The following is a 113054-nucleotide window of genomic DNA, read 5'->3' on the forward strand; positions in this document are numbered from 1 at the left end:
CAGCGCCAGCCCGCGCCACGCCTGGGGCTTTGTACGCAATCCTAAACTGAAAAGATTGAAAAGGATTTCATTGTTTTTCAGTTTGGACGATCTAAAGAGGATCGAAATAAAATCATAAGGTGCTGTAAATAAAGAGAATAATTTGCTTTTTGTCATTCGAGACGATCAGCTTAACGATCAAATTGAAGTGAGCGCCAGACGTTGCGAGGCCAGGAACGGCAAGGGCTGCGGGGGAATTGCATGGGATTTGTAAAACTGAAATCCCTGAAATTGATTTGCTGTATGCATGTACAGTATTCTATTTTGAGCGGTGCAATTGTGGCCAGACAAAAAGTAGAGGTGTTTATGCGTTCATTGCGGATTTGTGGCGTGATGATTTATTTCATGGCGAGAGGGGAGCGGCTGACCAAGCAGCAGGTATTTGGCAACCAGGGCAACCCTGTTTATGCGATCTGGCCAGTTGGCAAAAAATGGTGTGCTTCGATTCACAACGGGAAGGAATGGAAATCCCTAACCTTTGTTCCAGCTAAAACGGAATGGGGTGCATATGACTTCGTAATGGAACATTTCTACAAAAACCACTAAATGGCTGTGTTGGCTCTGTCGCCACTTTGCCGCCATTCCAAAGAAAAAGGGGCTACGCTTTCACGTAACCCCTTGTTTTATTTGGTGGAGCTGGGGGGATTTGAACCCCCGTCCGAAATTACTACACCGTCGGCACTACATGCTTAGTCTAGTCTTTACATTCGCCGGTTAGCTGCGGACAGACACGCCACTAACAAACTATCCTGATTGGGTTTAACGCTTTCACCCCAGGCAAGGTGTCCACGCGATCTCTTTTAGGTTTGACCTCTCTTGATCCCCGTCCTAAGAGCGGAGGCTAGGGAGAGAGGGCTCTGAGCAGGGTATTAAGCTGCTAGTGCGTAGTTTTCGTCGTTTGCGACTATTTTTTTGCGGCTTTTTACGAGGCCAACCGCCCCTCGGCATGCTCCTTGGGCTTCGCAAATCCCGTCGAATCCAGAATCAGCCCCAAGTACTGTCGTGCAGTATATCAGAAAAACTGCATGCTAAGCCAGTAGCTTAGCGATTTGCGTGCTTCATGATACGTGCTTTGTCTAACTTCCATTCGCGATCTTTGATGTCATCGCGCTTGTCGTGCTCTTTCTTACCTTTTGCCAGGCCGATTTTAACTTTCGACCAGGCGTTTTTCCAGTACAGGGAGAGTGCAACAACGGTGTAGCCGTCGCGACTGACCTTACCGAAAAGCGTTTCTAACTCGCGTTTGTTGAGCAGGAGTTTGCGAGTACGCGTAGGGTCACAAACGATGTGACTCGACGCCACATTGAGAGGTTGAATAGTTGCGCCAAACAAAAAGGCTTCACCGTCGCGGAATGTGACATAGCTGTCAGTGATGTTTGCTTTACCAGCGCGCATCGATTTGACTTCCCATCCCTGCAAAGCAAGCCCCGCTTCGATTTCATCTTCGATGAAATATTCATGGCGAGCGCGTTTGTTCATCGCGATAGTCGCGGAACCGGGTTTATGTGCTTTTTTCTTTGTCATAGTGTCACTTATTATACTGTAAGCATTGGGGAATGAAATCCCCACGGGGTAACAGCCTGCGTTTTTTGGCCTTTGTTGCTTTCGCTCCGAGGTAGTTTTTTGTCTCGAGGTCGATAAATGGTATGATTTGTACGATTTATGATACTTGGAAAATGATATGCCACAGATAAGTCGTTCTGCGCTCGTGCCGTTCAGCGTAGAACAGATGTACACCTTAGTGAATGATGTTGATGCCTATCCTCAATTTCTGCCGGGGTGTACGGGTAGCCGAATTATTGAGCAAGGCCCAGATTCCATGACCGCCGCGGTTGATGTTTCTAAGGCGGGGATCAGCAAAACTTTTACCACGCGCAATACGCTGTTTAGCAATCAACGCATCGATATGCAATTGGTTGATGGACCTTTCCGCAAGCTAATGGGCGGCTGGAATTTCACCGCGTTGAGCCCAGAGGCCTGCAAAGTCGAACTCAATCTTGATTTCGAATTCACCAACAAATTGATCGAACTGGCGTTTGGTAAAATATTCAAAGAGCTAGCCGGCAGCATGGTTCAGGCTTTCACCCAGCGTGCGAAAGAGGTCTACAGTGTCTGAGATCCGCGTTGAGGTGGTTTATGCGTTACCTGAACGGCAGTATCTGCGCACGGTGAAGCTGGAAGAAGGTAGCACGGTAGAGCAAGCCATTGTCGCGTCGGGTTTATTGGAGTTGAGGAAGGATATCGACCTCAAGAGCAATAAAGTTGGCGTGTACAGTCGCCCCGTGAAGCTGGCGGACATCATCGCTGACGGTGACCGAATTGAAATTTACCGGCCGCTGATTGCTGATCCAAAAGAGCTTAGGCGTCTGCGAGCAGAAAAGTCTAAAAAATAAGGCGCCTTGAGCGCCTTATTTTTTTACCCCGAGGATGGATTCTGGCTGCTGCCAGCAAGCATCAGGAGGGAAATTAATTCTTGTCGCTTAACGCAGGTTTGTTATCAACGTTAGTCAGCGTTCCCGCTTGGTTAAAGGTCAGCGTCAAGGTTTGTTGCTTCACGCCTTCATGGCCAGGCTGCTGGCGGAAAACGTAGTACCAAGTGTCATTACCAAACGGGTCGTCCAGCATCGGGGTACCAAGGACATAAGCCACTTGTTGCTTGGTCATGCCGGTATGAATCTTTTGAACATCAGCAGGAGCCAAGTAGTTCCCCTGATTGATGTCAGGCCGATAAACCACCTTTTCCAGTGTGGAACAGCCCGCAGTCAACATTACAAGAGTTACTGCGGCGGCAGTTAGCGTTTTACAGCGCATAGTCGTTACATTCCTTTAGGGCATAAGATGCCGATGATAATAGACCTTTCATCAGTTTGAAACCTTTGCAGGGCACCTGTATGACCGCAGAATCGTAAAAAAGTTGAGCTTTTTAAGCTGCGAGCAGTTCTTTGGCGTTAGCAAGGGTGTTTCTGGTGACTTCGCTACCGCCCAGCAGACGCGCTAGTTCCTGCAATCTGGCTTTTTTATCCAGACGATTCATTTGGGTTTCAGTAGCTTCCCCGTCAGTATCTTTGCTCACAAAATAATGTTGATGACCACAACCGGCAACCTGCGGTAAGTGGGTCACACACATCACCTGCGTAGACTCACCCAACTGGCGCAGCAGTCTGCCGACGATAGCGGCGGTAGGGCCGCTGATGCCGACGTCCACTTCATCGAAAATCAGCGCCGGGGTTTCCATTTTCTGCGCCGTGATCACCTGAATTGCCAGTGCGATGCGGGACAGTTCACCGCCGGAGGCCACTTTCGCCAGAGCCTGTAATGGCTGGCCTGGGTTGGTGGTGACCTGAAATTCCAGACGATCGGCACCTTCCTGACTTAAATGCTCGGGAACAAACTGAACTTGAATCTTAAATTTACCGTGTGGCATCGACAGGCTTTGCATGCTGTCAGTGATCAGGCGAGTCAGTTCATCCGCGTAGAACTGCCGTTTATCGTGCAGCTGCTGGGCAATGCTAAGTGCTTGCTGATAGTGCAGGTTAACGGCTTCGCTGAGTTCTGCCTGATTGGTTTCGTGATCGTCGAGCATCTGCTGCTCGTCCAACAGCTGGCGATGCAGGGTTGGCAACTCTTCGGCAGAAACGTGATGCTTTTTCGCTAAACTCAGTTGGCGAGAGAGTCGCTGCTCTAATTCAAACAGGCGATTAGGGTCGATTTCCATCCGTTCGCTGTAGTGGCGCAACTCATCGCTGGCTTCACTGATTTGGATGGAGGCGTCGTCGAGCATCACGATCAGCTCATTAATTTTGCTGTCGATTTCAGCCAGTTCGGTTAATTGGCTTTTAGCGCTATACAGCAGGCTGACCACGTTCTGATCGTCGCCATCGGCCAGCAAATAGAGCGCGTTCTGGCTCAGTGACATCACCTGCCCGCTATTCGCCAGCAGTTTGTACTCTTCGTCGATCTGCTCATATTCACCAGCCTGCGGGGCAAACTCGTTCAGCTCTTTTAACTGGTATTGCAACAGCTGCCGACGCGCCTCGCGCTCGGTGACTTGCTGTTGATACTGCGCCAGCTGGCGACAGCTCTGGTGCCAGTTCTGGTAAGCCTGACGCATTTGCGCCAGCAGCAGTGGCTGGTCTGCATAGGCATCCAGTAGCTGTTTTTGATGTTCAGGTTTCAGCAGGAGTTGGTGTGCATGCTGGCCGTGGATCTGAATCAGATGCTGACCAATTTCACGCATTTGGGAAAGCGGGACAGGGGTGCCATTGATAAAGCTGCGAGAACGACCGTCCGCGCTGATGGTGCGGCGCAGTAAGCAGTCATTACCTTCGTCGAGCTGGTTGTCGGCCAGCCATTGTTTTGCAGAAGGGGTGTCAGCCAGCGTGAAGCGCGCGCAGATATCGGCGCGATTAGCCCCCAGACGCACGGTGCTGCCATCAGCCCGGTTGCCGAGGCACAAACCTAAGGCGTCGATAGCAATGGATTTACCTGCGCCGGTTTCGCCGGTGATTGCCGTCATACCGCTGTGAAAATCGATGTCTAACTCACGAACGATGGCAAAGTTACTGATAGTTAATTGCGCCAGCATGATCACCTTCCTGTACAAAACAACAGACCTGTAATTTCATACAGTATAAACTGGTTTTATATACAGTAAAGTCCCTGGCGCAATATTTTTTCTGGGGCAGCCTTTGGTATCAGAACAATTTCTTCGACCAGCCTAGTTTGGTGCTCAACGTATTGAAATAGCTATAGTCTTTTGGGTGGATCAAGTTGAGGTGGTAGTCACTACGGCGAATCACCACTTCTTCCCCTTGCTGAATCGGCAGGGCGATTTGACTGTCGCAACTTATCTCTAAGTCACTGCTGATATTAGAGAATTTCAGGCAGATGGTGCTGCTACTGTTAATCACCAAGGGTCTGGCCGACAGGGTGTGAGGGAACATCGGCACCAGCGCGATGGCATCCAGCGTGGGGGTTAAAATCGGGCCGCCGCCGGAAAGCGAGTAGGCAGTAGAGCCGGTCGGCGTCGAGATAATCAGGCCATCGGAGCGCTGTGAGAAGGCGAATTTGTCATCAATATAGACTTCAAATTCAATCATATGTGCAACTTTGCCGGGGTGAAGCACCACTTCATTGATCGCCGTGCTGACGCGGCATTGGCGGTCTTCGCAACGAACAAGGGCTTCCAACAGGAAACGCTGCTCGCTGAGGTATTCCCCTTTTAACACGTCGTCAAGCTGCTGCAAGGCGTTATCGGGGTCAAGATCGGTAAGAAAACCGAGGTTACCGCGGTTGACGCCGATGACTTTGATGTCATAGCGCGCCAGCACCCGCGCTGCGCCCAGCATGTTCCCGTCACCCCCGACGACAACGGCTAAATCGGCCTTTTTACCGATATCTGCAAGGCTGCCGGTTTGTGCGCCTTCCAGCTTAAGATCTTGAGCCACCGTGCGTTCCACCATCACTTCATAGCCCTTGGAGACCAGCCAGTGATAAAGCATTTCATGGGTGGCGAGTGCTGATGGATGGCGGGGGTGGCCAACGATGCCTATGCACTCAAATTTTTTATTCATTGCGGTGGTTATCCTCAATAGGCTTTTGTCACGCCTGCATTATGTCTGAACCTTTAAAAGCAAACCTTGAAACAACGGTTTTGATCCCCATAATAAGCCCAGTAGCAAGATTAATGCTAAAACGCGGAGATATTCATGAGTAGTAAAGAACATAAGACGCCTAACGAGCAAGTCTCTGATGAGTTAAATCAGGAGCAAGCGCTGCATACGGAAGCGGAAACTGAGGCGGCAGACGTCGTTGATCCGCGCGACGAGCGTATTGCAGAACTGGAAAATCAATTGAAAGAAGCTCAGCAGCGCGAGCGTGATAGCTTGCTGCGTGCTAAAGCGGAAGTGGAAAATATCCGCCGCCGCACCGAGCTGGATATTGAGAAAGCCCATAAATTCGCACTGGAGAAATTCTCCGGTGAGCTGTTGCCGGTTATTGATAACCTGGAACGTGCGCTCGACATGGCGGATAAATCTAACGCCGAACTGACTGCTCTGGTCGAAGGTGTTGAATTAACGCTGAAATCACTGCTGGATGCCGTCCGCAAGTTTGGTCTGGAAGTGGTTGCCGACATTCACGTGCCTTTCAATCCTGAACTGCATCAGGCAATGACGCTGATGGAGTCAGAAGACTTGGCGCCTAACCACGTCATGATGGTTATGCAGAAAGGTTACACGCTGAACGGTCGCCTGCTTCGCCCTGCGATGGTTGCGGTGTCAAAAGCCAAGGCATAAGCCTGTCGCTTTTGTTAGAAAGGCATCCTTCGGGATGCCTTTTTTGTTTGCATAATCAACAGTTAAGCGGGAAGTTCTGGCATCCAGTTTATCGGCTCCAGCCCCTGTTTTTTCAGCAATTCATTGGTAGCGGAGAAGTGTTTGCAGCCGAGAAAACCGCGATGGGCCGACAGCGGCGAAGGGTGCGGCGCTTTCAGCACGTGGTGGCGCTGAGTATCAATAAAGCTGCCTTTCTTCTGCGCGTGTGAGCCCCACAGCAGGAACACCACGCCTTGGCGATGTTCATTCAGCGCTGCTATCACTTTATCGGTGAAGGTTTCCCAGCCCAATTTAGCGTGGGAGTGAGCCTGACCGCCTTCGACGGTCAGCACGGTATTGAGCAGCAGCACGCCTTGGTCAGCCCAGCTTTGCAGGTAGCCGTGGGAGGGGCGCTCGAAGCCCGGAATGTCAGTCGCCAGCTCTTTGTACATGTTAACTAAAGAGGGTGGAGCAGGAATTCCCGGGCGAACGGAGAAGGAGAGGCCGTGTGCCTGATTCGGCCCGTGGTAAGGGTCTTGGCCCAGGATCACTACTTTAACATCGCACAGTTCGGTGGAGCGGAAGGCGTTGAACACGTCAGCCTGCGGAGGATAGATCGTTTTTCCCGCCGCGCGTTCGCTGGCGACATACTTCAGGGTATCAATGAAGTAGGGTTGTTCTTTTTCGGCACCAATGACGTCATGCCATGTCAGGGTCGTGGACATTAACGCGCTCCTTTTGTTTGTAATTTCAATCGCGTTAGCTTACCTGCAAGCGGATTTGAGTGAAACCTTACCCTGTTATCAAAATGCAAACAGCAGGGTGTATCAGGGCCGATCAAATTTAATTGATATTTAACAATATTAATTGAAGGGAGGGGCTGGAAAAAATTGATATAAAACATAAATTTGCCGCAGGGCGCCTAACACCCCAAGGCTAAAGTTGATATTTATCAAGGAACGCGGGGTGCCCAACTGTTATACAGGTCATCAGGAGCAAGGTATTGCTGTCATTCCTTGGCGGCAGCTTGTTTACAGTATCGTAGCCATTAATGGAGGCAACACATGATCACCGGTATTCAAATCACTAAAGCCAATAATGAAGCACTGAAAAACTCTTTCTGGCTGCTGGATGACGAGAAAGCAGAAGCGCGCTGCGTATGTGCAAAAGCGGGCTATGAAGAAGATCAGATTGTCGCAGTCAGCGAACTGGGCCAAATCGAGTATCGCGAAGTGCCGATGGAGTTCCAGCCAACGGTTCGCGTTGAGGGTGGCCAGCATCTTAATGTCAACGTGATGCGCCGTGAAACCTTGGAAGATGCTGTGAAGCATCCTGAAAAGTACCCACAGCTGACTATTCGTGTTTCAGGCTATGCGGTACGTTTCAACTCACTGACGCCAGAACAGCAGCGCGACGTGATCACCCGTACTTTCACTGAAAGTCTGTAATCTTTCGCTCAATAGACCTATTGAGCAGTGAAAAGCTAAGATAATAAAAAACCGCCTTAATTGGCGGTTTTTTTATGCTTTAGAGAAAGCTCAGGGGGCTTATTTCGCGCTGCCTTTGCTGTCTGCTTCAGCTTTCACGCGGCGTTTACCGACGTTTTTGCTGTCGCGGTGGCGCACTTTCACTTTAACTTTTGATTTCACCTGCGCTTCTTTTTGCTTCTCTTTACGCTTCGCCAGCACCTTCTTCGACGGCTTGCCGGTGGTTTTCTCGCTTGGCGCTTTGGTCTTCGGTCGCAGCTCATCAATCACGCGCGGCTTAAGTGGCTCATTCAGGTAACGGCCAATTTTGCCCAGCAGCAGATGGTCATGCGCCTCGACGAAGGAGATCGCAGTCCCTTTGCGGCCCATACGGCCAGTACGGCCGATACGGTGCAGGTAGGTGTCTGCGGTCAGCGGCAGGTCGAAGTTGAACACGTGGCTGATGTCGTTGATATCCAGACCGCGCGCGGCGATATCGGTGGCAACCAGCACATTAACGCGGTCTTCAACCATGCGTTTTACAGCTTCAGTACGTTTAACCTGAACCATTTCCCCTTCAAGATAGCAGGAGTTGATCCCTGCTTCACGCAGCCAGGCAACCAGCTCGTGCACGCGCTCGCGTTTACGCACGAAGATCACCGACTTGGTGACATCTTCTTGATTCAGAAGGTGGATCAGCATCTGGGTCTTGTGCGCGACGTCATCGGCGCGGTAGTACCACTGCAAAATCTTTTTGCGCTCGCGGCGAGAAGGATCGGCTTCGATCTCAACCGGCTCGGTCAGAATGCGTTCGGCAAACTCGCGAATGGCTTCGCCTTCCAGCGTTGCAGAGAACAGCAACGTCTGTTTGCGCCAGCGCGCTTCGGCGGAAATGGTTTCGATATCTTGCGCGAAGCCCATGTCCAGCATGCGGTCGGCTTCATCAAGGATCAGCGTTTCAATGGCGCGGCAGTCAAAGTTTTCTTCTTTGATGTATTGCAGCAAGCGGCCCGTGGTGGCGACCACGATGTCCTGATTTTCGCTAAAGACTTCGGCGTGGTTCATATACGCCACGCCGCCAGTGATGGTGGCGATATCTAAATCAGTGTGCTTGGCGAGTTCGCGCGCCTGTTCAGCGACCTGCATCGCAAGTTCGCGGGTTGGCGTCAGAATAAGAATACGTGGCGGACCAGATTTCTTACGCGGGAAATCCAGCAAATGCTGCAATGCAGGCAGCAAGAACGCTGCTGTTTTGCCGGTGCCGGTAGGAGCCGAACCCAACACATCGCGTCCGTCCATCGCTGGCGGAATGGCCTCTGCCTGAATGACAGTCGGGCGGCTATAGCCTTTTTCGCTCAGGGCGTCTATTAGGCGTTCATCGAGTTCGAGTTCGGAAAAATTCGTTACAGTCATGGTCTACCTCTACTTGGGGCGCCGATTATAGACGTGTTAGGCGCGATCTTCACCTATTTAAGCGGCTAGCGTGGCTTTTCCTTGCCGAATGTTTCCCCTATGCTACGTCAGTTCTGGATATCAGGCCGTCTTGCTGATGGTTTAATGGTGAAAATGTGGTGAACGAAGTCAAGGTCAGCCAGCCAATGCGGCGTAATGGATTTACATTTAAACAGTTTTTTGTGGCACACGATCGCTGTGCAATGAAAGTCGGTACCGACGGCGTGCTGCTCGGGGCCTGGGCGCCGGTTGAGCAAGCCACTCGAGTGCTGGATATCGGCTCAGGCAGTGGTCTTATCGCCCTGATGCTGGCGCAAAGAACTGGCGAGTCGGTCCGGATTGATGCCGTCGAGCTGGATATTCCCGCAGCCGAGCAGGCCGCCGAAAATTTTCAGGCTTCGCCTTGGGCCGTAAGACTTCAGGTTTTCGCGCAAGATATCAATCTCGTCGCCCAATCCCATCCGGCTCATTATGACCTGATTGTCAGCAATCCGCCTTATTTCGAGGCCGCCGTGGCTTGCCGCGATGAGGCGCGCAATACCGCCCGTTATACTGAGAGTCTGACTCACGCCGCCTTGCTCGACTGTGCCGATAAGCTTTTGCAGCCTAGTGGCAAGTTCTGCGTGGTGCTGCCTTATGATCTTGGATTGCAACTCGAAGCCAAAGCGCAGCAAGCAGGATGGTTCACTTTCAGCCGCCTTGCCGTGCGCGATCGCCCCGGTAAGCCGCTGAATCGCCTGCTGATAGTGCTCTGTAAACAACCTACCGAGGCCTGTCTTCAAGAGATGGATTTGCGCGAGCGCGAAGGGGTTTATAGCCCGGAGTTTCGCGCTTTAATCGCTGATTTCTATCTGAATTATTGAGTGAAGGGGCAGCCAGCGCGATCCGTCGCACTGGTCGCCACTCTATTAAGGCTGAAGAATGGTTGGCTGAGGCTCGTCGAGCAGGTCAGGGTAGTCGAGTGTGAAGTGCAACCCACGGCTCTCTTTACGCTCCATCGCGCTGCGAACAATCAGTTCGGCTACTTGTACCAAGTTGCGCAGTTCCAGCAAGTTGTTGGAAATTCTGAAGTTAGCGTAATACTCATCAATCTCCTGCTGGAGAGTCATGATGCGGCGCAGTGCGCGCTCAAGGCGCTTGGTGGTACGCACAATTCCTACGTAGTCCCACATAAACAGGCGCAATTCGTGCCAGTTATGCTGAATAACCACTTGTTCATCCGAGTTATCAACCCGGCTCTCATCCCAAGGCGGTAGCTGTTTGGCCAGCTTGGCGTGAGGCAGGCGCTTGATAATGTCCTCTGCCGCCGACCAACCGTAAACTACGCACTCCAGCAGGGAGTTTGACGCCAGGCGATTAGCGCCGTGCAGGCCGGTATAGCTCACTTCGCCGATGGCATACAGGCCATCAAGATCGGTGCGCCCGTGTTGGTCGACCATCACACCGCCGCAGGTGTAGTGGGCGGCAGGAACAATCGGGATGGCTTCTTTGGTCAGATCAATACCCAGCGACAGCAGCTTTTCGTAAATCATCGGGAAGTGCTGCATGATGAATTCCGGCGGGCGATGGCTGATGTCGAGATACATGCAGTCCGCGCCGAGGCGTTTCATCTCGTGGTCAATGGCGCGAGCCACCACGTCGCGCGGCGCGAGTTCGCCACGCGGGTCGAAATCTGGCATAAAGCGGCTGCCGTCCGGGCGCTTGAGATAAGCCCCCTCGCCGCGCAGGGCTTCAGTTAGCAGAAAGTTTCTTGCCTGCGGATGGTATAAGCAGGTCGGGTGGAACTGGTTGAACTCAAGGTTGGCGACCCGGCAGCCCGCGCGCCACGCCATCGCAATGCCATCCCCGGAGGAAATATCGGGGTTGGTGGTGTATTGATAGACTTTGGCTGCGCCGCCGGTGGCAAGAATCACGGCTTTCGCACGGAAGGTTTCGACCTGCTCTTTCTGGCGATTCCAGACATAAGCCCCGACCACGCGCTGGGTGCCCGGTAAACCAATCTTGCTGGAGGTGATAAGGTCGACCGCGTTATAGCGCTCTTTCACGCAAATATTCGGGTGATTTCTTGCTTTACCTACCAGCGTAGTCTCTACTTCTTTACCAGTAGCATCAGCACTATGCAGAATTCGGCGGTGGCTATGGCCGCCCTCGCGAGTGAGGTGATATCGCTCTTCGGAGCTGGCGTTGGTTTCAGTGTCAAACAGCACGCCTTGGTCTATCAGCCACTGCACGCAATGGCGCGCATTACCGGCGATAAACTCCACGGCTTCTTTGTCACATAAACCGGCACCGGCAATCAGCGTGTCATCTACGTGCGAGCTAATGCTGTCAGTTTCATCGAATACTGCCGCGATGCCACCTTGGGCATAAAAGGTTGAACCTTCGTTTAAAGGTCCCTTGCTGAGAACGGTGACGCTACAATGGTCAGCCAGCCGTAAGGCGAGTGATAGACCGGCAGCACCACTTCCGATGATCAAGACATCGCTGACAAATTCAGATGAAGGTTGCATAGCGTATGATGTTTGCAGAAGAAGAGTGAAATTCATGTTAGCCTAAACATCCTGGCAAAAGCCACGGACTTGAGACTTTAATAGAAAAAACAACAGCGATGTGGAACTTAACGTTTCATGTGAACTCCAAGCAGTACTTGCTCAGGAATATAATGATGATAGCTGGCAGTACTACTTTATGCGCGGAGATAGTTTTGGGGAGACTTTACCTCGGATGAGCGAGCAGTTAGCAGATCAGGTTCTGGTCGAGCGGGTCCAGAAAGGTGATCAGAAATCGTTCAATTTACTGGTAGTCCGTTACCAGCATAAAGTAGCGAGCCTTGTTTCCCGCTACGTACCACAAGGCGATGTGCCTGATGTGGTTCAAGAATCATTCATTAAAGCCTATCGCGCGTTAGAGTCATTCCGCGGCGACAGTGCTTTTTATACGTGGTTGTACCGTATCGCGGTCAACACGGCGAAGAATTATCTGGTGGCTCAGGGCCGCCGACCGCCTTCTAGCGATGTAGATGCAAATGATGCTGAAAACTTCGAAAGTGGCGGTGCATTAAAAGAAATTTCGAACCCTGAGAATTTGATGTTGTCAGAAGAGTTACGGCAGATAGTTTTCCGTACTATTGAAGCACTTCCTGAAGATCTCCGCATGGCGATCACCTTAAGGGAGTTAGATGGATTGAGCTACGAAGAAATAGCCGCCATCATGGACTGCCCCGTGGGTACGGTAAGATCCCGTATTTTCCGTGCCCGGGAAGCTATTGATAATAAAGTTCAACCGCTGATTCAGCGTTAACGATGGCGGACACTGGAAGGGTACTAGGCATGCAGAAAGAAAAGCTTTCCGCTCTAATGGATGGTGAAGCATTAGATTCCGAACTGCTGAATTCGCTGTCGGATGATAAAACGCTTCAACAAAGCTGGCAGAGTTATCACTTGATCCGCGACACCATGCGCGGTGATATGGGAAATGTCGTGCATCTTGATATTGCAGACCGCGTTGCTGCTGCGTTGGCGAATGAGCCAGCTAAGCTAGTTCCTGGTGCTGTTCCTGAGTCGCAACCGCAACCTCATTCATGGGAGAAAATGCCTTTCTGGCATAAAGTTCGCCCATGGGCGAGCCAACTGACGCAAGTTGGCGTGGCGGCATGCGTTTCTCTGGCGGTCATCGCTGGTGTTCAATACTACAACCAGCCTGACGCTTCTGGTGCTTCGCCAGAAACGCCTGCGTTCAACACTGTGCCTATTATTGGCAAAGCTTCTCCAGTGAGTTTTGGCGTGCCAACGAGTGAAAGTACTTCGTTTGATGGCAAGCAAAACGTGCAGGAACAGCGCAAACGCATTAATGCTCTTTTGCAGGATTATGAGCTGCAACGTAGATTGCATTCTGATCAACTTCAGTTGGAAACTGCCACGCCTCAACAGGCAGCGGTTCAAGTACCCGGAACTCAGTCTTTAGGAATGCAAACGCAGTAATGAAGCAAATTTGGTTTGCCGTTTGTTTACTGACCGGTAGCCTGTTAACTCCTGCAATCGCCTCGGCAGAACCTACTTCCGAGGCGTTATTGCAAGAGATGAGCAAGGCGAGCCAGTCACTAAATTATGAAATCGCCTTCATTAGCATCACGAAGCAGGGAATTGATTCCTATCGCTATCGTCATGCTATCTCCGATCATATCCCTCTCGCACAGCTCGTCCTAATGGACGGTCCTCGGCGCGAAATCGTCCAGCGTGGCAAAGAGATCAGTTACTTCGAGACCGGGCTTCAGCCTTTTACCCTCGATGGTGACCATATCGTTGATTCACTGCCGACCGTGGTGTTCAGTGATTTTTCTCGCCTGGCGAAATACTACGATTTTATCCCCGTTGGCCGTGGTCGCGCTGTCGATCGCTTAAGCCAGGTGGTTCGCGTGGTGTCCCGTGATGGCACGCGCTTTAGCTATGTTATCTGGGTTGATGAAGAGACTAAGCTGCCGCTGCGCGTCGATCTTCTGGATCGGGATGGTGAAACCTTAGAGCAGTTCCGCGTGATCTCCTTTGTGGATGATGATGAAGTCAAAGGGGCACTCACCGGGCTGGAAAAAGCGACCTTGCCGCCGGTTCTCTCCGTGCCGGAGGGCGAAAAAGCTACTTTTACCTGGCAGCCAAAATGGTTACCTGACGGTGTGAAAGAAGTCGCCCGTAGCCGCAGAAACTTGCCAAATGTCCCTGTCGCGGTAGAATCACGCTTATATTCCGACGGGCTTTTCAGTTTCTCAGTTAACGTTAATGCCACCACCAGCGGCCCTTCAGAGCAGCTTGTCCGACAGGGGCGTCGCACGGTGCAGACAGAAGTTCGTAACGCTAATGAAATTACGGTCGTAGGTGAATTACCACCTGCAACTGCGAAACGCATTGCCGATAGCATCGTGTTCGCGACACCCTAAAAGGTTAGGTACTTGATATGTTGAAAGAATGGGCCACAGTAGTTTCGTGGCAGGACGGTATCGCTAAGCTGCGTTGTGAAACGCAGGCAGGTTGTAGCAGCTGCCATTCACGCTCTGGTTGCGGTGCGCGCGTGCTCAATGAGCTAGGCCCGCAAACCGAACATAATCTACAAGTACATATTGCCGAACAGCTCCAGCCGGGGCAGAAAGTTGAGCTGGGTATTACCGAAGGTAACCTGATTCGCTCCGCGCTTCTGGTCTATATGACCCCTTTACTGGGCGTTATTCTGGGCGGCGGGTTGTTGCAGTGGCTTACACAAAGTGATCTTTACTCGGTAGTAGGCGCGGTGACTGGCGGCGTTGCTGGTTTTCTGCTGGCCCGCGCGTTAGCGACCAGCCTTGAGAAGCAGGCTGGGTATCAGCCGGTTATTTTGCAGATTGGCTTACCGCCAGACGCATTCCGCTTCCAAACGGATAACGCGCATATCGCGCCATAATTTCTGCTTTAATACCAAGCTAAAGATTAAAAAATCGCTGCCCAAGGGCGGCGATTTTTGTTTATATCGCCACGCTTTTGCTGCTAATAGGTTGACGCTAATTTCTGATTGGGATTCTATTTTGAATCATATGCTCAATCAGCGCGATGAACAGATCGGCGTTAAATAGAGACGTATATAACACTGAGAAAAGAATGCGCCTGTTACCGTCCATCAGGTGGATCATCTGGCTGTTAGCGCCGCCGCTGATATATTGAATCTCTTCAACCGGGATACAAATTCCATCGTCAGAAGTGAGGAAACGCGCACTCAGCCGCAATTTCTTCTCATTTAACCCCATGAGAGTATTAGCAAATAAGTGACGAATGCCGCATCTGGCAGCTGCGTGATAAGTGAAAACCACGCTACCGTCATTGGCCAGAATATTCAGAGCCTGCGGGCCTTTAGTCATCAATTGCTCATTTTTGATCACTTCAACCAGTCTTTCGGCATGAGCAATATTGGGCGTTATTTTATGCCAATGAGTACTATTGCCTTCGCGGAAAGCCATAGTATTAAGTATTTTTCTGGAGTACTTGCCGGTTCGGAATCTATATATCTCAGTGATTCTTTCGAAGGGAATAAAACGGTTTTTATGCTCCCGTTCATTAATCGCCAGAATTCCATTTTCATGCAGTTGATAGGTTTGTTTCGGCTTAAGAATATGCCGGAAAATAAATATAGCGATGCCCAAGGCGATACTGAAAATCGCCGTGAGGGTGATGACATACAATCCGCCGTCGCTTGACCTTCCCAGAGCAAGCAAAAATACCACCTGGACTGCACCGCCAACGATTAATAATGTGGCGAGAACCATGGTGATCCAGGAATTGACTCTGGCAAAGCCGTGCTGACTTAGCAAACGCCCTTCATTGATCATGATGCTAACCTTAGTAACCGGATTGAAAAATAAAGCAAAAAAGTTAAAAAAGTGAAAAATAAAATGCTAATAAATTCTTTTATAACAGTTATTTAAAGGCTTTTTTGCTGGTGAGTATATGAGCATTTTCCTAAAGTCCCAGCCTCCCAGTGGCTATGAAAAATGGTTATTTGAGTCAGTTCGCTAACTGCTTACAACTTATTGCATTTACGGGGGGATTTGCTGACAGGAATCAGTGCATAATCCAGAGTTCCGTGGCGGTGAGACTAGGTTTTCAGGCCCCTGACATGTAGAATGCTGCGACTCAGGCGAAAGACAGCCAACTTACAAACCGTCGCTGTGTTTTTATGGCGAATGATTCAGAAATACCAAGGTAGAAACTCTTTATAATGAAGAACATAAGAAACTTTTCCATCATCGCTCATATTGACCACGGTAAGTCGACGCTGTCCGATCGTATTATTCAAATCTGCGGTGGCCTGTCAGATCGTGAAATGGAAGCGCAAGTTCTTGACTCAATGGACCTGGAACGCGAGCGCGGGATCACCATCAAAGCGCAAAGCGTCACCCTCGATTACAAAGCTCAGGATGGCGAAACCTACCACCTGAACTTCATCGATACCCCAGGGCACGTTGACTTCTCCTACGAAGTATCCCGCTCCCTTGCTGCCTGTGAAGGCGCATTGCTGGTGGTGGATGCCGGGCAGGGCGTAGAAGCCCAGACGCTGGCGAACTGCTATACGGCGATGGAAATGGATCTGGAAGTGGTTCCGGTTCTGAACAAAATCGACCTGCCAGCTGCGGATCCTGAGCGTGCTGCTCAAGAGATCGAAGATATCGTGGGCATTGATGCCACAGATGCTGTGCGCTGCTCGGCGAAAACCGGCTTGGGTGTTCCAGAAGTGCTGGAGCGCTTAGTGCGTGATATTCCGCCGCCGGAAGGTGATCCAGAAGCTCCTCTGCAGGCGCTGATCATCGACTCATGGTTCGATAACTATCTGGGCGTTGTGTCCCTGATTCGAATCAAAAACGGCACCCTGAGAAAGGGTGACAAAATTAAAGTGATGAGTACCGGACAGGTGTATAACGCCGACCGTCTGGGTATTTTCACACCAAAACGCGTTGACCGTGACTCACTGGGTTGCGGGGAAGTTGGCTGGTTGGTTTGCGCCATCAAAGACATCCTCGGCGCGCCGGTTGGCGATACCCTGACGCTGTCACGTAATCCTGCTGATAAAGCGCTTCCAGGCTTTAAGAAGGTTAAACCACAGGTTTACGCGGGTCTGTTCCCGGTTAGTTCCGACGACTATGAAAACTTCCGCGACGCTTTGGGCAAACTTAGCCTGAATGACGCCTCACTGTTCTATGAGCCAGAAAGCTCTACCGCGCTGGGCTTCGGCTTCCGCTGTGGCTTCCTTGGTTTGCTGCACATGGAGATCATTCAAGAGCGTCTGGAGCGTGAATACGATCTGGACCTGATCACCACCGCACCAACGGTAGTCTACGAAGTAGAAACCACCGGCGGCGAAGTGATTTATGTCGATAGCCCGTCAAAACTGCCGGCGCTGAACAACATTCAAGAACTGCGTGAGCCGATTGCTGAGTGTCACATGCTGATGCCGCAAGAGTATCTGGGCAGCGTGATCACCCTGTGTATTGAAAAGCGTGGCGTGCAGACCAACATGGTTTATCACGGCAATCAGGTTGCACTGACCTATGAAATTCCGATGGCGGAAGTGGTTCTCGACTTCTTCGACCGTCTGAAATCAACCTCTCGCGGCTACGCTTCACTGGATTACAACTTTAAACGTTTCCAGGCCTCTGACATGGTGCGCGTTGATGTGTTAATCAACGGCGATCGCGTGGATGCGCTGGCGCTGATCACTCACCGTGGTAACTCACAGTTCCGTGGTCGCCAGCTGGTTGAAAAGATGCAGGAGCTTATCCCGCGTCAGCAGTTCGACATTGCGATTCAGGCCGCGATTGGTGCCCACATCATTGCGCGTTCAACCGTAAAACAGCTGCGTAAAAACGTCTTGGCTAAGTGCTACGGCGGTGACGTTAGCCGTAAGAAGAAACTGCTACAGAAACAGAAAGATGGTAAGAAGCGCATGAAACAAGTAGGTAACGTTGAGTTACCTCAGGAAGCATTCCTGGCGATTCTCCATGTTGGTAAAGACGGCAAATAAGCCCCCAATGAGCGGTAGGAGTATGCATGGCTAACATGTTTGCCTTGATTCTGGCGATTGCAACGCTGGTATCGGGGATTATCTGGTGTCTTGATCGTTTCAAACTTGCCCCTGCTCGCCGGGCAAAGATTGCCGCTCTCAAGGTAGAAACTGCTGGCGCCATCGATGAGAAGACGCTGAGCAAAGCAGCAAAACAGCCGGGCTGGGTGGAAACCTGCGCCTCTGTTTTCCCTGTGCTTCTGGTGGTATTTGTGGTGCGTTCATTCATTTATGAACCTTTCCAAATTCCGTCAGGCTCAATGATGCCAACGCTGTTAATCGGCGATTTCATCGTGGTTGAAAAATACGCTTATGGCCTGAAAGATCCTATTACTCAGACCAAACTGATCCCAACCGGCGAGCCAAAACGCGGTGATGTCGTGGTATTCAAATACCCATTAAATCCAAGTGTGGATTACATCAAACGTTTAGTAGGCCTGCCGGGCGATCGCGTGACTTATGATCCCTTCAGCAAACAGGTTACTGTTCAGCCTGCTTGTAACAGTGGACAGAATTGCAGCACCGCGCTGGCTGTGACTTATGATGAAGGTAAAGCGAGCGGTTTCGTCCAGACTTTCGGTCAGGCTAGCGGCAGTGAAGCCACCAGCGGCTTCTTTGAAATTCCTCCGACTGAGAATGTGCCTCAAGACGGTATTCGCCTGTTAGAACGTCAGGAAACCTTGGGCAATGTGACCCATAATATTCTGGCTGTTCCTGGCGCGCGTGACCAACTGGGTGCCTATTATCAGCAACCGGGCCAGCCTATGGGTACTTGGGTGGTTCCTGCCGGTCATTATTTCATGATGGGTGATAACCGCGACAATAGCGCCGACAGCCGTTATTGGGGCTTTGTACCAGAGAAAAATCTGGTGGGCCGTGCCTCGGGTATTTGGATGAGTTTTAAAAAGCAGGAAGGTGAGTGGCCAACAGGTGTTCGCCTGAGCCGCATTGGTGGAATTCATTAATTCGTTGCGGTCTATTTCCGCAGCAATATATTTCCACACGTTGTAGAATACACTTTCGAGCGATAAAAGTTGGCTCCCCGATTTTTAAATGGGTCATTAAGTGACGAGATTTAAAAAGAATAGAGGGAGCCACTGCAAACGAAACAGCTTTGGATTGGCTTAAGGCGAAGCAGGCCTGTTCCGTATGCTGAAGTTTTTGACGCATTCTTGATCTATTGGTAACTCATGAATCCCATCGTAATAAACAGGCTACAGCGAAAGCTGGGCTACACTTTTCAACAGCAGGAGCTCTTATTGCAGGCACTGACTCACCGCAGCGCCAGCAGCAAACATAACGAGCGTTTAGAATTCCTGGGTGACTCAATCCTTAGTTTTGTTATCGCCAACGCTCTTTATCACCGTTTTCCTCGCGTTGATGAAGGCGATATGAGTCGCATGCGTGCCACTTTGGTTCGCGGAAATACATTGGCAGAAATGGCGCGTGAATTTGATCTCGGCGAGTGCTTGCGTTTAGGGCCGGGAGAATTGAAAAGTGGTGGTTTCCGCCGCGAGTCTATTCTCGCGGATACGGTGGAGGCACTCATCGGCGGCGTGTTCTTGGACAGTGATATCCAGAATGTCGAAAGATTGATTCTTGACTGGTACCGTAGTCGTCTTGACGAAATCAGTCCCGGTGATAAGCAGAAAGACCCAAAAACCCGTTTGCAGGAGTTTTTACAAGGTCGCCATCTGCCATTGCCTTCTTATCTGGTTGTGCAGGTTCGCGGTGAAGCACACGATCAGGAGTTTACCATCCACTGCCAGGTCAGTGGCTTGAGCCAGCCGGTTGTAGGAACCGGTTCAAGTCGCAGAAAAGCCGAGCAGGCGGCAGCGGAACAAGCGCTGATACAGCTGGAGCTTGAATGAGCGAAGAAAAAAATTACTGTGGCTTTGTCGCCATCGTAGGCCGACCTAACGTTGGCAAATCTACTTTGTTGAATGAATTATTGGGGCAGAAGATCTCCATTACTTCACGCAAACCACAAACTACCCGTCACCGTATTATGGGCATCCATACTGAAGGCCCTTATCAGGCTATCTACGTTGACACCCCTGGGTTACATATTGAAGAAAAACGGGCCATTAACCGCCTGATGAACCGTGCTGCGAGCAGCTCAATCGGTGATGTTGAATTGGTTATTTTCGTGGTTGAAGGCACCCACTGGACGCCGGACGACGAAATGGTAGTGAACAAGCTGCGTGATCTGAAGTCACCTGTCTTGCTGGCTATCAATAAAATCGACAACGTGACTGACAAGTCCAAGCTGCTGCCACACTTGCAGTTCCTCAGCGAGCAGATGAACTTCATCGACATCGTGCCAATGTCTGCGGAGAAAGGTATCAACGTTGATACTATCGCCAGCATCGTGCGTAAGCGTCTGCCGGAAGCGATTCATCACTTCCCTGAAGATTACATTACTGACCGTTCGCAGCGCTTTATGGCGTCAGAAATCATCCGTGAAAAGCTGATGCGTTTCTTGGGTGAAGAGCTGCCTTACTCGGTAACCGTTGAAATTGAACGCTTTGTCACTAACGAGCGCGGCGGTTATGACATCAATGGCTTGATTTTAGTTGAGCGCGAAGGCCAGAAGAAAATGGTCATCGGCAACAAAGGCTCAAAAATCAAAACCATTGGTATTGAAGCGCGTCAGGACATGGAAAACATGTTCGAAGCGAAAGTTCACCTTGAGCTGTGGGTCAAGGTTAAATCCGGTTGGGCAGATGACGAACGTGCGCTGCGCAGCTTGGGTTATGTAGACGATTTATAAGGTCCCCGCCTATGGAAGGCTGGCAACGCGCATTTGTTTTACATGGGCGACCTTACAGTGAAACCAGCCTGATGCTGGATCTCTTCACTGAAGGACAGGGGCGCGTGCGCATTCTGGCAAAGGGTGCGCGCGGTCGTCGGTCAAACTTAAAAGGCTGCTTGCAGCCTTTTACGCCTTTATTAGTTCGCTGGAGCGGCCGGGGTGAAGTCAAAACTCTGCGCAACGCTGAGCCAGTTTCCCTCGCACTCCCTCTCTCTGGTTTGATGCTGTATAGCGGCCTGTACGTCAATGAACTGGTGGCCCGCGTCCTCGAGCAAGAGACCAACTACTCGTCGCTATTTTTCGACTATCTCAACTGCCTGCAAAATCTGGCGGGAGCCACCGGCTCTCCGGAACAGTCGCTGCGCCAGTTCGAGCTGGCTTTGCTGCATAACCTCGGCTATGGCGTTGATTTTCTCCACTGCGCCGGTAGCGGCGAAGAAGTGAGTGACACCATGACCTATCGCTATCGTGAAGAAAAAGGCTTTATCGCCAGTTTGGTGGTCGACAACCTGAGCTTCACCGGCCGCGACCTCAAAGCCTTGGCGAATCGTGAATTCCCGGACGTCGCCACACTGCGCGCCGCCAAGCGTTTTACCCGCATGGCGCTGAAGCCCTATCTGGGTGGTAAGCCGTTGAAAAGCCGCGAGCTATTCCGCCAGTTTTTAGTTAAAAAGCCCACTGCCACTCCTGAATCACCCGCCGAATAAATTGCCCGCTGGGGTACCCGTCACGCCTGATACGGGTGTAAACTGCGCCAATTAGCGGGAAAACCGTCAGTATCAACCCGATCCTTTTGCGAACTCTTTAACCTATTTACTGGAGTTGTCATGGCTGAACTGCTGTTAGGCATTAATATCGATCACATCGCCACGCTACGTAACGCGCGTGGCACGGCCTACCCTGATCCGGTTCAGGCCGCGTTTATTGCCGAGCAGGCGGGCGCTGACGGTATTACTGTGCATCTGCGTGAAGACCGTCGCCACATTACCGACCGCGATGTGCGTTTGCTGCGCCAGACCATCCAGACTCGCATGAATCTCGAGATGGCGGTGACCGATGAAATGATCGGCATTGCCTGTGAAATCGAGCCGCACTTCTGCTGCCTGGTGCCGGAAAAGCGCGAAGAAGTCACCACCGAGGGCGGTCTGGACGTTGCGGGCCAAATCGACAAAATGACCGTCGCCGTCTCCCGCCTGTCTGAAGCCGGTATTTTGGTGTCTCTGTTTATTGATGCTGACTTCCGCCAAATCGACGCCGCGGTTGCCGTTGGCGCGCCTTATATCGAAATCCACACCGGCGCTTATGCTGATGCCAAAACCGATATCGAGCGCCTTGCCGAGCTTGAGCGCATCAAGAAAGGCGCCACCTATGCCGCCAGCAAAGGGCTGAAAGTGAATGCAGGCCATGGCTTGACCTACCACAACGTGCTGCCTATCGCCGCGCTGCCTGAGATGCACGAGCTGAACATCGGCCATGCCATCATCGGGCAGGCAGTGATTGACGGTTTGGCAAGCGCGGTGCGCGAGATGAAAATCCTGATGCGGGAAGCACGCCGTTAATGGCTATTCTTGGACTGGGCACCGACATTGTCGAAATCACCCGTATTGAAGCCGTGGTGGAGAGAAGCGGCGATCGGCTGGCGAAACGGATATTGTGTGCCAACGAGTGGGCGCTGTATCAGAATCACCAGCAGCCGGTGCGCTTTCTTGCTAAACGTTTTGCAGTGAAAGAGGCGGCAGCCAAAGCGCTGGGCACCGGCATCCGCAATGGGCTGGCGTTTGAGCAGTTCGAGGTGGTTAATGACCCATTGGGCAAGCCGGGGCTGGTGTTCCACGAGCGCGCGGCGGAAATGGCATTAGAGCTGGGGGTTAAATCCGTGCACGTGACGCTGGCCGATGAGCGTCGCTATGCCTGTGCCACGGTGATTATCGAAAGCTGAAAACAGTGCGCTTCGCGCCGCCAGCCTTACAGCTGTGCGGCGTGATGCAGCAGAACAAACTTGTCCCACAGCTGCTCGTTGGTTTCAGTGTGCAGCGCGTCCACAATGATGGTGTTATCGATAGGGCACACGCTTTGACAGGTGGGTTTATCATAATGACCGACACACTCCGTGCAGCGATCGCTGTCAATTTGGTAAATTTCCTCACCCATTGAGATCGCTTGATTCGGGCATTCCGGCTCGCACATATCGCAGTTAATGCATTTGTGTGTGATAAGCAGGGCCATGATCTCTCTCGCGTCAGTAATGATGAAGTCGCGCAGTATAGCAGATTTGACCTGTCCGAGAGCCTGCCGAAATGACAATCGCGCTGTGGAATGATCCCGATCAAACCAGCTTCTTCACCAGCTCCTCGCTGTGCTTAATCCGCCCCGGCGCTCTCTCGCTATCTTGCTGAATCAAGGCCATAAACAGGATATCCGTCAGGGAATACTGCGCGGTGGTCGAGGAGATGGCTGCACCGCGAGTGGCCGGAAGCTCCGCCACGGTGTACAGGCAGTGGGAAGCCTGCTGCTGTAGCGTATTGGGAGAAAATCCGGTGAGGGCCAGCACCTGCGCGCCACTTTTGCGAGCGACATCTGCCGCCAGATTGATTTCCCGGCGCTCGCCGCTGAAGGAGATAGCCAGCAACAAATCGTCTTTCGACAGCGCCTGAACCGTCGCCAGCAGCACGTGGGTGTCAGACTCGGCAATCGCCGTCAGTCCAATTTTCAATAGCTTATAGGCCAAGTCTTTGGCTACCAGCCCCGACGCGCCAATGCCGGTCAGCACGATTTTGCGCGCATGGGTCAGCATCGATAACGCCTGCTGGAGACGCTGTTCATTGTTGATATCCAGCGTAGCGCGCAGCGCGGCGTACTTTTCAGCCAGCAGCTTTTCGCCGACGGTCTGGAGACTGTCGGTGCTGACAATCTGATTATGCACGGTGACCGCCACTTCATTCTGCGGCGAAGAGAGGGCTTCACTGAGCGCCAGCTTTAAAGCGGGAAAGCCCTTGTAGCCTAGCTTCTGGGCAAATTTCACCACGCCGGACTGGCTGACACCGGCCATCTCTGCCAGCTTCTGCGAGCTAAGGTGCCGCGCCTTCTCCGGCTGTTGCAGCAGGAAGTCGGCCAGCTTGCGGTCATTCTGCGCCAGCGTGGGGTAGAGCTGACGAATTCGGATCATACTGCTCATTGTCGGACCTTCCCTTAGCACCTACGCACATCACGAATTGAACATTATCTTATCTAAGGTAGCAAAATTCCCTCGCCTTTAAGAATAAAATATTCAAATATGAATTAATATTTTGAATTAAAAATTCAGGAGTCAATCAATGAACCTAGGATCACTCGTTTCAGAAAGCCGCAATCCGGCCACCATGAACCTTGATGAAATGACCACGCTGGAGATGGTCGCCAGCTTCAATCACGAAGACAGCAAAGTGCCGGAAGCCATCCGCGCCGTGCTGCCAGAGGTCGCGCAGGCCGTGGATATGGCCGCCGCCTCCTTTAAAGCCGGAGGTCGTCTGATTTATCTCGGCGCGGGCACCAGCGGGCGTCTCGGCGTGCTCGACGCCTCCGAGTGTCCACCGACCTTTGGCGTGCCTCATGGCTTAGTCGTCGGGCTGATTGCCGGCGGGCCGGGGGCGTTACTCAAAGCCGTCGAAGGGGCGGAGGATAGCGAAGAGCTGGGCGTCACCGACCTGAAAAACCTGCAAATTACCCCGGCGGATACCATCGTGGGGCTGGCGGCTTCCGGGCGCACGCCTTATGTCATCGGCGCGCTGCGTTACGCGCGGGAGCTGGGCTGCGCCACGGTGGCTATCTCCTGCAACCCGGACTCGCCAATAGCCCACGAGGCGCAGGTAGCGATTTCTCCGGTAGTTGGCCCCGAGGCGCTGACTGGCTCGACGCGTTTGAAGTCCGGCACCGCGCAGAAGCTGGTGCTGAATATGATTTCCACTGGCGCGATGGTGAAAAACGGCAAGGTTTATCAAAACCTGATGGTTGATGTGAAGGCCACCAACGTCAAGCTGGTGGACCGGGCCTGCCGCATTGTGGTGGAAGCCACGGGTGCCGCGCGGGCCGATGCCGAAGCCGCGCTCTCGCAAACCGACTTCGAAGTGAAACCGGCGATTCTGATGATTTTGGCAAATATCAGTGCTCAAGAAGCCATTCAGCGGCTGACGGCGCACCACGGATTCCTGCGCGCGGCGCTCGCGGGTTAAGGCTTTCAGGCTGATGGGGGAAGGGTATGGCGACGGCAATGGACAAAACGCAGCTGCTGGCAACGCAAATCCTGCAACGCGTAGGTGGCGAGAGCAATATCAGTAAACTCGAAAACTGCATGACGCGAGTTCGGGTTGAAGTTCTCGACGAGCAGCTGCTTGATTTGAAAGGCATTCAGACGCTCGACGGCGTTAAGGGCTATATCAAGCAGGGCGAGCAGCATCAGTTCGTGGTCGGCCCCGGCGCGGCGGCGAAGGTGGTGGATGCCATGCGCGAGCTGCTCTCAGGCGCGCCAGCCCCGGCGGCCTCACCGGACCTGATTGCCCGAAATAAGGCCGATGCCAAGTCGAAATACTCTGCACCGATGAGCTGCGCTTTGCGCCAACTCGCCAACGTTTTTATCCCCCTTATCCCGGCCTTCATTGCCTCCGGCCTGATCATGGGCATTATCAACCTGCTCAAGCGGCCGGATATCGCGGGCTCTTTGGCGCTGGATTACCCCAATATTCTCGGCCTGCTGGGGATATTCGGCGGGGCGATTTTCGCTATCATGAACATTCTGGTGGGGGTCAACGCGGCGCGAGTGTTTGGCGGCTCGCAGGCCATGGGGGGCGTGATGGCGGGCATTCTCTCCAGCCCGGCGCTGGCGCAAATTACCCTGTTTGGCGAAGCACTCCAGCCGGGGCGCGGCGGGGTGATCGCCGTACTCTTCGTGGTCGCGCTGATGTGCTGGCTGGAAAAGCGGCTGCGCCAATGGCTTCCGGAGTCGGTCGAGCTGATCCTCAATCCGCTGATCACCACCTTGGTCACTGCCACGCTGGCGATTGTGATCCTCCAACCGCTGGGCGGGGTTATCTCCGACGCCATCGCGCACGGCGTGAATATGGCGATCGATAAGGGCGGCCTGGTGGTTGGCGCAATTCTCGCCGGAACCTTCCTGCCGCTGGTGCTTTCTGGGCTGCATCAGGGTCTGGTGCCGATCCACGTGGAGCTGATTCAGGCCCACGGCTCCAACCCGCTGCTGCCGATTTTAGCCATGGCGGGCGTCGGGCAGGTGGGCGCGGCCATCGCCGTTTACATGAAAACGCGCAACGCCCGGCTGAAAAAAGTGATTAAAGGTGCTCTGCCTGTCGGTATTTTGGGCATCGGCGAGCCGCTGATTTTCGGCGTGACTCTGCCTCTGGGCCGACCTTTTATCGGCGCATGTTTGGGCGGAGCGGTCGGCGGTGCGCTAATCTGTTATTGGAAAGTGGCGACGGTGATCACTTTCGGTATCTCAGGTTTGCCACTGGCGCTGACCATTGTGTCGGGAAAAGTGGTGTTGTACCTCGCTGGGATATTGATTACCGTATTAGCTGGATTTATTTTCACCTGGATGATGGGGTTCAACGATCCCGAGGAGTAACGCATTGGGCGCGAAGGCGGATCGGCGAGTAGTATTTTTTGATTTGGATGGCACGCTGCACCAGCAGGACATGTTTGGCTCATTTATGCGCTTCCTGCTGTGGCGGATGCCGCAAAACCTGTTGTTAGTGGTGCCGCTGTTACCTGTGGTCGGTTTAGGCATGTTGATTCACGGTCGAGCCGCGCGCTGGCCGATGAGTCTGTTGCTGTGGTCAATCACCTTCGGGCACAGCGAGGCGCACCTGAAAGACCTCGAACTGCGCTTTGTGAACTGGTTCCGCCAGAAGGTGGTGGCGTTTCCGGTGGTGCAGCGACGACTGCGTGAGTACATTGAAAAGCATGACGCCGAAGTGTGGTTAATCACCGGTTCACCGGAAAATCTGGTGCAACAGGTGTATAACGCATCTCCTTTCTTACCGCGTATCCGTTTAGTCGGCAGCCGCATGGCGCGCGGCAAGGGCGGTTGGCTGCTGCCGCTGCGCTGTTTGGGGGAAGAGAAGGTGGTGCAGCTCGAGCAACGCATCGGCTCTCCGCTGAAACTCTACAGTGGTTACAGCGACAGCAAGCAGGACAACCCGCTGCTGTTCTTCTGCGAGCATCGCTTCAGAGTCAGTAAGCAGGGCGAGCTTCAGCAGCTCGAATAGCGGTGTTGTATATCGGGCCGGTTAAACCGGCCCGATGCTTTTCCCTCTCTGAATTTCCCTCCTTGAATATCAATTCCCGCGCAGTGCCCGCAATGGTTGGGTAGAGTTAGTGAGAACGCTATAATGGCGGCCGGATAAAAGTAATAGAGGTAAGAGTGACTGAGCAATTCAGCGATGAAGATTGGATGCGCTACGCGTTGAATCTGGCCCTTAAGGCGCAGGACGAAGGGGAAGTGCCGGTGGGCGCCGTGCTGGTGCTGGACAATCAGGTCATTGGCGAAGGCTGGAACCGATCGATTGGCCATCACGATCCTACGGCTCACGCCGAGATCATGGCGCTGAGAGAGGGCGGGCAGAAGGTGCAAAACTATCGCCTGTTGGACGCCACGCTGTATGTGACGCTTGAACCCTGCGTGATGTGCGCCGGGGCGATGATCCACAGCCGCATTCGCCGCGTGGTGTATGGCGCGACTGATCTTAAAACCGGCGCGGCGGGCTCACTGTTAGACGTGCTGGGCCATCAGGGTATGAATCATCAGGTGCAAATTGAGGCGGGCGTGTTGGCGGACGAATGTTCGGCCATGCTCAGCGCGTTCTTCCGTTGGCGGCGCAGCCAGAAAAAGGCGTTGAAGCAGGCGCAGCGCGCCGCCCAGGGTGACGCTACCGATTTGAGCTAAATCACGGCGCAGCGGCGAGCACCTGTGTGGCTTCAACGGCGGGATAACCAGCACCCAGTTGAGCCTGCAACGCCGCCTGCTGCGCTTGTTTCTTCTCTTTCTCCATCAAATACCCCACCAGACTGATCTGATAGCGACGGATATTCTCAACATAATTATAAGCTTGCGTGCCCCGGGCATACCCATAGGTGGTGCGGGAGAAGTAGCGCTTCTGATTGAGCATCGGCAGGCGCTGTTTGACGTCCAGCCAGCTATCCGGATTACCTTTCTGATCCGCCGTCAGCTTACGGGCATCGAGCATGTGCCCATACCCCATATTGTAAGCCGCCAGAGCGAACCAAATGCGCTCATCCTGCGGAATGCTGGTGGGCATCTTGTCCATCAGGCGTGAGAGATAGAGCGCGCCGCCCTGAATGCTCTGTTCGGCGTCGGTTCGGTCATCGACGTCCAGCCCCGATGCCGTGGCGCGGGTCAGCATCATCATGCCGCGCACCCCGGTCGGCGATTTGGCCTGTGGATCCCAATGCGACTCCTGATAAGAGATGGCCGCCAGCAGGCGCCAGTCAATGTCTCCGGCGTATTTCTCAAAAAGCGGCTGCAGCGCGGGCAGGGTGGTGTCTATTGCTTTGAGGAAGGTGCGGGTGTCCACATAGTCAAACTCCCCAACGTGGCCGAGATACTTCTCCTCTAGCTTCTCCAGCGTGCCGTCTTCAGAAATTTGGCTGAAGAAGTCCAGCATGGCGGCGTACAGGCTGTCGTCGTCAGTTTTCTTGCTGAAATACCAGGTGACCGGTTCGTCGGCGGTGACGTTAAAAGCCACGGCCAGACGCGGGTAGACGCGCTGCATCAGCGCCACGGTCACGGAGTCGCCCATGGTATAAGCGAGTTTACCGTCGGCCACCTGTTGCAGCAGATCGCGAGGTGACAGCTTATCGGTTTCGGTCCAGGTCAGGTCCGGGAACTTTTTCTGCGCGGTTTGCAAGGTGGCGACATGGGCGGTGCCGGCGGAGACGGTCAGGGACCCTTTCACATCGTCGAAAGTTTTCGGACGTGCGGAACCCTGGCGATACAACAATTGTTGTGATACCGAATAGTATTCAGGCCCGGTGCGATACGCATTCAGACGCTCGACATTGTAAATCAGACCGGAGGCAATCAGGTCGGCCCGATTGCTGTCCAGATCATTGAACATCGCGTTGACATTATTATGAGGTGACATGACAAGCGTCACACCAAGATAGTCGGCAAAGCGTTTCGCCAGTTCGTAGTCGAATCCGAGGTTTCCGTCTGGGCTGTTGAAAAAAGTCAGCGGAGAATTTAGCGTCGTTACGCGCAGCTCTCCGCGAGACTTTATCTGTTCTAGTTGGTCACCTTCGCCACGGTGCCACGGCACGGTCGGCCATAAAGCCAACGCCATCAGCAACGCTGCGAGACCCACTAGAAAGTAATTTAATTTTATGCGCGTCAAATAGTTATCTCTCTGCGGCGCTATTATTTTTTTGAGCTTATGCTCTCTACTTACTATGGTTATATTCCCAGTGCCGACGCATTTTGCTCAACAAAACGACAGCCTGCAACTTTATTCATAATATCCATGGATAAGGTAGGTGTTAGTGAATATATCAATATTCACTACGCAAACGGTTTCGTCAGGCTCCGGCTTTCTTTATAATAGCCCGCGTTTTCCCCCTGTTGCGCCCAATGAAGCACTACGGTCAGTTGCTTCGAAGACGAGAGATCTGTGATTATGGAAATACTGCGTGGTTCGCCCGCTTTGTCGGCTTTTCGTATTAATAAGTTATTGTCCCGCTGTCAGGATGCTCATCTCCCCGTCAGTGATATCTATGCCGAATATGTACACTTTGCTGACGTCAGCGCGCCGCTGAATTCGGACGAACAAACCAAGTTACAACGCCTCCTCAAGTACGGTCCTTCTCTCGCTGAACATGCTCCTGCTGGCCGCCTGCTGCTGGTCACGCCGCGCCCGGGCACTATCTCTCCCTGGTCTTCCAAAGCCACCGACATTGCGCACAACTGCGGTTTGTCTCAGGTGTTGCGCCTTGAGCGCGGTCTGGCGTTCTACGTGCAGGCAACAAGCCTGACCGACGAGCAGTGGCGTCAACTGGGTGCCCTGCTGCATGACCGTATGATGGAAACCCTTTTTGACCGTTTTGAAGATGCCGAAGCGCTGTTCGCTCAGCACCAGCCTGCACCGGTGCAGTCCGTGGATATTCTCGGCGAAGGCCGTTCTGCCTTAGAAGCCGCCAATACCAAACTGGGTTTGGCGCTGGCACAGGACGAAATCGACTATCTGATGAACGCTTTCACGTCGTTGGGGCGCAACCCGACTGACATTGAGCTGTACATGTTTGCGCAGGCTAACTCCGAGCACTGCCGCCACAAGATCTTCAACGCCGACTGGATTATCGACGGTCAGGAACAGCCTAAGTCACTGTTCAAAATGATTAAAAATACCTTCGAACACACGCCAGATCACGTGCTTTCGGCTTATAAAGATAACGCCGCCGTGATGGAAGGTTCGCAGGTTGGGCGTTTCTACGCCAACGCCAAAGACGGCCTGTACGATTTCCATCAGGAACAGGCTCATATCCTGATGAAAGTGGAAACCCACAACCACCCAACGGCCATCTCACCTTGGCCGGGCGCGGCGACTGGCTCCGGCGGCGAGATCCGCGATGAGGGCGCTACAGGCCGTGGTGCTAAGCCGAAAGCCGGTCTGGTGGGCTTTTCGGTTTCCAACCTGCGCATTCCGGGCTTTGAACAGCCGTGGGAAGAGAACTTCGGCAAGCCAGATCGCATCGTTACCGCGCTGGATATCATGACCGACGGCCCACTGGGCGGCGCGGCCTTCAACAATGAATTTGGTCGTCCGGCGCTGCTCGGCTACTTCCGTACTTATGAAGAAAACGTCAACAGCCACAACGGCCCTGAGCTGCGCGGCTACCACAAGCCCATCATGCTGGCGGGCGGGATCGGCAACATCCGCGCTGACCACGTGCAAAAAGGCGAAATCACCGTCGGCGCTAAGCTGATTGTGCTGGGCGGCCCGGCGATGAATATCGGTCTGGGCGGCGGCGCGGCGTCCTCAATGGCTTCTGGCCAGTCTGATGCTGATCTGGATTTTGCTTCCGTACAGCGTGATAACCCAGAGATGGAACGCCGCTGTCAGGAAGTGATCGACCGCTGCTGGCAGCTGGGCGAAGCTAACCCAATTTTGTTCATCCACGACGTCGGCGCGGGCGGTTTATCCAACGCCATGCCTGAGCTGGTGAGCGACGGCAATCGCGGCGGTCGCTTCCAACTGCGCGATATTCTCAATGACGAACCGGGCATGAGCCCGCTGGAAGTCTGGTGTAACGAATCCCAAGAGCGCTACGTGCTGGCAGTCTCTCCGGCCCAGCTTGAGCAGTTCGACGCTATCTGTAAGCGCGAGCGCGCGCCTTATGCCGTGATTGGGGAAGCCACTGAAGAGATGCACCTGTCTCTGGAAGACAGCCATTTCAACAATCAGCCAATCGACATGCCGCTTGACGTGCTGTTAGGCAAAACGCCGAAAATGACCCGCGACGTCACCACCTTGAAAGCCAAGGGCGACAGCCTAAATGCGGCAAACATTCAGCTGACGGAAGCCGTAAAGCGCGTAATGCATTTACCGGCCGTGGCGGAAAAAACCTTCCTCATCACCATCGGCGACCGTACGGTCACTGGCATGGTGGCTCGTGACCAGATGGTTGGCCCGTGGCAGATCCCGGTTGCTGACTGCGCGGTCACTACCGCCAGCCTTGACAGCTACCACGGCGAAGCCATGTCGCTGGGCGAGCGTGCTCCAATTGCACTGCTGGACTTCGCGGCTTCTGGCCGCATGGCCGTCGGCGAAGCGCTGACTAACCTTGCCGCAGTGGAAATTGGCAACCTGAAACGCGTGAAGCTCTCTGCTAACTGGATGTCCGCTGCTGGCCATCCGGGCGAAGACGCTGGCCTGTACGCGGCGGTGAAAGCTGTCGGCGAGGAGCTGTGTCCGGCGCTGGGGATCACTATTCCGGTCGGCAAAGACTCTATGTCGATGAAAACCCGCTGGCAGGAAGGCAACGAGCAGCGCGAAATGACTTCTCCGCTCTCTCTGGTTATCACCGCGTTTGCTCGCGTCGAGGACGTGCGCAGTACGGTAACTCCACAATTGCGCACTGATAAAGGCGACACGGCCCTGCTGCTGGTGGACCTTGGTCTTGGGCATAACGCACTGGGCGCTACCGCGTTGGCTCAGGTTTATCGCCAACTGGGCGACACGCCTGCCGATGTTCGCAGTGCAGAACAACTGGCTGGCTTCTTCAACGTCATGCAGGCGCTGGTGGCCGATCGCAAGCTTCTGGCCTACCACGACCGTTCTGACGGCGGCCTGCTGGTGACGCTGGCAGAGATGGCCTTCGCGGGCCACTGCGGCCTGAATGTTGACATTGCCGCCTTGGGTAAAGATGCGCTGGCGGCGCTGTTCAACGAAGAGCTGGGCGCTGTGATTCAGGTTCGTGCTGAGGACCGTGGCGCAGTTGAAGCAACCTTGGCTAAATTCGGCCTTGGCGACTGTTCTCACTATCTGGGCAGCGTCGAGCAGGGCGATCGTTTTGTTATCACTCAGGGCGACAAGCCGGTCTACAGCGAAAGCCGCACCACGCTGCGTACCTGGTGGGCGGAAACCACCTGGCAGATGCAGCGTCTGCGCGATAACCCTGAGTGCGCCGACCAAGAGCATGAAGCCAAAACCCATGATCGCGATCCGGGCCTGAACGTGAAGCTTAGCTTCGCACCAGACGAAGACGTGGCAGCGCCTTACATTGCTAAAGGCGCGCGTCCGAAAGTGGCGGTGCTGCGCGAGCAGGGCGTCAACTCACAGGTTGAAATGGCGGCGGCGTTCCACCGTGCTGGTTTTGATTCCATCGACGTCCATATGAGCGATCTGCTTAGCGGACGCCGTGACCTGCAAGATTTCCACGCGCTGGTGGCCTGCGGCGGCTTCTCCTACGGGGACGTGCTGGGGGCTGGCGAAGGCTGGGCGAAATCGGTGCTGTTCAATGACCGCGTGCGCGAAGAGTTTGAGGATTTCTTCCATCGTCCACAGACTTTGGCGCTCGGCGTGTGTAACGGTTGCCAGATGATGTCCAACCTGAAAGAGCTGATCCCGGGGGCTGAACACTGGCCGCGCTTCGTGCGTAACCTGTCCGATCGCTTCGAGGCTCGTTTCAGTCTGGTAGAAGTCACTGCTAGCCCATCCATGTTCATGCAGGGCATGGCGGGTTCGCGTATGCCAATTGCCGTTTCCCACGGTGAAGGCCATGTGGAAGTGCGTGACGCTGTGCATCTGTCCCAGCTCGAACATGCCAACCTGGTGGCGCTGCGTTTTGTGGATAATAACGGTCAAGTGACGGAAAACTATCCGGCTAACCCGAACGGTTCACCAAACGGTATCACCGCCGTGACTAACCTATCGGGCCGCGTCACCGTCATGATGCCGCACCCTGAACGCGTATTCCGCACCGTGAGCAACTCGTGGCACCCGGAAGAGTGGGGCGAGGACAGCCCATGGATGCGCATGTTCCGTAATGCCCGCAAACAGCTGGGCTAATGGTTAGTTAAAATGAAAACCGGAGTGCTTCTGCCTCCGGTTTTTTTGTGCTCGATAAAAGTATTTGCTTAAAAACACAGCACTAGCAGATAAGAATTCAGATATAGTATTAATCCTAAGTTATTACTTATTGTTTATTCAGCATCTTTTTTTTAATGGATAAGTTAATTTTTATCGTTTTCTATAAGGTGCCTCTGCTTTTTTAGTTATTAAAGCCTAGGATTTATCTCAATATTATCTCACTGTTTTTGGATTGTTAGATTCTGGAATATTTCCTTACAAAACGACAACTCGGTGTTTAAACCTTATTTAACCATCTGTTGCTAATATGCTCTTTGGATAAAGGGAGTATTAAGTTAAATGGTTATTTCAAAAAAAATTACATCATGGATAGTGATATTATCCTGCATTCTACCTGTGACCGTTTTTGCTGGCGCTGAGCCGGCTGCACAGGCTACATCACCAGAAAGACCAGGCTTTATGGGCTGGTGGGACTCATGGACTCAGGACGTCTCAACCACCTGGAACGACTCGCCAAACAAAGATCTCTATCTACCCGTTATTACCTGGCATAACCGTCTTACGTATGACAAAGAGAAAACGGATAAATATAACGAGCGCCCTTGGGGCGGTGGTTATGGTATTTCTCGTTATGATGAAAACGGCGACTGGCACGGCATCTATTTAATGGCCTTCAAAGATTCCCATAATAAATGGGAGCCGATAGGCGGTTATGGGTATGAGAAAATATGGCAACCGGCGCAAGATAAAAACTTCCGCTTGGGGTTGGGTTATACGGCGGCGGTGACGGCGCGGGATGATTATTCTTATATTCCCATACCTATTGTGTTGCCTTTAGCCTCGGTGGGTTATAACAAGTTAACCTTCCAGGCGACCTATATTCCGGGGACCTACAACAACGGCAACGTCTTTTTTGCCTGGCTGCGTTATCAGTTCTAACAAGGCTGTAATAAAAGTGTCACATTAACTGATTGATGTGACCTTGATCCCTCTCTGCTGTGATGTATTCCCCTATGCTGCAAATTCACCGTTGGAACTAATCTGAACAATAGATTGGGCCACGGTGGATGTCTATTGCCAAGGAAATCACAGAGGATCAACCATTGAAAAAATCTCGCCGCGTATTAGCACTGACAGCATTAGCCTGCTTGCTTCCAATGTCTGCCCCATCTTTTGCCGCCAATTCGTCACTGGAGTTGCAGCAAGTGTTGATTATGAGCCGTCACGGTATTCGCGCTCCTCTGGTCAATTACGGTGATGTGCTGGCCGAATCCACTACCCACACCTGGCCGAAATGGCAAACTGAAGGTGGCCTGTTAACGCCGAAAGGGGGGCAGGTCGAAGAGCATATGGGGCATTATTTCCGCGCGTGGCTGGCCAAAACTCAGCTGGTCCCGGCAGCGCAATGCCCAACGGCGGGGCAGGTATTCTCCTATGCCAACAGCCTGCCGCGCACCATCGATACCGCAAAACACTTTATCAGCGGAGCTTTCCCAGGGTGCGACTTGAGCGTGGTCAACCGGGTTGAAATCGGCAAAATGGATCCGGTATTCAACCCGATTATCACCGCCGAGGTGAATGAAAAATTTAAAACCGACGCGCTGAATTCGATTAATCAGCACGCCGGTGAAGGCGGGATTGATGGCCTGAATCAGCGCCTCAAGCCAAATTATCAGTTACTGCAAAACATCATGGATTACCAGAATTCCAAGGTGTGTAAGCAGGATAAACAGTGTGACTTGGCTTCTCAGCCCTCAACTGTTGTGCTGACTCAGGGCAAAGAGCCGGGGATCACCGGGCCACTGCGTATGGGAACCGGCGCGGCCGATGCCTTTATGCTGCAGTATTACGAAGGTTTCCCAATGAAGGACGTGGCGTGGGGGAAAATTAAAACCTCCGAGCAGTGGACGCAGTTGGAAACCATCAAAAACATGTACCATGAAACGCTTTTCGGCTCACCGGCGATTGCCGCTAATGCCGCAAAACCGCTGCTCACTTTCATCGCCGGGGCTTTAAACAAGGATGATGCGAAGTCAGAAGATCAGCAGTCGGCGCAAAAAGCCAAGTTGGCACTGCTGGTTGGGCATGATTCCAATATCGCTTCATTACTGGCGGCACTGAAAACCAAAGACTACAGCTTGCCGGGCCAATATGAACGCACGCCGATCAGCGGAGCCGTTGTGTTCCAGCGCTGGCATGACAAGAAAACCGACAAAGATCTGATGAAGATTGAGTACGTTTATCCAACGGCCAAGCAGATCCGCAACAATACGCCATTGAGCCTGAAAAACCCTCCGCAGCGTGTCACTTTGCAAATTGAAGGATGTGAAACCGATAAGCAAGGTTTCTGCCCGATGGATACCTTTACTCAGGTGCTACAGAAAGATCTTCAAGGCTAATTCGAAGGTCTGCCAGCCTATTAACCGGCAGATGATAGAAGGGTGCTCAGAGATCGATGCACAACAACAACCAAGAGGCGGGGCATCGCGCCCCGCCCTTGGGTTGCCTTACCTTTTGGCTTCGTAAGCCAGGATGGCCGCAAGCTCCGTGTCTCCTTGTTTGACTCGTAATTCGCACAGCGAACTACGCGTTATCCACGTAAACGCAATAAGCGTTATGCAGATAACAATCAGACTGATTAACACCAGTTTTTGTGGCATCTCGGCCTCCGCTGCCTTGCCTTTCGGCGGGTAAGAGGCTACCTTTATGTTGTTGGGACATAAGAGTGGCCTCGGGTTGATTTACTCAATTCGGGGCTTTTCTCTTTCCGCGCCTTACAACATCAATTGACTGCTGCTCAGAACAGAAAGATCCTGAGCACCCGCGTGAAGTGTATCAATCTCAACCTATCCCACAAGTGTTATTCGCCGTTCTGCTTTGATAATTTATTTTATAATCAAAAGGTTATTAGCTGGTCGGGTAAGCTTTTTCGTTAATGGACTCAAGCCTGCTGAGCTGCATTTTTGAGGCGGCATAGAAAGATCTTCAAAGCTAATTCGAAGGTCTAACAGGCTATTAACCGGCAGATGATAGAAGGGTGCTCAGAGATCGATGCACAACAACAACCAAGAGGCGAGGCATCGCGCCCCGCCCTTGGGTTGCCTTACCTTTTGGCTTCGTAAGCCAGGATGGCCGCAACCTCCGTGTCTCCTTGTTTGACTCGTAATTCGCACAGCGAACTACGCGTTATCCACGTAAACGCGATAAGCGTTATGCAGATAACAATCAGACTGATTAACACCAGTTTTTGTGGCATCTCGGCCTCCGCTGCCTTGCCTTTCGGCGGGTAAGAGGCTACCTTTATGTTGTCTGGCATAAGAGTGGCCTCGGGTTGATTTACTCAATTCGGGGCTTTTCTCTTTCTGCGCCTTACAACATCAATTTGACTGCTGCTCAGAACAGAAAGATCCTGAGCACCCGCGCGAAGTGTATCAATCTCAAGCTATCCCACAAGTGTTATTCGCCGTTCTGCTTTGATAATTTATTTTATAATCAATAGCTTATTAGCTGTTTAAGTAAACTTTTGCTTACAGGAAAAGGCATGCCGGGCGGGATTGTTCAGGTACCAAAGAAAGATCTTCAAGGCTAATTCAAAGGTCTGCCAGCCTATTAGCCGGCAGATTGTAGAAGGGTGCTCAGAGATCGATGCACGACAACAACCAAGAGGCGGGGCATCGCGCCCCGCCCTTGGGTTGCCTTACCTTTTGGCTTCGTAAGCCAGGATGGCCGCAACCTCCGTGTCTCCTTGTTTGACTCGTAATTCGCACAGCGAACTACGCGTTATCCACGTAAACGCAATAAGCGTTATGCAGATAACAATCAGACTGATCAACACCAGTTTTTGTGGCATCTCGGCCTCCGCTGCCTTGCCTTTCGGCGGGTAAGAGGCTACCTTTATGTTGTGGAGCATAAGAGTGGCCTCGGGTTGATTTACTCAATTCGGGGCTTTTCTCTTTCTGCGCCTTACAACATCAATTTGACTGCTGCTCAGAACAGAAAGATCCTGAGCACCCGCGTGAAGTGTATCAATCTCAACCTATCCCACAACTGTTTATTTACTCTCCAGCTTTAGCGATTTAATTGCTAATCAAAGCGTTATTAGTCGCTTAACTAACCTTTTCCGCTACCTGATAATTGCCGCATCTTCTCTTCTGGCGCGCCGTTATGTCTTCGACTTCTCATTATCTTCATGCTCGACAACGAGCCGATATTCACCAGCTTTCGCAGGCGTGGTGGTGGCGGCTGGAAATGCCGACATGGATATTGATGGTGACAGTTTACAGCGGTTGGTTCGCCGTGGTTTATTTCTGGCAAACGCTGGGCGCGTGGGTGGCGACACCTCTATTGGTGCTGTTTACTACTTGGTATATGTCGTTACAGCATGAGTTGATCCACGGCCATCCGACCCGCAAAGCCTGGCTGAACCAGCTGTTTGGCACCTTGCCCTTGGCGGTTTGGTATCCGTACGGTTTATACCGTGACTCGCATTTGCATCATCATCGCAATGACCACCTCACTTTGCCGGAAGACGATCCTGAAGGTTACTACTTTACCCGCGCGCGCTGGGAGCGATTCCCCGCGTGGTTTGTTGCCGTGATTAAGCTGCGCAATACTCTGCCGGGGCGGATGATTGTCGGCCCGCTGCTGGATATCTACGCCACGCTTTCCGGCGCGTTGATGGCTCTGTTTAAAGGCGAGATAAAAACCATCGCGATGTGGGTGATTCATATCGCGATGCTTGCAGCGCTGCTGTACTGGATGAGCCTTCGCGGCTTGTCGCCAGTTTATTTCGTCATTGCGGTTAGTTACCCTGCGCTGAGTTTAACCAAGCTGCGCTCTTTCTTCGAACACCGCGCTCACGAAGCGCCGGAGGCTCGCTCCACGCTGAATGAGGCGGGTTTCGGCTGGCGTTTGCTGTTCCTCAATCTCAATTACCATCTGGTGCATCATGACTTACCCGGTCTGCCATGGTATGCCTTGCGTAAGGTGTATCTGGCTGAAAGAGAAGCCTACATTCAGCGCAGCGAAGGCTTTTTGGTGGAAGGCTATTCTCAGTGGCTAAATGAGCACGCGCTGAAACCGATTCATGTTGAAATCCACCCTCTGGCACCCGGGCAGCCGGATGCGCCAGAAGCGTTCAGCGGCTATGATTATCAGCAACAGGTCCGTCAGGAATATTGAATTTAGGAGTGTTGCATGCTGGTTTCATTGCCGATGTATGGCGTACAGCTCAATGACGTCGAACAATTTTGGCAGGCGCTTCGCGATAAGTTAGCGGCGTCCGGTTTGGACTCTCTTCCCGCTAAACTTGAATGGCCCGATCGCCTTCTCGGGCACTGGCAGGAGAAGGATTTGCTGCTTAGCCAGACCTGTGGTTTTCCGCTGGTCGAGTTTTTGCCTCAGGTCCAACTGATTGGTACCTTCAATTACAGCGCGCCGGGCTGTAATGGGCCTTATTATCGCAGTTTTCTTCTGGCTCGCGCTGAAGATAGCCAAGCTACTCTAGCCGATTTTCGCGGCCGGACCGTGGCGTTCAACAGCACTGACTCGCAGTCAGGTTTTAACAGCCTGCGAGCTTTGATTGCGCCACTGGCTGAGAATGGAAAGTTCTTTGGCGACAGGCTGGAAACCGGCGGCCACCGCCACTCACTGGCTGCCGTTCAGCAGGGGCGTGCCGATATTGCTGCCATAGATTGCGTGACGCTGGAACTGCTGCGCCGCTATGTTCCACAGGAAGTCGAGGGGTTGAGCATTATCGGCCAGACGGCCGCGGCGCCGGGTTTGCCGCTGATCACTTCGGCGTCAACTTCGCCGGAGATGCTCAGCATTTTGCGGCACGCCGTGACTCAAACTATCGCCGCTCCTGAGAATCAGGTGCTGTGCGAAAAGCTGCTTATCAAAGGTTTTACGGTGCTGCCGCGCGAGGAGTATCAGGTGATTCACCAGATGCGAGATGCCGCCTTGCAGCTTGGCGTGAGCCAGCTCTAAATCTCTTCATGCAATAAAAAACCGGACCTCAGAGTCCGGTTTTTTTATTGCCACGAACAATCGCGTTTTAGTGGGTTTCGATAGGGTAGTCTTCGTCGATGCTGCCCCATTCGGCCCATGAGCCGTCATACAGCATGACATCCTTCACGCCGAGCGAATCCAACCCAAACGCCAGTGCGGCGGCAGTCACGCCGGAGCCACAGCTGGTGATGACCGGCTTATTCAGGTCAACGCCCAGACGCTCAAAGGTGGCTTTCAGCTCCTGTGGCGACTTCAAATGGCCGTTATGCGTCAGTTCTGTGAAAGGCACGCTCAGGCTGCCGGGGATATGGCCGCCGTGCAGGCCCGGACGAGGCTCCGGCTGCTCTGCTTTGAAACGGCCCAGCGAGCGCGCGTCGATGATTTGCAGCTTGCCCAATGAGTCCATAACTTGCTGGGAGTTAACCACCACCGGGCGAATCAGCTTGGCGTTAAAGGTGCTCGGGACGCGAACAATTTCACCACTCTGGGTTGGGCGGCCCTCGGCTTTCCAGGCATTAAATCCGCCATCCAGCACGCGCACGGTTTTCGCACCGAAGCTGGTCAACATCCACCAAACTCGGGGTGCGGAGAAGAGATCGCCTTCGTCATAAAGGATGATGGTTTGGGTGTCAGCGATGCCTAAACGGCCCATCGACGCGGCAAATTCCTCGGCGGTTGGCATCATATGCGGCAGGCCGGTGGTGCAGTCAGAAATGCTGTCGACTTCGACATAAATTGCGCCCGGAATATGTGATTCAAGATACCTACCGTGGAAATCAATCGGCGGCGTGATGCCCGGTTTAGATTTGCTACAGTCGATGATCACCACGTCCGGCGCATTGAGGTTTTTCGCCAGCCATTCGGTTGAAACAGTATGTGCAGAAGAGCTCATTTTGATGCCTTATCCTAGTTATTCGCAGGGGGTGATTTTTAATTTATTCAGTCGGTTAAGTCACTGGGTATTAATGAATACATCCAGGCGTTCCGCGGCTGGCCGTGATAGTAGAGGCGATTGCGGTGCAGGCCTTCAGAGACGGCGCCAAGCTTTTCGGCAACGCGGCGGCTACGCAGATTCTCCTCCATGGCGACGATTTCCACGCGGGTGAGGCCCAGCTCATTAAATGCAAAATAGGCCGCCGCTTTCGCCGCGATAGTGGCCAATGATTTACCCGTAAAGCCGCTGCGGATCCAGTAGCCAACATTGCCAAATTTGTAATCAGTATTGATACGGTTCACGCTCACCGCGCCCACTATTTGCCCGCTGTGGCGATCAAAAATGCAGAAGTTATATTCCACGCCGCGAAGCTGTTTTTCTGCACATTCCAGCAAATATTTGCGGCTATCTTTCAGTGCGTAATGCTCGGTGCACCAACCTTCCCACGCGCCGATTTCTTTTACAGAGTCACTGATCGCATCGAAATGAAGCTGAGCTTCCAGTTCCGTGGCGACACGGATCTCGATATTGTCATCCTGATAGATCTGGCGAATTTGCATGAATGACTCCTGTCAGGGCGTTAATAGGGATGTGGAAATAGGCTAATTCAGCCTCACATATCTCTGATAAACCGTCAATTGGGCTTAGTGCTGTTCGATAAGCATCACCAGTTTGAATTCTGCATGGCCCGCCGGGAAGAAGGTCTGCTGGCGATACACCACTTCGCCCTGAATCGGATGCTGGAAGCGGCGTTCTCCCCCTTCGCGGCCCAGCACGTCCTGCTGCGTCCACCACTGGTCGAACACTTCACTCTTTTCGCGCAGCGCCATCACGCTTTGGCGAATCTCATCTGAATGGGCGTAATGTGCACTTTCGGCACGAAACTCGGCTACCACGCGCTTGGCGCGCTGCGACCAGTTGACTACCAGCGTGCGGGCCAGCGGATTGAGAAACATAAAGCGTAGCAGGTTCGGTTGGGAATCCACCCCCAGCCAGCCCGCGAAAAGCTGCTCGGCCTGCGGGTTCCAGCTCAGCACGTTCCAGGCGCTGTCCAGCAAATACCCCGGACAGTTGAGCTGATGCACGGATTCACGAATGTGTGCGTCCGGCGCGTTATCGGTAATTTTAGCCTGCGGATCTTTGATCTCAGCAAGGCTAAAGAGGTATTCGCGCGCGGCACTCTCCAACCTTAGCGCCTGCGCCAATCGATCAAGCGTCGCGGCGGAAATCGACACGTCTCGCCCTTGCTCGATCCAGGTATACCAAGTGGTGCTGATGCCGCTGATTTGCGCCAACTCCTCGCGGCGCAGCCCGCTGGTCCGGCGGCGCGGGGAGCTTGGCAACCCGACATCTTGCGGCGAAGTACGCTCGCGCTGTGCGCGCAAAAATGCGCCTAATGCCTTCGGGCCATTCAGAGGATCGTTGTTATTCATCGCCGTCGCTACTCAGATTAAAGACTCAGACAGGGTGTTATTAATACTAGTATAAATGCTCATATTGTACCCGTATAAAACAGTACCTATAGTGTTTCTACGGCCATTTTGGCTAAGGCAGCATCATCGGCAAAACAACAATAACAAACAGACGGGAGCACTCAATGGAAAGCAAAAACAGTCACAGCCAGACGGTCGATAAGCAGTTCGGTTCACAGGCGCAGGATTACTTAACCAGCGCGGTTCACTCACAAGGACCTGATTTACAAAGATTAGCCACAATGTTGCAGTCACACCCAGACGCCCGAGTTATCGACTTAGGCTGTGGAGCTGGGCACGCCAGCTTCGTCGCGGCGAAGGCGGTAAAAGAGGTGGTGGCCTATGATTTGTCAGCGCAAATGCTGGAAGTGGTCAGTCAGGCGGCGAAGGACAAAGGCTTAGCCAATATCAGCGTCGAGCAGGGCGTGGCGGAGTCACTGCCTTTCGCCGACAGCAGTGCCGACATCATTATTAGCCGTTACTCTGCACACCACTGGCACGACGTCGGTCAGGCGCTGCGCGAGGTGCGCCGCGTGCTGAAGCCCGGCGGCATTATGATCATGATGGATCTGGCTTCTACCGGCCAGCCAGTGAAAGACATCTTTTTGCAGACCATCGAAAAACTGCGCGATACCTCGCACGTCCACAACTATGCGCCGGGCGAGTGGCTGACGCTGTTTAGCGAAGCTGGGTTGTTAGTCCAAGAGTTAACCTCCGGGCGCACGCAGTTAGAGTTTAAAAGCTGGGTTGAGAGAATGCGCACTCCAGAGCACTTTGTGGTGGCGATCCGTGAGTTGCAAAAAGCGATGTCAGACGAAGTGATTCAGCACTTTGAGATCCAAGAGGACGGTACTTTTACCGTGGATTTGGCCTTTATCATTGCCAAGAAAAGTTAGCCGGTAGGACTGTTTCTATAAAACTGTCTTTATAAAAGAAGAAGGGCTGCGAGATAAACCGCAGCCCTTTTTATTGGCGTTTTTAATTAGCCTTTCTTAAAGATTTTCTGGCCCAGCATCACGACGCCCAGCACGGCGGCACCGACAATCAGGCCGACAGCCAGATCGGTTGCACCGGTGATAAGCGTGCTGACAAAGCCCTGATGCCCGTGATTAAGCACTTCAACCAGACTGTGCATGAAGGGCAAACCGTGGCTGATGATGCTACCACCCACCAGGAACATGGCGATGGTACCGACCACGGAGAGGGTTTTCATCAGCAACGGCGCGGCGTTAACCACCATGCCGCCAAACGCGCGTACGCCGTTCATTAGGCTGCTTTCACCCCGCAGCTTGCTCAGATACAAACCCGCGTCATCGATTTTCACAATCAGCCCGACCAAACCATACACGCCCAGCGTCATGGCGATGGCAATCAACACCATCACGGTCACTTGGCTCATGAACGGCGCGGCGGCGACGGTTCCCAGAGAAATCACAATGATTTCCGCCGAGAGAATAAAGTCGGTGCGCACGGCGCCTTTGATCTTCTCTTTTTCTACCTTGGCAATATCAGCGTCGGATTTAACCTCGCGCGAGGCGTCCGCTTTTTGCTGCTTATCTTTTTTGCCGTGCAATAGCTTGTGCGCCACCTTTTCGAAACCTTCATAACAAAGGTATGCACCACCAATCATCAACAATGGCGTGATTGCCCAAGAGGCAAACGCGCTGATTAATAGTGCCAGCGGCACCAAGATTGCCTTATTAATCAATGAACCTTTTGCCACTGACCAGACAATAGGTAACTCTCTGTCAGCTTTAACGCCGCTAACTTGCTGAGCATTTAGCGCCAAGTCATCGCCCAGCACGCTGGCGGTTTTCTTGGCGGCCACTTTGCTCATTGCGGCAACGTCGTCGAGGATTGAAGCAATGTCATCGATTAATGCCAGAAGGCTGGTTCCAGCCATATACGAACTCCCTTCTCAAATAAGTAAAAAGAATCATAACAGCGATTGCCATCGGGCGTCGATTTGTGCGAATCTGCTTCTCAAGCTGTAAATATCCGTCATCAAACTCCATCAAAAATCCTTAATTGCCTGCAGCATCCTGACACTGAAATTTTCGCTTTCATTCTCTCCTCATTTTCGTCACAAAGATTAAGCATCTTTACGGCGCATTACGTCATCTTGCATTGGCTGGCGGATAATTAATTCAACGGAAAACATCCGCAAAAATTAATTAACCGAATTTAGAACATCAAACAGCAAAGGTGTGCATCATGAAAATCTTACCTATTATTGCAGCAGCCATTATCACTACCGCTTCTTTCTCTGCTCTGGCAGCGACGCAAATAACTTCAGCACAGGCTGATAGCGGTAATTACCAATCATTAGGCGTAGTTTCTGTCAGCCAAATGAGCGGGGCACCTGGCAGTATTAAAGATCAATTGAAAGCCGAAGCTGCCGACAAAGGCGCGAGCCACTACCGCGTTATCGGAGTCAGCACCCCAGGCGACTCCAGCCTTGAACGCGCAAGCGTAGAGCTTTATCGCTAAGCTTTAGCGAGAAGAAAGTGCCAGACCATCCGGTGATATCAAACCGATAAACAGCTTCAAAAAGCCGACTGTGTAAGTAGTCGGCTTTTTTATTTTATATGTCCTTCTGTTTGTTTTATTAATCTTTCTTACAAAGTAATAAAAAGGAATAAGCCAAAGCTCGGCTTAAAAGAGAATATTCTTATTCCGCTTTATAAACCCCGTCAAATTTGAAAAATAAATGCAGGAATTAATTAATTCTTAAGAATTTTTCTATCTGATAGCGGTCTACTTTCCCAGGGGTTATAAAACATGCTAAATGCGACAAAACTGACGATCAGAAACACCCGGGTATCGCTGCAGAATCAATTTTTCTATCTACAGAATTTTATCTCTTCGCCACGAACGATGGGGACACTCATGCCGTCGTCGCCGTGGTTGTGTCGCTCAATGCTCAGCCAAATTGACTGGGCTAAGTCCCTTAAGATTGCTGAGCTTGGCTCGGCGGACGGCGTGTTGACCAAGCGTATTCTGAGCAACATGCGGGCCGATGCCCATCTTCAGGCGTTTGAGATCCAGCCAAGCTTTGTGCATAAGCTTAACCTGATTGACGATCCGCGCTTGCAGGTGATGGCGCATTCGGCCGAGTTTCTGGAGGGGGATTTCGACGCCATCTTCTCCTGCCTTCCGCTCTTATCAATGCCCACGCGCATCAGCATGAAGATTTTGCAGCAGGCCCAGCAGCGTCTGAAAGCCAATGACGGTGTGATGGTGCAGTTTCAATACAGTCATTTATCCGAAAAAATGCTCTCTCGCTACTTTACCTGGCAGAAGATCCGCGTAGTGAAAAATTTCCCGCCCGCGCTGGTTTACGTGTGTAAGCCACGATAAAACGGGGGGATTAGCCCTAGGCAATAGGGTTGCTCTTCGCAAATATTGCGCCATCAATATTTATGAGTATCATGCCCACTGCACAGGCGATGAACGCCAGCAGTCGGGCTATTCAACAGACCGCACATCTTAGAAGCTTCACTAACGGGTGATAAAAACCTGTTGATGAGGCTTTTTTGTTGTACTATCTCGCGAGTACAATTTGACGGTTTTGACACTCATCAGAATATTCATCTTTTGGATGAAAGAAGCTCCGGGGCTTAAAGGACAGCAGTAATGACTCAACCCATTTTCATGATAGGCGCACGCGGCGCAGGTAAAACCACGGTAGGCAGCGCGCTGGCGCAGGCGTTGGGCTTTAAATTCGTCGATACCGATAGCTATCTGCTGCAAACCTCAAACCTCAGCGTGGCTGAGATTGTTGAGCGCGAAGGCTGGGAGGGTTTTCGCCGTCGCGAAACTCAGGCGCTTGAAAGCACCAGCGCCCCCCAGACCGTGGTCGCGACAGGCGGTGGGATAGTGTTGGCGGCGGAAAACCGCGCCTTTATGCGCCGTACCGGCACCGTTATTTATCTGCGTTCTCCGGCAGCGACGCTGGCGCAGCGTCTTGAAGAGTCACCTCTGGAAGACCAGCGCCCTACGCTGACCGGCAAACCTATCACTGAAGAGATGTTAGAAGTGCTGAATGAGCGCGAAAATCTGTATCAGGAAGCCGCGCATATTGTGATTGATGGCACTCGAGATCCTGCCAGTATCGTCGACGCTATTTTGGATGCGCTGGCCGCGCCGGTGGCGCGCTAGTCTCTGGCTTTTTCAGTCATTAATAGTTAACGGGCCTGCTGGCCCGTTTTGCTTTTCAGAGGCTTCTGACTCCGGCTTTCATAGCTCGCGTGGTTGAGTGTCTATACTTAACAGACTGCACGTTAATGCATTCACTCAAGTCCAAGGAGTTTTTATGCCGAGTCAGCCTCCCTATCCACGTAAAGCTTACATTGTGCCGGTTGAAAAAGGCGAGTCGGGCAAAACCGAAACATGGTATGAACTGCGCGCCGACCATCCGAAACCCAATACCTTGATCAGTGAACATGAAACCGAAAGCGAAGCTTTGGACTCCAAACGTCGCTATGAAGATGAAGACATCAGTTAAAGCCGCCCTGGTCATAATTGATGCAATATTCTGACAATGAAATTCAATGCGGCTTATTATTCTGGAAAGCCGCGTTGAATCGTCTGAAAAGGCTTCTCCCTACCCCCTGTGAAGCATATTTAATCATCCTTATTTAACTTACAAAAAAGAAACATCTTGACCCTGTTCCTTATCGGATTTAATTTTTACTCAATCTTATAGGAACTAGGTTCCACATATCGGAACTATAAGCATGACCACATTAGAAAACGCTTCTGCGGTATTAAAATTATTCTCCCAACAAGGAAGCCGACAGGGCCATCCCGGCCTGTCGTTCAGTGACGTGGTCGAGCACCTGAAGTTGCCGAAAAGCACGGCATCGCGCTTATTAATGACGATGGAAGGGCAGGGATTGTTAGAACGCGATCCGGATAGCCGTTTATATCGCATTGGCAAGTTACTGCTGTCGGTGGCCAGCCACTATTTATCGGCGCCTTTGGTCGATGCCGCTTCGCCTTATATGGCGCAGCTTGGCCAGTTGACGCAGTGTACGGGCTATATTTCGATGCTGTCGGGGCGCGACATTATGGTCATGCGCATGTTCCCCGGCAGAACCTATTTACAAGTGGTGACACCGGCGGGGAGTTTACTGCCAGCTCATGAAACTGCCATTGGGCGCGCAATTTTGGCGCGCCACAGTATTGATGATGTCATTCAACGATTTGGCACGGATTATCGTGTTAATTCGATCAATTCTCCGCAAACTTTAGAGGCATTATTAGCTCGCCTTGCGGAGATACGGGAAAACGGCGTGTCTCATGCCTGCAACGAAACTCTGCAAGGCATCAGTACATTAGCCACCAGTATTAGCAATAAGCACCGCAATGAGATGGTGGGACTGTGTTTATCGTTTCCTTCGCCACAAGAAGGTCAGGATATTCCCGCCGGGATCAAAGAGGGGCTGCTGGCCGTCACTCAGCAATTAGCTGAAAAATTGGGTGATGAGTATTGGCAATAGACTGATACCTCACCGCGACTTTTTGCCAATTAAGCACTGTGGATCTTAATAGCGAAAATAACGCGTTTATTTGCACCAATCTCAGGGGCAGTTATGGCACAACATGAGCTTCAAAATAATAAGCAGAATCCACTCAGGGATGTTGGCACATTAATTGTGATGGTATTGCTCTCTTTATTGGGAGCCATCATCGGCGTGCAGTTGATAACGACGTTGGGCGTGACGCCTAACACGTCGATTATCGGCGCGTTATTTGCCATGTTGTTGGCGCGCATTCCGATGCAGGCCTTTCAACGTTATCGTTCTATTCACACCCAAAACTTAGCGCAGACGGTGATCTCTTCCGCCACCTTTGGTGCGGCGAACAGCCTGCTGATGCCGATTGCTATCCCTTACGTAATGGGGCAGCCGCAGCTTATTTTACCGATGTTTATCGGGGTGTCCGTAGCCATGTTGCTGGACGCCTACCTGCTTTACCGCCTGTTCGACACCAAGGTGTTCCCGGCCAGCAACGCATGGCCGCCGGGCGTCGCCGCCGCAGAAGCTATCAAGGCGGGTGACAAAGGCGGGCGTCAAGCCTGGCTGCTGGTAGCTGGCGTGATTGTCGGCCTTGGCGGCGCGATGCTGAAGATCCCGATGGCTGCCTTCGGTACAGCGTTTATCGGCAATATCTGGGCCTTGAGCATGTTTGGCATCGGCCTGCTGATCCGCGCTTATGCGCAGCCATTGGCGGGCATGGATCTCAACGCAATGTACATCCCACACGGCATGATGGTAGGCGCGGGGCTGGTGTCATTGATTCAAGTGGTGCAGGTGGTGCGGGCGAAAAATGCCGAAGCCAAAGCCAGCTTCACTCAGCCCGCTACCGAAGTGCGTAAAGCACTGGGTCTGGGCGCCTTTGGGTATATTGCCATTGCCGCGCTGCTGGCGCTGGCGGGCGGTCTGTACAGCGAAATGTCGATCGGCATGCTGATTGCGTTCATCGTCTACGCCGCTTTTGCCGCTTTCTTCCATGAGTTGATTGTCGGCATTGCCGCCATGCACTCGGGCTGGTTCCCGGCCTTTGCCGTGGCGCTGATCACCCTGATTGTCGGTATTTTGATTGGCTTCCCGCCGCTGGCGCTCTGCGTGCTGACCGGCTTTACGGCCGCGACTGGCCCAGCCTTCGCCGACATGGGCTTTGACCTGAAAGCCGGATTTATCCTGCGCGGCTATGGCAAAGATTTACAGGCTGAACTGCTGGGGCGTCGTATCCAGCTGTTCGCCGCACTGATTGCTTTTGTGATTGCTATTCCGGTGGTCTGGTACGCCCATATCGGCTACTTCGCGCAGGATTTAGTTCCGCCGGTAGCCCGCGTCTACGCCAAGACGATTCAGGCAGGTGCACAGCCGGGCATTGCATACAGCTTAATGATTTGGGCCATTCCGGGCGCGTTAATTCAGCTTATCGGCGGGCCTAAGCGCCAGCTCGGTGTTCTGCTGGCGACCGGTTTGCTGATTAACAGCGTTATGGCTGGATGGGCGGTTATCACCGGTATCGTGCTGCGTATCATCATCATCCGTATTTGGGGTGAGAAGGGCCGCACGCCGATGGAGATTCTGGCGGCAGGCTTTATTGCCGGTGACGCACTGTACAGCTTCTTTAACTCGATTTTCAGCTCCAAGGCTAAATAATACTCCAACCCTTTCGAGTCCGGCCAGCGTACCGGCTGGCTCGAGAGACGACGAGAATACTGCACCAACACCAGGGCTCACGAAGCCAAACGTAAAAAACAGACCGATTCATTCTTTCATTCAATAGTGAAAAGAAATGAACGGCTAGCGCGGCAGTTTTGGCATGTGCGCTCTCGCAGCGTCTGTCGCGAAGTATTAAGAGGAAAGCACCATGAGTTTGCAACAAACATTAACGGTGTTCGAACTGATCGATAACGCGTACGTCAGCGGTCAGGACGTGGTGGATTTGTTCGCTGGATATTCTGGCGTAACGGCCACTACGCACCGCGCTGATGGCCCGAAAGGCGGCACTGATTTTGTTAAAATCACGCTGCCGGGTAGCGACGGTAAAATCAGCGGCGGCAGTGCGCCAACGCTTGGGATCATTGGTCGCTTAGGCGGCATAGGTGCGCGTCCGACGCGCATTGGCGTGGTGTCTGACGCCGATGGCGCAATCGCGGCTATCAGCGCGGCTCTCAAGCTGGCTGAGATGCAGCGTAAAGGCGATGTGCTGGCCGGTGACGTTATCGTCACCACCCATATCTGCCCGAATGCGCCGACTCGACCTCATGATCCGGTGGATTTCATGGACTCGCCAATCGACGACGTCACCATGAATGACAACGAAGTGGTAGCGGGCGTGGACGCGATTTTGTCCATCGATACCACCAAAGGTAACCGAATCATAAACCATAAAGGTTTTGCGATTTCGCCAACGGTTAAAGAAGGTTATATTTTGCGCGTATCCGAAGATTTACTGCGCATTATGGAAATGACCAGCGGCAAACCGGCGGTGACTTTCCCAATCACCACTCAGGACATCACGCCTTATGGCAATGGTGTGCACCACCTGAACAGCATTCTGCAACCTTCAACTGCGACCGACGTGCCGGTGGTGGGCGTGGCAATTACGGCTGAATCAGTGGTTCCGGGCTGTGGGACGGGCGCAAGCCATGAAGTCGATATTGCACTGACGGCGAAATTTGCCGTTGAAGTCGCTAAAGAGTTTGGTCGTGGCACCTGTCAGTTCTTTGATGCCGACGAATATCAACTGTTGTTGTCGCTGTACGGAAGCTTGCGCCACCTGCAAAGCCGGAATTAAGCATTATGATGACTTCCTTTGCGACTCTGACTATCGGTCAGGCACCACGTAGCGACATCATGCCGCTGTTGATGGAATACCTTCCTGAAGATGCCGTGACCCACGTCGGCCTGCTCGACGGGCTGACTCCGGAACAAATCGAGCAGCGCTTCGCGCCCGAACAGGGTGAGCCGCTGCTGGTTTCGCGCCTGTTAGACGGCACGCAGGTCACTCTCGGCTCGTGGCACGTCGAGCGCGCCTTGCAGGAAAAAGTGGACTGGCTGGAAGAGCTGGGCTGCGAAACCATTTTGCTGCTTTGCACCGGCGAGTTTCATGGCCTGAAGGCCAAAACCGCGATGCTGCTTGAGCCGGACCGGATTATTCCGCCGCTGGTGGGCGCGATTGTTGGGACGCATCAGGTGGGCATTGTGGTGCCAGTGCAAGAGCAGATTGAGGAGCAGGCCAACAAGTGGCGTAAGCTGTCGAAAAAGCCGTGTTTCGCCGTCGCCAGCCCTTATCTGGCTGATGAAGCCAAGCTGACCGAAGCCGCGCTGGCCCTTGAAGAGCAGGGCGCGCAGGTGGTGGTGCTGGATTGCATTGGCTATCACCGTCATCATGGTGACTTGTTGCAAAGTAAGCTAGGCATCCCGGTTTTACTGTCAAACGTGCTGGTCGCCAAATTGGCCGCCGAGCTTATCGTCTGAGTTGCACCCAATCTGAATACGAAAAAGGCCTGTATGACAGGCCTTTTTTATGCGTGAATTTCAGTGGGTCAGCCGCGAAAGTGTTCCAGCACAAACTCCACCCACTCTCGCACTCTCGGCGGTAAATCCGCAGAACTGTAATAGAGCCACAGCGGCACGCCGGGCTGCCAATGGCTTTCCAGCACTGGCACCAGATCGCCGCTTTGCACATGCGGGTTCACATACCAGTCTGCCAGGCAGACAATGCCAAGATCGGCCAGCGCGGCATTAATCAGCAAGTCCGGCCGCGAGGCGATAATCCTTCCCTGTAGCTCACTGGTCTGGAAAGGCTCGGCCAGCGGCCACTTCACTATCTGATTGTTCCCCGGATTGCGATGCAGCAGGCATTGATGATGAGCCAAATCACTCGGCGCAGAAGGCGTACCAAACTGCCGCAAATAGCCCGGCGAGGCAGCCAGAATATTGCGCATCGGACTGAGCTGGCGGGCTATCAGGCGGCTATCCGGGTCGACGCGATTGCCAATTCCCACGTCAAAGCCCTCTGCCACCAAATTCACCACGCGTGCCTCCAAAGAGAGGTCAAGATTGATTTGTGGAAAGCGTTTGAGAAATTCCGGCAGCAGCGGCATTAGCATCAACTGGCCAAATCCTGGGATCACGCTAACCCGCACGCTGCCCGACGGCTGGCCATCGCGGCTGGTGGCATTCTCAAGGGTCGAGGCGAGGGCTTGCCACAGTGGCTGGATCTCCGCCAGCAGGGCTTTGCCTTCGTCCGTCAGCACCACGCTGTGGGTGTTACGAGCGAACAGCCGCAGCCCGAGTTTCTCTTCCAGCACGCGGATGTTTTTGCTGATGGCGGCAGGCGTTACGCCGGACTGGCGGGCCGCGGCCGAGAAGTTCTCACTCTGCGCCGCGCTGATAAAAGCGGGCAATAAACGATGGAGTTCCAGCGGCAAAGACATGCAGATGACCTATCAATCGGTGGCGGAAAGGGGCAGATTCACAACTGTCCAGAATGGCACTGCGCCCCGGTGAAATCAAATCCCTTTCCTGCGTTTGCGGCACGCCTCGGTACTCCGCCATAAACCAACAATAATCAGTGACAGCGAGGCTTTTCTGCCCCTAATATGGAGACTCTTAAAATTATCGCGAAGGGCCAATCTATGTTGAAAAATAATGAGTATTTTGCAGGGAAGGTAAAGTCGATTGGTTTTGACAGCGACAGTGCCGGTTGTGCTGCGAGCGTCGGCGTAATGGAAAAGGGTGAGTACACCTTCAGCACCGATAAACCTGAAGAGATGACCGTCCTGCTCGGCTCGCTGAAAGTGTTAATGCCGGGCTCCCCCGACTGGCAGGTCTTCGAGCCAGGTGAAAAATTCTATGTCCCAGGCCACAGCGAGTTCAACCTGCAAGTGGTTGAATCTACTGCTTACCTGTGCAAATACCTGAATAAATAAATTCTGACCGCCCACCGACAGAAAGAAAAAAGGACGCGAATTGCGTCCTTTATTTTTGGGCCTGGCGCGACAATTAACGCTGCGCTTCGCCGCCCAGTGCTTCCACCAGATTCTGAATCAGGGCTGCCAGTTCGCCGGTCATCAGGATGAAATCGGCATCAAAACGCTGAGCGAAGTCGTCGCGGTCAATATCATCATTCTGCTCGCGGATAACATCGCTGAACTTCAGGCGCTTGATGCTGCCGTCGTCGGCCAGCACCACGGCGATGCGCTCCTGCCAGTCAACCGCCAGCTTGGTCACCAGCTTGCCATTTTCGATATGGGTGGCAATCTCATCACTGACCAAAGCCTGCTTCTTACAGCGAATCACGCCGCCTTCTTCCAGAATGGCTTTCAGCTCGGCTTCGTCTTGCAGCGTGAAGCCAGCAGGGGTTTCCCCTGAGCGAACCCACTCGGTCAGCGTCAGCTCAATCGGGCTTTCCATGGTCAGCGGCACCACCGGCAGTGAGCCGAGGCTCTTACGCAGCAGGGCCAGCATGTCTTCCGCTTTCTTGGCGCTGGCGGCGTCAACCATGATCAAGCCGTTGACGGTATCAATCCACATGAAGGTCTGGCTGAAACGGCTGAAGGCGCGCGGCATCAGGCTGTGCAGCACTTCATCTTTCAGCGAATCTTTTTCGGTTTTCTTCAGTTTGCGATGCTGCTCGCTTTCGATCTGTTCGATCTTGGCCTGAAGCTCTTGCTTAATCACCGGAGAGGGCAGGATCTTCTGCTCCTGACGGGCGCAAAGCAGGATCTGGCCATTGTGCGAATGCGTCAGCGCGTCGCCGCCGTGTGAACCCATTGGTGACACCCAGCCGGTCTTCGCCATGTCCTGACTGCCGCAAGGCGTAAAGGTAAACTGGCTTAACTGCTTTTCCATCTCGTCGGCAGACAAAGAGACTTCACGGCTCAAACGGTAGACCAACAAATTTTTAAACCATAACATGATGTTATCCCTGTCCGTGCGCACCCGTGGTACGCTGATTTATCGAATGCAGGGCGGCATGATACCCAATTGAGCGGCGGTCGTCGTTAGGAAATCTTCTCGCAGACTGGTCGCTGGGCTCTACACTGATTAACCTGAACACCAGAAATCGCAGACAAAACCAAGTGAGGCACCCGTGCGTATTGGCATTGACTTAGGTGGAACAAAAATCGAAGTGATCGCGCTGTCCAACGAGGGCCGCGAGCTGTTTCGCAAGCGCGTAGATACGCCGCGAAATGATTATGAAAAGACCCTAAAAGCCATCGAAGGGCTGGTGCTGGACGCCGAAAAAGCCACCGGCCAGCGCGGCAGCGTCGGGCTGGGTATTCCCGGCACGCTGTCGCCCTTCACGGGCAAAGTGAAAAACGCCAACTCGGTGTGGCTCAACGGCCAGCAGCTCGACGAAGATCTCGCCACACTGCTCGAGCGCGAAGTGCGTATCGCCAATGACGCCAACTGTCTGGCGGTTTCCGAAGCCACTGACGGCTCGGGCGCGGGCAAAAAAGCGGTCTTCGCGGTGATCATCGGTACCGGCTGTGGCTCGGGCATTGCGCTTAGCGGCGAAGTCCATGCCGGAGGCAACGGCAACGCCGGAGAGTGGGGCCATAACCCACTGCCGTGGCCGGACGAAGACGAAATTCGTTTCTCGCAGGAAGTGCCGTGCTACTGCGGCAAATCAGGCTGTGTCGAAACCTTCTGCTCCGGCACCGGTTTTGAAGAGGACTATTTCCGCCTCTCAACCCAGCGTCTGAAAGGGCCTGAGATCATCAAATTAGCCGATGAAGGCGACGCCGTGGCCGAGCTGGCACTGGGCCGCTATGAGCGCCGACTGGCGAAAGCTTTGGCAAACGTGGTCAACATCCTCGACCCGGACGTGATTGTCCTCGGCGGCGGCATGAGTAACGTCGACAGGCTCTACCAGACCGTGCCTTTACTGCTCAAACAGTGGGTATTTGGCGGCGAGTGCGAAACCCCAATTCTCAAAGCCACCCACGGCGACTCCAGCGGCGTGCGCGGTGCCGCGTGGCTGTGGCCGCAGGAGCGTATGCCACTCTAATCTTTCTTACTTACCCATCCCAAAAAGAAAAGGGTCTGCCATTCCCCTATGCAGACCCTTCTTCCCACCCAATAGCCATAATCCCACCTCAAAATCGCCCTTAACCGTCCAGTCATGCCCGATATCAGGGAAACTAAGGGGATGAGGTTCCCGCAGGGACGCCTCACCCCTTAGTAAGCCCGTCAGTCTCGATCAACTATCCATCGCCAATCTCGGCTCCGCCGCTCTAACCCCAAAGGCAGACCCACTTTTTTCACTCCCCCTCTAACATCAGATCTTTTGGCGCGCTGCTGCGCTGCACCTTGGTGGCCGCGAAATAGAGATAACCCGCCGCCATAAACAGCACGAACACCCCGGCAATCACCAAATTGAACCACAGCATCGCCAACAGACAGACCACCGCCAGCACCAGCGCAATGGCCGGAACCAGCGGATAGCCCGGCGCGCGGAAGCTGCGTGCCATCTCTGGGGCAATTTTGCGCAGGCGGAACAGGCTCAGCATACTCATGATATACATCACAATCGCGCCAAACACCGCCATGGTGATCATCGCCGCCGTCAGCGACATGCCTTGCAGATTAATCAATCCGTCGCTGAAAATCGCCGCGATGCCAATCACGCCGCCGAGCAAAATCGCCCGGTGCGGGGTCTGAAAACGTGACAGTTTTGCCAGCCCAGAAGGCAAATACCCGGCGCGAGCCAGCGCGAAAAACTGCCGCGAATAGCCCAAAATAATGCCGTGAAAGCTGGCAACCAGCCCGAACAGGCCAATCCACACCAGCATGTGCATCCAGCCGGAGTGCTCGCCAACCACCATCTTCATCGCCTGCGGCAGAGGATCATTGATATTGGAAAGCTTGCTCCAGTCGCCCGCGCCGCCGGCCATCACCATCACGCCAATCGCCAGCACCACCAGCGTTAAAATTCCGCTGATATAGGCTTTGGGAATGGTGCGTTTGGGATCTTTGGCTTCCTCGGTGGCCATTGCAGCGCCTTCGATAGCCAAAAAGAACCAGATAGCGAAGGGGATCGCAGCAAAAATGCCGGAAAACGCCGGTAAGCCGAAATGCTCGCCGCCCGCCCAGCCGTTGAGCACAAAATTACTCACGCTGAAGCCCGGCGCGACTACGCCCATGAACACCAGCAGTTCCAGCACCGCCAGCACGGTAACCACCAGCTCGAATATCGCGGCCAGCTTCACGCCGAGAATATTCAGCGCCATAAACACAACATAGGCTCCCAAGGCGGCCACTTTAGGGTTGAGGTCGGGAAACTGCACGTTCAGGTAAGCGCCGATAGCCAAGGCAATGGCCGGGGGCGCAAACACGAACTCAATCAGCGTCGCCATTCCGGCAATGAGCCCGCCAGTTTCGCCAAAGGCGCGGCGGCTGTAGGCGAAAGGCCCGCCGGCGTGAGGAATGGCGGTGGTCAGCTCGGTAAAGCTGAAAATAAAGCAGGTGTACATGGTGGCGACCAGCAGCGTAGTCACCAGAAAGCCCAGCGTCCCGGCTACGCCCCAGCCATAGCTCCAGCCAAAATACTCACCGGAAATCACCAGCCCGACGGCAATCGCCCACAAGTGTACCGTGCCCAGCGTCGGTTTAAGTTGTGATGTCATTGTGCTCTCCTGAACCAGTTGAAGGGATATTCAGAACATTTTGCTAAGGACGTTCTCCAGCGCGCCGACCAGAATCTCTGCATGTTCGGCGGTAAACACCAAAGGTGGACGAATCTTGAGGATGTTGGCGTGCGGCCCGGATGCGCCAATCAGCACGCCTTCTTCTCGCAGGGCGTTGACCACCGCCAGCGCGGTCACCGAGTCCGGCGCGCCGTCAGCCGTGACGAAATCTACGCTGACAAACAGGCCCGCGCCGCGCACGCTGCCGATGGCCGGGAAACGCTGGGCCAGCGCGCTGATGCCGTCGAGAATGGCTTTGCCCGCGCGGCCGACGCTCGGTATCAGGTTCTCCTGCTCAATCACTTCCAGCACGGCGAGGCCGACGGCGGAAGAGACCGTGTTGCCGCCAAAAGTGTTGAAATAGCTCGATTCGCTGCCGAAACGCTGCAAAATATGCGGCTGAATGGTGATGCCCGCCATCGGATGACCATTGCCCATTGGCTTGCCGAGGGAGACGATATCCGGCAGCACGCCGTGGCGCTGAAAGCCCCACATGGTTTCCCCCGAACGGCCATAGCCCGGCTGCACTTCGTCGGCGATGTACAGCGCCCCGGCGTCGTGGATCACGTCAATCGCCTCTTTCAAGAACCCGGCCGGGTCGAAGAAGCCGCCGTCGCTGGTGAAGAAGGTGTCAATCATCAGGGCCGCCGGTTTGATGCCGTGGCGGTGCATATCGGCCAGCGCCGCGCGAATATCATTGGCGAAGCGTTTGCCCACTTCCGCCGGATTGGCCGGGTTATGGATAGGGGCCGGGATCACCCGCGCATCGCCATTCACCTTAACGTAAGGGCCCATCGACGCCGATAGCCCGGCAATGGCTTTGGTCATGCCGTGGTAACTGAACTCGGTCACAATCACCCCGGTGCCGCCGGTAAAGTCTTCGGCAATGCGCAAGGCCAAATCGTTGGACTCGCTGCCGGTGCAGGTGAACATCACCTGACTCAGCTCGGCGGGCATGGTGCCGACCAGCTTTTCAGCGAAATTCAGCACATTTTCATGCAGGTAGCGAGTATGGGTGTTGAGGGTCGAAGCCTGACGCACCAGGGCTTCCAGCACGTGCGGGTGGCAGTGGCCTACCGAGGGCACATTGTTGTACACGTCGAGATAGCGGCGGCCTTCGGCGTCATACACCCACACCCCTTCACCGCGCACCAGATGCACCGGATTCTTGTAGAACAGCTGGTAGGCCGGGCCGAGCAAGCGGCGGCGGCGCTCAATCATCGCCAGATTCTCAGCCGGAATATTGCTGCTGGCTGCGGCGTCAAAGGCATTGGTTTTCAACATGATTATTTCTCCTGACAGGCGATGAAGTTCTGGTTGCCGGGCGTCCCGGTAGTGGAAGTGTTTTGATAATGCGCTGGTCACTACGGCAAAACTTGACCGTGGAATGGCGATTCGCGCGCCCTAAAGTCAAGTTCCCGCCTGTTGGCGGGCGTGCAACGTCTGCGGTCAACATTTGCTCTTGCCGGGTCAAGCAGCAAACGCCGCGGACTCTCATTCTGAAGGCAGATTCATTTGATTGATTGCCACCTGCCGGAGTGAACACTATGAATGCTAAACAGTCCGATACGCTTGATGCCGCCAGCCTGACCCAGTTAGCCCGCGAGGCGCTGCTGCGCTATCCCGCCGCTTTTCGCGGGGAGTTGTCTCTTTTGTGCCGCTCGGAAAACGCCACTTTCTTGGTGCGTGGCGACAGCGGCCAGCGTTTTGCCTTACGCATTCATCGCGGCGATTACCACCATCGCGACGAGATAGAGAGCGAGTTGGCGTGGCTGGACGCTCTGCGTCATACCGGCATCATGGTGCCAGAGGCGATTGTGGCGCTCGACGGTCATCGGGTGCAGACCCTGCCAGTGGGCGACGGCGAAAGCCGTAATGTCACCTTTTTCCACTGGATTGAGGGTGAGATGCCGACCACCGAGGTTGACCCTCGCGCCTTTGCCCAGTTGGGAGAGGTGACGGCACGCCTGCACCAACACAGCCGAAGCTGGGCCAAACCCGAAGGGTTCCGGCGCATCATCTGGGATCACGACACCATGGTTGGGCCGCAGAGTCATTGGGGGCGCTGGCAGGACGCGCCGGGGCTGCGCGAAGAGGATTTCCCGCTGATAGAAGAGACCATCGGGCACATTCATCAGGTGCTGCAAGACTATGGCAAAAGCAGCGAACGCTTCGGGCTGATCCACGCCGATCTGCGCCTCACCAACCTGCTGATGCATGAGGGCGAAACCCGAGTAATTGACTTCGACGACTGCGGCATGGGCTGGTATATGCATGACGCGGCGGCGGCGATCAGCTTTGTCGAGCACCACCCGCGCGCCTCGGAGTGGGTCGAGCACTGGCTTCGCGGCTATCAGCGCGTCTGCCCGCTGAGCGAGGCGGATCTGGCGGTGATCCCCACGATGATCGTCCAGCGGCGGATCCAACTGCTGGCTTGGCGCGGATCGCACGCCACCACCGAAATGGCGCAAAGTCTGGGGGATGATTGGGAAGCCGAAAGCCTGCGTTTGTGCCGCGATTATCTGGCGCGCCTGCCGCAACATCAGGCGCGGGCGTGAAGCAAGCTGCACGTTTTCTGTGCGCCGCTTGGGGCTTTGTCCAGCCCTGCGGCGCTAAGTCTCTGTCCTGACTGCATTTGTTCTTCCCGCCGTGCTGGTACGAAACTTGCAGAACTTCCTGACCTGTTTGCCTTATGGAGTGGAAGAACATGCACACTGAACCTTTACTTCAACCACTAACCGGCTTCACGCCGGGTTTGAACGGGGCGCTCAGCGCGCTGGGGCAGCACGAGGCTGGCAATCGCGGCGTGCTGGCCGCGGCGGCGTCGGGGCTTAGCGAGTTTATTCTGTCGAAAGGGGCGGATGTGGATCGCGTGCTCGGGCTGTGCCGCATCAACCCCGAACTGCTGCAACAGCCCACGCTGAGCCTAGGCTTGCCGAACTACTGTCAGGTGCTGGAAGAGGCGGCGGTGCAGTCGGGCTGCGATAACTTCGGTTTGCACTACGGCAGACAGTTCAAACCCCAGTCATTGGGGCTGATTGGCTACATTGGCCTCTGTTCTTCTACGGTAGAGACCGCGATTCAAAACGTGGTGAACGCCTTTCCTTTTCATCAACACAACACCTTGACCCGGCTGGTGGACAAGGGCGATCACTACCGTTTTGACTATCAGGTGCGCCACGGCAGTATTTTGTGTAAACGGCAGGACGCCGAACTGACGCTGGGGATGATCCTCAATCTGTTGCGCCACGGCTTAGGCAAAAGCTGGGCGCCGCGCGAAGTGCATTTTGAGCATCCGCGTCCGCACCAGTGGCACGAGCACTGCAAAATTTTCGACGCGCCGGTCTACTTCGACCAGCCTTACAACTCATTGCTGATCGCCAAACGCGATTTGCAGCGCGCTATGCCGGAGCGCGACCAAACCCTGCTGCTGGTGATGCAAGACGCCATTCGCCGACTGAACGCCGACGCGCCTTCTCAGCAGTCAATCGTCGACAGCGCCCGTTCGCGAGTGCGTCAGGCACTGCTGCGCGGCGAGCCAGTTTTGGATGAAGTGGCGGACAAAATGGGCCTGTCGGCCAGCTCCTTACAGCGCCGCCTGCGCGAGCAAAACCTAAGCTTTACCCAACTGGTGGACAAGGTGCGTTGCGAGCTGGCGACCCACTATTTACAGCAACAGCAGCTGCCGATTTCGGAAATGGCGCTGCTGCTCGGCTACTCCGAAGTCAGCGCCTTTTCGCGGGCATTCCGCCGCTGGTTTGGCGTCAGCCCGCGCCAGTGGCGGCAGGCCGGGGCCAGTGAGGAGTCCACTACAGCGCCATCTCGCGTTTAAACACTTCCAGCGTATGGGCTTTGACGCGAATAAATTCGGCATGGCTCATGATCTCGGCGTCGCGCGGGCGAGGCAGGTCGAAAGGTACGATTTCCGCGATGCGAGTTGGTCTGCGGGTCAGCAGCAGGATCTCATCGGCCAGAAATACCGCGTCCTCAAGATCATGAGACACAATCACCATCGTCACGCCGGTCGCCATCTGTACTTCCTGCAACTTGTCGCGGATAAACAGCGTCATTTCGAAATCCAGCGCTGAGAAAGGCTCGTCGAGGAACATCACCTCCGGGCGCGTCGCCAAAGCGCGCATGATGCAAACCGTCTGCTGCTGGCCGCCGGAAAGCTCATAAGGGTAGCGTTTGAGGTCAAAACGAATATCAAACATCGCCACCAGCTCCGCCACTCGTGCCTCCACCTCGGCCCTGTTCATGCCGTGGCGCACCAGCGGATAGGCGATATTGGCCCACGAGCTCATCCACGGGAATAGCGCGTCGCGGTAGTTCTGGAACACATAGCCGATGGTGGTTTGCGCCAGCGTTTTGCCGTCGAACAGCACCTCGCCCTGATCCAGCGGGATCAGCCCGGCCACCATGTTCATCAGGGTCGACTTGCCGCAGCCGTTAGGGCCGAAAATGGAGACAATTTTTCCGCGAGGCAGATCCAAATTAAAGTCGGTATACAGCGGCTGGCCGGCAAAAGATTTCGACAAGCCGCGAATAGTCACGTGGGTGTCGGGGCGAGAAGGGTACTGCGGCAGCTGCGGCCCCTTGTAGTCATCGCGAAGTGAGAGAGGTTGCGTCATGCTTTGCTACTCCAGTGAACGATACGTTTTTCCACCAGCAGGAAGGCCAGATTGAGCAGGTAGCCGATGGCCCCGGTGATCAGGATTGAGGCATACATGTCTTTGATATTGAACACTTGCTGGGCGTCGATGATGCGATGACCCAGGCCGGTTTCCGCACCGATAAACATCTCGGCGACAATCACAATTACCAGCGCAATCGACACGCCGGTGCGCAGGCCGACAAAGGTTTGCGCCAGACTCTCCATCAGCATGATGTCTTTGAAAATGTGCCAGCGCGAAATCCCCATCACCTTGGCAGCCATCAGCCGGGTTTTCTTGGCATTCATCACCCCATAGGCGCTGTTGAACAGGATAACCAGCACCGCCGCGAAGGCCGCGATGGCGATTTTGTTGGCGTCGGTAATGCCAAAGATCAGCATAAACAGCGGGATAAGCGCCGAAGAGGGCGTGGAGCGGAAAAAGTCGATGAGGAATTCCAGACTGCGGTAGACCTTTTCACTGCTGCCCAATACCACCCCCAGCGGCACGCCAATCACCGCCGCAAAGGCAAATGACATCAGCGTGCGATAGAGCGTCGCGCCGATATCCGTGCGCATGCTGGCGTCGGAAAACGACTGGAACATATAGCTCAGCGTCTCAACCGGCGAGGGCAGCAGCACCGGATTCAGCCATTTCGCGCTGACAGCTAACTGCCAAAACAGAAACAGCAGAACCGGGCCGATGAGCGGCAATAATTTCGTAGACCAGCGTGAAGTCATGGCGGTTCTCCCCGTTTAACCTTGATAAATCAGCGATGCCACGTCCACCGGCTTGCTGAAAATCTTGCGTTCAGTAAACACGTCATAGAATTTCTGGAACCACTTCAGGTTGTCGCCGTTGAGCTGCGGATACATGACGAAGCCCGGCAGCGGCACTTCGCTGACCAACGCAGGCTCTATGCTGGTATACCCGGCGATGTTGGCGCGGGCCTTGTCAGGGTTGGCTTGGATGAACTCCACGGCTTGGGCATAGGCGGCAATAAACTTTTTCGCCGCGTCCGGACTGCTTTTAATAAAGGCCGTATTCAGCGCCGCCGCGCCGCCAAACCACGGGGCATCGGCATCGCCCAGCACATATTTCGAGATAACCCCGGTTTCCAGCGTGCGCGACAGGTGCTTCATGCGTCCGACGGTGCCGGTAGGTTCGAGAGTGTAGACGCCATCAATCTGGCCCGCCGCCAGCGCTGGGGCGTGCTGGCCGACCGGCAGTTCAATCACCGAGGGGTTGGTGAAGCCGTTTTTCTCCAGAATAATTTTCGCCATAGTGACGTTCTGAATCCCCGGCCCGCAGGCGATTTTCTTGCCTTTCAGATCAGCAATCGACGTGGCCTTGCTGTCGAGTGGCACTAAGAATTCGTCCAGCACCAAGGTGCGATTCGACGGGTTCGAGCAGATGATTTTGAACAAGTCGGGCTGGGTGATTGCGCCAAGCCCCAGCGCGCCGGTCGCCGTGCCGTTGGCGCAGCCGTGTATGCGGCCGGTAAGCATGCCTTCGATAATCTGCTGGGCACTGGCGAACTTCACCCCTTTGACATTCAGCCCGGCCTGTTTGAAAAAGCCCTGCTCCAGCGCGACATAAAAAGGCAGGCCGCCAACAATCGGCCAGTAGCCGATACGGATTTCATCGTCATCGGCGGCAAAGGCGCTGGCGGGCACCATGCCGCCGAGGGTCATGGCTCCGCCGGTGATCGCCAGCCATTTCATCAGTTGGCGGCGGCGGGGATTGACGAGAGATGACTCAGGTTTGCTGTTTTTCATCGACTGGCCTCTTGCGGGTTAATGAGGGGTTGCAGCTTGTACCGCAACTTGTATACATAACCCTAAGCACAGGCCGTGCCATGTTGGTCAAAAGCAGAAAAGCCTGCATTTTCAGTAGACTAAAACAGGAGAGGTGCACCGCGCTGGTGCGCAAGATGTGAAAAGCTGGGTTATAGATGTGCAAATGGCTAGCGGTTGGCTAGCCATTGTTGGTTCTCAACGGGCGAAAATTAGACTTTAAACTGGCTGCTCAGACGGCTGACCCCCAGACCATTGACCTTGGTGACTTTGATTTGCACCGGGATGCGGTCTTTCATGGCCTCCACGTGGCTAATCACGCCGATGGTTTTACCCGAGGCGTTTAGGCTGTCGAGGGCATCCAGCGCGGTGTCCAGCGTGTCGGCGTCGAGGGTGCCGAAGCCTTCATCCAGGAACAGTGAGTCAATGCGAGTCTTGTCACTCACCAGATCGGAGAGCGCCAGCGCCAGTGCCAGACTGACCAAGAAGCTCTCGCCGCCCGACAGGGTACGGGTGTCACGCACCGCGTCGGCCTGCCAAGTATCTACCACTTGCAACTCCAGCGCGTCGCTGGTTTTGCGCTGCAACAGATAGCGACCGTGCAGCTTTTCCAACTGCTTGTTCGCCAGATACACCAGATGATCCAATGTCAGACCTTGGGCAAATTTGCGGAATTTCGCGCCGTCGCTTGAGCCAATCAGCGAGTTCAAATAGCCCCAGTCGTCACACAGCTGCTGTGACTGAGCAATCTGCGCGATCAGGTTTTGCTGCCCCTCGCGGCGTGCGACGTTGGTGGTCAGCTGGTTGCGGATCTCCCCCTGACGCTGCTGCAAGGCTTTCAGCTGCTGGGCCAAATGCTCGAGGCGTTCGGCCAGCGGCGCGGTATCGCTGTCGGTTTCGCTCAGGGTTTCCGGCCGCTGTTGGCGCTGCTGCTCGAGAGTGAGATTGGCCTGTTCCAGCAGGGCGCGATGCTCGGCCAGTTTCTGCTGAAGCTGCTCTTTGCGCTGCTGCAACTGCTGGCGCAGGGCGTCGTCGAGCAGCGCAAGGCTGACAGCCTGTTCGTCGGCGAAATTACTGGCGCTCAGCGCCTGCTTCCACGCACTTTCGGCCTGTTGCAACCGCGCGGTCAACTGCTGCTGAGAGGCGATTGCGCTAGCAACCTGCCCGGCCAGCCTGTCGCGCAGCTCTTGCGATTTTTGCAACTGCTCGCTGGCGGCCTGCAAGGCATTCTCGCTGGCTTGCAGCTGGGCGCGCAGCTGCTCGCGCACCTGAGCGATCTGCTGTTCGCCAAACAGCGCCACCCGCTGCTGGCGGAGCTTTTGCACGCTTTCGCCATCTTGAGCGACCTGCTGCTGAAGCTTTGCCAACTGCTGCTGTTGCTGGGCATGGCTGGTTTGCATCAGCGTGAAGCGTTCCGTTAATAAGGCGGCCTGCTGCTGGGCTTTGAGCTGCTCGCTCTGCGCCGCCGTCAGGGCATCTTTCGCCTGCTGTAACGCCCGCGCCTGCTGCTCGTGCTGACTGCTAAGTTGCTGACACTGCTGCTCTTCTTGGTCGCGCTCTGCCAGCCATTGCTCCAGCTGCGCCGCGTCTTGTAATTCAAAACTGAGATTGAGCGGGGCGCTCAGCTGCTGCCAGCTTTCGAGATAGGCTTTCTGCTGGTTTTGGTCCCGTAGCAGCTGGTTTTGCAGCCGCGCCTGCTGCTCTTTCAGGCTCTCGGTTTTGGTTCGCAGCTCGGTGCCTTGGGTGTGCAGCGCTTCGGTTTTGGCGCGCATTTCTGCCACCCGTCGCTCGGTGTCTGACGGCTTAACTGACTGATATTGCTGAATGGCCGGGTGCTCGGTCGAGCCGCACAGCGGGCAGGCTTCGCCGGTTTGCAGACGCGAGCGCTCGGCCTCCAGACGGACAATCAGCCTCTCTTGCTCGAGCAGTTTTTCGACGTCGGTCTGATGGGCTTTGTGTTGCTTAAACTGCTGGCGAATCTGCTCCAGCTGCTGCTCGGCCGCGGCTAATTCAGCCTGACGCTGGGTAAATTCTTGGCTCTGTTGCTCAACCCGCTGACTGATTTGCGGATACTGCTGGGAGAGGGAAAACAGCTGCTGGCGCACCGGGCGCAGGCGAGTCAGCTCCGACTGGCGCTGCTGCAGTGCCGTCAGTGGATGGCGTTGTTCCAGCTCGGCCTGCTGCTTTTGCTGGCTGCCCAGTGCGGCGGCGAGAGTGGCCTGCTGTGCTTGATGCTGCTGACTCTGCTGCTCCAGCTTCAGGCGATCCGCGCTGAGTTGTTCTAAGGTTGCCGCCAGCTCAGTCGCCTGCTTTTGGGTGTCGGCCAGCGCCTGTTGGCTGTCTGCCTGTGTTTTATCTAGCTGGGCAATCTGGTTGTCCAGCGGCTGCACCTGCTCGTCAATCAGCTTCTGCTGCTGCGCTTGGGTTTGAACCTGCTGCTGGCGAGCCGCGCGGGCCTGCTCGACGGCCTGCGCTAGAGGAGCCATCTGCTGAAGCTGGGCGGCCTGCTGCTCGCCCAGTTCTTTGAGATGCTGGCTGAGTGCCAGATTGTCCTGCCGCAGACGATTGCGGTCATTGAGCAGGGGGCGAAGTTTTTCCGCCGGTTCGCTCTGCGCCAGTTGCAGTAACTGCGGAGCGGCCTGCGCGGCTTCCTGTTCGCTGGCCTGAAGCAGTTGCTGATATTGCTGCTGCTTGAGCTGCGCCTGCTGCCACTGTTGCAGCCAGTTGAGGTCGCGCTGCTGCGCCTGCGACTGCTGGCTAAGCTGCTGTTCTTGCTGGTTTACCTCGGCCAGTTGGCCTTCCAAAAGCTGGCGCTGCTCTTCGCTAAGCAACTCAATGCCCGCCATGCGCTGGTGCAAGCCTTCAAGCTGGTTTTTCGCCTGCTTGTGCTGCTCGAAAACCTGCTCGGACAGCCGACCGTAAATCTCGGTGCCGGTCAGCTCTTCCAGCAGCTCGGCGCGGTCATTGGCATCGGCGTTGAGGAAGGCGGCAAATTGCCCCTGCGACAGCATCATCGACTTGGTGAAACGGCCAAAATCCAGCCCGGTGAGCTGGGCGATGGCGTCGAGCTTGTCGCGCACTTTATCGGCTAGAATTTTACCATCTTCCAGCAGCGCCAGTTCCACCTTAGGCGCTTGCAGGTTGCCGTCTGGCGAGTTCTTGGCCCGGCGCTGGCTCCAGAAGGCGCGATAGCCAACACCCTTAACTTCAAACTCCACCTCGGCCAGTGATTCGGCGGTGTGGCGGGTCATCAGCTCGTTTTGAGTTGGCGACACGTTAAGGCGCGGCGTCTGGTGATACAGTGCCAGACAGATGGCATCGAGCAGGGTGGTTTTCCCCGCGCCGGTCGGGCCGGTAATGGCAAAAAGCCCGTTGCTGGCAAAAGGCTCGGCGGTGAAATCGATTTTCCATTCGCCTTCCAGCGAGTTCAGGTTTTTGAACCGCAGGCTGAGAATTTTCATTGTGCGCCGTCCTCCGCTGACTCGCCGCTTTGTACTTGTTCTACGATTTGCGCGAACAGGGTGCGCATTCTGTTTTGGCGGCTTTCATCGACTTCGCTTTCCAGTGCCAGACGGCGCTCGAAAACTTCGCTGACGCTCAACTCGCTCAAGGTCTCTTTTTCCTGCTGCGAAATACTGTTCAGCCGCTGCTCTTTGCTGCGGCGCAGCAGCACCACTTCCACCGGCAGCTCGGCTGTGAGGGCCTGAATGCGGCGCTGAATGTCGCTCAGGTAGTCCTGCGTGGCGACCTCGATATCCAGCCACACCGGCAGGTCGCGGGCGGCGTCGGTAAACTGTTTCAGCTGCTGTTCGATTTCTGCCAAGGAGCCTTTGATCATCTGCATTGGTTGGAATTGCGGGATCTCCAGCGTGTCGATGCTGTTTAACTGGTCGCCGGTGAAATCCAATAAATAGACGCTTTTCACCTTACTCAGCTCGTCGAAGCTGAGGGCAATCGGCGAGCCGCTGTAGCGAATATGCTCGGTTTTCGCCACGCACTGGGCGCGGTGAATGTGCCCAAGGGCGACATAATCTACCGGCGGGAAAGCCTGCGCGGGGAAGGCGTCGAGGGTGCCGATATAAATGTCGCGCACCGAGTCCGAGGTGCTGACGCCGACGGTGGTCAGGTGGCCGGTGGCAATAATGGGCAGAGGCAGGCCGAGTTTCTGGCGTTCGGCCTGCGCCGCCTGGTAGAGCGCGTCATAGTGCGCGGCGATGGCTTCCTGTAACGCCAGCTGCTTGTCGCTGCCGGACTGCCCGGCCTGACTGGCAATCAGGTCGCGAGGGCGCAGGAAGGGAATGGCGCACAGCACTGCGCCCGGCTTGCCGTCGCGATGATTTAAGGTCAGAACCTGCTGGGATAGGTCTTCGCCCACGGTGGCAATCACCCGGGTATTCAGACAGGAGAGCAGCTCGCGGGACTCATTCAGCGTGGCGACCGAGTCGTGGTTGCCCGCCAGCACGATCAGCTGGCAGCCGGTGGTTTGCAGCTCGACCACAAATCGGTTGTACAGCTCGCGGGCGTAGCTCGGCGGCGAGCCGGTATCAAAGATATCGCCTGCCACAATCACGGCGTCAACCTGATGGCGTTCCACCTGTTCTATCAACCAGCGTAAGAATGCCTGATGCTCGGCGGCACGGCTTTTGGTGAAGAAATACTGGCCAAGGTGCCAGTCTGAAGTGTGGATCAGGCGCATGAATCTCCCGTCGGTGGTGTGCTGCAACAGTTTGCCGCAAAGTATAAACGTCAGGCTGGGGGCTGTCCTCGCTAAATCAGGCGGATTTCAACGACATGACGCATTAATGAAGGCTTAGCTACACTTAGTTTGGCTGCTGAGCGATTTTCATAAAAATGTCACAAAACTGACGCATAATCCCCTCCGCAATCAAACAATGATCGCTAACCTTTTGGCAGGACCTACGATGGCTAGACGTATTTTAGTGGTTGAAGATGAAGCTCCGATCCGTGAAATGGTGTGCTTTGTGCTGGAACAAAACGGCTATCAGGCAGTGGAAGCAGAAGATTTCGACTCGGCAGTTGCCCGGTTGATTGAGCCATTCCCCGAGCTTATTTTGCTCGACTGGATGTTACCGGGCGGTTCCGGCATTCAGTTTATCAAACATCTTAAACGTGAAGCCCTAACGCGTGAAATCCCGGTCATGATGCTGACAGCCCGTGGCGAAGAGGAAGACCGAGTGCGCGGCCTGGAAGTGGGCGCGGACGACTACATCACCAAGCCTTTCTCTCCGAAAGAGCTGGTGGCGCGTATTAAAGCCGTGATGCGTCGAATTTCCCCGATGGCGGTGGAAGAAGTGATCGACATGCAGGGGCTGAGCCTCGACCCTTCTTCACATCGCGTGATGGCGAACGAGCAGGCGCTGGACATGGGGCCAACAGAATTCAAATTGCTGCACTTCTTTATGACGCATTCTGAGCGGGTTTACAGCCGTGAGCAGTTGCTGAATAACGTCTGGGGCACTAACGTTTATGTTGAAGATCGCACGGTAGACGTTCATATTCGTCGCTTGCGCAAAGCGTTAGAAACCAGCGGACATGACAGAATGATTCAAACGGTACGTGGAACGGGTTACCGGTTCTCTACCCGTTACTGAGTCATTTATACCCTTGATACTTCAGGTTGTCTGGGCGCAAGGCCGCGCTCGGTAACTCCATGATTTTGGGTATAGTATGTAGGGGCCTTTCGGCTCGCCGCAGCGGAGAATCTGTGTGTTAGAACGTCTGTCCTGGAAGCGTCTGGCGGGGGAACTGTTTCTGTTCTGCCTGCCAGCATTGATCATCGGTATTTTCTTCGGCCATTACGGATGGCTGCTTTTTGCGTCGCTGCTGGCGGCGCTGGGCTGGAACTATTATAACCAGCTTAAACTCTCTCACTGGCTGTGGCTCGATCGCAGCATCACCCCACCAAATGGTCGCTGGAGCTGGGAACCGCTATTTTATGGGTTGAACCAGATGCAAATGCGTAACCGCCGTCGGCGGCGTGAACTCGGTCAACTCATCAAACGTTTTCGCAGCGGGGCAGAGTCTCTGCCCGATGCCGTGGTGCTGGCGACCGAAGAAGGCAATATTTTCTGGTGTAACGGCTTGGCTCAGGATTTGTTGGGATTCCGCTGGCCGGAAGATAACGGGCAGCATATCTTCAACCTGCTGCGTTACCCCGAGTTTCGCAGTTGGATTCAGAACCGAGAATTTAACCGCGCGCTGAATTTGCAGCTCAACAATGAGCACTACGTTGAGTTCCGCGTGATGCCTTATTCCGAAGGTCAGCTGCTGATGGTGGCGCGTGACGTCACCCAAATGCGCCAGTTGGAAGGGGCGCGTCGCAACTTCTTCGCCAACGTCAGTCATGAGCTGCGCACGCCGCTGACCGTGTTGCAGGGCTATCTGGAGATGATGGAAGACGCCAAGCTGGAAGAGCCATTCCGCAGCAAGGCGCTGGACACCATGCAGGAGCAGACGCGACGCATGGACGGACTGGTGAAACAGCTGCTGACGCTGTCTCGCATCGAAGCAGCCACCAACATTGATCTCAATGAGAAGGTGGATATGCCGCTAATGATGGGCATGCTGGAGCGCGAGGTGCAGACTTTAAGCAATGGTCGCCACGAGATTGTGTTCCGCGTAAACGATAAGTTGCAGGTGTTTGGCAATGAAGATCAACTGCGCAGCGCGGTGTCTAACCTGGTGTATAACTCGGTGAACCACACGCCGACTGGCACGCGCATTGAAGTCAGCTGGCAGCAAACGCCGCTGGGGGCGCAGTTTCAGGTCAGTGATAACGGGCCGGGCATTGAGCCACAGCACCTGCCGCGCCTGACGGAGCGCTTCTACCGCGTCGACAAAGCGCGATCTAGACAGACGGGCGGCAGCGGGCTGGGGCTGGCAATCGTTAAGCACGCGCTCAGCCACCACAACTCAAAGCTGGATATCATGAGCGAAGTGGGTGTCGGCACGCGATTTATGTTTACCCTGCCACAGCGTCTGGTGGTGCCAGCCAGTTCCACTACGCCGGGCAAAGTGAAAGATACGAAGTAATATTCTGCTGGCATAAATGTTAAAAAATAAAAGCTGCTCATCGGGCAGCTTTTTTCTTTTCTGCCAGAGGCTTACCCCAGCCTGCCAATCAGTAGCTCAACCTTTCATTAACACCTTATAAACGTGCGGGAAACGACCGGTTCTTGGTGATTTCGCGCAGTTTTAGCGGCAATAGTCTGTATCTTGTGCTTAATTTGATGAATAATCATACATATCATGTTTTGCATATCTCTAGTGACTTAGTGATATGCACTGCTTTTTGGTAAAAGTCTGGTCTAAGGCTCTGCTTTTTGGATCTCGGCTTGCCTTTTCACGACATAAACGTTTACCTTAGCGCCCGCTGTCGCTGAACTATTCCTGAATTACAACATTTCATCTGCATATCATCAGGCATTTTAGGCTTCTTTCTCTCCTCGAAATGGCATTGTCAGGCGGTTATCTCGCTCATTGACGTTATAACGAAAGAACAGGCGTTAGCATCGGTCACTTTATTCATTTGAACAGGCAACACGACACCAATCATGAGTACTCGTTTATCAAGCAAAGATATTTTGGCGTTGGGCTTTATGACCTTCGCCTTATTCGTCGGTGCCGGGAATATCATCTTCCCGCCGATGGTCGGTTTACAGGCCGGTCCCGCAGTCTGGTGGGCGGCGGCAGGGTTTATGATAACCGCCGTGGGCCTGCCGGTCATGACCGTGATTGCACTGGCTCGTGTGGGTGGTGGTGTTGACGCGCTGAGCTCGCCGATTGGCCGCGCCGCGGGCATTTTGCTGGCCACGGTTTGCTATCTGGCCGTCGGGCCGCTGTTCGCTACGCCGCGTACTGCCACCGTCTCTTTTGAAGTCGGGATCGCACCACTAACCGGCGACGGCCCGCTGCCGCTGTTCATTTATAGCGTCGTTTACTTCGCGCTGGTGATTGGTATCTCCCTCTATCCGGGCCGCCTGCTGGACACCGTGGGCCACTTCCTCGCGCCGCTGAAAATGGTCGCGCTGGGCGTGTTAGGCCTGGCCGCCGTGCTGTGGCCAGCGGGGCAGAGCATGCCTGCTGCCGAAGCCTACCAGCACGTGCCTTTCTCCAGCGGTTTCGTCAATGGTTACCTGACGATGGATACGCTGGGCGCGATGGTGTTTGGTATTGTTATCGTTAACGCGGCGCGCTCTCGCGGCGTGTCCGACGCCAAGCTGCTGACTCGCTACACTATTTTGGCGGGCCTGATTGCCGGTGTCGGCCTGATGCTGGTCTACCTCAGCCTGTTCAAACTGGGCGAAAATAGCGCCTCGCTGGTGCCTGACGCCACTAACGGCGCGGTTATTCTGCATGCTTATGTCGAACACACCTTCGGCGGCGTGGGCAGCTTCTTCCTTGGCGCGCTGATTTTCATCGCCTGTATGGTGACGGCGGTGGGCCTGACCTGCGCCTGCGCGGAGTTCTTCGCCCAGTATCTGCCGCTCTCTTACCGCTCGCTGGTGTTTATTCTCGGCCTGTTCTCTATGCTGGTGTCGAATCTGGGCCTGAGCCATTTGATTCAGATTTCTATCCCGGTGCTGACGGCGATTTACCCGCCTTGTATCGTGCTGGTGGTGCTGAGCTTCACCCTGCGCTGGTGGAATAGCACCACGCGCATCGTGGCACCGGTAATGGTGGTTAGCCTGCTGTTCGGACTGGTGGATGGCGTTAAAGCCTCGGCTCTGGCTGATATCATGCCAGCCTGGACTGCGAATCTGCCGCTAGCGGCGCAGGGCCTGGCATGGTTGCCACCTTCGCTGGTGATGCTGGTTCTCGCTGGGATTTACGACAAGATTAGCGGACCGCGCAGCGTGACGGCTCATCAGTAAATGACATTGGTGGTTCACTGGCGTCACGTTTCAGTCATATAATTGCGTTTGAAGAATGTTTCGCCAATCAGGCCACGGAAAACCCTTCCGTGGCTTTTTCATTGGTTTGAGTCCCTCATTAGCCTTGATGAACAAAGGAATTGGATAAATTCACATGCAGCAATCAGTTGAGAAAGAGCCGCCAGCGACTAAGTTAAAACGCGGCCTGACTACCCGACACATTCGCTTTATGGCGCTCGGCTCGGCCATCGGCACCGGCCTGTTTTACGGCTCGGCGGACGCGATTAAATTAGCCGGGCCAAGCGTGTTGCTGGCCTATCTGGTCGGCGGGATCGTGGCGTTTATCATCATGCGCGCGCTGGGTGAGATGTCGGTTAACAACCCGCAGAGCGGCTCGTTTTCGCGCTACGCGCAGGATTATCTCGGGCCATTGGCGGGTTACATCACCGGCTGGACTTACTGCTTCGAGATTTTGATTGTCGCCATCGCCGACGTCACCGCCTTCGGCATCTACATGGGCGTCTGGTTCCCCGAGGTGCCGCACTGGATTTGGGTGCTGAGCGTGGTGCTTATCATCGGCGGCATTAATCTGATGAGCGTCAGAGTGTTCGGCGAGCTGGAGTTCTGGTTCTCCTTCTTCAAAGTGCTGACCATCATCATCATGATTGTGGCGGGCTTTGGCATCATTATTTGGGGTATCGGCAACGGCGGGCAGCCGACCGGCATTCACAATTTGTGGAGCAACGGCGGCTTCTTCAGTCAGGGGATTATGGGCACCATTCTCTCGCTCCAGCTGGTGATGTTTGCCTACGGCGGGATTGAGATTATTGGTATCACCGCCGGAGAAGCTGAAGATCCGAAGAAGTCGATTCCGAAAGCCATTAACTCCGTGCCGTGGCGCATTCTGGTGTTCTACGTGGGCACGCTGTTTGTGATTATGTCTATCTTCCCGTGGAATCAGGTCGGGACGCAGGGCAGCCCGTTCGTGCTGACTTTCCAGCACATGGGCATCACCATTGCTGCCGGTATTTTGAATTTCGTGGTGATCACCGCCTCGCTTTCAGCGATTAACAGCGACGTGTTTGGCGTGGGCCGCATGCTGCACGGCATGGCGGGTCAGGGCCACGCGCCGAAAATGTTCAGCAAGGTGTCGCGTCGCGGCATTCCCTGGGTCACGGTGTTGGTGATGATGGCGGCGCTGCTGGTGGCGGTGTATCTCAACTACATCATGCCGGAAAACGTCTTCCTGGTTATTGCCTCGCTGGCGACCTTCGCTACCGTGTGGGTGTGGATTATGATTTTGTTCTCGCAAATCGCCTTCCGCCGCAAACTGAGCAAACAGCAGGTGAGCGAGCTGGAATTCCCACTGCGCGGCGGGGTGTTTACCTCGGTTATCGCGATTATCTTCCTATTCTTTATCATTGGCTTAATCGGCTACTTCCCAACCACGCGCGTCTCTCTCTACGCCGGGCTGGTATGGGTCGCCGTGCTGCTTATCGGTTACGCGTTTAAACGCCGCAACGACCGCAAGAAGCTGGCGGCGCAAAGCTAAGCAAGCACTTACATCCGTTAAAAGAAAAGCCCCGCGCTCACATAAGCTCGGGGCTTTTTCATATTTATGTTTAACCAAAATCATTCGCGCTGTATCAAGGCGGCAACTGCCCGAATCCTCAGGAGCTTACATCAGTAAGTGACTGAGGTGAGGGCAGGCAGCCAACGCCGATACGGTGCGAAGGATGAAGGTTAAGGTTAATAGCCGATGGCGGCGCCAGCTGGTCGACGCACATCATTCGCGCCATACAGATAGCCTTCACGCACTTTGCCCGACACAGCCGAGTCATTGCCCGAGTTAGCCGGCGTCACGCCAACCGCACCCGGCAGGCCGACCATAATCAGCTCGGTCGCGCCCCATGGGGTCTGCTCAACCATCTTGTAGCCCATCTTGGCCAGAATGTTCAGGCTGTCGGCTGAAACGCCTCGCTGCTCGTAATACACCTCATCCGGTAGCCACTGGTGGTGGATACGAGGCGCGTCAACGGCTTCCTGCGGAGGCATGCCGAAATCAATCACGTTGAGGGCAGTTTGCAGGGTGATAGTGATGATGCGCGAACCACCCGGTGAACCTAGAACCATGAAGATCTTGCCGTCTTTGGTCACTAAGCTCGGGCTCATGGAGGATAGTGGGCGCTTACCGGGGGCGATGGAGTTACGCGTGCCCTGCACCAAACCGTAGAGGTTTTTCTCACCCACTTTGACCGTGAAGTCGTCCATTTCGTCATTCAGGAAGAAGCCGGTTCCTGGCGCGATAACCACGGAACCAAAGCGGCCGTTGACGGTGTAAGTGGTGGAAACCGCGTTACCCATGCTGTCGACAATCGAGTAATGAGTGGTTTCTGGCTTTTCGTGCGGCTCCATTCCCGGCTGAACTTGTTCGGAAGGCGTGGCCTTATCTGCCTGAATCTTCTTACGAATCTCTTCGGCGTAGCTTTTGCTGACCAGACGATCAATCGGGTTCTTGATGAACTCCGGGTCGCCGAGATAGGTGTTGCGGTCCATGTAGGCGTGGCGCATGGCCTCAGTCATATAGTGAATGGACGCCGCTGAGTTAAAGCCCATGCTCTTCAGGTCATAGCCTTCGAGGATGTTGAGGATTTCGCACATGGTCACGCCGCCAGAGCTTGGTGGCGGTGCTGAGACAAACTTGTAGCCGCGATAGCTACAGGTGATTGGCGCCGTCTCGGTGACTTTGTAGTTGGCGAAGTCGGCGGCGGTCAGGATGCCTCCACCCTTGTTTGACGCGGCTTCCACCGCAGCCGGGATTTTACCTTTGTAAAAAGCATCCGGGCCCTGTTTTGAAATGGATTCCAGGGTGTTGGCTAAGTCGGTTTGCACCAGTTTGTCGCCCGGTTGTAGGGCAGTGCCGTCTTTGCGCAGGAAAATGCGCGCGGCCTCTGGGTCTTCTTTGAAGCGTTTTACCGTCGTGTCGAGGATATCCGTGTCGGCGCGGGTGAGGACAAAGCCTTCACGGGCCAGTTTAATCGCCGGAGCCATCACCTGCTCGCGGGTCAGCTTGCCGTATTCGCGCTGGGCGGTGTCCATGCCGAGCACGGTGCCCGGAACGCCCGAGGCGAGATACCCATACAGGCTGGCGTCTTTTTTCACTTTGCCATCGGCGTCCAGATACATGTTGGCACTGGCGGCGGCTGGGGCGGTTTCGCGGAAATTGATAAAGGTGTCTTTGCCGTCGGCAAGGTGCACCGTCATGAAGCCCCCACCGCCGATATTGCCACAGCATGGGTTAACCACGGCCTGAGCGTAGCCAACGGCCACGGCGGCATCAACGGCGTTCCCGCCCATCTTGAGAATATCGACACCCACCTGAGATGCCAGATATTGCGAAGTGACCACCATGCCGTTTTTGGCTTCTACCGCGGGGTTGGACGCCGCGTGAAGCGAGCCGCTGACCAGCAATGCCATTATGGTTAACGGCTTTTTCCATTTAAGTAACATATAAACTCCTGTTTGATACCCTGTCTGTGCAGAACCTTCAGGTTCTTGTGTGATAACGCTTTTTTTCTATACAACGTTCATTCTTGCCGGAGGAAACCATGCAAGGCGCAGGCCAATCTATCGCGCCACGTGGCAGGCAAAAATGAGACGTATTTAGGTTAGATGGAATAGGACTGATCGGGCAGAGTTTTATGAAATAAATGTGAAGACGGTGATGACTATGCGGGAAAAATGCGGGAAAAAAATCCCCAAAAAAAACGGCCAGCTAGGCTGACCGTTATTGCTCTGTTATTTTTTTTAAAGCCCTGAGGCTTAATAAAAATTACAGGTTTGATGCGTTTTCTGAAAGGTATTTAGCTACGCCGTCTGGAGAAGCGCCCATACCTTGTTTGCCTTTTTCCCACTGAGCTGGGCACACTTCGCCGTGCTCTTCGTGGAATTGCAGCGCGTCAACCATACGCAGCATTTCATCGATGTTACGGCCCAGTGGCAGGTCGTTAACAACCTGGTGGCGAACCACGCCTTCTTTGTCGATCAGGAAAGAACCACGCAGCGCAACGCCAGCGTCTGGGTGTTCGATACCGTAGGCTTTCTGAATTTCACGTTTGATGTCAGCAACCATCGCGTATTTAACTTCGCCGATGCCGCCTTTCTCAACAGGGGTTTTACGCCATGCGTTGTGAACGAATTCAGAGTCGAAAGAAACACCAACAACTTCAACGCCACGCTTCTGGAATTCTTCGTAACGGTGATCGAAAGCGATCAGCTCAGAAGGACATACGAAAGTGAAGTCCATTGGCCAGAAGAACAGAACAGTTGGTTTGCCCGCAGTGTGTTTTTTGAAGTTGAAGTTATCAACAACTTCACCGCTACCAAGTACAGCTGCTGCTGTGAAATCTGGGGCCGGACGAGTTACCAGGACCATAAGTACTCCTATTGGTGAGGTAAAAGAATTAGGGGTGTATAAATCGACAGCCAGTATAGAGGCTGGGGGGAAGCGAATAAACCCCATCAGACCAATCAATCAGATAGTATTCGACTATCAGTCTGTGGAGTAAGTCGCAAATCTTATTATGAATAAGCGGCTGATTTGCAGGGAATTGTGTCGCGATTCACGATTAATTTCACCTTAAGTCAAATTTCCTGCTGTCTGGCTTGCAGCATCATCTGCGGATAAAACTGCCAAAAAAGTTGTTCCAGCGCGTCATAATTCAATTCGAGGTCGTGATATGAGCCAGCCAGCGCGCTGAGTTTCGGGCGGCGGGCGGCCATATTCGACAAGGCATTGCCGATATTGGGCAGCGCGGCATAGCTTTGCATCCAGCGATCTGACCACAAATAGCGATTCAGATTGATAAAACGCTCCGGCATTCCGTCCAGCTGCGGCTCAATCTCTTGGCGGCAAGCTTCGATAAAGGCTTCCAGTTCAATGTCCGGCGAGAGCGTGGCCCAGTGGCGACACAGAAAGTGGTCCCACACCATATCCAGCGTGATAGGCGCGACGCGGCGGAAATCATCGCGGAAATAGCTGCGGGCGATTTTCACTTCCGGCAGGGTGTCGGTCATGACGTCGACCCGCCGATGCATGCGAATACCGCTGACGATATCAGCGGAAAATAGCGAGTCAGGATTGCCACGGACGAAGTCGGCCAGCAGGTTTCCGAGTAGCGAACTGTTGGCGAGTGAGGCCAGATGGAGATGAGCTAAAAAATTCATCCGCACAGTATAATGCAAGAAACATGATCAATGACATGTCAGGATATGCCTTTCTTGAGGTAGAAGCTTGCAGCAAAAGGCCCGTACCACTAGACTAAGCCGCCTGTTTTTGTCCGTTAACTGAAGTGAAAAGCCATGCGCGTTGCCGATTTTTCTTTTGAACTCCCCGAGTCCCTGATTGCCCGCTATCCGCAGACCCAGCGCAGCGGCTGCCGTTTGTTGTCGCTGGACGGGCCAAGCGGCGAACTGACGCACGGCATTTTCACCGACCTGCTCGACAAGCTCGACGCCGGTGACCTGCTGGTCTTCAACAATACCCGCGTGATCCCCGCCCGCGTCTTTGGCCGCAAGGTCAGCGGCGGCAAGATTGAAGTGCTGGTAGAGCGGGTGCTTGATTCCAAACGCATTTTGGCTCACGTCCGTGCTTCAAAGTCGCCTAAACCGGGCGCAGAACTGCTATTAGGCGATAACGAAAACATCAAAGCCACCATGGTGGCGCGCCACGATACGCTGTTCGAGCTGGAATTTAATGAAGATCGCGATGTCTTCACTCTGCTGGAAGAGATCGGCCACATGCCGTTGCCTCCTTATATCGACCGCCCGGACGAAGACGCCGACCGCGAGCTGTATCAGACGGTTTACAGCGAGCGCCTTGGCGCCGTTGCGGCACCGACTGCCGGTTTGCACTTCGACCAGCCGCTGATGGACGCCTTGAAAGAGAAGGGCGTGGAGTTTGCTTTTGTGACGCTGCACGTTGGCGCGGGCACCTTCCAGCCAGTGCGTGTGGACACTATTGAAGACCACGTAATGCACGCCGAATACGCTGAAGTGCCACAAGAAGTGGTCGACGCGGTATTGGCCTGTAAAGCGCGCGGCAAGCGCGTGATTGCGGTGGGAACCACCTCAGTACGCTCACTGGAGAGCGCCGCCAAGGCGGCAGAAAACGCGCTGATTGCGCCATTCTTCGGCGATACCAAAATCTTTATCTATCCGGGCTATAACTATCAGGTGATTGACGCGCTGGTGACCAATTTCCACCTGCCAGAATCGACGCTGATCATGCTGGTTTCCGCGTTTGCCGGATATAAAAATACCATGAATGCTTACCACCAGGCGGTGGCGGAGCAGTACCGGTTCTTTAGTTACGGTGATGCGATGTTCATCAACCGTAATCCTCTGGCTCCGCAAGAAGCGGTCGGCCAGTAACCATTGGCCCGGACGCATTCGATGCATTCGGGCTTTCTTTTTCTGCGGATAACACCGCGGAGTAACCTCATCAGACTGTTTCTCTGATGTGCAGATAAAATAAAGCCCGCATTACCATGCTGATAATCTATATATATCATTAGCTTACTATAGATGTTGTTGATGAGTTTTTTCTGGCAACCCATCGTGTGCCAAAAATGTGACAATCCCGCTAAATCTCCTCAAATGCTCATCGCTCAAGTGAGCATATTTATTGACCATTTCCAGTTTTTCCCATCCACCCGACTCCTTCGGCATCATTAGAGGGGGCCGTTCTGAACGTGCCAACTTGCTCAAGTATGGCGGAATCAGCTTTGTGTTTATCGCTGTACCACCATTCGTACAGAGTGTTTGGCTTGAACCTTTCGCCGCACACCTTATACTTTCGGCTTCTGGGTAGTTTCATCACCCTTCTCCTTCTCAATATCCAGCCCGTTCATAGCCCACCAATCGCTACAGTCACTGCATGCGTAGCACTCATCTGGGCTTAGTGGGATGCCACAGCCTGCGCATCGATATTCTTCAGTCATGCCGCCTCCAACGTAAAATCAAATCCAAGTTGGCCTGAGAACGCTTCGCAAGACTCACTGCAAGAGCCGGTATCTGGTTCCGCGAGATGGCACCGTGTGCCTCGATGTTTCTTACATGGGCCTGCTTCATATCGCTCAGGCCACTGGATGCATTCAGTGGGGTCAAGCAAAGCTTGTTCACGCCAATGACACCTACGAATCCAATGGATTGGATACAGCACCTACGCACAAATACAACGCGTTTGGCGACCGCGGCGATGTGGTAGGAGCTTACTGCACAGTTAAAACCTCTGGTGGTGACTACCTTACGGATGAGATGAGCGTGGCAGATATCCGCGCCATTCAGGAAATCAGTAAGTCTAAAAACGGGCCATGGAAGACTCACTGGGCAGAGATGGCCCGCAAGACCGTAGTTAAGCGGGCGAGCAAGTACTGGCCACGAGCCAGTCGTCTGGATGCTGCAATTCAGGTGCTAAACGATGAGGAAGGAATCTTCATTGAGCCAGTGATGGCACACACGTCTGAGGAGGTTATTCAAGACCAAGAGGCGCAGCGCAAGGAAGAGCTATTCCAGAAGGTAAGCGACCTTTGCGATCAGATGGAAGTTGCTGAGGATTTCCCTACGCTAAAAGCCATTTTCGCCGAGGCCTACAAGGCCACTACAGGGATGAAGCTGCAAAAGGATGTTCAGCAAATTTACGCAGAGAAAAAGGCGAAGTTTGAGGAGGCAGCATGACGCAGCTTTACGCAATAGCCAATGAGTACGCCAGCCTTACTGCTCAGGACTTAGACCCTGAGTTTATCGCCGACACTCTTGAAGGGATTCAGGGCGAGTTCGAGGACAAGGTTACTCAGTTGCTGGCAATCATAAAAAACGAATCCGCATATGCCGAGGCCCTCAAGGATGAGGTCAAGAACCTCTCTGAGCGCGCCAAGGTTGCAGAGAGTAAGGTTGCCAATATTAAGGCCTACATCGCTACCTCGATGGATACAGCGGGCAAGAAATCCATCCGCGCAGGACCGCACTCAGTAACCTTTCGCGCGACAAGCAAAACGGTAGAGATTTTCGATGAAAGCAGGGTGCCGATTGAGTTCTTTGAATTTGTTACTTCCAAAAATTCGATCTGACGGCAATGAAATATCACCTCAAGGCTGATAAACCAGTGCCGGGAACGGAGTTGAAGGCTTGAAAACGCCAACGTTCCAATTATTGGTATGCCGACGATGTACTACGGCAAGGGACAGACCAACCCACCTAGCGATCAAGATACAACAAACTACAGTGTTGGCGCTCCGTATCGTTCCGCCGTTCTCAGGCTGTGTGCGGAAAAATGTGTTAAGTTTGTCGACCTTGGCCCGGTGCCGTGTAACTGGAATAACACAGCGCTGGGTATACCTTTCGGTGATTCAATTGCATATGACAATATCCATCCGACACCGATTGCTCGTTATCTCATTGCAAGAGCATTTGCAGGTTTAATACTCGGTCTTTATGTGACAAACAGAGATGACAGTTACGGCGGGATGTTGCCTGCTGGTGGATTAGTTAACGGCTGGACAATGTCAACAAACCCGGTTGGTTATTCTGTAGATAATGATGGACGTGTTTTCTTCTACGGATCATTCAAGCAGCCAACGACAAGCCCAGTACCAGATAGCACCTTGCTTTACTTTCTTCCTGAAAATCTTCGCCCGCGCTCAGACGCATACTGCGCCGTTGCCAACGAATTCACTACCTTTCGGGTAGTTGTCGGAGTGGATGGTGGTATTAAGGTGTATGTAATGACCGGGGGATTAACTCCAGCCATGGATGGCATCGTGCTTAACACGCGTAGAAGGTTGGGCGTGCAATAAAAAATGGGATATCCATGGAAGCATGGGTATCCCTAATTATTAAGCCTCAGAATCAACGGTCTTGCGTACTTTTCTAATTGAAGGGGCAAGTATAAACCTTTGCATTAAAAACCACGCAGCCAGATAAAGCTCACCATGAAGAGGAATCATATAGAGCGTTATGGTTGCTTGGGCGGCCATAGAAAATGCAAAAACGCTGTTGGGATTTCTTCTAAAGAATTCATAGGCTGACCAGGACATAAAGCCAACGAAGAACCCTGAGATCATCACTCCAACCCATTCAAAATCAAGATACAAAAACGACCATGAACTGAATGCTGGGTAGTAACCTTGCTCTGCTGCTCCTGGATACAATGCATCTTGAATCATTAATTGACCATAAATTACAGGTTTGTCTGGGGCTATGAATCTAGGGACGTACCCCCAAAAGCTACTTAAAAATGACTCACCTAATTTAGGACCAACCTCTGAATATCTAGCAACAAAATCTATTGTTTTCTGAAAGTAATCAAAGTAGGCAAGTGCACCAAATATATTATTCGTAGTCCCCTGAATTAGCTGTATAGATAAAAATGTGGCAAGTAAAGAAACACCAAAGATAGCAAATCTAAATAATTTAACTTTATTAATAAAGTGTGAATGGTAGAAGATTAGAAGTAATAAAATTATCAGTATGTTTTGCTTTGAACCAGTAAAATAACTAACAATCAAACAGAAAAATATATATGGAGATAACTTTAATAACTCTCGGGTTGTTTTCGGTTTTCTTGTGTAAAGTATGTAGATCAGGAATAATGATATACTCCAAACCCAAAAAAGATAGAAATTACCCGCACCAAATTTATTTTCAATATATGCATCACGCGATGATGTTATCCATTTTAAGCCTCCCCCACCAATTTTAGCTAAGAGAAGAAAGTTAATTACCATGAATGCAATTATCATTATTGATGAAAGCATGCTTTTTCTCATCAACTTGTTTGAGTCATTTAAATTGAACGCAAACACAAATCCTTTAAAGAATGCGTAAGCGACCTCCGATCTAACAAAAAATGGAGTGATAAAGCAAAAAACATACAAAAAATGCAACATAATTGCGTGAGTTATGTCGCTATCCTTATAGGCGGTAGCTCCACTAATGAATATCATTGCACAGCTAAGAATCACCCTCAGGCCGCTATCAAATGCAAGGTAATATGATGCTGGATTGAATGGATTTTCGTAAAATTTTGAAAATATAACTATCAAACTAAAAACAAAGATTGCCAATGTTGATAGTGCGATATATGAAAGTATGTAATCCATGGTGTTTTCTATGTATCAGGAGTTATATAAAATTTAACATACAGTCAAACTCAAGTCCAACCCGGCATGTGATTTTTAAAAGCCAACAAGTGCCGTTATTGGTGGCATAATACAATTTACATGAACACTGTAGAGAACTTTTCATGCATCAATTCAACAAATAATGGAATGCTCTGGATGTCACTTATCACGGTAGATACAATGCACATAATAATCCCAAGCCATATCGTCTTAGATGTATCCTTTACTTCTTTCTTGTGTTCACTGGAAATTGATGATATGGCAACAAGTTCTTCGCCACTTGGCCTGATGTTAAACCTGTGGTAACCCTCTCTCGTTAAAGCGGATGATATCATCAATAATGCTATAATGAGACCCATTGTTCCTGAACAGGTGAATATGGCTATATTCACCATGATCATGGCAAGGACACCGTCAGCGCCTATTGTAATAAACCATGACCGCATCATAAACTTCCGCCCGCCAAAGAAGAACAATATGCGCCTTGGGTAAGCTTCGTTCGGTGCGCTTGATTTAGCAGAATTCATGCAAATATCTCTCTTCATTATTCTTATTCGTGGGCCTCTTTTACCTTCAAGGGACAAAATTCTCAAGAAAAATCACAGTTCGTCTTTTATTCGCTTTTCATATCTCGTGCGAACATCTGGGTGATTATATGGATACTGAACGATGCTAGGAGTGGAGAGTTCGATGATGCGCCGGTGATGTGATGGGGCATATAAAGGGCAAAAAATTAACGCAAGATGACGAATGCCGCCTTGCGCGAATGCTCTGCTTACTGTGACGAAAATGTGCCACAAAAATGACACACAGATGCATAAGATGACAAAAATTAGCAAAGCGAAACTTTAGCGACGGGCTTGTGGTGCGGCTTTGACTGTTAGTTTAGACTGTACGGCTTTTGTAGGTCATCAGACTGTTTCTCTGATGCTGGAGGCACTGTGAAGTACGAATTAAGCACTACTGATGGTCGCGCACGTCGCGGACGTCTGGTTTTCGAACGTGGCGTGGTTGAAACCCCGGCATTTATGCCAGTGGGTACTTACGGCACGGTAAAAGGCATGACCCCGGAAGAGGTGAAAGAGACAGGCGCGCAGATCCTGCTCGGCAACACTTTCCACCTCTGGCTGCGCCCTGGTCAGGAGATCATGAAGTTGCACGGCGACCTGCATGACTTTATGAACTGGCACGGCCCAATCCTGACTGACTCAGGCGGTTTCCAAGTGTTCAGCCTGGGCGCGATGCGTAAGATCAAAGAAGAGGGCGTGCACTTCCGTAACCCGATTAACGGCGATCCGGTGTTCCTCAGCCCTGAAAAATCGATGGAGATCCAAAACGATCTCGGTTCTGACATCGTAATGATCTTTGACGAATGTACGCCATACCCGGCGGATTGGGACTATGCCAAGCGTTCAATGGAAATGTCTCTGCGCTGGGCGAAACGCAGCCGCGATCGTCACAACGAATTGAATAATAAGAATGCTTTGTTCGGTATTATTCAAGGTAGCGTTTACGAAGATTTACGAGATGTATCATTAAAAGGGCTGGTAGATATTGGCTTTGATGGTTACGCTGTGGGCGGCTTGGCGGTAGGTGAGCCGAAAGAGGACATGCACCGTATTCTTGAGCATGTTTGTCCGCAGATCCCGGAAGATAAACCGCGTTATCTGATGGGCGTCGGTAAACCAGAAGATTTGGTCGAAGGCGTGCGTCGTGGCGTCGATATGTTTGACTGCGTAATGCCTACGCGTAATGCGCGTAACGGTCATCTGTTCGTCACTGACGGCATCGTGAAAATCCGTAATGCCAAGCATAAAGATGATACCTCGACCCTCGATGAGCATTGCGATTGTTACACCTGTCGCAATTACAGCCGTGCCTACTTGCATCATCTCGACCGTTGCAACGAAATACTGGGTGCGCGCCTGAACACCATCCACAATCTGCGCTATTACCAGCGTCTGATGGCGGGTTTACGCCAGGCTATCGAAGAGGGTAAATTAGAGCTGTTTGTAAAAGACTTCTACGAGCGTAAAGGGAAAGAGGTTCCACCTCTTAATTTCTGAGCCTGAAGTGTTAACGACGAGTTCTATTTAATGATTTACCGGCGTCGCTTTTTGGCGGCGCTTTTAAATGAGTCGCTTAAACAGAAACAGACGTTATATCGTTATGTTTCATAACAACAATGAGGGAATTTAAATGAGTCTTTTCATTTCCGATGCAGTCGCAGCTACCGGCGCACCGTCACAGGGAAGTCCTTACTCTCTGGTCATCATGCTGGTCGTTTTTGGTCTGATTTTCTATTTCATGATCCTGCGCCCGCAACAGAAACGCTCTAAAGAACACAAAAAACTGATGGACTCCATCGGTAAAGGTGACGAAGTGATGACCACCGGTGGTTTGATCGGTCGCGTAAGCAAAGTAGCTGAAACTGGCTTCATTGTTATCGCGCTGAACGACACTACTGAAGTGATGATCAAGCGTGACTTCGTGGCTGCCGTTCTGCCGAAAGGTACGATGAAGGCTCTTTAATTTTCGATTTTCCCGAAGGGAACTGCCGTGTTAAACCGTTATCCTTTGTGGAAGTATCTGATGCTGATCGTTGTGATCATCGTCGGTCTGCTATACGCACTTCCCAACCTTTATGGTGAGGATCCGGCTGTTCAAATTACTGGCGCTCGGGGCTCCGACGCCAGTGTTGCAACGCTGGACCAAGTCAAAAACGTATTAGATCAAGACAAAATTCCAAGCAAATCTATTGCACTGGAAAATGGTCAAATCCTTGCCCGCTTTAAAGACACTGATGTACAGCTGCGCGCTCGCGAAGCCCTCACCAGCGCCCTGGGCGACAAATTTGTTATTGCTCTGAACCTCGCGCCAGCAACGCCGCGCTGGTTAAGCATGATGGGCGCTGAGCCAATGAAGCTCGGTCTTGACCTGCGTGGTGGTGTTCACTTCCTGATGGAAGTTGACATGGATACCGCGCTGAGCAAGCTGCAAGAGCAGACCATGGACAGCATGCGCAGTGACCTGCGCGAGAAAAATATTCCTTACGCCACGGTCCGTAAACTCGACAACTATGGTGTCGAAGTGCGTTTCCGTGATGCCGCAACTCGCGACAGCGCCGTTAGCTATCTTTCCCCGCGTCACCGTGATTTAGTCATCACCGCCAGTGGCGACAATGCCGCGCGCGTCGTGATGACCGATGATCGCCTGAGCGAAGCCCGCGAATACGCCGTTCAGCAAAACATCAACATTTTGCGTAACCGTGTAAACCAACTGGGTGTGGCTGAGCCGCTGGTACAGCGTCAAGGTTCAGACCGTATCGTGGTTGAGCTGCCGGGGATTCAGGACACTGCCCGCGCCAAAGAAATTTTGGGTGCGACGGCAACGCTGGAATTCCGTCTGGTTAACACCAACGTTGATGCGACTGCCGCTGCTTCTGGCCGCGTGCCGGGCGACAGTGAAGTGAAAAATACCCGTGATGGGCGCCCGGTTGTCTTGTACAAGCGCGTGATCCTGACCGGTGACCACATCACTGACTCCACCTCCAACATGGACGAATACAACCAGCCGCAGGTTAACATCTCCCTCGACAGCGCTGGCGGCAACGCCATGTCTAACTTCACCAAGGACAATATCGGTAAACCGATGGCGACCCTGTTTGTGGAGTACAAAGACAGCGGTAAGAAAGATGCGAACGGCCGTTCGATTCTGGCTAAGCAAGAAGAAGTTATCAACGTCGCGACTATCCAGTCACGTCTGGGTAACAGCTTCCGCATTACCGGCGTTAACGATCCGAATGAAGCTCGCCAGCTCTCCCTGCTGCTGCGCGCGGGTGCGTTGATTGCGCCGATTCAGATTGTCGAAGAACGTACCATCGGTCCAACTTTGGGGATGCAGAACATCACCCAGGGTCTGGAAGCCTGCTTGTGGGGTCTGGTGGCGTCAATTCTGTTTATGGTGGTTTGGTATCGTAAGTTTGGTGTGATTGCGACAACCGCGCTGGTGGCTAACTTGGTTCTGATTGTTGGGATCATGTCCCTGCTGCCAGGGGCAACGCTGACCATGCCGGGTATTGCCGGTATCGTACTGACCCTTGCGGTTGCAGTTGATGCCAACGTACTGATTAACGAACGTATCAAGGAAGAGCTGAAGAACGGGCGTTCCGTTCAGCAGGCGATCCACGAAGGCTATAAAGGCGCGTTCTCCAGTATCGTTGATGCCAACATTACTACCCTGATCACGGCGATTATTCTTTATGCGGTGGGTACCGGTTCGATAAAAGGCTTTGCTATCACCACGGCTATCGGTGTTGCAACCTCGATGTTTACATCAATCGTCGGAACCCGTGCCATCGTCAACCTGCTTTACGGCGGCAAACGCATCAAAAAGCTGTCTATCTGAGGAGTGCGTTGTGGCACAGCAACAATATACTGTTGAACAACTGAACTACGGCCGTAAAGTCATCGACTTTATGCGCTGGGACAACTTGGCCTTCGCCATTTCTGGTCTGTTGTTGATCGTTTCCATCGCGATCATCGGTGTTCGCGGGTTTAATTGGGGTCTGGACTTTACCGGCGGTACGGTAATTGAGATCAGCCTCGATCAACCCGCTAACCTTGATGACATGCGTGCATCAATGGAGAAAGCCGGGTTCACCGACCCTGTGGTCCAAAACTTTGGTAGCAGCCGCGACATTATTGTCCGTCTGCCGCCAACGTCAGGCACTGCGGGTCAGGAACTGGGTAACAAAGTCATCGGACTTATCAACGCCGACATCGACAAAAATGCGTCAGTAAAACGTATTGAGTTCGTGGGTCCAAGCGTAGGTAGCGATCTGGCTCAGGCCGGTGCGATGGCGCTGTTGATTGCGCTTATCTGTATCCTGATTTACGTTGGTTTCCGCTTCGAGTGGCGACTGGCGTTGGGTGCGGTTATCGCGTTGGCGCACGACGTCATCATCACCATGGGCGTGTTGTCACTGTTCAGAATCGAGGTTGACCTGACCATCATCGCTTCCCTGATGTCGGTTATTGGTTACTCTCTGAATGACTCCATCGTGGTTTCGGACCGTATTCGTGAGAACTTCCGCAAGATCCGTCGCGGTACCTCTTACGAAATCATGAACGTGTCCCTGACCCAGACCCTGAGCCGTACCATCATGACCTCAGCGACCACGCTGATGGTTGTTCTGATGCTCTACATCTTTGGCGGCGCGTTGCTGGAAGGCTTCTCACTGACCATGTTGATCGGTGTATCAATCGGTACGGTTTCATCTATCTACGTGGCATCCGCGTTAGCGCTGAAACTTGGCATGAAACGCGAACACATGTTGCAGCAGAAAGTTGAGAAAGAGGGCGCAGATCAGCCTTCGATCCTGCCTTAATCTGTTCAGCATCAGCCATGAAAAAGCCTCGCAATTGCGAGGTTTTTTTTATGCTTTCTGAAGGCCGTTATTTGGCGGCGGCGGGCTCTTGAACTGCTTGTACCGGGCCAAGAATATTATGCAGGCGAACAAAGCCGAGGGTTTCGACGCGAATATTCTGGAAGGTCACGTCGATAACCTGCTCCGCGCTCGGCAGCAGGGTCGGGACGCTGGCGATATTTTGCGTTTGCATATCCACGGTCAAAGGCTTGCCAGTGACTGGGTCAAGCTGTCCCCAGTCCAGCGAGGCGGTGAACGGCGGCAGTGGCTGTCCCGACACGCTTTTAATCCGCAGCTGGCCTTGAACGCCGCTGGCATCTGGAGAAACATTGGTCAGGATTACGCTTAACTCACCAATATCACTCTTCACCACCGCCGCGCTTTTTGCCGCAGGCAGGATATACAGGCCATCGGTTGACTGGCGGTTGAGCAGGGTTTGCTGCTCCAGCGCGCTGGCTAAATCGGTCAGACGCTGTAATTTTTGGTTTAACTGGCCGACTTCAGATCGCAGCTCTGTCACTTGTGGGTCTTGTTGGGCACAACCTGATAATGCCAGCAGGGCTGAAGCAGCTAAAGTTGCGCGAAAATAGCCTGTCATGTCGGTGAGTTCCTTTTCTTGCGCTCTGAGAGCGAGTTGCTCAGAGCCAGTAAAATCATAGGGTGAAGGGGGAAACGTGCAGCTCTTCCCGCTCAAACAAGGGGTTAAGTTTAACCCGATGTGCACCAAAGTAGCGACAGCCTTTGTTGTCGCGCCACTTCGCGCTAAACTAACCCCCCATCAAGACCGCCATCAGGAACTGCTATGCATTGCCCATTTTGTGCTGCTGTTGATACGAAAGTCATCGATTCCCGCCTGGTTGGCGATGGATCGCAAGTTCGCCGCCGTCGCCAGTGTCTGGTTTGCCACGAACGCTTTACTACTTTTGAAGTGGCCGAGCTGGTGATGCCCCGCGTGATTAAAAGCAATGACGTTCGTGAACCCTTCAATGAAGACAAACTGCGCCGCGGTATCTTGAAGGCGTTGGAAAAACGGCCTGTAAGCTCAGATGATGTTGAAATGGCCATCAGCCACATTAAGTCACAATTGCGGGCTACGGGAGAGCGCGAAATCCCTGCCAAAATGATTGGCAATCTGGTGATGGATGCACTTAAAAAGCTGGATAAAGTCGCCTACATTCGCTTTGCTTCGGTATATCGCAGCTTTGAGGATATCCGCGAGTTCGGCGAAGAGATCGCCCGTCTTCAGGATTAAGGATAGATATGTCCACAGAATCATTGCATGCAGATGAAAAATACATGGCTCGCGCCTTTGAGCTGGCGCGACTCGGCCGCTTCACCACCACGCCAAATCCAAACGTCGGCTGCGTCATCGTCCGTGATGGCGAAATCGTGGGGGAGGGGTATCACATTAAGGCCGGTGGGCCACACGCCGAAGTTCATGCGCTGCGCATGGCGGGCGAAAAAGCCCAAGGCGCCACGGCTTATGTCACCCTCGAACCTTGTAGCCACCACGGCCGCACGCCTCCCTGTGCCGACGCGCTGATTGCCGCCGGCGTGGCGCGCGTGGTTGCCTCCATGCAAGATCCTAATCCAGAAGTCGCCGGGCGTGGCTTATACCGTTTGCAACAAACTGGCATTGAAGTCAGCCATGGATTGATGCACAGCGAAGCCGAAGCCATCAACCTCGGCTTCTTAAAGCGTATGCGCACCGGCTTCCCTTATGTGCAGCTAAAAATGGCGGCGTCGCTGGATGGCCGCACGGCGATGGCGTCTGGCGAAAGCCAGTGGATCACCTCAGCCGCCGCGCGTGCCGACGTGCAGCGTTTTCGTGCTCAAAGCTCGGCCATTCTTAGCTCCAGCGCCACGGTGCTGGCGGACGACCCTTCACTCAACGTCCGTTGGGACCAACTGGATAGCGACACTCAGCGTATTTATCCGCAGGAGTCCCTGCGTCAGCCGCTGCGCATTGTTATCGACAGTCAAAATCGCGTGACGCCACGGCACAAAATGGTCAATCAGCCGGGCGATACTTGGCTGGCCCGCCTTGCCGCCGATGAGCAAACCTGGCCTGAATCCACCGAGCAGTGGGTGGTTCCGGGGCGAGATAACCGGGTTGATTTAGTGCTGCTGATGATGCAACTGGCCAAGCGACAGATAAATAGCATATGGGTTGAAGCCGGGGCAGAGCTTGCCGGGGCGCTGTTGCAGGCCGGTCTGGTGGATGAGCTGATCGTCTACATGGCACCAAAATTACTGGGTGAAAACGGACGTGCACTTTGTGTGCTCCCCGGCTTGCAAAGCCTGTCCGATGCGCCACAATTCACCCTCAGCGATGTGCGTCAGGTGGGAGCAGATTTGCGTCTGCGCCTGAAACCTCAGTACTAATCGGCACGTATTCGAGCCGTAAAAACGTCGCAAAAAATATCGGGCAGATAAGCTTCGGCTTCTCTGCCACGCCTTTTGATGGAATGTGTTTATAAATCGCATGTCCAGACAAGGTAATAATATGATAGAATCCGCCCCCCTGCGGCTGGGCTGGGCCGGGGCTGTCAAAAGCTGAACTCTTGAACCCATTTAAAGGAAAACCTATGAACGTTATCGAAGGTGTTGTAGCCACGCCGAACGCGCGCGTAGCAATCGCTATTGCCCGTTTCAACAATTTCATCAACGACAGCCTGCTGTCTGGCGCGGTTGATGCTTTGAAACGCATTGGTCAGGTTAGCGATGACAACATCACCGTAGTGTGGGTTCCAGGCGCTTATGAGCTGCCACTGGCCACTCGTGCTCTGGCGAACAGCGGCAAATATGATGCTGTTATCGCACTGGGTACCGTCATCCGTGGGGGCACTGCCCATTTCGAATTCGTGGCTGGCGAATGTAGCTCTGGTTTAGCCAGCGTTGCGCTGAACAGCGAGATCCCAGTGTCGTTTGGCGTGCTGACTACCGAAAGTATTGAGCAAGCTATCGAACGTGCAGGGACAAAAGCCGGTAATAAAGGTGCTGAAGCAGCCCTGACCGCGCTTGAAATGATTAATGTTATCAAGGCTATCCAGGCCTGAATCTAGTTAAGGGGAAATCCGTGAAACCTGCTGCTCGTCGCCGCGCCCGTGAATGTGCCGTACAGGCGCTTTACTCTTGGCAGTTGTCGAAAAACGACATTGCCGATGTTGAATTAGAATTCCTGACCGAGCAGGATGTCAAAGACGTCGACATTACCTATTTCCGCGAATTGCTGACCGGTGTTGCTACCAGTGCAGAGAAGCTTGATGCGCTGATGGCTCCATACCTGTCTCGCCAGCTCGACGAATTGGGTCAGGTGGAAAGAGCAATCCTGCGTCTGGCTCTGTTTGAACTGAGCAAGCGTCAGGACGTCCCTTATAAAGTGGCCATTAACGAAGCGATCGAACTGGCGAAAACCTTCGGCGCTGAAGATAGCCACAAATTTGTTAACGGCGTACTGGATAAAGCGGGCCCGCATATCCGCAAAAAGTAACAGTACAGCCCGTTCACAAGTCACAACAATAAATGCATGTTGGTCATACAGCCTTTAGTTTGGTTGAAGATTTTGTGAAGTTACATCGCTTACCATGGCGTTGACCAACCTGTTGAGGCCGGATATCCGGCCTTAGTCATTTTTCTCCCTCACCATTCAGTTGGCAGGCACGCCGGTGTTGCTCCTTGCGCAGCTAGGCACCAGCTCGAATGATATTGGGTGACTCAATCTGGAATTTTACTATGGCATGCGGCGAATTTGATTTAATAGCTCGCTACTTCAACCGGTACAGAACGGCTCGCCGGGATGTTCAGTTAGGCATTGGCGACGACTGCGCTCTGCTGACTGTCGCTGAAAAGCAGCTATTAGCAGTAAGTACCGATACCCTGGTAGAAGGCATTCATTTCCTCAAAACTATCGATCCGGCCGATCTCGGTTATAAAGCATTGGCAGTGAATCTCAGTGATTTAGCCGCCATGGGCGCCGATCCGGCGTGGGTATCGCTGGCATTGACCCTGCCGGAAGTGAACACCGAGTGGCTGGAAGCCTTTAGCGATAGCCTGTTTGATCAGCTCAATTACTACGGTATGCAACTGATTGGCGGCGACACCACCCGTGGCCCATTAAGCATGACCCTGACCATTCAGGGGCTGATTCCTATGGATCGCGCCTTAACGCGCAGCGGTGCCGGCGTCGGTGACTGGATCTTCGTTACCGGCTCGCTGGGCGACAGCGCGGCAGGCCTGGCCCTGCTGCTGGATCAGCTGACCGTCGACAACGCCGAGCATCGCGACACTCTGCTGCAACGCCACCTTCGCCCGACGCCGCGCATTTTGCAGGGTCAGGCACTGCGTGGTTTAGCCACCGCGGCGATTGATATCTCAGACGGCCTGATTTCAGACCTTAAACACGTGTTGTCGGCCAGCGGCTGCGGCGCGCGTATCGACTTAGACGCGCTGCCGTTGTCAGAAGCACTTCTGGGCAGCGTGGATGGCGATCGGGCGCTGAAATGGGCACTGACCGGCGGTGAAGACTATGAGCTTTGCTTTACCATTCCCGAAATCAACCGTGGCGCACTGGACGTGGCTCTCAGCCATCTGGGCGTTGATTTTACCTGCGTCGGGCAGATGGCTCCGCTGTCTGAAGGCATCACCTTCTTGCGTTCAGGCGAGCCGGTGGAGCTTGACTGGCAGGGGTTTGATCACTTTTCAGCGGGAGTTATTGTGTGACCGTTAGTCATAAAAAGCGACCTGAGAACTACAAAGGTAAAACCGGCGATCATAAACGCGATATGGCCGCCGCGAAAAAGCGCCTCAATCTGCGCAACCCGTGGCACTTGCTGGCTACCGGCTTTGGTAGCGGGCTTTTCCCTTACGGGCCGGGCACTGCCGGTTCGATTGCCGCGATCCCCTTCTGGATCGTGCTGACCTACCTGCCGTGGCAGCTTTACTCGCTGGTGGTGATGTTCAGCATCTGTATCGGGGTTTACCTCTGCCGCCAAACGGCCAGAGACATGCAGGTTCACGATCACGGCAGCATCGTGTGGGATGAGTTTGTCGGCATGTGGATCACGCTGATGGCGCTGCCAGTAAACGATTGGCAGTGGGTCGTCGGCGGTTTTGTGGTGTTCCGCATTCTGGATATCTGGAAGCCGTGGCCTATCCGCTGGTTCGACCGCAATGTTCACGGCGGCATGGGTATCATGATTGATGATGTTATCGCCGGGATTGTTGCCGCAGGCATTATCTATTTGGTTGGGCATCACTGGCCGATTGGCCTGTTTTAAGCCGACTTGAAATGTGAAAAGGCGCTGAGCTTCTGGCTTCAGCGCCTTTTTTACGCCTTCCCCTCACCGCGATTATTTATAGCCCGTCGCCTCATGCGGCTGATAGGCCATCTCCAGCTCGGCAATCTCTTCTATCGATAGCTTCACTTGCAGCGCCGCAATAGCGTCTTCAAGGTGCGCAGGGCGCGAGGCACCGATGATTGGCGCAGTAACCGCAGGCTTGGCCAACAGCCACGCCAAGGCAATTTGCGCCCGCGGCACGCCGTGGTCCTCAGCCACTTTCTCCAGACGCTCGGCAACTTTGGCATCAACAGCATCCGTGGCGTCATACAGCTTTTGGCTGACTTCATCGGAAACCGATCGCGCCGTGGTTTCGCCCCAAGGCCGCGTCAGTTTGCCTCGCGCCAGCGGGCTCCATGGCAGGACGGCGATATTCTCCTGCACGCAGAGCGGGTGCATGTCATTTTCCTCTTCGCGCTGGATCAGATTGTACTGATCTTGCATCGAGACAAACGACGCCCAGCCGTTTTTCGCCGACACTTCGAGCGCCAGCTTGAATTGCCGGGCATGCATGGAAGACGCGCCGATGTAGCGCGCCTTGCCTGCTTTCACCACGTCATTCAGTGCTTCCAGCGTCTCTTCGATGGGCGTCTCATAGTCCCAGCGATGGATTTGCAGCAGGTCCACGTACTCCATGTCCAAGCGCCGCAGGCTGTCATCAATGGATTGCAGAATTGAAGCGCGAGACAGCCCCGGCTTGAGGCCGGTGACGGCATTGTAGACCTTGGTGGCGACCACCAGGTCTTCACGCCGGGCGTACTCTTTCAGCGCGCGGCCAATAATTTCTTCGCTACTGCCATCGGAGTAGTTATTGGAGGTATCGAAGAAATTAATTCCGGCGTCCAGCGCCTGCTTAATGATAGGGCGGCTGCTCTCTTCGGGCAGAGTCCAGGCGTGAGAGCCGCGGTCCGGCTCGCCAAAGGTCATACAGCCCAAACACAGGCGTGACACCTCAAGATCGGTTTTTCCTAGTGTAATGCGTTGCATCATTCCTCCTGCTTGTTGTTTTTATTCAAGAACAACCTGTGCAGATTCATAGCACGCTATAAGTGTAGTTCAGGCAGGACGGAGAGCAGGATAACGGCGGGAGTAAGTGTGAAGCTCCCCTCTTTAAAATAGCTAAAGAGGGGAGATGCGGCGGCGGTTAGGCCAGCCAGTCGTTGATTTGGCGTTCGATGCCTTCGGCATCCAGACCAAGATCGCGGCGCACTTCGTCCTGTGTGCCTTGAGAGACGAAGTGGTCCGGCAAACCAATATTCAGCACCGGCACCATCAGGCGTTTGGACATCAGCAGCTCATTCACGCCGCTGCCCGCGCCACCCATGATGGCGTTCTCTTCCAGCGTTACCAGCACTTCATGGCTAGAAGCCAGCTCGAGCACCAGAGCTTCGTCGAGAGGTTTAACGAAACGCATATCGACCAGCGTCGCATTCAGCTTTTCGGCCACGGCGTTGGCTTCTGGCAGCAGGGTGCCGAAGTTTAGGATGGCGATTTTCTCGCCTTCGCGACGCACAATGCCTTTACCCATTGGTAAGGAGGCCAGCGGCGTACACTCCGCGCCGGTTCCGTTGCCACGAGGGTAACGCACCGCCACCGGACCCTCTTGATAGTGGTAGCCGGTGTGCAGCATCTGGCGACATTCGTTCTCATCGCTCGGCGTCATGATGACCATGTTCGGGATGCAGCGCAGGAAGGACAGGTCAAACGCGCCCTGATGGGTCTGGCCGTCGGCACCGACGATACCGCCACGGTCGATGGCGAACAGCACCGGCAGGTTTTGAATCGCCACGTCGTGGATCACCTGATCGTAGGCGCGCTGCAAGAAGGTCGAGTAGATGGCGACGATCGGCTTGTAGCCGCCGATAGCCAGCCCGGCGGCAAAGGTCACCGCGTGCTGCTCGGCAATCGCCACGTCGAAATACTGCTGTGGATATTCTTTGGAGAAGCGCACCATGCCGGAGCCTTCGCGCATCGCCGGAGTGACCGCCATCAGCTTGCTGTCTTTGGCGGCGGTTTCGCACAACCAGTCGCCAAACACTTTAGAGTAAGTCGGCAACCCTTCTTTGCTTTTCGGCAGCGTGCCTAACAGCGGATCAAATTTCGGCACGGCGTGCCAGCTGATCGGATCTTTCTCGGCTGGCTCATAGCCTTTGCCTTTCTTGGTCATGATGTGCAGCAGCTGCGGGCCTTTCAGCTCGCGCATGTTTTTCAGCGTCTGCACCAGCGCCAGCACGTCGTGGCCGTCGACCGGGCCGATATAGTTAAAGCCCAGCTCTTCGAACAGGGTGCCCGGCACCATCATGCCTTTCAGGTGTTCTTCTGTGCGGCGTACCAGCTCCTTAATCGGAGGAATGCCGGACAGCACCTTCTTGCCGCCTTCGCGCAGGCGCGAGTAAAGCTTGCCGGAGAGCAGTTGTGCCAGATGGTTATTCAGCGCGCCGACGTTCTCGGAAATCGACATTTCATTGTCATTGAGCACCACCAGCATGTCTGACTTGATGTCACCCGCGTGGTTCATCGCTTCAAATGCCATACCGGCGGTGATGGCGCCATCACCAATCACACAGATGGTCCGGCGGCCTTTGCCTTCGCGCTCGGCGGCCACGGCCATGCCTAAACCGGCACTGATCGAGGTGGAGGAGTGACCCACGGACAGGGTGTCAAACTCGCTCTCTCCGCGCCACGGGAAGGGATGCAGGCCATCTTTTTGGCGGATAGTGGAAATTCTGTCGCGGCGGCCGGTCAGGATTTTGTGCGGATAGGCCTGATGGCCGACGTCCCACACCAGACTGTCGAATGGCGTGTTATAGACGTAGTGCATCGCGACGGTCAGTTCAACCGTGCCCAAACCGGACGCAAAATGCCCGCTGGACTGGCTGACGCTGGCCAATAGGTATTGGCGAAGTTCGTCGCAGAGCTTTGGCAAGCTCTCTTTAGGAAGCGAACGGAGTTCTTCGGGATTCTCCGCCAGCGCCAAGGTCGGGTATTTGGCTAATTCAAGACTCATGAGTTGCTCATAGTAAGTTCAACGGCATATAGGCTGCCTCGCGGGCGTTGTTGCTTCCATGTCACAACGCCCATGGCCCGGCTATATCAATTATCGCGTTCAATCACGAAGCGGGCTAATGCGTGCAGCGGTGCCGTATTGTAAGAAAGTGCGGCCAGCTGTTCTAATGCCGCGACCGCTTCTTGATAGAGGTCTTTGGCTTTCGCTTGTGCGCCATCCAGTCCCAGCAGTGCGGGATAGGTACTTTTGCCGAGTTGCTGATCGGCTCCCTGACGTTTACCGAGTTTTTCGGTGTCGCCAATCACGTCCAGAATGTCATCCTGAACCTGAAACGCCAGGCCAATGGCTTGGGCATAAATATCCAATTGAGGAAGCGCAGCGCGGCCTTTTTCACCCGCGGCTAACGCCCCCATGCGTACCGCGGCGCGGATCAGTGCGCCGGTTTTGTGGCGATGGATCTGCTCTAAGGCTTGCAGATCGATCTGTTGACCTTCAGCCGCCAAATCCAGTGCCTGACCGCCACACATGCCGGCAATACCACTGGCCGCGGCTAATTCAGACATCATTGACAGGCGATCTTGCAACCGCACTTCGCCCATCGGGCCGTCGGCCAAAATAGTGAAGGCCAGCGTTTGTAAGGCATCACCCGCCAAAATGGCGTTCGCCTCGCCAAATTTAATGTGGCAAGTGGGTTGACCGCGACGCAGGTCGTCATCATCCATGGCGGGTAAATCATCATGGATCAATGAATAGGCGTGGATGCATTCAATGGCTGCCGCCGGGGCGTTCAGTGAGTCCAAATGCAAACCAAACAGCTGACCTGTAGCATAGACCAAATAAGGGCGCAGGCGTTTTCCACCCAACAACGCACCGTGGCGCATGGCCTGAGCCAGCGGCATCTCGGCAAAAGGTTGGGCATCTATGTAGGAGGTTAGCGCCCGATCGACACGTTTTTGCGCCGAACGGAGCTGGCTGTTGAAATCAATGCCTTCGGCTTGTTGTGCAATATCAGCCATGACAGATCACTCAGCGTCCGGGGTAAAAGGTGTCAGCGGGGCGTCATTGTCGCTATCCAGCAGGATTTGAACGCGTTGCTCGGCTTGTTGCAATTTTTGCTGTCCCTGACGGGCCAATTGCACGCCGGTTTCGAACTCATTCAGCGCGTCTTCCAGCGGCAATTCGCCAGATTCGAGGCGAGAGACAATCTGTTCCAGTTCGGCCAGAGCAGTTTCAAAGTTGGCGGGTGCTACAGCTTTTTTCGGCATAATTCTCTTTCAAACTCGTTGGTCAGATAGGTTGGGCAGCAGCGTGACGCTGCAATGTAAGTCATCGCCCTGGCGGGATTACGTCTCGACGTCATACCCGATGTGTGGTTTTGTGCGCAGAGACCCTATTTAAAGTGGTATACTTTGCGCCGCTGAATCTGGCTCAACAAAATTATCGTTAAGCTATACGGCTATTCAACGCTGAAAAGCCAACAGGCTCTATTACTCGTTAGTGTTAGTCGGCGTTGGGCTTAACAATAATAGGCGCTTTCAGCCTGATCCAGCCACTCATTCCCTGTTTTCTCACTGCTAACAAAAGACTGCTATGAAGTTTATCATTAAATTGTTCCCAGAAATCACCATCAAGAGTCAATCTGTGCGTTTGCGCTTCATTAAGATCCTCGCAAGCAGCATTCGCAACATCATTAAACCTCAGGATGAGTCATTGGCTGTGGTTCGCCACTGGGATCATATCGAAGTTCGCAGTAAAGACGAAAGTAAACACGACTTGATTATCGAATTGCTGTGCCGCATTCCCGGCATTCGTCACGTCGAAGAAGTGGAAGATCGTCCTTACACCGACATGCACAATATCTTCGAGCAGGCGCTGGAAGCTTATGGCCCTGAAGTTGAAGGCAAAACCTTCTGCGTGCGCGTGAAGCGCCGTGGTAAACATAGCTTCAGCTCCGGCGACGTCGAGCGCTATGTTGGCGGTGGTTTGAATCAACACGTTGAATCTGCGCGCGTTAATTTGACCAATCCGCAGGTGACCGTGAAGTTGGAAATCAACGACGACCAGCTGGTGCTGATCAAGAGCCGTCACGAAGGTCTGGGCGGCTACCCGATTGGGACGCAGGAAGACGTGCTGTCGCTGATCTCCGGCGGGTTTGACTCCGGCGTGTCGAGCTATATGTTGATGCGTCGCGGCTGCCGCGTGCATTACTGCTTCTTCAACCTTGGCGGCTCAGCCCATGAAATCGGCGTGAAGCAGGTGGCTTACTACCTGTGGAACCGTTTTGGCAGCTCACACAAAGTGCGTTTCATCGCTATCGACTTCGAGCCGGTGGTGGGTGAAATCCTTGAGAAAGTCGAAGATGGCCAGATGGGCGTGGTGTTGAAACGCATGATGGTGCGCGCAGCTTCGCAAATCGCCGAGCGTTACGGCGTTCAGGCGCTGGTAACGGGCGAGGCGCTGGGGCAGGTTTCCAGCCAAACGCTGACCAACCTGCGTCTCATCGACAATGCGACAGACACGCTGATCCTGCGTCCGCTTATCTCTCACGATAAAGAGCACATCATCAATCTGGCTCGCCAAATTGGCACTGAAGACTTTGCTAAAACCATGCCGGAATATTGCGGCGTGATTTCTAAAAGCCCGACCGTGAAAGCCGTTAAAGAGAAAATCGAAGCCGAAGAGCAGATGTTCGACTTCTCGATTCTCGACAAAGTGGTTAGCGAAGCGCAGAACCAGGATATTCGCCAGATTGCTGAACAAGCCGCGCAGGAAGTGAAAGAAGTCGAAACCGTGGCTGAGTTAGTAAGTACTGACATTCTTCTGGATATCCGTGCGCCAGACGAAGCGGAAGAGAAGCCGCTGGAGCTGGAAAATGTCGAAATCAAGGCCGTGCCTTTCTACAAGTTGAGCACCCAGTTCGCCGATTTGGACCAGAGCAAAACCTACTTGCTGTACTGCGAGCGCGGCGTGATGAGCCGCCTTCAGGCGCTCTATCTGCTTGAGCAGGGCTACACCAACGTTAAAGTTTACCGCCCTTAAGCCTTATCGCGCGCTAAAAACAAAACCCGGCCATGCCGGGTTTTTTTATGGTTTTTTCTCAATGCCATCAAAAGGATAGTGAGCGGTTACTCACGCGCCCCTTCGTCAGTGAAATTATAAATTCCCGGAGACATGACCAGCTGAGCGGCAATCTCCGCCGCTTTTGGCCGGTCGAACAGCAGTTCGATCAACTTTAGGGTGAACTCCATCGAACTGCCCGGCCCCTGACTGGTGAGCAAATTAACCCGAGGGTCATGCATCACCCGGCGATCTGACCATTTGTTGGCGGCGATTTTATCTTTCAACCCTGGAAAACCGGTGATGTTGGCGATAGGGAATAAGTCGTGATACTCCAGCACCAGGGCTGGCGCGGCGCAGATGGCAGCGACAACTTTACCGGCAAAGTGCATCTGGCGAACGGTTTCCACCAGCAGCGGGCTGTCGCGGAAGCACTCGGCGCCTTTCACGCCGCCCGGCAGAACAATGGCGTCAAAGTCGTTATCGGCGACATCCACCAGTGGGGCATCGGCCAGCAGCCGCACGCCGCGCGAACAGGTGATTTCCAGCGCGCCGTCGCCCGCTACGCTTGCCGTGGTGACCTTTGCGCCGGCTCTAACCAGCAAGTCGATGGCCGTGACGGCCTCAATTTCCTCACTCCCAGGTGCCAGGCAGACCAGAACCGAAACGCTCATAGCCATTTTCCTTTCTTTTAACGGTATCGAATAAGTGACTGTTCACCGGCAGAGTCAGCCCGTGCTTGCGCCCGCGGCGGATAACATAGCCGGTAATATAGTCGATTTCTGTGTGACGCTGAGTGCGAATGTCCTGCAACATCGACGAGTGGTTGGCGGCCGTGGTGTCGATCACCTGATACACATAGCTCAACAGGGACTCTGCGTGAGTTTGATATCCCTCAATCGCCATCACTTCCGCCACTTCGGCGCAAATCTGCTCTATTTCACTGCTAAATCCCAGCAAGTCGCCATTAGTACAATTATGCACGGCGGTCAGAGGGTTAATCACGCAGTTAACCGCCAGCTTGTTCCATAGAGAAGGATAGATGTTGTTATGCCAGGCCACGTCGGGCAGGGCGTCATGCAGCACGTCGGCGATATGACTGGAAGCCGCGCCTCGCGCAGAAACCGGGCCGATATGGGTTATCCCGGCGGCAACGTGCAGAATGGCATTGCCCTCGTGGCGTGCGGCGTGGGTGGTCGCCCCTTGTAAAATGGACAGGCGGCTGGCCGGTAACTCATCAATGGTACCCATGCCGTTATGCAGCAGCAGCAGAGTGCAATTGTCGTTGAGTATCGGCATTAGCGCGCTCACCGCGCCGGAAACTTGCCAGGCTTTTAGCGTCACCAACAGCAGTTCGCTTTCGGCCAAATGCTGCGGGTCATTGGTTGGGAGGTTACGGTTGAACGCCACGCCGTCCGGCGATATCACGTTAACGGCAACAAAAGGCTGTGGAATGCGTACCCAACCTTGTACGTCATGGCCTTGTTGGTACAGGGTAGATAGCCAAAGCTGCCCCAGGGCACCGCAGCCAAGAACTGTAATTTTCATTATGCCTCCTGAGCAATCAGATCTAACATACTCAGTAAATCGAATTTAATGTTTCTAATTTGTTATTAATTTGTATTTTTTAGTATAGCATTCTGTGCTGTGTGTCACATATTTTCGCCCATCGGCACCATCTTAACGGCCAGCCTAATAAAAACCGACGGCTTATTTTTGGCTTCAATGAGCGAAGGCGGTATTATGCACGCCATCATAAGACTTATCATCATAACGACATGGGTTAAAGCCCCAGGGAGAAGCGATTATGCCGTCATTCGACATTGTTTCTGAAATCGACATGCAGGAAGTGCTCAACGCGGTCGACAACGCTAGCCGTGAACTGCAAACCCGTTGGGATTTCCGCAACATTCCCGCCAGCTTCGAGCTGAATGAGAAAAACGAAACCATTAAAGTCGCCAGCGAATCTGATTTTCAGGTGAACCAGCTGGTTGATATTCTGCGTGAAAAGCTGGCGAAACGCGGCATTGAAGGCGCGGCGCTGGAGATCCCTGAGAAGATGGATCACAGCGGCAAGACCTATAGCGTAGAAGCTAAACTGCACTCAGGGATTGAATCTGCGGTAGCGAAGAAGATCGTGAAGCTGATTAAAGACAGCAAAATCAAGGTGCAGACTCAGGTTCAGGGTGACGAAATCCGCGTGACCGGTAAAGCGCGTGATGACCTGCAAGCCGTAATGGCGCTGGTGCGCAAAGGCGATTTGGGCCAGCCTTTCCAGTTTAAGAACTTCCGCGACTGATTGCCCTGCGGCAAACAAAAAAGGACGCCCTGTGAGCGTCCTTTTTTATTATCGAATCAAAGTATTAGATTACAGCGACTAGCTGTTCCAGCGCTTTGCGATTGGTCTGTTTGGTATCTACTTTGACATAAGCACTCAGCTCTTCCGGCACGACAATCGCCTCGGCGACGCCCGGCTGGGCTTTGATGCGTGCTTCCAGAGCCGAGTCTTTAACCGCCAGCTCAGACAGCGTAATGCGCAGGCTGCTGACGTAAGGCGGCTCGCTCATGGTAGCGCTGACCATCAGCCACACCACGGCAATGGCTGCGCAAACCAAGAAGACTGCGCCAGCGCCGCCCGCCCCATAAACATAACCCCCTAGACTGCCGCCGATGGCGACGCCGATAAACTGGCTGGTGGAGTAAACGCCCATGGCCGTGCCTTTATAGCCCGCCGGAGACTCTTTGCTGATAAGCGAAGGCAGAATGGCTTCCATCACGTTGAACGCTAAGAAGAACAGTTGAATGCCGGCAATCACCACCCACAGGCGCAGACCGGCGTACCACAGCACCAACTCAGCCAGTAGCAGCACCGCCACGCAGCCCATGAAAACTTGCTTCATGTGGCGCTTGGATTCGGCATAGATGATGACTGGAATGACGGCCACGAAGGAGACCAGCATAGTCACCAGATAGACGCGCCAGTGCTCACTCGGCGGGAAGCCCGCGTGCTCCATCACTTGTGGTAGCACCACGAAGCTCGACATCAGCAGAATATGCAGACAGAGAATGCCGAAGTTAAGCTTCAACAGTTTCTTGTTCGCCAACACTTTGCCAAAGCTGCCTTTCACCATGCTCGATTCACGGTTGAGGATGTGGGTTGCCGGAGCCGGGACCACCAACAACGTGATAACAATGGCAATAATCGTCAGCAGGGCTATGGCCCAGAACAGGGCGTGCAGGCCCCAGGCATGGGTAATGATGGGGCCGAGCACCATGGCGATAGCAAATGTGATACCAAAACTGATGCCGATAAAGGCCATGGCCTTGGTGCGGTTCTGCTCGCGCGTTAAGTCAGAGAGCAGCGCCATCACTGCGGCGGCAATCGCGCCGGAGCCTTGCATCGCACGGCCAATGATCACGCCCCAGATTGAATCTGTTGATGCAGCAACCACGCTACCGATACAGAAGATAATCAGCCCGAAAACGATCAGCGGCTTACGCCCAACGCGATCGGAGAGCAGGCCAAAAGGAATTTGGAAGACGGCCTGTGCCAGTCCATAGATACCGATAGCAATGCCGATAAGTGTTTCACTGGCACCCGCGAGCGCCATACCGTAAGTGGTCAGGACGGGTAGCACCATAAACATGCCGAGCATGCGCAAAGAGAAAACTATCCCTAGTCCCCACGTCGCCCGGCTTTCCTGCGGGGTCATTTGGTTATCGTTCATTACTACCTCAAGACTAAAACCTGCGACATTGTAATGTCTTTAACTTGTGCCGGTAAATTGCTGGATGTTTAGCAGATATTACCGCCGCCAGTGGGCCAGAAGCACAACGTTATGAAAATTCTGACTGGATAAAGCAGGGGAGGGCTCAAAAAAATGACCAGTATCGCTACTGGCCATTGTTGTGCTGTATGTCGCTAAAGAACTCAGCGCGTCATGCTTACCAGACGTAGGTTAACAAGTTGTTCGGCGAAGCGGCGTTGAAGTCGATAGACATCATGACGCTCAGCGAAGTGATCGCGATAATCGAGAAGACAAACAGCTTTCTTGCCCACACGATGTCGTTTTCGGTTTTGTAACCTTTCAGCGCCATGCCCAACCACCAGACGCTCACGGCGGCAGCCACAATCAGGTATTTATAACCCGCGTAGCCGCTCAAGGTCAGCATCAAGGTCGCCACCATAAAAGCAATGATGTAGACGGTGATGTGGTGTTTAGCCACTGAAATGCCTTTCACTACCGGCAGAACCGGAATGTTGGCAGCCTGATAATCTTTAAAGCGGAAGATGGCAATCGCGTACGAGTGCGGCATCTGCCACAGGCTGAAGATCAGCAGCAGGATCAGCGCGCCCATATCGAACTGGCCGGAAACGGCACAGTAACCGATAACTGGAGGCGCTGCCCCTGACAAGCTGCCGATCAGCGTGCCATATACCGATTTGCGTTTCATATACAGGCTATAAACCCCGACATAAACCACAAAACCCATCACAGCCAGCCACATCGCCAGCGGATTGGCACCGATATACAGCAACGCAAAGCCCGCAATACCCAAAATGGTAGCGTAAACCAGGGTTGTTTTCGGCGGAATCAGGCCCTTAACCAGGACCCGGTTCTTCGTTCTTTCCATAATCTTGTCGATATCGCGGTCGATAAAGTTGTTGAAAACACAACCCGATGCGACAACCAACGAGACGCCCACTAAGGTGGCGAGAAAGAGAGGGAAGTCGATGCTGCCTTTGGCAGCAAGGAGGAATCCCCCGACGACAGAAATTAAATTACCGAAAATAATTCCTGGTTTCGTTACTTGCAGGTATTGCTTAATCATCACGTGCAGCTCGGCTCTTTAACTGACCATCATATTGAGGTTGAGGTTATACATAATCCACAGTGAGCCCACAACGACGATAAAGATAATCACAGCGGTGAACAGAAATGCCACCAGGTTCCAGCGTGCTTCCGATGCAGTACTTAAGTGCAGGAAGTAAACCAGATGTACAACGATCTGGATAATCGCAGATGCGACCACCGTGCCAATGATAAGCGAATGTGAAGCTGTATCGCTCATTACCATGGCAAACGGGATAACCGTCAGAATAACTGACAGGATGAAGCCAATCAGGTATGACTTCACGCTGCCGTGGCTTGCGCCGCCATGGGAAGTGGTAGAATGACTCATGCTAATACCCCCATCAGATAAACAACGGTGAATACGCAGATCCATACCACGTCCAGGAAGTGCCAGAACAGGCTCAGGCACATCAGGCGGGTTTGGTTAACTGCGGTCAGGCCGCGACGGCTAACCTGTACCATCATGGTGATGATCCAGATCAGGCCACAAGTTACGTGCAGACCGTGGGTTGCTACCAGCGCGAAGAACGCTGACAAGAAACCACTGCGATCCGGACCGTAGCCTTCTTTAATCAGGTGATGGAATTCATAGAGTTCCATCGCGATGAAGCCAAGACCAAACAGGAAGGTCAGGAACAACCAGCTGTTAACAGCTTTTACGCTGCCTTTAGTCATGCCCAGCATCGCCATGCCGTAAGTAATACTACTGAACAGCAGGAAGAAGGTTTCTACCAGTACGAATGGCAGTTCAAAAATATCTTTACCAGACGGGCCGCCAGCGGTCCCGTGCACCAGTACTGCGTAAGTTGCGAACAAGCTCGCGAACAGTACGCAGTCGCTCATCAGGTAGATCCAGAAGCCGAAGACTTTGGTTTCACCTGCGTCGTGGTGCCCATGCTCTGCATGGGCTGCGTCGTGGTTAGTCAGGGTATCAGTTGCCATGTTTCAAGCCTGCTTTGCTGATTTGTTCAAAATGTTGGCTCTCAATACGTTCGATTTCTTCAACCGGCACGTAGTAATCAACATCTTCATCGAAGCTTTTCACAATCCAGGTTACAACCAGTGCGATGAAGCTAACCAGCGCCAACCACCAGATATCCCAGATTAATGCAAAACCGCTTACCAGGCTGAGCATCGCAATGATGAAGCCTGCGCCGCTGTTACGTGGCATATGAATTTTTTCATATTTTGCTGGTTTAACATAAGCTTCGCCTTTCTCTTTCATGTCCCAGAACGCGTCGCGGTCGTGTACCTGAGGTACTACTGCGAAGTTATAGAACGGAGGAGGAGAAGAGGTTGCCCACTCCAGAGTACGTGCGCCCCACGGGTCACCCGTCAGGTCACGGTTCTGGTCGCGGTCACGAACACTCACAACGATCATGATCAGTTGGCAAAGAATACCGATTGCAATCAATGCTGCACCACAAGCTGCCACGACCAGTAATGGGTGGAACTCAGGGTCGATATTCTGGCTAACGCGGCGAGTCATACCCATGAAGCCCAGTGCATAGAGTGGCATGAAGGCGACGAAGAAGCCGATGATCCAGAACCAGAATGAACGCACACCCCATTTTTCATTCAGCGTGAAGCCGAAGGATTTAGGGAACCAGTAAGTCAGGCCAGCGAAGCAACCGAATACCACACCACCGATAATAACGTTATGGAAGTGAGCAATCAGGAACAAGCTGTTGTGCAGCACGAAGTCTGCGCCTGGAACAGCCAACAGAACGCCGGTCATACCACCTACAGAGAAGGTGATGATGAAGCCGATGGTCCATAGCATCGCAGCGTTAAGCTGGATACGGCCTTGGTACATGGTGAACAGCCAGTTGAAGATTTTTACCCCTGTTGGGATAGAAATAATCATCGTCATGATACCGAAGAAGGCATTGACGTTGGCACCTGAACCCATGGTGAAGAAGTGGTGCAGCCAAACAACGAACGACAACACGGTGATGGCGATAGTTGCCCATACCAGTGAGGTGTAGCCGAACAGACGTTTTTTGGAGAAGGTCGCAGTAACTTCTGAGAACACACCAAATACTGGCAGAACCAAGATATACACTTCCGGATGGCCCCAGGCCCAAATCAGGTTGATGTACATCATCATGTTGCCGCCCATATCATTGGTGAAGAAATGGGTGCCCAGATAGCGATCCAGGGTCAGCAACGCAACGGTTACGGTCAGAATTGGGAACGACACGATGATCAAGACGTTGGTACACAACGCAGCCCAGGTAAATACCGGCATTTTCATCAGCGGCATACCAGGCGCACGCATCTTGAGGATGGTGGCGAAGAAGTTAACACCGGTCAGCAAGGTACCAATACCGGATATCTGAAGACTCCATATCCAATAATCGACCCCGACACCCGGACTGTACTCCTTACCTGACAACGGCGGATAGGCCAACCAACCGGTCTGCGCGAACTCACCAACCCCCAGAGAGATGTTGATCAGTACAACGGCAGCGGCGGTGAACCAGAAGCTGATGTTGTTCAGGAACGGGAATGCAACGTCACGAGCACCGATTTGCAGCGGCACAACCACGTTCATCAGACCGATAACGAAAGGCATCGCCATGAAGAAAATCATGATCACGCCGTGCGCGGTAAAGATTTGGTCGTAGTGATGAGGCGGTAGGAAGCCCGGTTCTCCCGCAGAGGCGAGGACTTGCTGGCTACGCATCATGATGGCATCGGCAAAGCCACGCAACAGCATGACGAAGGCCAGAATGATGTACATGATACCTAATTTTTTGTGGTCAACGGAGGTGATCCATTCGTTCCACAAATATTTCCATTTGCCGAAATAGGTGATGCCGGCCAGAACGGCCAAGCCACCAATAATTATCGCGGCAACGGTGACCACGATAATCGGTTCATGATACGGGATCGCATCAAGTGTTAATTTTCCCAACATCGTTTATTCCTCGGCTCCGGCTGCGTGAGCATGATCGCCCATGTCCATGCCTTTCATGTCAGTGCCGGCTGGCATTGGCATTGTCTGGCCTTTGTGCATGTTCATATCACCCATGAATTTGCCAATAATTTCTTTGAACAATTCAGGTTTGACGCTTGCGAAGTATTCAACCGGGTTGTCGATACTTTGCGCTGCCAGTTTGTTGAAGTCGTCAGTGGTTGCCAGTTGGTTTGGCGCGCTCTTCACTTTCGCAACCCATGCGTCAAAGTCTTCACGCGTAGGAGTAGCAATGGTGTTGAACTTCATGCCAGAGAAACCGCGGCCACTGAAGTTTGACGAGATGCCTTTATAGGTACCAGCTTCGTTTGCAATCAAATGCAACTGAGTCTGCATACCCGCCATCGCGTAAATCTGTCCGCCTAACTGAGGAATAAAGAACGAGTTCATCACAGAATCAGAAGTGACTTTGAACTGAACCGGAACATCTTTAGGGATAACCAATTCGTTAACAGTTGCGATGCCTTGTTCTGGATAAATGAACAACCATTTCCAGTCCAAAGAAACCACTTCAACTGTCAGGGTCTTTTGGTCAGATACGATAGGCTTGAACGGGTCAAGTTCGTGAGTGGTTTTCCAAGTTATCGTTGCCAGGATGGCAATGATGATAATTGGAACCGTCCAGACCACGGCTTCGATTTTGTTGGAATGGGACCAGTTCGGGCTGTACTTAGCGTTTGTATTAGAAGCGCGATACTTCCATGCAAATGCAAAGGCCATGATAATAACTGGTATAACCACGATCAGCATTAATCCGATTGCGGTCAGTATCAGCGTTCTCTGCTCGAGTCCAATTGCTCCTTTGGGATCCATCAATGCCGTATTGCAACCACTTAACATTAAAGCAGATGCAAATAAGGACAACATCCCAATACTTTTATTGTATTTCTTAAGTCTCATCTAACGACCTCAATAAATCAGGGCTCTATTGTCGCTCCATGTGTGCGGGCATTTTACGGGAAGGTTGCAGTACTGTAAACACGCTTAAGGAAGTGTCAGCGGGCCACTGCCACTTTATGTTAACGAAGTCACACATGTCACGGAGAGTGACAATTTCTCAATGTCAACAATATGTTGCGTGGGGTTCTTTCACTATGGTGAGTAAAAACAAGGTATAGCAGTAATGCTTAATATTTAATGCGAAGTGTAATGTTCTTGGTAGGTTTAATTAATGTTAACGCAATGTATAAATACGGTGAATTTAAAAATAAAAAGCAGGTAAAAAAAAAGTGTATTTGAAAGATGCTGTAACTTATTAATTATATTTTATTGAATGAAGTTTATCTCAGCGCAGGGAAATGTTACTTAATTTGAGCTTGGTTTTGGCCTCGCCAATGCCCTTGAATCGCCCCGCCAGCCCTGATATACCCATGATTTACACCGATATATCAGGCCAGAATTCGACTTAAGGGACAAGGGCGAACTGTCTTAAACTCGACGCAGGCGGCGCAGAGCCACAAAGTCGAGAATGCTGCCGAGCGCGATGCCGAACAGGCAAATCACAGCCCCGGCTTCGATCAGTTTCTGCGGCAGAGAGGTGAAGGTGGTCCACTCCAGCGAGTTGGTGATCAATAGCACCAGCCATGCCGCTAACAGTAAGCAACCTACCATTAAGATGCGCAGCGCCAGTCGGTAATGGCTGGCGAATAGAGTGCGTGGTAAGAACTCGTCGGTGTTTTGCGTGTGTTCAAGGGTTTGGCGGCAGATAGCCAGCAGTAGCAACCCCGGCACGGCGGCGGCGATGGAGAAGAGATAGAACAGCGGCCAGCCATGTGCTTCGACAAACCAACCGGCGATTGGCCCGACGTACACCCGACCAACGGCGGACAACGCCGAGAGCAGCGCAAACTGGGTGGCGGAGAACGACTTATTGCATAGCGTCATTAACAGCGCGACGAACGCGGCGGTGCCCATTCCTCCGCACAGATTTTCGAAGAAGATCGCCGCGCCCATAGAGTAGATGTGCTTATCCGTGACCGCCAAAATCCAGTATCCCGCGTTGGAAACGGCCTGCAAAATGCCGAAAATCATTAACGCGCGGAACAGGCTGAGGCGCTGCATCACCATGCCGCCATACAGCGCGCCAATAATCGTCGCTAACAGACCAAGGGTTTTGTTCACCAAGCCCACTTCCCCGGCGTCAAACCCCACGCCGCGAATCAGGAAAGTAGTACTCAGGCTCCCCGCGAACGCGTCGCCCATCTTGTACATCACAATCAGCAGCAGAATCAGCCAGGCGTTGTTGCGGCTGAAAAAGTCTTTGAGAGGGGCTACGACTGCAATTTCTATGGTACGAGGTGCTGGCTCAGAGACATCAGGCTCCGGCGCCATAATGGTGGCCACCACGCCAATCAGCATCAGGCCCGCCATCAACCAGTACATGTGTTGCCAGCCGAGGTAGCGATCGGCTATCCACAGCGCCAACCCGCCAGAAACCAGCATCGCCAATCGATAGCCCAATACCGACACGGCCGCACCACTGCCACGCTCGGCGGCGGGCAGAAGATCCGTCTTATAGGCATCAAAAACAATATCTTGCGAGGCGGAAGCAAAGGCGATCAGTACTGCCAACGCAGCCAGCCAGAACAGCTCTTTCGCCGGATCGAGATAGCCCATAGCGAAAATCGAGGCCACCAACAGCAGCTGGGTGAGGATTAACCATCCACGACGGCGGCCGAAGAAAGAGGGGGTGTAGCGGTCCATCATCGGGGACCAGAGGAACTTGAAAACGTAGGCCTGGCCGACCAGAGAGAAAATCCCAATGGTTTTTAAATCGACATTCTCGACGGTCATCCAGGCTTGCAGCGTGCCCGAGGTCAATGCCAGAGGTAAGCCGGATGCAAACCCGAGCAGCAGTAATATCAGCGTATTGCGCTGTGTGAAGATTTTGAAGTACTGGCTTACCATTAAAATGTGTTCCCGCAGACCGATAGAGTAGAGGCGCTGGGGAATGATAAATGAAGGCGGGAAATAATGGTAAAAACAATTCTGCCCGACAGTGCCGGGCAGAAGAGTCAGTCAGCTTAGCCGGTTGAGATTAACGGGCGTTGGCTTTGATGAAGTCACTGATGCTGGTGTCTTGAGCCATGTCGTTGATGACATCGCCCAGCGTGCTGTTAACCGCATTGGTGATTTTGTCGTTGGTCGCAGTAAGCGCACCCTGCACATTGTAAGTAGAACGGTAGTTTTTAACCTGTTTATTACCATTTTTCGCCGTAGCGATGATGGAGATATCAGCCTTGGTGGTGATGTTGTAGCGCAGGTTGCCTTCTTGCACGTCAGCAAACAGTTTGTTCACCACCACTTGCAGATCAACGGCGCCGTCTGCACCAATCATGTAACCGCGCGCGGTCATTTGCTTTTCCAGAGACTCTTGCAGCAGGAAGCGCAGGTCACGAGATGGGGTCAGGGAAACCAACTGGCCGTCACGGTTCACTTTAGCCAGCGCCTGATCCTGACGTTGGTCAGCACCATTAATGCTGATAGTGATGCCCTGAAGGGTAGGATCCTGCGTTGGCAGAGTGATTTTTGGCGAAATATTTAAGGTGTTGGTGCTGGTAGCGCAACCTGCAAGCATGAACAATGCTAATATAGGGAAAATGATTTTTTTCAACATGTTAGGTTCTCAATTAATGCATCTGATTCCAGATGTAAAATGGGATCGATTACTGATAGTGGTTACATCATAACATCGCCATTTTTGGGTGTAAGCCCTGACTGGTGGTAAAAGCGACATTTGATTAAATTTAAAGCAAACTGACTTATTGATATCTAATGGTTTCGCCTAAAATGCAGATTAATGGCTAAATACCATTAGGTAAGACAAACCGATTGCCTTTTTTATCAATCGCAGCAGAAATTTTGTTTCTGTAACATACTAATAAATCGCAAAGCCGCCTATCCTTAATAGTGTGACAGATGGTCAAGTAAGGATGCAGTTCCCTGCTAACGGCGTAAGGAGATTGCTATGATTCGCGAGCAAATAGAAGCAAAATTAGTTGCAGCGTTTGAACCTGCGTTTCTGGAAGTAACTGATGAGAGTTATCGTCACAATGTCCCAGCCGGTTCAGAAAGCCATTTCAAAGTAGTAGTGGTGTCCGATAAATTTGTCGGTGAGCGCTTCCTTTCACGTCACAGAGCGATTTATGGCGTACTTTCAGAGGAGCTTGCGGGGAGTGTTCATGCCTTGGCATTACACACTTATACGCAAAAAGAGTGGGAAGGCTTACAGGATACAGTATTAGCTTCGCCTGCTTGTCGAGGTGCCGGAACCTTAGCCTAATCGCGAAGGATCTTGCTCCCAAAAATCATAAAATTCCCTTCTAGGGTACGGTATCACTGGAACTTTCTCCACAAGATGCGGTATTAGTAGGGGCAAATTCTGAAACGGCCTGCGGGCCGTTTCTGTTTTAAACGAGAAGAATAAGTGGCTGGCAGGCGACAGGGTTGTTTAAGCCTTTGCATCGACTACGTTTTCCGAGGGATCGACCGCAATGCGAGTTTTCCTCCCACGCAGTAGATTACCGTCCTCGACTCGCCGTCTATGCGCCGCTATAATGTCGCGTCTTATTTTTCCGGAATGGTTTCGGGACGCTTTCGAATACAGGGCTACGTTCTTAATCAGGACTGTCCCGGTTCTTAGAAGTCGTTTTCAAGGTAAGTTCGTTCTTTTCCACGCTTCTCATCTTGAGAACGACTTCTGGAGTTGACCGAGCACTGTAATTTTTTTGAGGTAACAAGATGCAAGTTTCTGTTGAAACCACTCAAGGCCTTGGGCGCCGTGTAACTATTACTGTTCCTGCTGACAGCATTGAAAAAGCAGTGAGCAGCGAACTGGTCAACGTATCGAAAAAAGTACGTATTGACGGCTTCCGTAAAGGCAAAGTACCAAAACACATCATCGAGCAGCGTTACGGTGCTTCCGTTCGTCAGGACGTTCTGGGTGATCTGATGCAGCGCAACTTCGTTGACGCGATCATCAAAGAGAAAATCAATCCAGCCGGCGCACCTAACTATATTCCGGGTGAGTACAAACTGGGCGAAGACTTCAACTACAGCGTTGAATTCGAAGTGTACCCAGAAGTTGAGCTGAAAGATCTGGAAAACATCGAAGTTGAGAAGCCAGTTGTTGAAGTTAACGACGCTGATGTTGACACCATGCTGGAAACGCTGCGCAAGCAACAAGCTGACTGGAAAGAAACTGACGCTGCCGTTACTGCTGAAGACCGCGTAACTGTTGATTTCTCAGGTTCTATCGACGGTGAAGATTTCGAAGGCGGCAAAGCCTCTGATTTCGTACTGGCTATGGGCCAGGGCCGCATGATCCCAGGCTTCGAAGAAGGTCTGGTTGGTCACAAGGCAGGTGAAGAATTCGTCATCGACGTAAACTTCCCAGAAGATTACCACGCTGAAAACCTGAAAGGTAAAGCGGCTAAGTTCGCGATCACCCTGAAGAAAGTTGAAGAGCGTGAGCTGCCAGAACTGACTCCAGAGTTCATCAAACGTTTCGGCGTGGCTGATGGTTCTGTTGAAGGCCTGCGTGCTGAAGTGCGTAAAAACATGGAACGCGAGCTGAAAGGTGCTGTTCGTAACCGCATCAAAACTCAGGCAATCGACGGTCTGGTTAACGCTAACGAAATCGACGTTCCAGCTGCACTGATCGACGGTGAAGTTGACGTTCTGCGTCGTCAGGCTGCACAACGTTTCGGCGGCAACGAAAAACAAGCGCTGGAATTGCCGCGTGAGTTGTTCGAAGAGCAAGCTAAACGTCGCGTAGTTGTTGGTTTGCTGTTGGGTGAAGTGATCAGCCAGCACGAACTTAAAGCTGACGAAGATCGCGTTAAAGCGCTGATCGAAGAAATGGCTTCTGCTTACGAAGATCCATCTGAAGTTGTTGAGTTCTATAGCAAAAACAAAGAGCTGATGAACAACATGCGTAACGTTGCGCTGGAAGAACAAGCGGTCGAAACTCTGTTGTCAAAAGCTAAAGTGACTGAAAAAGCCACTACCTTTACCGAGCTGATGAACCAGACTCAACCTGCATAATTAATTTGCCGGTGACTGAGCCGTTTCCCCAGTGGTTAACGGCTCGACATAAAAGCCCGCGGTTTTTACTGCGGGCTTTTTTATGCTCTACAGATGACATTTTTCTTTTTTGCTGTTGTTTTTGCACTATATTTATCAACGTAAGCAAAGAGAGTAGGCCAGCAAGTGGGTAGTGGAGGCCGCTTTAACAGGCTCTGCTATTGTTAAGCCAATCAATGAAAAATGCGGAGCCAGAGAAAGAAATCTCCCAGCGGGCTTGAAAAGGGGTGTTCGTTCCCCCAATTGTTAAATACAAACCAGGTAGCTTTGCTGCTAAATTCAGACTGATAACAACCGTCAGCCGTGATAACGGCGACTTGGCCGCTTGAGCGTAGTCATCAATGCCTATCTCAAGTAGAATCGGTTTTAACTAGCGCCAAAAGAGAATTCTATTAGGAGACGGTTATGTCATACAGTGGTGAACGAGATCAATTTGCACCGAACATGGCTCTGGTACCCATGGTTGTTGAGCAGACTTCACGGGGTGAGCGTTCTTACGACATCTACTCCCGTCTGCTGAAGGAACGTATTATTTTCCTTACGGGCCAGGTTGAAGACCATATGGCTAACCTGATTGTGGCTCAGATGCTGTTCTTGGAAGCAGAAAGTTCAGAGAAAGACATTTTTCTGTACATTAACTCTCCGGGCGGCGTGATCACTGCAGGGATGTCTATCTACGACACCATGCAATTTATTAAACCGGATGTGAGCACCATTTGTATGGGCCAGGCCTGTTCAATGGGCGCATTCCTGTTGACCGCGGGTGCGAAAGGCAAGCGTTTCTGCTTACCAAACTCACGCGTAATGATTCACCAGCCGCTGGGTGGCTATCAGGGACAAGCAACGGATATCGAAATCCATGCTAAAGAGATCCTGAAAGTAAAAGGTCGT

At 53.2% G+C, this 113054-nt stretch carries 109 protein-coding genes, 1 other RNA gene and 2 pseudogenes (1 of these 112 running past the window's edge); 62 read left to right on the forward strand and 50 right to left on the reverse strand.

The genetic code is table 11. The features are described 5' to 3' along the window. The first annotated feature begins 240 nt into the window (after nucleotides 1-240). A complete protein-coding gene (locus tag ACT3RR_RS14480) occupies nucleotides 241-585 on the forward strand; it encodes a hypothetical protein (protein WP_496200563.1) in 345 nt (114 codons plus the stop codon). An 82-nt stretch (nucleotides 586-667) separates the two neighbouring features. On the opposite strand, the gene ssrA is transcribed toward ACT3RR_RS14480, so the two are convergent. After that, nucleotides 668-1031, reverse strand: a transfer-messenger RNA (tmRNA) gene (ssrA, locus tag ACT3RR_RS14485). Between the two features lie 49 nt (nucleotides 1032-1080). After that, nucleotides 1081-1563, reverse strand: coding sequence for an SsrA-binding protein SmpB (gene smpB, locus ACT3RR_RS14490; RefSeq protein ID WP_185689359.1), 483 nt, complete (start codon nucleotides 1561-1563; stop codon nucleotides 1081-1083). Between the two features lie 157 nt (nucleotides 1564-1720). Here smpB and ACT3RR_RS14495 point away from each other — a divergent pair, with 157 nt between their 5' ends. Beyond that, nucleotides 1721-2155, forward strand: a complete 435-nt coding sequence (locus tag ACT3RR_RS14495) for a type II toxin-antitoxin system RatA family toxin (protein ID WP_353503188.1) — start codon at nucleotides 1721-1723, stop codon at nucleotides 2153-2155. Next, entirely contained in the window at nucleotides 2148-2432 is a 285-nt protein-coding gene (locus tag ACT3RR_RS14500; protein ID WP_485903498.1) for an RnfH family protein, read from the forward strand. Before ACT3RR_RS14495 ends, ACT3RR_RS14500 begins: the two co-directional genes overlap by 8 nt. 73 nt (nucleotides 2433-2505) lie before the next feature. Here the strand turns inward: ACT3RR_RS14500 and bamE are convergent, their stop codons facing one another. The 3 genes from bamE to nadK all read right to left on the reverse strand — a co-directional run bounded on the left by bamE (nucleotide 2506) and on the right by nadK (nucleotide 5612). Then, entirely contained in the window at nucleotides 2506-2850 is a 345-nt protein-coding gene (gene bamE, locus ACT3RR_RS14505) for an outer membrane protein assembly factor BamE (protein WP_353503186.1), read from the reverse strand. A gap of 112 nt (nucleotides 2851-2962) precedes the next feature. Beyond that, entirely contained in the window at nucleotides 2963-4624 is a 1662-nt protein-coding gene (gene recN / locus ACT3RR_RS14510) for a DNA repair protein RecN (protein ID WP_034792576.1), read from the reverse strand. Between the two features lie 109 nt (nucleotides 4625-4733). Continuing rightward, complete coding sequence (gene nadK / locus ACT3RR_RS14515) at nucleotides 4734-5612, reverse strand: NAD(+) kinase (RefSeq protein ID WP_353503184.1); 879 nt, start codon at nucleotides 5610-5612, stop codon at nucleotides 4734-4736. A 135-nt stretch (nucleotides 5613-5747) separates the two neighbouring features. Between nadK and grpE the strand changes: the two genes are divergently transcribed. Further along, nucleotides 5748-6335 carry a nucleotide exchange factor GrpE gene (gene grpE, locus ACT3RR_RS14520; RefSeq protein WP_353503183.1) on the forward strand — a complete coding sequence of 196 codons (588 nt, stop codon included), beginning with the start codon at nucleotides 5748-5750 and terminating at the stop codon, nucleotides 6333-6335. A gap of 62 nt (nucleotides 6336-6397) precedes the next feature. On the opposite strand, the gene ung is transcribed toward grpE, so the two are convergent. Continuing rightward, nucleotides 6398-7078 carry a uracil-DNA glycosylase gene (ung, locus tag ACT3RR_RS14525; protein WP_353503182.1) on the reverse strand — a complete coding sequence of 227 codons (681 nt, stop codon included), beginning with the start codon at nucleotides 7076-7078 and terminating at the stop codon, nucleotides 6398-6400. Between the two features lie 339 nt (nucleotides 7079-7417). On the opposite strand from ung, the gene grcA reads away from it, so the two are divergent. Further along, complete coding sequence (gene grcA, locus ACT3RR_RS14530; RefSeq protein ID WP_353503181.1) at nucleotides 7418-7801, forward strand: autonomous glycyl radical cofactor GrcA; 384 nt, start codon at nucleotides 7418-7420, stop codon at nucleotides 7799-7801. Between the two features lie 99 nt (nucleotides 7802-7900). On the opposite strand, the gene srmB is transcribed toward grcA, so the two are convergent. Further along, nucleotides 7901-9232: an ATP-dependent RNA helicase SrmB gene (srmB, locus tag ACT3RR_RS14535; RefSeq protein WP_486031357.1), complete on the reverse strand. Its 1332-nt coding sequence runs from the start codon at nucleotides 9230-9232 to the stop codon at nucleotides 7901-7903. Nucleotides 9233-9387: 155 nt separating this feature from the next. Between srmB and trmN the strand changes: the two genes are divergently transcribed. After that, nucleotides 9388-10134, forward strand: coding sequence for a tRNA(1)(Val) (adenine(37)-N(6))-methyltransferase TrmN (trmN, locus tag ACT3RR_RS14540; protein WP_496200564.1), 747 nt, complete (start codon nucleotides 9388-9390; stop codon nucleotides 10132-10134). A 45-nt stretch (nucleotides 10135-10179) separates the two neighbouring features. On the opposite strand, the gene nadB is transcribed toward trmN, so the two are convergent. Beyond that, complete coding sequence (gene nadB, locus ACT3RR_RS14545) at nucleotides 10180-11781, reverse strand: L-aspartate oxidase (protein WP_496200565.1); 1602 nt, start codon at nucleotides 11779-11781, stop codon at nucleotides 10180-10182. Between the two features lie 214 nt (nucleotides 11782-11995). On the opposite strand from nadB, the gene rpoE reads away from it, so the two are divergent. From rpoE to rseC, 4 genes are read left to right on the forward strand one after another with little or no spacing between them, the layout of a single operon-like run. Beyond that, nucleotides 11996-12571 (forward strand): RNA polymerase sigma factor RpoE, encoded by a 576-nt coding sequence (rpoE, locus tag ACT3RR_RS14550; RefSeq protein ID WP_034792729.1) that lies wholly within the window; start codon nucleotides 11996-11998, stop codon nucleotides 12569-12571. Between the two features lie 29 nt (nucleotides 12572-12600). Next, nucleotides 12601-13251, forward strand: a complete 651-nt coding sequence (gene rseA, locus ACT3RR_RS14555; protein ID WP_353503178.1) for an anti-sigma-E factor RseA — start codon at nucleotides 12601-12603, stop codon at nucleotides 13249-13251. Then, nucleotides 13251-14201, forward strand: a complete 951-nt coding sequence (gene rseB, locus ACT3RR_RS14560) for a sigma-E factor regulatory protein RseB (RefSeq protein WP_353503177.1) — start codon at nucleotides 13251-13253, stop codon at nucleotides 14199-14201. Before rseA ends, rseB begins: the two co-directional genes overlap by 1 nt. Nucleotides 14202-14218: 17 nt before the next feature. Continuing rightward, nucleotides 14219-14698: a SoxR-reducing system protein RseC gene (rseC, locus tag ACT3RR_RS14565; protein WP_353503176.1), complete on the forward strand. Its 480-nt coding sequence runs from the start codon at nucleotides 14219-14221 to the stop codon at nucleotides 14696-14698. Between the two features lie 97 nt (nucleotides 14699-14795). Here rseC and ACT3RR_RS14570 read toward each other — a convergent pair whose 3' ends face one another. Further along, nucleotides 14796-15617: a DUF308 domain-containing protein gene (locus tag ACT3RR_RS14570; RefSeq protein ID WP_496200566.1), complete on the reverse strand. Its 822-nt coding sequence runs from the start codon at nucleotides 15615-15617 to the stop codon at nucleotides 14796-14798. Between the two features lie 389 nt (nucleotides 15618-16006). Here ACT3RR_RS14570 and lepA point away from each other — a divergent pair, with 389 nt between their 5' ends. The 7 genes from lepA to acpS all read left to right on the forward strand — a co-directional run bounded on the left by lepA (nucleotide 16007) and on the right by acpS (nucleotide 22599). Then, nucleotides 16007-17806 carry a translation elongation factor 4 gene (gene lepA / locus ACT3RR_RS14575; protein ID WP_353503174.1) on the forward strand — a complete coding sequence of 600 codons (1800 nt, stop codon included), beginning with the start codon at nucleotides 16007-16009 and terminating at the stop codon, nucleotides 17804-17806. 26 nt (nucleotides 17807-17832) lie between these two features. Further along, complete coding sequence (gene lepB / locus ACT3RR_RS14580; RefSeq protein WP_496200567.1) at nucleotides 17833-18810, forward strand: signal peptidase I; 978 nt, start codon at nucleotides 17833-17835, stop codon at nucleotides 18808-18810. Between the two features lie 225 nt (nucleotides 18811-19035). Beyond that, a complete protein-coding gene (rnc, locus tag ACT3RR_RS14585) occupies nucleotides 19036-19716 on the forward strand; it encodes a ribonuclease III (RefSeq protein ID WP_034792549.1) in 681 nt (226 codons plus the stop codon). After that, complete coding sequence (gene era, locus ACT3RR_RS14590; RefSeq protein WP_353503172.1) at nucleotides 19713-20618, forward strand: GTPase Era; 906 nt, start codon at nucleotides 19713-19715, stop codon at nucleotides 20616-20618. Before rnc ends, era begins: the two co-directional genes overlap by 4 nt. 11 nt (nucleotides 20619-20629) lie before the next feature. Then, nucleotides 20630-21367 (forward strand): DNA repair protein RecO, encoded by a 738-nt coding sequence (recO, locus tag ACT3RR_RS14595; RefSeq protein WP_353503171.1) that lies wholly within the window; start codon nucleotides 20630-20632, stop codon nucleotides 21365-21367. Between the two features lie 120 nt (nucleotides 21368-21487). Then, nucleotides 21488-22219, forward strand: coding sequence for a pyridoxine 5'-phosphate synthase (pdxJ, locus tag ACT3RR_RS14600; protein WP_353503170.1), 732 nt, complete (start codon nucleotides 21488-21490; stop codon nucleotides 22217-22219). Beyond that, nucleotides 22219-22599 (forward strand): holo-ACP synthase, encoded by a 381-nt coding sequence (acpS, locus tag ACT3RR_RS14605; RefSeq protein WP_034792539.1) that lies wholly within the window; start codon nucleotides 22219-22221, stop codon nucleotides 22597-22599. The genes pdxJ and acpS overlap by 1 nt, the downstream gene beginning before the upstream one ends. Before the next feature lie 26 nt (nucleotides 22600-22625). Here the strand turns inward: acpS and ACT3RR_RS14610 are convergent, their stop codons facing one another. Both ACT3RR_RS14610 and ACT3RR_RS14615 read right to left on the reverse strand, forming a co-directional pair. After that, nucleotides 22626-22886, reverse strand: coding sequence for a YfhL family 4Fe-4S dicluster ferredoxin (locus tag ACT3RR_RS14610; protein WP_154147826.1), 261 nt, complete (start codon nucleotides 22884-22886; stop codon nucleotides 22626-22628). Between the two features lie 100 nt (nucleotides 22887-22986). Next, a complete protein-coding gene (locus tag ACT3RR_RS14615; protein ID WP_496200568.1) occupies nucleotides 22987-23835 on the reverse strand; it encodes a MurR/RpiR family transcriptional regulator in 849 nt (282 codons plus the stop codon). A 139-nt stretch (nucleotides 23836-23974) separates the two neighbouring features. Between ACT3RR_RS14615 and murQ the strand changes: the two genes are divergently transcribed. The 4 genes from murQ (at nucleotide 23975) to tadA (ending at nucleotide 27594) form a co-directional block, all read left to right on the forward strand. Then, nucleotides 23975-24868, forward strand: coding sequence for an N-acetylmuramic acid 6-phosphate etherase (gene murQ, locus ACT3RR_RS14620; RefSeq protein ID WP_353503168.1), 894 nt, complete (start codon nucleotides 23975-23977; stop codon nucleotides 24866-24868). A gap of 38 nt (nucleotides 24869-24906) precedes the next feature. Further along, nucleotides 24907-26274 (forward strand): PTS transporter subunit EIIC, encoded by a 1368-nt coding sequence (locus ACT3RR_RS14625; protein WP_496200655.1) that lies wholly within the window; start codon nucleotides 24907-24909, stop codon nucleotides 26272-26274. A gap of 4 nt (nucleotides 26275-26278) precedes the next feature. Then, nucleotides 26279-26917 (forward strand): phosphatidylglycerophosphatase C, encoded by a 639-nt coding sequence (gene yfhb, locus ACT3RR_RS14630; protein WP_353503166.1) that lies wholly within the window; start codon nucleotides 26279-26281, stop codon nucleotides 26915-26917. A gap of 155 nt (nucleotides 26918-27072) precedes the next feature. Next, nucleotides 27073-27594, forward strand: coding sequence for a tRNA adenosine(34) deaminase TadA (gene tadA / locus ACT3RR_RS14635; RefSeq protein WP_496200569.1), 522 nt, complete (start codon nucleotides 27073-27075; stop codon nucleotides 27592-27594). Between the two features lies 1 nt (nucleotide 27595). Here the strand turns inward: tadA and mltF are convergent, their stop codons facing one another. Then, nucleotides 27596-29062: a membrane-bound lytic murein transglycosylase MltF gene (gene mltF / locus ACT3RR_RS14640; RefSeq protein WP_353503164.1), complete on the reverse strand. Its 1467-nt coding sequence runs from the start codon at nucleotides 29060-29062 to the stop codon at nucleotides 27596-27598. A gap of 276 nt (nucleotides 29063-29338) precedes the next feature. Here mltF and purL point away from each other — a divergent pair, with 276 nt between their 5' ends. The 3 genes from purL (at nucleotide 29339) to agp (ending at nucleotide 35652) form a co-directional block, all read left to right on the forward strand. Then, the gene (purL, locus tag ACT3RR_RS14645) at nucleotides 29339-33232 is read left to right on the forward strand and encodes a phosphoribosylformylglycinamidine synthase (protein ID WP_496200656.1); all 3894 of its coding nucleotides are present in this window, start codon (nucleotides 29339-29341) and stop codon (nucleotides 33230-33232) included. A 360-nt stretch (nucleotides 33233-33592) separates the two neighbouring features. Next, a complete protein-coding gene (gene pagP / locus ACT3RR_RS14650; RefSeq protein WP_485903512.1) occupies nucleotides 33593-34192 on the forward strand; it encodes a lipid IV(A) palmitoyltransferase PagP in 600 nt (199 codons plus the stop codon). A gap of 164 nt (nucleotides 34193-34356) precedes the next feature. Then, nucleotides 34357-35652, forward strand: coding sequence for a bifunctional glucose-1-phosphatase/inositol phosphatase (gene agp, locus ACT3RR_RS14655; RefSeq protein WP_353503162.1), 1296 nt, complete (start codon nucleotides 34357-34359; stop codon nucleotides 35650-35652). 108 nt (nucleotides 35653-35760) lie between these two features. On the opposite strand, the gene ACT3RR_RS14660 is transcribed toward agp, so the two are convergent. The 3 genes from ACT3RR_RS14660 to ACT3RR_RS14670 all read right to left on the reverse strand — a co-directional run bounded on the left by ACT3RR_RS14660 (nucleotide 35761) and on the right by ACT3RR_RS14670 (nucleotide 37103). Further along, on the reverse strand, nucleotides 35761-35913 hold the full coding sequence (locus tag ACT3RR_RS14660) for a Hok/Gef family protein (RefSeq protein ID WP_496200570.1): 153 nt from the start codon (nucleotides 35911-35913) through the stop codon (nucleotides 35761-35763). Between the two features lie 443 nt (nucleotides 35914-36356). Next, on the reverse strand, nucleotides 36357-36509 hold the full coding sequence (locus tag ACT3RR_RS14665; RefSeq protein WP_353503161.1) for a Hok/Gef family protein: 153 nt from the start codon (nucleotides 36507-36509) through the stop codon (nucleotides 36357-36359). 441 nt (nucleotides 36510-36950) lie between these two features. Then, the gene (locus ACT3RR_RS14670; RefSeq protein ID WP_353503161.1) at nucleotides 36951-37103 is read right to left on the reverse strand and encodes a Hok/Gef family protein; all 153 of its coding nucleotides are present in this window, start codon (nucleotides 37101-37103) and stop codon (nucleotides 36951-36953) included. Nucleotides 37104-37417: 314 nt separating this feature from the next. Here ACT3RR_RS14670 and ACT3RR_RS14675 point away from each other — a divergent pair, with 314 nt between their 5' ends. Together ACT3RR_RS14675 and ACT3RR_RS14680 are read left to right on the forward strand one after the other, a co-directional pair. Continuing rightward, nucleotides 37418-38434: a fatty acid desaturase gene (locus ACT3RR_RS14675; protein WP_496200571.1), complete on the forward strand. Its 1017-nt coding sequence runs from the start codon at nucleotides 37418-37420 to the stop codon at nucleotides 38432-38434. Between the two features lie 15 nt (nucleotides 38435-38449). Further along, complete coding sequence (locus ACT3RR_RS14680) at nucleotides 38450-39241, forward strand: phosphate/phosphite/phosphonate ABC transporter substrate-binding protein (RefSeq protein ID WP_353503159.1); 792 nt, start codon at nucleotides 38450-38452, stop codon at nucleotides 39239-39241. A gap of 67 nt (nucleotides 39242-39308) precedes the next feature. Here ACT3RR_RS14680 and sseA read toward each other — a convergent pair whose 3' ends face one another. The 3 genes from sseA to ACT3RR_RS14695 form a co-directional block, all read right to left on the reverse strand. Continuing rightward, nucleotides 39309-40154: a 3-mercaptopyruvate sulfurtransferase gene (gene sseA / locus ACT3RR_RS14685; RefSeq protein ID WP_496200572.1), complete on the reverse strand. Its 846-nt coding sequence runs from the start codon at nucleotides 40152-40154 to the stop codon at nucleotides 39309-39311. Between the two features lie 47 nt (nucleotides 40155-40201). Further along, entirely contained in the window at nucleotides 40202-40756 is a 555-nt protein-coding gene (locus ACT3RR_RS14690) for a GNAT family N-acetyltransferase (protein WP_353503157.1), read from the reverse strand. Nucleotides 40757-40840: 84 nt separating this feature from the next. Next, nucleotides 40841-41629 carry a helix-turn-helix transcriptional regulator gene (locus ACT3RR_RS14695; RefSeq protein WP_496200573.1) on the reverse strand — a complete coding sequence of 263 codons (789 nt, stop codon included), beginning with the start codon at nucleotides 41627-41629 and terminating at the stop codon, nucleotides 40841-40843. Between the two features lie 164 nt (nucleotides 41630-41793). Here ACT3RR_RS14695 and ACT3RR_RS14700 point away from each other — a divergent pair, with 164 nt between their 5' ends. Beyond that, nucleotides 41794-42564: a class I SAM-dependent methyltransferase gene (locus ACT3RR_RS14700; RefSeq protein ID WP_496200574.1), complete on the forward strand. Its 771-nt coding sequence runs from the start codon at nucleotides 41794-41796 to the stop codon at nucleotides 42562-42564. An 86-nt stretch (nucleotides 42565-42650) separates the two neighbouring features. On the opposite strand, the gene ACT3RR_RS14705 is transcribed toward ACT3RR_RS14700, so the two are convergent. Then, complete coding sequence (locus tag ACT3RR_RS14705) at nucleotides 42651-43571, reverse strand: DUF808 domain-containing protein (RefSeq protein ID WP_396131154.1); 921 nt, start codon at nucleotides 43569-43571, stop codon at nucleotides 42651-42653. A 311-nt stretch (nucleotides 43572-43882) separates the two neighbouring features. Between ACT3RR_RS14705 and ACT3RR_RS14710 the strand changes: the two genes are divergently transcribed. The 8 genes from ACT3RR_RS14710 to ACT3RR_RS14745 all read left to right on the forward strand — a co-directional run bounded on the left by ACT3RR_RS14710 (nucleotide 43883) and on the right by ACT3RR_RS14745 (nucleotide 50670). Further along, a complete protein-coding gene (locus ACT3RR_RS14710; protein ID WP_353503153.1) occupies nucleotides 43883-44158 on the forward strand; it encodes a YdgH/BhsA/McbA family protein in 276 nt (91 codons plus the stop codon). Between the two features lie 291 nt (nucleotides 44159-44449). After that, a complete protein-coding gene (locus ACT3RR_RS14715; RefSeq protein ID WP_353503152.1) occupies nucleotides 44450-45028 on the forward strand; it encodes a class I SAM-dependent methyltransferase in 579 nt (192 codons plus the stop codon). Between the two features lie 276 nt (nucleotides 45029-45304). Beyond that, nucleotides 45305-45829: a shikimate kinase AroL gene (gene aroL / locus ACT3RR_RS14720; RefSeq protein ID WP_353503151.1), complete on the forward strand. Its 525-nt coding sequence runs from the start codon at nucleotides 45305-45307 to the stop codon at nucleotides 45827-45829. Nucleotides 45830-45983: 154 nt separating this feature from the next. After that, nucleotides 45984-46175, forward strand: coding sequence for a YaiA family protein (locus ACT3RR_RS14725; RefSeq protein ID WP_353503150.1), 192 nt, complete (start codon nucleotides 45984-45986; stop codon nucleotides 46173-46175). Between the two features lie 232 nt (nucleotides 46176-46407). Continuing rightward, nucleotides 46408-47172 carry an IclR family transcriptional regulator gene (locus ACT3RR_RS14730; protein ID WP_353503149.1) on the forward strand — a complete coding sequence of 255 codons (765 nt, stop codon included), beginning with the start codon at nucleotides 46408-46410 and terminating at the stop codon, nucleotides 47170-47172. 159 nt (nucleotides 47173-47331) lie between these two features. Further along, nucleotides 47332-48846 (forward strand): OPT/YSL family transporter, encoded by a 1515-nt coding sequence (locus ACT3RR_RS14735; RefSeq protein ID WP_396131231.1) that lies wholly within the window; start codon nucleotides 47332-47334, stop codon nucleotides 48844-48846. Between the two features lie 211 nt (nucleotides 48847-49057). Continuing rightward, nucleotides 49058-49987 (forward strand): DUF1177 domain-containing protein, encoded by a 930-nt coding sequence (locus tag ACT3RR_RS14740; protein ID WP_034792482.1) that lies wholly within the window; start codon nucleotides 49058-49060, stop codon nucleotides 49985-49987. 5 nt (nucleotides 49988-49992) lie between these two features. Further along, entirely contained in the window at nucleotides 49993-50670 is a 678-nt protein-coding gene (locus ACT3RR_RS14745) for an AroM family protein (protein WP_396131147.1), read from the forward strand. 68 nt (nucleotides 50671-50738) lie between these two features. On the opposite strand, the gene ACT3RR_RS14750 is transcribed toward ACT3RR_RS14745, so the two are convergent. Further along, nucleotides 50739-51632, reverse strand: a complete 894-nt coding sequence (locus tag ACT3RR_RS14750; protein ID WP_496200575.1) for a LysR substrate-binding domain-containing protein — start codon at nucleotides 51630-51632, stop codon at nucleotides 50739-50741. Nucleotides 51633-51833: 201 nt separating this feature from the next. Here ACT3RR_RS14750 and ppnP point away from each other — a divergent pair, with 201 nt between their 5' ends. Then, on the forward strand, nucleotides 51834-52127 hold the full coding sequence (gene ppnP / locus ACT3RR_RS14755; protein ID WP_034792479.1) for a pyrimidine/purine nucleoside phosphorylase: 294 nt from the start codon (nucleotides 51834-51836) through the stop codon (nucleotides 52125-52127). A 73-nt stretch (nucleotides 52128-52200) separates the two neighbouring features. Here the strand turns inward: ppnP and rdgC are convergent, their stop codons facing one another. Beyond that, nucleotides 52201-53115, reverse strand: coding sequence for a recombination-associated protein RdgC (gene rdgC, locus ACT3RR_RS14760; protein ID WP_034792478.1), 915 nt, complete (start codon nucleotides 53113-53115; stop codon nucleotides 52201-52203). Between the two features lie 175 nt (nucleotides 53116-53290). Here rdgC and mak point away from each other — a divergent pair, with 175 nt between their 5' ends. Next, a complete protein-coding gene (gene mak / locus ACT3RR_RS14765) occupies nucleotides 53291-54211 on the forward strand; it encodes a fructokinase (protein WP_034792477.1) in 921 nt (306 codons plus the stop codon). 253 nt (nucleotides 54212-54464) lie between these two features. On the opposite strand, the gene eat is transcribed toward mak, so the two are convergent. Beyond that, nucleotides 54465-55829 (reverse strand): ethanolamine permease, encoded by a 1365-nt coding sequence (gene eat / locus ACT3RR_RS14770; RefSeq protein WP_496200576.1) that lies wholly within the window; start codon nucleotides 55827-55829, stop codon nucleotides 54465-54467. 30 nt (nucleotides 55830-55859) lie between these two features. Then, entirely contained in the window at nucleotides 55860-57173 is a 1314-nt protein-coding gene (locus tag ACT3RR_RS14775; RefSeq protein WP_496200577.1) for an aspartate aminotransferase family protein, read from the reverse strand. A 263-nt stretch (nucleotides 57174-57436) separates the two neighbouring features. On the opposite strand from ACT3RR_RS14775, the gene ACT3RR_RS14780 reads away from it, so the two are divergent. Both ACT3RR_RS14780 and qhpR read left to right on the forward strand, forming a co-directional pair. Beyond that, nucleotides 57437-58447 carry a phosphotransferase enzyme family protein gene (locus tag ACT3RR_RS14780; protein WP_496200578.1) on the forward strand — a complete coding sequence of 337 codons (1011 nt, stop codon included), beginning with the start codon at nucleotides 57437-57439 and terminating at the stop codon, nucleotides 58445-58447. Nucleotides 58448-58596: 149 nt separating this feature from the next. Next, complete coding sequence (gene qhpR / locus ACT3RR_RS14785; protein WP_353503142.1) at nucleotides 58597-59721, forward strand: AraC-like transcriptional regulator QhpR; 1125 nt, start codon at nucleotides 58597-58599, stop codon at nucleotides 59719-59721. On the opposite strand, the gene ACT3RR_RS14790 is transcribed toward qhpR, so the two are convergent. The 5 genes from ACT3RR_RS14790 to sbcD all read right to left on the reverse strand — a co-directional run bounded on the left by ACT3RR_RS14790 (nucleotide 59699) and on the right by sbcD (nucleotide 67033). Continuing rightward, nucleotides 59699-60520, reverse strand: a complete 822-nt coding sequence (locus ACT3RR_RS14790) for an ABC transporter ATP-binding protein (RefSeq protein ID WP_034792474.1) — start codon at nucleotides 60518-60520, stop codon at nucleotides 59699-59701. The genes qhpR and ACT3RR_RS14790 overlap by 23 nt on opposite strands. Then, nucleotides 60517-61281, reverse strand: coding sequence for an ABC transporter permease (locus ACT3RR_RS14795; protein WP_353503141.1), 765 nt, complete (start codon nucleotides 61279-61281; stop codon nucleotides 60517-60519). Before ACT3RR_RS14795 ends, ACT3RR_RS14790 begins: the two co-directional genes overlap by 4 nt. A gap of 15 nt (nucleotides 61282-61296) precedes the next feature. After that, nucleotides 61297-62319 (reverse strand): ABC transporter substrate-binding protein, encoded by a 1023-nt coding sequence (locus ACT3RR_RS14800; protein ID WP_154145615.1) that lies wholly within the window; start codon nucleotides 62317-62319, stop codon nucleotides 61297-61299. 230 nt (nucleotides 62320-62549) lie between these two features. Then, complete coding sequence (gene sbcC, locus ACT3RR_RS14805; RefSeq protein WP_496200579.1) at nucleotides 62550-65798, reverse strand: exonuclease subunit SbcC; 3249 nt, start codon at nucleotides 65796-65798, stop codon at nucleotides 62550-62552. Further along, a complete protein-coding gene (gene sbcD, locus ACT3RR_RS14810) occupies nucleotides 65795-67033 on the reverse strand; it encodes an exonuclease subunit SbcD (RefSeq protein ID WP_496200580.1) in 1239 nt (412 codons plus the stop codon). The genes sbcC and sbcD overlap by 4 nt, the downstream gene beginning before the upstream one ends. A gap of 226 nt (nucleotides 67034-67259) precedes the next feature. Between sbcD and phoB the strand changes: the two genes are divergently transcribed. The 4 genes from phoB to proY all read left to right on the forward strand — a co-directional run bounded on the left by phoB (nucleotide 67260) and on the right by proY (nucleotide 72783). Then, the gene (gene phoB, locus ACT3RR_RS14815; protein WP_034792463.1) at nucleotides 67260-67949 is read left to right on the forward strand and encodes a phosphate response regulator transcription factor PhoB; all 690 of its coding nucleotides are present in this window, start codon (nucleotides 67260-67262) and stop codon (nucleotides 67947-67949) included. 115 nt (nucleotides 67950-68064) lie between these two features. Next, nucleotides 68065-69390, forward strand: a complete 1326-nt coding sequence (gene phoR / locus ACT3RR_RS14820) for a phosphate regulon sensor histidine kinase PhoR (protein WP_486031332.1) — start codon at nucleotides 68065-68067, stop codon at nucleotides 69388-69390. 521 nt (nucleotides 69391-69911) lie between these two features. Continuing rightward, entirely contained in the window at nucleotides 69912-71231 is a 1320-nt protein-coding gene (brnQ, locus tag ACT3RR_RS14825; protein WP_353503138.1) for a branched-chain amino acid transport system II carrier protein, read from the forward strand. A 154-nt stretch (nucleotides 71232-71385) separates the two neighbouring features. Beyond that, nucleotides 71386-72783: a proline-specific permease ProY gene (gene proY, locus ACT3RR_RS14830; RefSeq protein ID WP_353503137.1), complete on the forward strand. Its 1398-nt coding sequence runs from the start codon at nucleotides 71386-71388 to the stop codon at nucleotides 72781-72783. Nucleotides 72784-72980: 197 nt separating this feature from the next. Here proY and ggt read toward each other — a convergent pair whose 3' ends face one another. The 3 genes from ggt to ACT3RR_RS14845 all read right to left on the reverse strand — a co-directional run bounded on the left by ggt (nucleotide 72981) and on the right by ACT3RR_RS14845 (nucleotide 76457). Beyond that, nucleotides 72981-74741, reverse strand: coding sequence for a gamma-glutamyltransferase (ggt, locus tag ACT3RR_RS14835; protein ID WP_353503136.1), 1761 nt, complete (start codon nucleotides 74739-74741; stop codon nucleotides 72981-72983). Nucleotides 74742-75063: 322 nt separating this feature from the next. Then, a complete protein-coding gene (locus ACT3RR_RS14840; protein WP_353503135.1) occupies nucleotides 75064-75666 on the reverse strand; it encodes a peroxiredoxin C in 603 nt (200 codons plus the stop codon). A gap of 209 nt (nucleotides 75667-75875) precedes the next feature. Next, the gene (locus ACT3RR_RS14845) at nucleotides 75876-76457 is read right to left on the reverse strand and encodes an ACP phosphodiesterase (protein WP_485903542.1); all 582 of its coding nucleotides are present in this window, start codon (nucleotides 76455-76457) and stop codon (nucleotides 75876-75878) included. 135 nt (nucleotides 76458-76592) lie between these two features. Between ACT3RR_RS14845 and queA the strand changes: the two genes are divergently transcribed. Beyond that, entirely contained in the window at nucleotides 76593-77663 is a 1071-nt protein-coding gene (gene queA, locus ACT3RR_RS14850) for a tRNA preQ1(34) S-adenosylmethionine ribosyltransferase-isomerase QueA (protein ID WP_353503133.1), read from the forward strand. A 147-nt stretch (nucleotides 77664-77810) separates the two neighbouring features. Here the strand turns inward: queA and ACT3RR_RS14855 are convergent. Then, nucleotides 77811-77995 (reverse strand): annotated as a pseudogene (locus ACT3RR_RS14855) (site-specific integrase); the annotation flags it as partial. A gap of 84 nt (nucleotides 77996-78079) precedes the next feature. After that, a complete protein-coding gene (locus ACT3RR_RS14860) occupies nucleotides 78080-78232 on the reverse strand; it encodes a protein NinF (RefSeq protein ID WP_496200581.1) in 153 nt (50 codons plus the stop codon). 61 nt (nucleotides 78233-78293) lie between these two features. Here ACT3RR_RS14860 and ACT3RR_RS14865 point away from each other — a divergent pair. From ACT3RR_RS14865 to ACT3RR_RS14875, 3 genes and pseudogenes are all read left to right on the forward strand, one after another. Beyond that, nucleotides 78294-78968: pseudogene (locus ACT3RR_RS14865) on the forward strand (recombinase RecT); the annotation flags it as partial. Further along, nucleotides 78965-79360, forward strand: a complete 396-nt coding sequence (locus ACT3RR_RS14870) for a siphovirus Gp157 family protein (protein WP_496200582.1) — start codon at nucleotides 78965-78967, stop codon at nucleotides 79358-79360. The pseudogene ACT3RR_RS14865 and the gene ACT3RR_RS14870, both read left to right, overlap by 4 nt. A 96-nt stretch (nucleotides 79361-79456) precedes the next feature. Continuing rightward, on the forward strand, nucleotides 79457-80086 hold the full coding sequence (locus tag ACT3RR_RS14875) for a hypothetical protein (RefSeq protein ID WP_496200583.1): 630 nt from the start codon (nucleotides 79457-79459) through the stop codon (nucleotides 80084-80086). A 39-nt stretch (nucleotides 80087-80125) separates the two neighbouring features. On the opposite strand, the gene ACT3RR_RS14880 is transcribed toward ACT3RR_RS14875, so the two are convergent. Both ACT3RR_RS14880 and ACT3RR_RS14885 read right to left on the reverse strand, forming a co-directional pair. After that, nucleotides 80126-81391 carry an oligosaccharide repeat unit polymerase gene (locus ACT3RR_RS14880; RefSeq protein WP_496200584.1) on the reverse strand — a complete coding sequence of 422 codons (1266 nt, stop codon included), beginning with the start codon at nucleotides 81389-81391 and terminating at the stop codon, nucleotides 80126-80128. A gap of 116 nt (nucleotides 81392-81507) precedes the next feature. Beyond that, entirely contained in the window at nucleotides 81508-81939 is a 432-nt protein-coding gene (locus ACT3RR_RS14885) for a hypothetical protein (RefSeq protein ID WP_496200585.1), read from the reverse strand. A 414-nt stretch (nucleotides 81940-82353) separates the two neighbouring features. On the opposite strand from ACT3RR_RS14885, the gene tgt reads away from it, so the two are divergent. The 4 genes from tgt (at nucleotide 82354) to secF (ending at nucleotide 86801) form a co-directional block, all read left to right on the forward strand. After that, nucleotides 82354-83478, forward strand: a complete 1125-nt coding sequence (gene tgt / locus ACT3RR_RS14890) for a tRNA guanosine(34) transglycosylase Tgt (RefSeq protein WP_496200586.1) — start codon at nucleotides 82354-82356, stop codon at nucleotides 83476-83478. A 133-nt stretch (nucleotides 83479-83611) separates the two neighbouring features. Next, complete coding sequence (gene yajC / locus ACT3RR_RS14895) at nucleotides 83612-83944, forward strand: preprotein translocase subunit YajC (RefSeq protein ID WP_034792440.1); 333 nt, start codon at nucleotides 83612-83614, stop codon at nucleotides 83942-83944. A 27-nt stretch (nucleotides 83945-83971) separates the two neighbouring features. Continuing rightward, nucleotides 83972-85819 (forward strand): protein translocase subunit SecD, encoded by a 1848-nt coding sequence (gene secD / locus ACT3RR_RS14900; RefSeq protein ID WP_353503088.1) that lies wholly within the window; start codon nucleotides 83972-83974, stop codon nucleotides 85817-85819. A gap of 70 nt (nucleotides 85820-85889) precedes the next feature. Next, entirely contained in the window at nucleotides 85890-86801 is a 912-nt protein-coding gene (secF, locus tag ACT3RR_RS14905; RefSeq protein WP_051899533.1) for a protein translocase subunit SecF, read from the forward strand. Nucleotides 86802-86868: 67 nt separating this feature from the next. On the opposite strand, the gene ACT3RR_RS14910 is transcribed toward secF, so the two are convergent. After that, nucleotides 86869-87438, reverse strand: a complete 570-nt coding sequence (locus ACT3RR_RS14910) for a DUF3251 domain-containing protein (RefSeq protein ID WP_353503087.1) — start codon at nucleotides 87436-87438, stop codon at nucleotides 86869-86871. A 204-nt stretch (nucleotides 87439-87642) separates the two neighbouring features. Here ACT3RR_RS14910 and nrdR point away from each other — a divergent pair, with 204 nt between their 5' ends. The 6 genes from nrdR (at nucleotide 87643) to pgpA (ending at nucleotide 92119) form a co-directional block, all read left to right on the forward strand. Continuing rightward, nucleotides 87643-88092: a transcriptional regulator NrdR gene (gene nrdR, locus ACT3RR_RS14915; RefSeq protein WP_353503086.1), complete on the forward strand. Its 450-nt coding sequence runs from the start codon at nucleotides 87643-87645 to the stop codon at nucleotides 88090-88092. Between the two features lie 23 nt (nucleotides 88093-88115). Then, nucleotides 88116-89225 carry a bifunctional diaminohydroxyphosphoribosylaminopyrimidine deaminase/5-amino-6-(5-phosphoribosylamino)uracil reductase RibD gene (gene ribD / locus ACT3RR_RS14920; RefSeq protein WP_496200657.1) on the forward strand — a complete coding sequence of 370 codons (1110 nt, stop codon included), beginning with the start codon at nucleotides 88116-88118 and terminating at the stop codon, nucleotides 89223-89225. Nucleotides 89226-89428: 203 nt separating this feature from the next. After that, nucleotides 89429-89899, forward strand: coding sequence for a 6,7-dimethyl-8-ribityllumazine synthase (gene ribH / locus ACT3RR_RS14925; RefSeq protein WP_353503085.1), 471 nt, complete (start codon nucleotides 89429-89431; stop codon nucleotides 89897-89899). 20 nt (nucleotides 89900-89919) lie between these two features. Further along, complete coding sequence (nusB, locus tag ACT3RR_RS14930; RefSeq protein WP_034792428.1) at nucleotides 89920-90333, forward strand: transcription antitermination factor NusB; 414 nt, start codon at nucleotides 89920-89922, stop codon at nucleotides 90331-90333. 242 nt (nucleotides 90334-90575) lie between these two features. Further along, nucleotides 90576-91562: a thiamine-phosphate kinase gene (gene thiL / locus ACT3RR_RS14935; RefSeq protein WP_496200587.1), complete on the forward strand. Its 987-nt coding sequence runs from the start codon at nucleotides 90576-90578 to the stop codon at nucleotides 91560-91562. A 62-nt stretch (nucleotides 91563-91624) separates the two neighbouring features. Continuing rightward, nucleotides 91625-92119 carry a phosphatidylglycerophosphatase A gene (pgpA, locus tag ACT3RR_RS14940; protein ID WP_496200658.1) on the forward strand — a complete coding sequence of 165 codons (495 nt, stop codon included), beginning with the start codon at nucleotides 91625-91627 and terminating at the stop codon, nucleotides 92117-92119. Between the two features lie 72 nt (nucleotides 92120-92191). Here pgpA and ACT3RR_RS14945 read toward each other — a convergent pair whose 3' ends face one another. From ACT3RR_RS14945 to xseB, 4 genes are all read right to left on the reverse strand, one after another. Further along, nucleotides 92192-93166: an aldo/keto reductase gene (locus tag ACT3RR_RS14945; protein ID WP_353504016.1), complete on the reverse strand. Its 975-nt coding sequence runs from the start codon at nucleotides 93164-93166 to the stop codon at nucleotides 92192-92194. Between the two features lie 157 nt (nucleotides 93167-93323). Beyond that, complete coding sequence (dxs, locus tag ACT3RR_RS14950) at nucleotides 93324-95186, reverse strand: 1-deoxy-D-xylulose-5-phosphate synthase (protein WP_396131126.1); 1863 nt, start codon at nucleotides 95184-95186, stop codon at nucleotides 93324-93326. A gap of 86 nt (nucleotides 95187-95272) precedes the next feature. Continuing rightward, complete coding sequence (gene ispA / locus ACT3RR_RS14955) at nucleotides 95273-96202, reverse strand: (2E,6E)-farnesyl diphosphate synthase (protein WP_353503082.1); 930 nt, start codon at nucleotides 96200-96202, stop codon at nucleotides 95273-95275. Nucleotides 96203-96208: 6 nt separating this feature from the next. Continuing rightward, nucleotides 96209-96451, reverse strand: a complete 243-nt coding sequence (gene xseB / locus ACT3RR_RS14960) for an exodeoxyribonuclease VII small subunit (protein ID WP_154145607.1) — start codon at nucleotides 96449-96451, stop codon at nucleotides 96209-96211. Between the two features lie 325 nt (nucleotides 96452-96776). Between xseB and thiI the strand changes: the two genes are divergently transcribed. Continuing rightward, nucleotides 96777-98225: a tRNA uracil 4-sulfurtransferase ThiI gene (gene thiI / locus ACT3RR_RS14965; RefSeq protein WP_353503081.1), complete on the forward strand. Its 1449-nt coding sequence runs from the start codon at nucleotides 96777-96779 to the stop codon at nucleotides 98223-98225. 86 nt (nucleotides 98226-98311) lie between these two features. Here the strand turns inward: thiI and yajL are convergent, their stop codons facing one another. Then, nucleotides 98312-98917 (reverse strand): protein deglycase YajL, encoded by a 606-nt coding sequence (yajL, locus tag ACT3RR_RS14970; RefSeq protein ID WP_353503080.1) that lies wholly within the window; start codon nucleotides 98915-98917, stop codon nucleotides 98312-98314. Continuing rightward, a complete protein-coding gene (gene panE / locus ACT3RR_RS14975; protein ID WP_496200588.1) occupies nucleotides 98877-99791 on the reverse strand; it encodes a 2-dehydropantoate 2-reductase in 915 nt (304 codons plus the stop codon). The genes yajL and panE overlap by 41 nt, the downstream gene beginning before the upstream one ends. A 259-nt stretch (nucleotides 99792-100050) precedes the next feature. Between panE and ACT3RR_RS14980 the strand changes: the two genes are divergently transcribed. Then, nucleotides 100051-100542 (forward strand): YajQ family cyclic di-GMP-binding protein, encoded by a 492-nt coding sequence (locus tag ACT3RR_RS14980; RefSeq protein WP_034792410.1) that lies wholly within the window; start codon nucleotides 100051-100053, stop codon nucleotides 100540-100542. A 64-nt stretch (nucleotides 100543-100606) separates the two neighbouring features. Here ACT3RR_RS14980 and ACT3RR_RS14985 read toward each other — a convergent pair whose 3' ends face one another. From ACT3RR_RS14985 to ACT3RR_RS15020, 8 genes are all read right to left on the reverse strand, one after another. After that, nucleotides 100607-101971, reverse strand: a complete 1365-nt coding sequence (locus ACT3RR_RS14985; RefSeq protein WP_485903554.1) for an MFS transporter — start codon at nucleotides 101969-101971, stop codon at nucleotides 100607-100609. 217 nt (nucleotides 101972-102188) lie between these two features. Then, the gene (gene cyoE / locus ACT3RR_RS14990; RefSeq protein WP_034792408.1) at nucleotides 102189-103076 is read right to left on the reverse strand and encodes a heme o synthase; all 888 of its coding nucleotides are present in this window, start codon (nucleotides 103074-103076) and stop codon (nucleotides 102189-102191) included. An 18-nt stretch (nucleotides 103077-103094) separates the two neighbouring features. After that, nucleotides 103095-103427 (reverse strand): cytochrome o ubiquinol oxidase subunit IV, encoded by a 333-nt coding sequence (locus ACT3RR_RS14995; RefSeq protein ID WP_496200589.1) that lies wholly within the window; start codon nucleotides 103425-103427, stop codon nucleotides 103095-103097. Continuing rightward, entirely contained in the window at nucleotides 103424-104041 is a 618-nt protein-coding gene (locus ACT3RR_RS15000) for a cytochrome o ubiquinol oxidase subunit III (RefSeq protein WP_034792403.1), read from the reverse strand. The genes ACT3RR_RS14995 and ACT3RR_RS15000 overlap by 4 nt, the downstream gene beginning before the upstream one ends. Further along, on the reverse strand, nucleotides 104031-106022 hold the full coding sequence (cyoB, locus tag ACT3RR_RS15005) for a cytochrome o ubiquinol oxidase subunit I (RefSeq protein WP_353503077.1): 1992 nt from the start codon (nucleotides 106020-106022) through the stop codon (nucleotides 104031-104033). Before cyoB ends, ACT3RR_RS15000 begins: the two co-directional genes overlap by 11 nt. Before the next feature lie 3 nt (nucleotides 106023-106025). After that, nucleotides 106026-106979: a cytochrome o ubiquinol oxidase subunit II gene (cyoA, locus tag ACT3RR_RS15010; RefSeq protein WP_034792398.1), complete on the reverse strand. Its 954-nt coding sequence runs from the start codon at nucleotides 106977-106979 to the stop codon at nucleotides 106026-106028. A gap of 528 nt (nucleotides 106980-107507) precedes the next feature. After that, nucleotides 107508-108986, reverse strand: coding sequence for a muropeptide MFS transporter AmpG (gene ampG / locus ACT3RR_RS15015; protein ID WP_353503076.1), 1479 nt, complete (start codon nucleotides 108984-108986; stop codon nucleotides 107508-107510). Between the two features lie 130 nt (nucleotides 108987-109116). Continuing rightward, on the reverse strand, nucleotides 109117-109695 hold the full coding sequence (locus ACT3RR_RS15020; RefSeq protein WP_496200590.1) for a lipoprotein: 579 nt from the start codon (nucleotides 109693-109695) through the stop codon (nucleotides 109117-109119). A gap of 351 nt (nucleotides 109696-110046) precedes the next feature. On the opposite strand from ACT3RR_RS15020, the gene bolA reads away from it, so the two are divergent. From bolA to clpP, 3 genes are all read left to right on the forward strand, one after another. Further along, nucleotides 110047-110361 (forward strand): transcriptional regulator BolA, encoded by a 315-nt coding sequence (bolA, locus tag ACT3RR_RS15025; RefSeq protein ID WP_353503074.1) that lies wholly within the window; start codon nucleotides 110047-110049, stop codon nucleotides 110359-110361. 458 nt (nucleotides 110362-110819) lie between these two features. Then, a complete protein-coding gene (tig, locus tag ACT3RR_RS15030; protein WP_485903558.1) occupies nucleotides 110820-112124 on the forward strand; it encodes a trigger factor in 1305 nt (434 codons plus the stop codon). A 444-nt stretch (nucleotides 112125-112568) separates the two neighbouring features. After that, a protein-coding gene (gene clpP / locus ACT3RR_RS15035) for an ATP-dependent Clp endopeptidase proteolytic subunit ClpP (RefSeq protein ID WP_034792385.1) crosses the window boundary here: on the forward strand, nucleotides 112569-113054 show its 5' portion. 138 nt of this gene lie beyond the right edge of the window; the window shows 486 of its 624 coding nt (coding positions 1-486); the start codon lies at nucleotides 112569-112571; the stop codon falls past the right edge of the window.

Origin of the sequence: Ewingella sp. AOP8-B2-18 (genome assembly GCF_052376015.1) — a bacterium.
GTDB lineage: Bacteria > Pseudomonadota > Gammaproteobacteria > Enterobacterales > Enterobacteriaceae > Ewingella > Ewingella allii.

Excerpts from the sequence above, each read along its gene's own strand:
- yajC (WP_034792440.1), top strand. The coding sequence starts at position 83,612 with ATGAGTCTTTTCATTTCCGATGCAGTCGCAGCTACCGGCGCACCGTCA.
- ACT3RR_RS14910 (WP_353503087.1), bottom strand. The coding sequence starts at position 87,438 with ATGACAGGCTATTTTCGCGCAACTTTAGCTGCTTCAGCCCTGCTGGCA.
- lepB (WP_496200567.1), top strand. The coding sequence starts at position 17,833 with ATGGCTAACATGTTTGCCTTGATTCTGGCGATTGCAACGCTGGTATCG.
- cyoE (WP_034792408.1), bottom strand. The coding sequence starts at position 103,076 with ATGATTAAGCAATACCTGCAAGTAACGAAACCAGGAATTATTTTCGGT.
- ung (WP_353503182.1), bottom strand. The coding sequence starts at position 7,078 with ATGTCCACGACCCTGACATGGCATGACGTCATTGGTGCCGAAAAAGAA.
- ACT3RR_RS14995 (WP_496200589.1), bottom strand. The coding sequence starts at position 103,427 with ATGAGTCATTCTACCACTTCCCATGGCGGCGCAAGCCACGGCAGCGTG.
- eat (WP_496200576.1), bottom strand. The coding sequence starts at position 55,829 with ATGACATCACAACTTAAACCGACGCTGGGCACGGTACACTTGTGGGCG.
- rseB (WP_353503177.1), top strand. The coding sequence starts at position 13,251 with ATGAAGCAAATTTGGTTTGCCGTTTGTTTACTGACCGGTAGCCTGTTA.
- thiI (WP_353503081.1), top strand. The coding sequence starts at position 96,777 with ATGAAGTTTATCATTAAATTGTTCCCAGAAATCACCATCAAGAGTCAA.
- rpoE (WP_034792729.1), top strand. The coding sequence starts at position 11,996 with ATGAGCGAGCAGTTAGCAGATCAGGTTCTGGTCGAGCGGGTCCAGAAA.
- panE (WP_496200588.1), bottom strand. The coding sequence starts at position 99,791 with ATGAAAATTACAGTTCTTGGCTGCGGTGCCCTGGGGCAGCTTTGGCTA.
- pgpA (WP_496200658.1), top strand. The coding sequence starts at position 91,625 with ATGGCCGCCGCGAAAAAGCGCCTCAATCTGCGCAACCCGTGGCACTTG.
- ACT3RR_RS14480 (WP_496200563.1), top strand. The coding sequence starts at position 241 with ATGGGATTTGTAAAACTGAAATCCCTGAAATTGATTTGCTGTATGCAT.
- nrdR (WP_353503086.1), top strand. The coding sequence starts at position 87,643 with ATGCATTGCCCATTTTGTGCTGCTGTTGATACGAAAGTCATCGATTCC.
- sseA (WP_496200572.1), bottom strand. The coding sequence starts at position 40,154 with ATGAGCTCTTCTGCACATACTGTTTCAACCGAATGGCTGGCGAAAAAC.
- murQ (WP_353503168.1), top strand. The coding sequence starts at position 23,975 with ATGAACCTAGGATCACTCGTTTCAGAAAGCCGCAATCCGGCCACCATG.
- ACT3RR_RS14875 (WP_496200583.1), top strand. The coding sequence starts at position 79,457 with ATGTACTACGGCAAGGGACAGACCAACCCACCTAGCGATCAAGATACA.
- ggt (WP_353503136.1), bottom strand. The coding sequence starts at position 74,741 with ATGTTACTTAAATGGAAAAAGCCGTTAACCATAATGGCATTGCTGGTC.
- ACT3RR_RS14680 (WP_353503159.1), top strand. The coding sequence starts at position 38,450 with ATGCTGGTTTCATTGCCGATGTATGGCGTACAGCTCAATGACGTCGAA.
- secF (WP_051899533.1), top strand. The coding sequence starts at position 85,890 with ATGCGCTGGGACAACTTGGCCTTCGCCATTTCTGGTCTGTTGTTGATC.
- cyoB (WP_353503077.1), bottom strand. The coding sequence starts at position 106,022 with ATGTTGGGAAAATTAACACTTGATGCGATCCCGTATCATGAACCGATT.
- recO (WP_353503171.1), top strand. The coding sequence starts at position 20,630 with ATGGAAGGCTGGCAACGCGCATTTGTTTTACATGGGCGACCTTACAGT.
- ACT3RR_RS14775 (WP_496200577.1), bottom strand. The coding sequence starts at position 57,173 with ATGTTGAAAACCAATGCCTTTGACGCCGCAGCCAGCAGCAATATTCCG.
- qhpR (WP_353503142.1), top strand. The coding sequence starts at position 58,597 with ATGCACACTGAACCTTTACTTCAACCACTAACCGGCTTCACGCCGGGT.
- ACT3RR_RS14570 (WP_496200566.1), bottom strand. The coding sequence starts at position 15,617 with ATGATCAATGAAGGGCGTTTGCTAAGTCAGCACGGCTTTGCCAGAGTC.
- ribH (WP_353503085.1), top strand. The coding sequence starts at position 89,429 with ATGAACGTTATCGAAGGTGTTGTAGCCACGCCGAACGCGCGCGTAGCA.
- ACT3RR_RS14705 (WP_396131154.1), bottom strand. The coding sequence starts at position 43,571 with ATGGCTGGAACCAGCCTTCTGGCATTAATCGATGACATTGCTTCAATC.
- ACT3RR_RS14715 (WP_353503152.1), top strand. The coding sequence starts at position 44,450 with ATGCTAAATGCGACAAAACTGACGATCAGAAACACCCGGGTATCGCTG.
- bolA (WP_353503074.1), top strand. The coding sequence starts at position 110,047 with ATGATTCGCGAGCAAATAGAAGCAAAATTAGTTGCAGCGTTTGAACCT.
- ACT3RR_RS14800 (WP_154145615.1), bottom strand. The coding sequence starts at position 62,319 with ATGAAAAACAGCAAACCTGAGTCATCTCTCGTCAATCCCCGCCGCCGC.
- ACT3RR_RS14675 (WP_496200571.1), top strand. The coding sequence starts at position 37,418 with ATGTCTTCGACTTCTCATTATCTTCATGCTCGACAACGAGCCGATATT.
- ACT3RR_RS14495 (WP_353503188.1), top strand. The coding sequence starts at position 1,721 with ATGCCACAGATAAGTCGTTCTGCGCTCGTGCCGTTCAGCGTAGAACAG.
- ispA (WP_353503082.1), bottom strand. The coding sequence starts at position 96,202 with ATGGCTGATATTGCACAACAAGCCGAAGGCATTGATTTCAACAGCCAG.
- cyoA (WP_034792398.1), bottom strand. The coding sequence starts at position 106,979 with ATGAGACTTAAGAAATACAATAAAAGTATTGGGATGTTGTCCTTATTT.
- ACT3RR_RS14690 (WP_353503157.1), bottom strand. The coding sequence starts at position 40,756 with ATGCAAATTCGCCAGATCTATCAGGATGACAATATCGAGATCCGTGTC.
- rseA (WP_353503178.1), top strand. The coding sequence starts at position 12,601 with ATGCAGAAAGAAAAGCTTTCCGCTCTAATGGATGGTGAAGCATTAGAT.
- ACT3RR_RS14745 (WP_396131147.1), top strand. The coding sequence starts at position 49,993 with ATGATGACTTCCTTTGCGACTCTGACTATCGGTCAGGCACCACGTAGC.
- ACT3RR_RS14795 (WP_353503141.1), bottom strand. The coding sequence starts at position 61,281 with ATGACTTCACGCTGGTCTACGAAATTATTGCCGCTCATCGGCCCGGTT.
- ACT3RR_RS14845 (WP_485903542.1), bottom strand. The coding sequence starts at position 76,457 with ATGAATTTTTTAGCTCATCTCCATCTGGCCTCACTCGCCAACAGTTCG.
- ACT3RR_RS14945 (WP_353504016.1), bottom strand. The coding sequence starts at position 93,166 with ATGCAACGCATTACACTAGGAAAAACCGATCTTGAGGTGTCACGCCTG.
- brnQ (WP_353503138.1), top strand. The coding sequence starts at position 69,912 with ATGAGTACTCGTTTATCAAGCAAAGATATTTTGGCGTTGGGCTTTATG.
- ACT3RR_RS15020 (WP_496200590.1), bottom strand. The coding sequence starts at position 109,695 with ATGTTGAAAAAAATCATTTTCCCTATATTAGCATTGTTCATGCTTGCA.
- smpB (WP_185689359.1), bottom strand. The coding sequence starts at position 1,563 with ATGACAAAGAAAAAAGCACATAAACCCGGTTCCGCGACTATCGCGATG.
- ACT3RR_RS14790 (WP_034792474.1), bottom strand. The coding sequence starts at position 60,520 with ATGACGCAACCTCTCTCACTTCGCGATGACTACAAGGGGCCGCAGCTG.
- srmB (WP_486031357.1), bottom strand. The coding sequence starts at position 9,232 with ATGACTGTAACGAATTTTTCCGAACTCGAACTCGATGAACGCCTAATA.
- phoB (WP_034792463.1), top strand. The coding sequence starts at position 67,260 with ATGGCTAGACGTATTTTAGTGGTTGAAGATGAAGCTCCGATCCGTGAA.
- recN (WP_034792576.1), bottom strand. The coding sequence starts at position 4,624 with ATGCTGGCGCAATTAACTATCAGTAACTTTGCCATCGTTCGTGAGTTA.
- ampG (WP_353503076.1), bottom strand. The coding sequence starts at position 108,986 with ATGGTAAGCCAGTACTTCAAAATCTTCACACAGCGCAATACGCTGATA.
- grcA (WP_353503181.1), top strand. The coding sequence starts at position 7,418 with ATGATCACCGGTATTCAAATCACTAAAGCCAATAATGAAGCACTGAAA.
- thiL (WP_496200587.1), top strand. The coding sequence starts at position 90,576 with ATGGCATGCGGCGAATTTGATTTAATAGCTCGCTACTTCAACCGGTAC.
- ACT3RR_RS14780 (WP_496200578.1), top strand. The coding sequence starts at position 57,437 with ATGAATGCTAAACAGTCCGATACGCTTGATGCCGCCAGCCTGACCCAG.
- pdxJ (WP_353503170.1), top strand. The coding sequence starts at position 21,488 with ATGGCTGAACTGCTGTTAGGCATTAATATCGATCACATCGCCACGCTA.
- xseB (WP_154145607.1), bottom strand. The coding sequence starts at position 96,451 with ATGCCGAAAAAAGCTGTAGCACCCGCCAACTTTGAAACTGCTCTGGCC.
- ACT3RR_RS14860 (WP_496200581.1), bottom strand. The coding sequence starts at position 78,232 with ATGACTGAAGAATATCGATGCGCAGGCTGTGGCATCCCACTAAGCCCA.
- era (WP_353503172.1), top strand. The coding sequence starts at position 19,713 with ATGAGCGAAGAAAAAAATTACTGTGGCTTTGTCGCCATCGTAGGCCGA.
- ACT3RR_RS14740 (WP_034792482.1), top strand. The coding sequence starts at position 49,058 with ATGAGTTTGCAACAAACATTAACGGTGTTCGAACTGATCGATAACGCG.
- ACT3RR_RS14870 (WP_496200582.1), top strand. The coding sequence starts at position 78,965 with ATGACGCAGCTTTACGCAATAGCCAATGAGTACGCCAGCCTTACTGCT.
- ACT3RR_RS14885 (WP_496200585.1), bottom strand. The coding sequence starts at position 81,939 with ATGAATTCTGCTAAATCAAGCGCACCGAACGAAGCTTACCCAAGGCGC.
- dxs (WP_396131126.1), bottom strand. The coding sequence starts at position 95,186 with ATGAGTCTTGAATTAGCCAAATACCCGACCTTGGCGCTGGCGGAGAAT.
- ACT3RR_RS14840 (WP_353503135.1), bottom strand. The coding sequence starts at position 75,666 with ATGGTCCTGGTAACTCGTCCGGCCCCAGATTTCACAGCAGCAGCTGTA.
- proY (WP_353503137.1), top strand. The coding sequence starts at position 71,386 with ATGCAGCAATCAGTTGAGAAAGAGCCGCCAGCGACTAAGTTAAAACGC.
- ACT3RR_RS14625 (WP_496200655.1), top strand. The coding sequence starts at position 24,907 with ATGGACAAAACGCAGCTGCTGGCAACGCAAATCCTGCAACGCGTAGGT.
- tig (WP_485903558.1), top strand. The coding sequence starts at position 110,820 with ATGCAAGTTTCTGTTGAAACCACTCAAGGCCTTGGGCGCCGTGTAACT.
- ACT3RR_RS14880 (WP_496200584.1), bottom strand. The coding sequence starts at position 81,391 with ATGGATTACATACTTTCATATATCGCACTATCAACATTGGCAATCTTT.
- ACT3RR_RS14735 (WP_396131231.1), top strand. The coding sequence starts at position 47,332 with ATGGTATTGCTCTCTTTATTGGGAGCCATCATCGGCGTGCAGTTGATA.
- nadB (WP_496200565.1), bottom strand. The coding sequence starts at position 11,781 with ATGCAACCTTCATCTGAATTTGTCAGCGATGTCTTGATCATCGGAAGT.
- ACT3RR_RS14665 (WP_353503161.1), bottom strand. The coding sequence starts at position 36,509 with ATGCCACAAAAACTGGTGTTAATCAGTCTGATTGTTATCTGCATAACG.
- bamE (WP_353503186.1), bottom strand. The coding sequence starts at position 2,850 with ATGCGCTGTAAAACGCTAACTGCCGCCGCAGTAACTCTTGTAATGTTG.
- ACT3RR_RS14985 (WP_485903554.1), bottom strand. The coding sequence starts at position 101,971 with ATGAACGATAACCAAATGACCCCGCAGGAAAGCCGGGCGACGTGGGGA.
- sbcC (WP_496200579.1), bottom strand. The coding sequence starts at position 65,798 with ATGAAAATTCTCAGCCTGCGGTTCAAAAACCTGAACTCGCTGGAAGGC.
- pagP (WP_485903512.1), top strand. The coding sequence starts at position 33,593 with ATGGTTATTTCAAAAAAAATTACATCATGGATAGTGATATTATCCTGC.
- nadK (WP_353503184.1), bottom strand. The coding sequence starts at position 5,612 with ATGAATAAAAAATTTGAGTGCATAGGCATCGTTGGCCACCCCCGCCAT.
- ACT3RR_RS14695 (WP_496200573.1), bottom strand. The coding sequence starts at position 41,629 with ATGAATAACAACGATCCTCTGAATGGCCCGAAGGCATTAGGCGCATTT.
- yajL (WP_353503080.1), bottom strand. The coding sequence starts at position 98,917 with ATGAGCGTTTCGGTTCTGGTCTGCCTGGCACCTGGGAGTGAGGAAATT.
- rseC (WP_353503176.1), top strand. The coding sequence starts at position 14,219 with ATGTTGAAAGAATGGGCCACAGTAGTTTCGTGGCAGGACGGTATCGCT.
- ACT3RR_RS14670 (WP_353503161.1), bottom strand. The coding sequence starts at position 37,103 with ATGCCACAAAAACTGGTGTTGATCAGTCTGATTGTTATCTGCATAACG.
- queA (WP_353503133.1), top strand. The coding sequence starts at position 76,593 with ATGCGCGTTGCCGATTTTTCTTTTGAACTCCCCGAGTCCCTGATTGCC.
- rdgC (WP_034792478.1), bottom strand. The coding sequence starts at position 53,115 with ATGTTATGGTTTAAAAATTTGTTGGTCTACCGTTTGAGCCGTGAAGTC.
- acpS (WP_034792539.1), top strand. The coding sequence starts at position 22,219 with ATGGCTATTCTTGGACTGGGCACCGACATTGTCGAAATCACCCGTATT.
- aroL (WP_353503151.1), top strand. The coding sequence starts at position 45,305 with ATGACTCAACCCATTTTCATGATAGGCGCACGCGGCGCAGGTAAAACC.
- ACT3RR_RS14750 (WP_496200575.1), bottom strand. The coding sequence starts at position 51,632 with ATGTCTTTGCCGCTGGAACTCCATCGTTTATTGCCCGCTTTTATCAGC.
- sbcD (WP_496200580.1), bottom strand. The coding sequence starts at position 67,033 with ATGCGCCTGATCCACACTTCAGACTGGCACCTTGGCCAGTATTTCTTC.
- ACT3RR_RS14710 (WP_353503153.1), top strand. The coding sequence starts at position 43,883 with ATGAAAATCTTACCTATTATTGCAGCAGCCATTATCACTACCGCTTCT.
- ACT3RR_RS14660 (WP_496200570.1), bottom strand. The coding sequence starts at position 35,913 with ATGCCACAAAAACTGGTGTTAATCAGTCTGATTGTTATCTGCATAACG.
- ACT3RR_RS14700 (WP_496200574.1), top strand. The coding sequence starts at position 41,794 with ATGGAAAGCAAAAACAGTCACAGCCAGACGGTCGATAAGCAGTTCGGT.
- rnc (WP_034792549.1), top strand. The coding sequence starts at position 19,036 with ATGAATCCCATCGTAATAAACAGGCTACAGCGAAAGCTGGGCTACACT.
- lepA (WP_353503174.1), top strand. The coding sequence starts at position 16,007 with ATGAAGAACATAAGAAACTTTTCCATCATCGCTCATATTGACCACGGT.
- ACT3RR_RS14610 (WP_154147826.1), bottom strand. The coding sequence starts at position 22,886 with ATGGCCCTGCTTATCACACACAAATGCATTAACTGCGATATGTGCGAG.
- ACT3RR_RS15000 (WP_034792403.1), bottom strand. The coding sequence starts at position 104,041 with ATGGCAACTGATACCCTGACTAACCACGACGCAGCCCATGCAGAGCAT.
- ACT3RR_RS14980 (WP_034792410.1), top strand. The coding sequence starts at position 100,051 with ATGCCGTCATTCGACATTGTTTCTGAAATCGACATGCAGGAAGTGCTC.
- ACT3RR_RS14615 (WP_496200568.1), bottom strand. The coding sequence starts at position 23,835 with ATGAGCAGTATGATCCGAATTCGTCAGCTCTACCCCACGCTGGCGCAG.
- ACT3RR_RS14725 (WP_353503150.1), top strand. The coding sequence starts at position 45,984 with ATGCCGAGTCAGCCTCCCTATCCACGTAAAGCTTACATTGTGCCGGTT.
- ACT3RR_RS14730 (WP_353503149.1), top strand. The coding sequence starts at position 46,408 with ATGACCACATTAGAAAACGCTTCTGCGGTATTAAAATTATTCTCCCAA.
- ppnP (WP_034792479.1), top strand. The coding sequence starts at position 51,834 with ATGTTGAAAAATAATGAGTATTTTGCAGGGAAGGTAAAGTCGATTGGT.
- grpE (WP_353503183.1), top strand. The coding sequence starts at position 5,748 with ATGAGTAGTAAAGAACATAAGACGCCTAACGAGCAAGTCTCTGATGAG.